The following is a 115343-nucleotide window of genomic DNA, read 5'->3' as shown; positions in this document are numbered from 1 at the left end:
GCGGCAGCCACACCTGGTGGGCCGGCGGCCCCTTGTCGACCAGCTGGTCGACGATGACCTCCAGCATCGAGGCGGTCGGTTCGTCGTCCTCCACCTCGGGTTCTACCAGGACCGGCTCAACGTTTTCCAAAGGCGCGGCCAGGGAGAACGGCGCGACCTGCTGTCGCACCACGTCCTGACGGACGCGAACGGCCTTCTTGCGGTACGCGCCGGAGACGTACGCGGCCTTGAACCGGATCAGGGTGGTCACGTCGGTGCGGATGTAACCGCTGCCCGGGATGGGCGGCAGCTCATAGGCGTCGGGCACGCCGATCACCGTGCGCGACTCCATCGCGGAGAAGGTGCGCAGCCCGATCCGGTAGGACAGGTGGGTCTCCAGCTGGCCCATCCGGCCGTCGTCGACGCGCTGCGAGGCCAGCAGCAGGTGTACGCCGAGCGACCGGCCGAGCCGGCCGATCATCACGAACAGGTCGATGAACTCGCGGTGCGCGGCCAGCAGCTCGCTGAACTCGTCGACCACGATGAACAGGTTGGGCAGCGGGTCCAGCCCGGCCCCGGTGGTGCGGGCCCGTTCGTACTCGAGCACCGACGCGTACCCACCGGCGGCCCGCAGCAGCTCCTGCCGCCGCACCAGCTCGCCGTGCAGCGCCTCGCGCATCCGGCCGACCAGGGCGGCCTCATCGGCCAGGTTGGTGATCAGCGCCGAGGTGTGCGGCAGGCTCTCCAGACCGAGGAAGGTGGCGCCGCCCTTGAAGTCGACAAGGATGAAGTTGAGCGTCTCGGACGAGTGGGTGGCCGCCATCGCCAGCACGATCGTGCGCAGCAGCTCGCTCTTGCCGGAGCCGGTGGCGCCGATCAGCATGCCGTGCGGGCCCATCCCGCCCAGCGCCGATTCCTTGATGTCCAGGTCGATCGGGGTGCCGGTGGTGTCGACGCCGATCGGCACCCGCAGCCGGTCGGCCTGCGCGGCCGGCGTCCACAGCTTGGCCAGGTCGAGGTTGGCCGGGTCGGTGAGGCCGAGCAGCGTCGGCAGGCTGACATCCACGCTTGTCGGCTCGGGGGCGGCCTCGGTGGCCAGCGACAGCCGGTAGGGGGCGAGCAGGCGGGCCAGGGCCCGGCTGCGCGGCAGGCTCAGCGCGTCGGGGGAGGCCAGGTGCGAGCGGGTCTGCTGGCCGAGCCGGTCGGGCTGCAGCATGGCGATCTCGTCGCCGTCGATCTCCAGGCAGAGCTGGCCCTTGACCGGGTTGCTGACGTCGCCGTCCAGGTCGACCAGGACCGCGTTGCGGTAGCCGGTGGAGGCGAACCGGGCGCCGTTGGGCACCCGGCCGCCGTCGCGGACCACGATGACGTACGGCTCCTCGCGGGTCACCTGGGCGCCCGCCTCGTGCCGGGGCCGGGCGATGAAGTCATCGCCGAGCGCCCGCTCGATCGCGTCGATCGCGTCGCCGACCAGCAGCCCGCCGTCGCCGTGCACGTGCGGCAGCCACTTGGCCCACTCCCAGGCCTCGGCGCCGGGACCGTCCACGCACAGCGCGAGCCGCACCTCCTCGGGCGCGTGCAGCGTCATCACCTGGGCCAGCACCGAGCGGAACACGGCCCGCACGGCCGAAGGGTCACCGGTCGCCCGGACCTGCGCGAAACCGGGCAGGTAAAGCGCGACCGGCTGGTCGGCGATGGTGCTGTAGGCCTTCACGAACCGGCGCAGCGACTTCGCCGCGAGGGGCTCGAGGTCCTCGATCGGGCGGGTCTGGATCGGCGCGATGCGTACCGCCAGTCGTTGCGTGCCGGTCCCCACCCGTACCTCCAGAAAATCCGGATGGGTGGGCCGCCGCTCCCAGCGGCGCGAGGTCATGGCCAGCGACCACAGCGAATCGGGCGCCGGATGGCGCCACAGCGAGGCATCTCGCTGCTGGTTGATGTGCCGGCGCACGCGCTTGCGGTGCTGGGCCAGATAGCGCAGGTAGTCGCGCCGGTCGCCGCCCAGCTTCTTCTTGCGGTCGGTGCCGCTGAACGCGACCTGGCCGATCATCATGCCGCCCATTGCGACGACCATCATGCCGGCCATCAGATAGGTGGTGATGCCGCGCGAACCGCCCGCGAACATCAGCACCATCACGCCGGACATCAGTGCCATCGGCAGGAACATCATTGCGCTGCGCATGCCGCCGGACTGCGCCTCGGGCAGCTCGGGCGGCTCCTGCAGGCTGATCTCACCGGAGGGCATCTCCGGTCCTACTCGCCGGGCAGGGCGGCGGAACAACACGGTGGCCATGCTCTATGAACGGCCGAGAGGGGGCAGGCCTTCACCGGTCGCGCAAGAAAGTTCTGAACAACCTCGACACGTCGCGCGTCGAACAGGGCGTGACAGTCGTGAATACCGGCGAAACCTGCCGGTTGGTGGTGTGCGGGCCGGACCGGCAGATCGAACTGGCCGTGCCGGCCGGGGTCGTGCTGGCCGACCTGTTGCCGGCCCTGCTGCACCACCTCGGCGAGGACCTGGCCGACACCGGCCTGGCGCACGGCGGCTGGGTGCTGCAGCGGCTCGGTGAGTCGCCGCTGGACGAGGACTCGTCGGTGACCGACCTGGGCCTGCGCGACGGCGACACGGTGCATCTGCGGCCGCGGTCGGAGCAGATCCCGCCGGTGTCGTTCGACGACCTGATCGACGGCATCGCGGCCGGCAGCCGGTCCCGGTCGGGGCTGTGGCGGCCGGAGATGGGCCACTGGGCGGCCTGGGCCGCGCTGGCCCTGCTGCTGCCGGTCGGCCTGGTCGCGGTCGCGCTGCCCGGCCCGGAGCTGCCCCGCGCGATCACCGCCGCGGTGGCCGCGGTGATCTGCGTGATCGGGGCGGCCGCGGCCGGCCGGATGGCGGGGGAGCGGCAGGCCGCGGCGATCATCGCGGTGGCCGGCATCGGCTTCGGCGCGCTCGCCGGACTGATCCTGCCCGGGTCCTTCGGCGGGCCGGCCCTGTTCGCGGCGTCGGTCACGGCCGGCGCGGTGGCCGTGGTGACCGCGGCCGCGGTCGGCTGGGGCGGCCCGGTCGTCGCCGGTTTCCTCGCCTCGGTGCTGCTGATCGCGGGTGGGGCGGCGGTCGAGGCCTTCACCGGGCTCAGCGCCCCCGGGCTCGTCGCGGTGGCCGGCACACTGCTCGCGGTGATGGTGCCGCTGACCGCCTTCCGGCTCGCCGGGCAGCGCCTCACCCCGCTGCCCACCCAGCCCGAGCACCTGCAGCAGGACATCGACCCGGAACCGAGCGAGCAGGTGCTGCACGGCGCCGCGCGCACCGACCGGTACATGACCGCCCTCTACGCCGGGCTCGCGGTGCCGGTCGCGGTGTCGCTCGTGCTCCTGGCCCGGGAATCCGGCTGGGCTCCGGCGGCACTGGTGCTGGTGACGGCGGCCGCCCGGCTGACCGCGGCGCGGACGATGACCAGCGCGTGGCACCGGCTGGCTCAGGCGGTGCCGGCCGCGGCGGGCCTGGTGACCCTGGCCGGATATGCGCTGGCGGCGGTGGAATGGCGGCTGCTGGCCGTGCCCCTGGTGCTGGCCCTGGCGGTGGTGGTGATCGTGCTCGGCCGCAAGGTGCCCGGCCGCCGGCTGATGCCGTACTGGGGGCGGGTCGGCGACATCCTCCAGCTGCTCACCACGGTCGCGATGGTCCCGGTCCTGCTCGCGGTGCTCGGCGTGTACGGGTTCGCCCGGGCGCTCGGGGGCTGAGCCGTGCAGTCCCGACGTGATCAGGTGCAGGCCCAGTCGTACGTGCTGGGCCGGCTCAACTCCGCCCTCGTCGCCGGCGAGCCGGACGGCCTGGAGAACCCGTCCCGCCGCACCATCACCGGGGCCGTCTCCGGGATTCTGGTGGCGGCCATCGTGGTGGTCGGTTTCGCCGCCTACGGCTTCTTCAAACCCGGCGGCTCCAGCAGCTGGCGGCAGCCCGGCGTGCTGATCGTCGAGAAGGAGACCGGCAGCCGCTACCTGTACGTGCAGGACCGGCTCTGGCCGGTGCTCAACTACACAAGCATCCGGATGCGGCTCGGCGCCGACCCGAAGGTCGTGTCGGTGTCCGCGAAGTCGCTGTCCGGTGTGCCGCACGGCCAGCCGTACGGCATCGTCGGCGCCCCGGAAACCCTGCCCAAGGCCGGCGCCCTGGCCGGCGTGCCGTGGACGGTCTGCCAGCGCGGGCAGCTGGTGACCGCCGAGATCGGACCGTCGGCGGGCGTGCCGGCCGGTCCCGACGAGGCCATGACGGTCAGCTCGAACGGCGACACCTACCTGCTGATCGGCGGTTACCGGCGGCGGATCGCCGACGACCGGATCGCCCGCGCGCTCGGCTTCGACCAGGACCCGGTCCCGGTCGCCGCGAGCTGGCTCGACCTGGTCCCGGCCGGCCCGCAGATCGCCGTGCCGGCCCCGGCCGGTCGCCTCTACGTGGCGAAGGTGGCCGGCAGCCCCGACCGCTACTACGTCCAGGTGGCCGACGGCCTCAGCCCGCTGACTGCCACCGGCTTCGCCATCATGTCGTCGTCGGCGGCCGACGCCCCGACCGAGATCGGTCCGGGCGAGGTCGCCCAGATGCCGCTCTCGAAGTCCGGTGCCTACTTCGCCGACCTGCCGGCCACCCTGCCCCGGGCGGTGCAGGACCGGAACGCGTGGTGCGCCCAATGGCTGCCCGGCGGCGGCTTCGCGCTGGTCGGCGGCGACCCGGCGATCGGACCGTCGGACGTGGTCCGGGACGCTCCCGGGATCAGCCGCACCACCAGGACGGCGGCCGCCGTGCACGTCGCGGCCGGCGCCGGCGGCCTGGTCCGGGCGGCTCGCGCCGGGGACGCCCCGGGCGGTTCCTACTACTTGCTCACCGACGCGGGCGTGAAATACCCCCTCGCCGGGGCCGGCGTCGCGACGGCGCTCGGCTACGCACCCGCCGCAGCCGCCGGTATCCCGCCGGAACTGCTTGATGTCCTGCCTACCGGGCCGGTGCTCGATCCGGCCGCAATCTGATGAGGAGCCACCTGTGACCGAGCCGTTGACTACCAATTACGAGGCCAACGCGGCGATCATGACCGCGATGGAGGACGCCATCCAGAACTGCAGCGACGTCGGTAACGCGGTCGAGTCCGCCGCCACCTACCTGGCCACCCACTGGAGCGGCGAGGCCTCGAACAACTACCGCAACGCCGTCGCGTCCTGGCTGCAGGAGCTCGCCAAGGTCAAGTCCGCGCTCGAGGGCCTGCACTCCGGCACCACCGACTACCACCAGCGCAGCCAGAGCGTCGAGCAGAGCAACACCCAGGTCGCGTCCTGGATCTGAGTTTCCAAAAAACCGAGGAGCAGACCCATGTCGTTCGAACTTTCCGGCTTTTCCGTCCACCACAACTCGATGCTCGAGAGCGGTGACGAGCTCGACGCCGCCACCAAGAAGATCCGCGCCACCCTGGACAACCTCGAGGCCGAGGTCGCCCGGTTCAGCAACACCAACTCCGGCATGTCGGTGGCCGCGTTCGGTGAGGCCAAGCTCAAGTGGGACGAGGCCGCCACCAACATGAACAACGCGCTCGCCCTGGGCCGCCAGAAGCTGGAGCAGATCCACAACGACTACGTGCAGGCCGACCAGGCCAGCGCGCAGAACTTCTACGGCTGAGGAGACCGGGCATGCCGAACGCCGACTACTCGATCGACCGGGACGAGATGGTGGGTCTGCAGACCTGGCTGCAGGACATGGGCCAGTCCTTCAAGGACGTCGCCGGTGGTGGCGCCGACGGCACCAGCCAGCCACTCACCAACGTGAACGTGCTGAGCGGTTCGCCGACGTTCAAGGCGGGCGTGCGCCTGCATGCCGCGGCCAAGCGGCTGGGCGGGCAGGTGCAGACCCGGGTCGACCGGTTCGTCACCAACACCGACGACCTCGACACCAAGCTGGGCGTCGCGCTGGCCAAGGCCGAGCGGGTGGAGAACCTCAACCAGGTCGAGGCCAGTCAGTTCGGTGCGGTAACGACGCGGGCCGACACGCCGGCGACGTCGGACTCCTCGGAAGGCTGAGCGGTGGGGCGGGCTGGGAGCAGCGACGACAACAACTCCAGCAACTGGACGCTGGAGCGGATCATGACCGAGATCTACGGCTTCGAGAACGGCGCCGCGCCGTCCTGGGGGCGCGAGCAGGTCGCGGCCAAGACGTGGTTCAAGTTCGACGCCAGTTGGAAGGACAGCGACCACTTCTTCCACACCGCCGATCCGTCGAAGTACTGGAAGCCGGTCAGCGTCGAGCACCCGGACTGGTACAACCTCGCTCTCGGCCGCCTCACCACCTACAGCGACTACTACGGCAGCACCTTCACCGACGTGCAGGGCAAGCTGCTGTTCTGGGACCAGGCCGACAACGCGAAGGCGCTGTGGGACAAGTTCCACGACACCATCACGGGGCTGCACGGCGAGATCAGCGCGGACGGCAACTCCACCCTGGACGCCACCACGTTCCGGACCTTCGGCCAGCTGCTGTTCGACGTCAAGAAGGAGATCGAGAAGCAGGGCACGTCGATCAACTCGACGATCTCCAGCATGTACGGCGACTACAACGGCAACCGGGGCAGCGGCACCGACGCCTTCATCTGGCGGCTGCACAACCTGCACGGCGACATGCACGACCTGCACGAGGACATCGCCCCGGCGAGCATGGCCCGGGCCGGCAGCGCGCCGACCGCCGACAACATCTCGTTGCCGGACCTCTTCTACAGCACCATCCCATCAAAGATCAAAGGCCTGTCCGAGGCGTACGCCGATACGGTGCGCGACTGGTTCGCCAAGAAGATCGACCCGACCGAGCTGATCAAGGCAGTCGTGTCGAGCATCTGGATGAGCAACATCTGGTACCTCACGATCCAGAAGAACACGCACGTCGCACACCCCGCGCCGTTCAAGTACGTGCTTGTCGACGCGGAGGGTGTCGTCTTCCACCCGCCGGTCGAGCTGGAGACGGCGGCCGACTGGTCCACCCTCGACCAGATCGTCAAGGAACGCTGGAAGGCACAGCTCCAGTCGGTCGACGCGATGCTCGCGCCCTACGCCACGGCGCTCGTCACGACCTTCAACGACGTCTCCGACCGGCTGCGGCACAGCATCACCGACTTCGTCGACGAACCGGGCAACGGCACCGGGGAGGGCAACGACCCGACCGGCGGCAACGACTTCAACCCCAACGACCTCTTCGGCGACGGCAGCGGCAGCGGCGGAGGCGGGGAGGACCCGTTCGCCGGTCTGCCGGACGCGTCCGACGGGTCCGGCGGCAGCGGCGACCCCTTCGCCGACCTGCCGGACGGCAGCGACGCGTTCGGCGGCGCTGACGACCCGTTCGGCGGTCTGCCGGACAGCAGCGACGCCTTCAACAGCAGCAGCGACCCGTTCGCCGACCTGCCCGCCTTCAGCAGCAGCAACTCCGGCAGTACCGACCCGTTCTCGGGTCTGCCCGATCTGTCCACCACCGGCTCCAGCAGCGCGTTCGACCCGGCCGGGCTGCCCAGCCTCAGCTCGCTCGGCGGTCTGGGCGCTCTCGGTGGTCTCGGTGGTCTCAGCGGCCTGGGCGGCGGCAGCGGCGGCTTCGGTGGCCTGGGTGCCGGATCGAGCAAGGGCGGCGGGGGCATCGGCGCGTTCGACGGACTCGCCGGCGCCGACGACTCCGCCTACAGCCCGACCGGGCTGGACGGCGCCGGGCTCGTGCCGACAAGCGACTTCGCCGCCGGCAGCGACCTGCTCGGCGCGGCCGGGGCGGCCGGCTCGGCCGCCGGCACCTCGGCCGGATCGAGCGGCATGCCGATGATGCCGCCGATGGGTGGCATGGGCGGCATGGGTGGCGGCAAGGGCAAGGAGGACGAGCGGGAACGCTCCACCTGGCTCGCCGAGGACGAGGAGATCTGGGGCACCGACCCGGATGTCTCCCCGGCCGTCGTCGGCCGCGAGGCCGTGCAGCCGCAACAGCAGCAGCGGCCCGGCGCCCAGCCGCAGCAGCGCCCCGGTTCGCCGTACGCCCCGACCACCCAACCGCGCCAGCGCGGCCGCGCCTGACCTAGCGAAGGAGTCGCATGTCCAGCCCCCTGCACAATCAGATCGAGCAGGCGTACGCCGAGATGGAGCGGCAGCGCCTCGCCCTCGAGGACGTCCAGTCCGAGCTCGCCGGCACCAGCACCACGGTGACGTCGAAGAACCGGGCGCTGACCGTCACCGTCGACGCCCGCGGCGCGGTCACCGGCATCAAGTTCCTGACCAGCGGTTACCGCACGATGGCCGGGCCGGAACTGGCCGCGCTGCTGGTCGAGACGATGGAGACGGCCCGGGACGAGGCGATGGCCAAGACGGTCGCGTCGTTCCAGTCGATCCTGCCGGACAGCCTGCCGCTGCGGGACATGATGGAGGGCCGGGTCGACTTCGACGGCATCCTCAACGACGCCCTCAAGTACACCGACGGTGCGCCGTGAGCTCCACCTTCGGCGCCGACTTCGACCAGCTGCGCAAGGACGCCTTCGGGCCGTTCGTCGAGCACATGACCCAGGTCAAGCAGCGGTTCGAGTACGAGAGTGCGCAGCATCTGCCGGTGCTCGACCACACCCGTGGCGACCTCGACGAGGCGGTCCAGGCGGCCGTCGACCCGAACCGCGACCAGGCCACCTACCTGCTCAAGGGACTCACCGAGGTCACCACCGGGGACACCTCCCGGGTCTTCGACATGTCCCAGCGGATCGCCGCGGTCGAGGGTGCGGCGGCCGAGTCCGCCACCTTCGCCACGGGCTCCGGCACCGTCATTCACTGAGAGGCACCCGCGTATGGCCATCGAGGCGTCCGACGATCTGCACCGCTTCCTCAAGGTGCTGGCCGGCGAGGACTTCCCGGTGTCCAATGAGGATCGATTGTTCGGGCTGGCCGAGGCCTACGTGGGTGCCGCACAGGGCATCGCGGACTCGATTCCGGTGCTGGCCCAGGGTTTGCACACGGTCAGCGCCGGGGTGGAGGGCGCGGCCCAGCAGGCGTTCGTCGAGTCGATGCAGGAGTACGTCAACGACAACCCGGGTTACCTGACCACGGCCTCGAAGTACATGCACCGGCTCGGCGAGAACCACAAGGATCTGGGCACCCAGGTCCAGTACGCCAAGCTGATGATCATCGCCTGCCTGATCGAGCTGATGATCGAGTTCATGGTCGCGGTGGCCTTCGCGTTCTTCAACCCGGCCGCCGCGCTGCAGACCCTGGTCCGCGGCCGGATCATCATGAACTTCCTGATGAAGACGCTGCTCCGCAAGATCATCACCTCGGTGGTGACGGCGGCGGTCATCGGGGTCACCATGCAGGTGCTGATGGATCTGATCGTCCAGCGGATCCAGATCGCGATGGGCACCCGCGATCACATCGACCCCGATCTGGTACGCCAGGCGGCGGCGGTCGGCGCGCTCGGGGCGGCGGTCGGGCTCACCCTCGGCGGTCTCGGGCACCTGCTCGGGAACGTGGCGCGGCGCTTCACCCCCAAGCCCAAGCCGAAGCCCACCCCGGACGTGCCCACCAACTCGCCGACCCCTACCCCGACGCCTTCGCCCAAGCCGACCCCCACGCCTACGCCGGAACCCACGCCCACGCCTGCCCCCGACCGGAATTTCCGGGTGGACGAGGCGACCGGCGATGTCTACTTCCGGCGCGATCCGGTCACGGTGGGGTCCTATGTGCACGACGGGATCCACGAGGCCCTCACCGAATATCTGACCGAGGGGCTCTACAGCGTCTCGCAGGGGGAGGGCTGGGACGTCGACTGGGGTGCGGCCGTTTCCGGACTGGTCTCCGGGGTGGTCAGCCAGGGTGGCACGCACATCGGCACCAACCTCGGCGAGAAGTACGGGCCGCAGTACAAGGCCCCCGACGAGGTCCTTGACCAGAACGGCTTCGTCAAGAGCCCGCCCAGCACGACGGTCACCCCGGTGACCACCGAGACCGGCTCCGGGGATGCGCCGGCCACCGTCACCACCAGCACCACCACGACGACCGGCACCACCACGACGACCGGCACGCAGCACACGACGGTCACCGGCGCGAACGACCCGGCCGTGCACTCGGACACCCACACCCAGACCCAGACCGCCACCGTTACCTCGCCGAACACCGCGACGACCAGCCCGGCGGTCCACGAGTCGGCACCCGCGCCGCAGCAGACAACGACCACCCCGGTAAGCGTTCAGCCGGTCGCCGCCGCGAACACGACGGCACCGACCGGCCCGGCCGCCCCCACCACGGCTACCGGCCCAGCCGCACCCTCCGCGGTCACCAGCGCGACTGCTCCGGCCGTAACCTCCGCGGGCAGCAGTGTCACCGGCCCGGCCGTACCCTCCGGGGTCAGCAATGCCGTCGCGCCGGCCGCGCCCATCTCGGTTGGCAGCGCCACCGGCGCGGCCGCGCCGGCCGCAACCACCGCCTCCGCGCCCAGCGCGGTCAGCTCGGCCGCCACCACAACGTCGGCGGCCGCCACCACCGCGTCGACGGCGGCCACCACCGCGTCGACGGCGGCCACCACCGCCGGCAGCACCACCGCGTCCTCGTCGACCAACCCGGCGGCCCAGCCCACGCCGGTCGAGCAGCGCGCCCAGGCCACCGCCGCGACGCTCGGGCCGCAGCGCGACACCGCCGGCCTCCTGGCCCCGGCGGCGGCGCCGGCCACCGAGGATCTGGCCATCCCGACGGTGTTCGCCGATCCCGAGGACAACATCCTGGTAGCCGGGCAGAACCCGGCCAAGGTCGAGAAGTTCGGCCAGCCGGTAAGGATCGGTCCGGACCCGGTCGCCTCGACCGACCCGTTCCGCCCGTCGTTCATCGCCACCGTGCCATACCACCGGGACGATCAGGTGCAGGGCGAGCGCCCGCCGCGAACCATCCGCGAGCTGATCGACAAGTACGCCGCCGACCTGGCCCAATCGCAATCCACCCGGCCGAACTTCGCCCTGGTCATCGGGATCAACGGGCCGAAGACCACGACCGAGCGGCAGAAGATCACCGCCGAGCTGGCCACCCTGGCCAACTACGACCCCGGCTTCCCGGTCACGGTCGTCCCGATGACCTGGGAGATCCCCGGCAAGCCGTTCGGCACCTTCGTCATCGACCAGAAGACCATCCCGTACGGGGAGCTGCGCCAGCAGATCGCCACCCACGAGGAGACCGCCCGCCTGGCCGACGCGATGCGCGGTGACGACGGCGGCCAGGTCTACCTGCACACCGGCGACGCCGACGTGGCGTCACTGCTCACCCAGGACAACAAGACCGTCTACGACAAGTTCACCGCGACCTGGGCGCCGAAGGAGGGCGGGAGCTGGCCGGACGTGGCGTCCGGCGGCTATCACACGCCGAAGGCCAACGGCAGCCACGACCCGCACCCGGCGACCGTGCTGGATCAGGCGGTCCGCCAGGCGATGGCCGTCGTGGACGGCCGCAGCGTCTACTACCCGGAGCCGAACACGTTCCTGCGGGTCGCCGACTTCCAGTCCAAGCTCGAACCGGGCGTCTCGTTCGGCAACGGCGCGGGCGAGGGCCGCCGGATCGCCGAGTCGCTGAGCGCAGCCCGCGGCACCAAGCCGGTCTACGACTCGTCGATGGCGATCCTCACCGACGGCGGCCGGGTCACCGGCCCGAGCCTGTCGGTCGACGCAACGCTGGCCAAGCTGGCCGAGCCGGCCCAGAGCCACGCGAACGAGAAGACCTGGGGCAACCAGATCGACCAGTTCGCCACCGAGCACCTGAAGCTGGGCACGCCGGCCACGCCGTACACGGCCCGGGCGCGCGCCGTCCTCACCGAGATCGCGTTCGCGACCGCGAAATCGGACCAGGCGCCGAAGTTCACCGAGGCCGACCTGACGCTGTGGCGCAACCCGCCGGGCAAATCCGACCCGGCCGGCCGGGCCCGGCGGCAGAAGATCATCCAGGACGCGATGGAGGACCTCGGCGAGCGGAAGGCCGTGTTCGACGGCCTCGGCAACGGGGTGGTGCCGCTGCTGCAGATCGCGTACGGGACACAGACCGCGATCGCCAAGTTCCGCGACCGGGAGGGCCTGGGTGCCGGCTTCACCAAGGTCACTCCGCCCCCGCCGGACCCGGGCGACGAGCTGCACCAGCGTGGTTACGGCTGGCTGTCGCTGGTCAACCCGTATCACGGGACCCTGGCCGAGGCGAGCACGAACTGTGTGCTGACCGCGATCGCCACCGACATGTCGCTGGCCACCGGCGACCCGCACCAGGCGCCACCGACCGCCCCCAACCCGCTGGGCTTCCTGCGCAACTACGCCGGCCGCCCGCCGCGCCCGGTGGCCGGGATCGACACCATCACCCGTGCGCTGGAGCAGGAGGGCCCGGGCGCCCGCGGCCTGGTCGTCGTGCGGGAGAACGGCAACGACTACGCGCACGTCTTCAACGCCGTCCACGACGACCGCGGCGTCATCTACCTGGACGGTCAGACCGGCCGCGAGGCCCGCCTGCCGGACAACCCGGAGAGCGTACGGTTCGTGCCGCTCACCGGCACGGCCGAGACGGTGCCGGCCGCCCCGGTCGAGGACCTGCTGGTCGCCGGGGACATGCCGCGCGCCGACGTCACCCGGCTGGACCCCAACACCGTCCCGATCCGGCTCGGCCCGCCGGTGCTGCGGGAGTCCACCGACGGCGCGCCGACCTTCATCGCCACCGTCCCGTTCCACCCGGCCGCCCCGAAACCGGGCGATCGGCCGCGTACGCTCAAGGAACTGATCCAGCTGTACGAGCGGGACGTCGCCGGCCCGAACTCGGTCAAGGACAGCAACTTCGCCCTGGTCATCGGCATCAACGGCCCGGACGTGGCCGCGGACCTGGCCCGGGTCCGCAAGGAGTTGCGCGACCTCGGCACCTACCAGCCGCGCATCCCGGTCGTGATCGTGCCGATGAAGTGGTCGATCCCCGGCAACCAGTTCGGCACCTTCACCATCGACCAGAAATCGATTCCGTACGGCGAACTGCGCGAACACCTCGCCAAGCACGAGGAGACCGTCCGCCTGATCGAGACGTTGCGCGGCGACGGCGAGGTCTACCTGCACACCGGCGACGCCGACGTGGTCTCGCTGAAGACCCAGAAGGGCCAGACGGTGTACGAGGCGTTCGCCGCCAAGTACACGCAGGAGGGCTGGCCGGAGGTGATGTCCGGCGGCTACCACACCCCGAAGGCCAACGGCAGCCTCGAGGGACACCCGGCCACCGTGCTCGACCAGCAGGTCCGGCAGGCGATGGCGAGCGTCGACCCGCGCAGCGTCTACTTCCCGGAACCGAACACGTTCCTGCGGGTCCCGGGGCGGGCCCTGGAGAAGGACGCCACGTTCGGCATCGGCGACCAGGAGGGCCGATCGATCGTCGAGTCGGTCAGCCGGCAGCGTTACGGCGCCACACCGGTCTACGACTCGTCGGTCTCGCTGGTCACCGACGGCGGCCGGGTCACGTCCGGCGTAGACGCCGTCAACGACCTTGTCAAGCTGGCGTCGCCGGTGCAGAGCCACGCCCACCGCAGCACCTGGCTCAATCAGGTCAACCGGTTCGCCGCGCAGCACCTCGACCTCAGCGGTTTCACCGCGCAGCACATGAGCCAGCTGGCCGACATCGCGTTCGCCCCGCTCGACCGGTCGGCGAGCGCGCTCACCGCCGACGAGGTCACCGCCTGGCTCGCCGAGACCACCGCGGAGAACGCGCAGCTCCAGAAGGCGGCCAAGCGGAAGGTGGGCCCGCACCTGCGGACGCACGCGCCCGAGGTGTTCGAGTACTTCCGGAAGAACGGCTCGGCGGCGACCCCGCTGGTGCAGCTCGCCCTCGCCACCCAGACGGCCATCGCGGAGTTCGCCACGGCCCACCCGGCGCCCCAGCCGCAGCCGGCGACCGGCAAGGGCAAAGGCAAGGGCAAGGCGGAACTGGTCGCCGGGTTCGACTACAGCAAGGTCGAGCCGGCCGTGACCGACCCGGACAACGCGATCGCCCGGCGCGGTTACGGCTGGCTGCCGCTGGTCAACCCGCTGCACGGATCGCTGTCCGAGGCGAGTACGAACTGCGTGCTCGCCGCGATCGCCACCGACATCTCGCTCGCTACCGGCGAACCGCACCAGGCGCCGGTGTCCGAGGCCGTGCCGATCGACTACCTGGAGAACTACGCGGGCCAGGCGCCCCGCCCGGTCAGTGGCTTCGACGTCATCACCCGCACCCTGGAACCCGGCGGGCGAGGCCTGGTCGTGGTCAAGGAGAACGACAACGACTTCGCGCACGTCTTCAACGTGGTGCACGACAACGAGGGCGTCATCTACCTGGACGGGCAGACCGGCCGCGAGGCGGTGCTACCGGTCGACCCGCAGAGCGTCCGGTTCGTGCCGCTCGGCGACCCCTGGCCCAGCCGCAGCTGGGTGAAGCGCGAAGCCGTCGCGAACTGGCACTCGGACCTGATCACCGCCGAGAAACGAGCCGGCGTCACGGCGGTGCGCGACCTGAACCTGCCCGGCGACACGCTGCTCTATTTCGGTGCCGACGCCGACATCGACCACCCGCTGGCCACCACCACGGCCAAGCACATGGTCTTCGTCAGCGTCGACGTGGCGGCGGAGACCCCGGAGGCGGTGGCCGAGGACCTCGAGAAGAAGCGCGGCGACCTGCTCCGCAACATGAAGCCGTACCTCCGGGACGGTTTCGAGATCGTCGACGGGCCCTGGCCCGGGCCGCAGGAGGGCTTCCGCTACGAGGTCCGGAACACCGCCACCGGCGAGATCGTCTTCGCCGTCGACTTCCATCACTCCCGGTACGACCCGTTCCTGACGGCGAACGGCAACCGGACCTTCGACCTGGTGATGGAGAAGGACTCGTGGCTCGGCGAGGCGTTCAACGGGGCGTCCACGGCACTGAGCACGGTCACCAACCTGCTCGACCGCGACGGCCACTGGATCGGCAACTTCGCGTCCGGGCAGCTCGGCGGGACGGCCCTGGACGGCGGCGCGGACTGGCTGACCCGGGTGCCGGCCGGTGACGGCCTGCCGTGGGGCAACGCCGGCCTGGTGGTGACCCGCAAGGACGGCACCGGCGTGGCCACCCCGGAGAACTTCCCGGCCGAGGAGCAGTGGGTCACGTTCTTCCGCAACCAGATCGCCGCCTCGGTCACCGTGGCCGACCAGGGTGGCCGGGACGGCAACCTCGCCAAACTGCAGACCGACCTGGACTCGCTTTTCGAGCAGCTGAACTTCCAGTGGGAATACACCATCGAACCGATCGCCGACGACCCCGAGGCCGCCGGGAAGACGGTGGTCGACCTGATCGTCGCGGCGTCGGCGAACCAGGCCCGGCAGCTGATCGGCGACCAGGCCGTGCTCTGGACCCAGGACCTGCGCGCCCGGGTCATCGAGGGAGTCCAGCGGCAGGGCGTTCCGGTGCCGACCCCGGAAGAGCAGACCCATTCGGCCGCCTGGGGCGCGGCCCGGTCCGCGCTTCCGGCCGGGCAGCAGGACCTGCTCGCCGGACAGTTGACCCGGCCGGCGGCCGCCGTCGATGCGCCGGTCTCGCCCGACGACCCGATCATCGCCCGGGACTATCCGTGGCTGCCGGCGGTCAACCCGTACCGGAACCGGGGTGGCGAGTTCACCACCAACTGCGTGCTGACCGCGATCACCACCGACATCGCGCTGGCCGAGGGCGAGGGCTTCCAGGCGCCGCCGTCGCGCGCCAACCCGGCCGCCGACCTGCTCAACTACAAGGGGCGGCCGGCGATCGCGGTGCGCGACTTCGCCGACATCCGGGAACGGGTCGCGCAGGCGCCGGTGGGTGCCCGCGGCCTGGTCGTGGTGCGGGACCGGGAGCGGTCGGTCGGGCACGTGTTCAACGTGGTGCACAACGCCGACGGTGTCGTGTTCCTGGACGGCCAGACCGGCCGGGCGGCGGACACCAGCTTCACGCCGTACTCGGTCAGTTTGATTCCGACCGCGCACCTGACCGGTGAGGCCGCCGACCTGGGGTCTTTCTATGTGGGCCATGGGAATCCGGGGCCGCCGCCGCCCCCGCCGCCGATGCCGACGGGTTTCCGGCGGCCGGCACCGATCCCCGCGATCGAGGTGCCGCGGGCGGACCTGACCACCCAGGCACCCCCGGGCACCGGTCCGGCGCCGACCGTGGTCGGGCAGGCGCTGGCGAACACCTACGACACCGTGCACGTCATCGACGGCGGCTCGTCCGGCTACGGCCATCAAGCCGGTGTCGTCTCGGCCCTGGAGGGGCTGGCCGCCACCGGTTACCGCGGCAAGGTGGTGCTCACCTACGCGGCCAACAAGACGGCGTTCTACGCGCCCCGGTTCGGCCGGGCCGCCGAGCTGAACGACCCGGTCGCCTCCTACGACATGTATCACCGCCCCTGGACCGGCCGGATCGGTGGCCTCGAGGTCGAGATGCGACCGAGGCCCACCGGCAGCAAGCTTGTCGACACCGAGCCCAGCTGGCCCGGCATGCCCACGCTCGAACAGCAGTGGAAGGTCGCCCGCTGGACGAACGCGCCCGGCACCGCCGACCCGCGCTACCAGGACTCCCGGATCACCGAGAAGAGCGGCGCCGAGGCGCAACAGGAGTTCCGGGCCGGCATCGAGAAGCGCGGCGCCGACGCGGACGCGTTCTCGCTCACCGACTTCCCGGAGGTCGAGGGCGAGAACATCCTGACCCTGTTCCCGGCGTTCGACACCTGGGACGACCCGAACGCGCCGGCCGATCCGCTGGCCGCCTGGTACCCGACCTTGGACGCGGCCGGCGGCGGCAAGCGCTCCGACATCGTGGTGCTGCAACCGTTCCTGTGGGACAAGCTGCCCCGGCAGATCCGCCGCGCGGACGGCACCGACGTCGCGCTCGACACCGTCACCCCGGGCGTGGTCCCGGCCTACCGGCGGTCCGAGCCGGCCGACCTGCCGTCGGCCGGCAAGGTGCTCACCGACCAGGTCCCGAACGCCCCGGACATCTCCGTCGAAGGCGAAGGCGCCGTCGACGTGGTGCTCGTCTACTACGGCGACATCACGCCGGGCGAACCCGGCGGCACGCCCGCGCACGCCGACGCGATCCGGCGGATCAAGCAGAGCAGCACCCGCCCGACCGTCATCGTGCGGGTCGGCGGGACACCCGGTGTTGCCGGCGACGTGGTCACCCTCGGCAAGCTGACCAGCGCGGAGATGACCGCGCTGCGCCGCCGCGCCCAGCTGGTCGTCACCGAGGGCGCCGGCACCTGGCAGGAGACCCTGGCCGACGGCCGGCCCACGGTGTCGGTCCGGCCCGACGGTGACACCCGGCCGTGGGCGCACGAGCCGGCCGCCATCCGCGGCAACACCGCCCACGACACCGCCCGTCAGCTCCTCCAGGACGCCTCGGCCGACCTGCATGACAACACCGACAACGGACACCTGGCCGTCTTCCGCGCCGAGTCCGGCCCCGACGGCGTCATCGGTAAGTACTTCGCGGCTTGGCAGGAGGCCCTCGCCGCGCCGGCCACCGACCAGACCGCCACCGCCCTCGCCACCGTGGTCCGGATGCCGCTCACCGCGGCCGGGCAGCAGCTCGCCGCCGACGCCCGCAGCCGCCCGGTCATCGCCGGGCCGCCCGGCCCCGACCCCCGGGGCGAGGCGATCCGGGCGAGCGCCGCGGCCCAGGGAGTCCGGCTCACGGACTTCGACCTGATCGTGGACGACCAGGTCGACCCGGCCAACACCGTGTCCACCAACCCGGGCAAGCCCAAGGTCTTCATCCGGCGCACCGCGACCGGTTACCAGGGGCTCGGCCCGCGGCCCGGCCAGAAGCCGCAGGTCGCCTCGGACGGCCTGCCCTACCTGCGCGACGGCAAGGCGCTCGGCGCCGCCGAGGTGCACCGGATCGACGGCCTCGACCAGGTGCTGGCGGCCGTCGACACCCTGGTCGGCACCCGGCGGGTGCGCGGCCTCGACGCGGTCAAGCAGGTGCTGCGCGGCGACGGCGGGGGACAGGGCGACCTGCTCGGCCTCACCGGCAGCGGCGGCCGGTTCCCGATCGAGATCGACGGCAAGCCCCGCGAGCTGCGGATCACCGCGGTCCTCGACCAGCTCGAGCACGAGGCCGAACCGGCCGGCACCACCGGCCAGAAGGTCAAGGTGGACAAGCACGCGGCGTCCACCAGCACCCGGGAGATGTCCAAGACGGTCAGCGAGGGCACCGACCCGGCGGTCTCGGCCGGCCTGTCCGACCCGGCCGGCGGCCAGCTGTTCGGCGCCGGCCTGACCCTGCAGGGCACGTTCCGCCGGTTCGTCCGGGCGCTGTCCGCGGCCAAGCAGGTGGTCACCCACCGGCAGGCCCGGATGGACCCGGTCGCCGAGCGGGTCACCGCCCGGGTCACCTACACCGTCGAGCTGGCCGGCCCGGGCATCCCGGACCGCAGCGCGCCGCCGGTGCAGGCCACCGCGCACCTGTTCGTGCCGGCCTTCGACCTGGACACCGCGACCCGGCACTTCCGCCCGGCCGGACTGTCCCCGCAGACCATGCCGACGGCGTACCACGTCGAGGCGGTGGTCGCCCCCGAGCTGTGGGAGCTGGCCCAGAACCAGCTGCCGCGCGGGCTGTTCAAGGTCGGCTCGGCCAGCCGGGCCGAGCTGATCCGGGTGCTCAGCGACCGCGGCGTCGAGGCCAACCTCGACGAGTTCGTGCACGGCCTGCGGATTCCCGCGCTGTGGAACGAGGAGACCGGCCGGGCGGTCGGTCCGATCACCATCACCGCCGGCTCGACCGGCCACGACGTCCTCGCTCGCACCCCGGCCAAACAGGTGGTACTGCGCGACAGCAGCCAGGGCCAGGTGGCCGCCGAGCACAGCGGCACCGCCGTGCACAACGCCGGGGTGGCCGCGCAGGGCGGCATGCTCGGCGGACTCGCCGGGGGCAAGGCCCCGGTCCGGGCCACCGCCGAGATCGCCGTGTCCGGCAAGCGCGAGCAGGCCACCCTCGGCGGCGGCTCGGGCGCCCGGCGGCGCACCGTCCAGCACTCCGGCGAGAACGAACTGCGCTCCTACCCGGTCACCTGGACGATCAAGGTCGGCTCGGCCGCGCCGGTCACCTCCACCACCCCCTCGGCCGTCTACCTGCGGGCCGGGGTCGACCCGATGAAGGCCGTGCCGGCCGCCGACGAGAAGACCGTGGCACCCGGCGCCCGGCTGCTCACCGAGTCGCTCGGCGACGCCACCGTCGCCGAGATCACCGGGCTCGACAAGGCGCTCGACCAGGTCGAGAAGCTGCTCGGCGCGTTCCCCGGGTTCGTCGCCGACGGGCTCGCCTCCACCGACTCGCTGCAGACCCTCAGCGAGCTGATGAAGGCCCGTCGCAAGCACGAGGGGCTGCGCACCGCACTGGGTGTGCCGGCCGTCCGGGCGTTCGCCGACAGCCTTGTCGACATCGGCATCACTGTGCAGCTCAAGCGGCGCGGCGGCGGCCACAACCGGTACGTGTCGGTGACCCTGCGGGCGGTCCGCACCGGCGCCAAGCACACCGGGCAGTCGGACAGCGTCTCGCTGCGGCAGTCCGACATCCAGGCCGACCGCGGCACCCAGCAGTTGGCGATCAGCCGGGACGTGAACGTCTCGGCCGGCGCCGGGCTCGGCCGCCGGCGGGCCGCCCCCGACCCGTACGCGGCCGCCGACCTCGGTGCCGACCTGCGCGGCGGGGTGTCCAGCGGACGGCGGATGGTCAGCGGCCCGCAGCTCGGCGCGCAGGCGGTCACCGCCAGCCCCGAGGGCAAGGCCGGCACGATCACCGCCGACGAGTTCACCGTGGACGTCACCTACGAGGCCGAGGTGCGCCAGCACACCCGGCTCAACATGACCTGGCGGACGCTCAGCCTCGGCCTCACCCGGCCCAGCGCGGCGACCTGGGCGGTGCTCAACGACAAGGGCGCGGTCGTCACCAAGGCCGACCGGGAGACCTCGACGGTCGGCACCGGGACGATGAAGGTGTGGACGTCGCACCTGTGGGCCGAGACCAACAAGATCCACGAGAAGTCCGGGCACTCGCTCGGCAACCACGACGACAGTCGCAGCCCCCGCGAGATCCTGGCCGACCCGCTGCTCCCCACCCGTACCCATCTGATCGGTCTTGGTCCGTTGCGCGGTCTGCAGGACCGCGCCCTGGATCTGCTGTCCACGATGCCCGGCGGCGACGTGCTGAGCCTGCCCGGCACCATCTCCCGGGAGACCATCGACGCGTTCTTCACCCCCGAGTTCGCCGAGGCCCGCCTCGGCACCATGCTCGGCGCCGGACAGGGCACCGGAACCCTGGCCGGGGCCGGGGTCTTCACCAACGACCTCGGCTCCCTCGCGATCGGCTTCCGGCCGCTGCGCTACGAACCGATCGCGGCCAAGGGCTGGGACACCGAGATCGGGCAGTCCGCCTCGTACCCGCTGGCCTGGTCGAAGGCCAAGAATCGCTTCTTCGGCGGCCGCGCGGCGGCCACCCTCGGCCACCGCGACGGCGGCTACGCCGGCTTTGCCGGCCTCACCGGCGGAATTCGTGCGCTATGGGGAGAGGGATCCTCCGAGGCGCGTACGGGCGGGATCGAGCGCACGGTCAAGCAGAAGGGTGACGTCGTCCTGCTGCGGGTGCACGGCGAATGGCACCTGTCCGCGAGCACCAACTGGTCCGGCAACCCCGGTTATCTCTCCGGCACCCCGAACCGGCAGCGCCGGGTGGTGCCGGTGCAGGACGCCATGGTCCTCGCCGTGCCCGTCCGCGACCTGCGGATGGCCAACGAGCGGATCCGCGAGTTCAACAAGAACCCGGGCAAGAGCCAGCGGCTGCCCGAACTCGTCGACCCGGCCTGGCTGGACGAGAAGTTCCCGAAGCCGCCGACCCTGCACGTCACCCCGGCCGACGGCGCACCCGGCTGGCAGACCTCGCTGCCGTCCACCGGCCGCGGCGACCTCGGCCGGGCCTGGGTCGACGACATGGCCGACCCCGGCCTCTACGACGACGTCGCGGCCGAGCTCGGCAAGGTGGGCGTGACCCTGGGCGACCCGGTCCAGGACGAATTCGGCAACGCCGCCCGGGTCCGGCGCACCCTGGGCCGGCCCGGCCTGATGTCCTTCATGGACAGCGTGCTCGCCGACAGCGCCGGCACCCGGCTGCTGCGCCGTAAGCCGGTGTCCTGGACGCTCGGCGCGGTCACGGTGGCCGACGGTGTCGACGTGAAGGTCCGCGGCGAGCTCAGCGACCTGAAGCTCGACGAGATCACCAAGGAGCCGGGCGAGGTCGAGTACAAGGCCAACGCCGTACACACCACGGTCACCACCGACACCCGTGGCATCGCGGTGGAGACGGCCGCCACCTACGGCCCGGGCGGGGTGCCGCAGGCCCCGCACGCCGGAACGATCGCGGTGGCCCCGGCCCTGGCCCACGGTCACCAGTGGAACGCCACCCGGGCCGCCGGTCAGGCCCTCACCGGCGACCGGGTGGTGGCCGTGGCCGGCCCGCTCGCCGTCTTCACCGCCAAGCTGAAACTCACCGTCGAGATCCCCGGCGGCAAATCGGTGACCCGGACCGTCGACGTCCGCCTGCGCCTACCCGAATCGGCCACCCGCACCGCCCCGCCGGCCACCCCGGAACCGGCCAAGCCGGCCACCCGCCTCCCGATGCGCGACACCCTGCCCACCTACCTGTCGCACTGGCAACAGGGCGGCCTCGCCCTGCCGCCCGAGGCGGTGGTGACCTCGTACCCCGGCTCGGCCACGGCCGCCCAGGCCGCGAGCGTGGCCCTGCACGCCTACGTGGACGCGTCGACCCGGGCCGACTTCAACAGCGAGAACCCGGTCACCGGCTCCCGGTCGCAGATCCCGGCCATGGTGCACGACCTGAGCAGCCCCGAGTTCACCAAGCCGAACTACCCGGTGGTCACCGGCGGTGGCCTGACCGCCGAGGTGACCGGCCCGTCGCTGCTGCCCCGCTTCCGGGCCACGCTGTCGCGTTACGCCCGGCTCGGCCGGCCCGCGCTGACCCGGATCGTCGCCGACGACAAGGTGGAACGGCCCCGGCAGACCGGTTACACCGGCGACACCACCGCCGCCGAGTCGTCCACCACCGGACTGCGACTCGACGCGCCCACCGCGACCAGCGGCCTGAACCCGGCACCCCGGCAGGGCCTGGCCGGCGCCGGCCGGATCGGACCGGACGCGGGCAGCGCCGACGTCACCAAGTCGCAGGTCGTCACCGGCTCCAACGTCAAGCGCAGCGGCCGGACCATGGTGTTCACCGCCGGCACCCAGGAACGCTACGTGGTGCGCAACCACGACCAGCCGGACGGCGCCGGCATCGGCACCCAGGTGCGGCTGCCCGCGGTCGAGATCCAGGTGCCCGAGGAGATCGCCGAAACCCTGGGGTGGCTCAAGGAGCCGGGCACCGCCGCGGTGGTCGCCCTCTGGGAGGCGGTGCTGCCGCTGCGGGACACCTGGCTCGCCGCCGCCGAGACCTGGCGGGCCGGCGGCAACCGGGCCGCCGCGGTCGCCGCGCAGGAGGCCTACCTGCAGGCCAAGCAGACCGCGGAGCTGGCCTCCGACCGGCTGGCCCGGGACATCGCCGCCCGCGAGCAGGGCGTGCCGACCCCGGAACGGCAGGCGCACGACGCCGCCTGGGTAGCGGCCCAGCCCGACCTGCTCGCCGGCGAACTGCAGCCCGCGCCGGAGGTCGTCGACGACCCGATCATCGCCCGGGACTATCCGTGGCTGCCGGCCGTCAACCCGTACCGGGCGCAGGGCGGCGAGTTCACCACCAACTGCGTGCTGACCGCGATCACCACCGACATCGCGCTGGCCGAGGGGGAGGGCTTCCAGGCCCCGCCGTCGGCGGCCAACCCGGCCGCCGACCTTCTCCACTACCAGGGTGCGCCGGCGATCGCGGTGCGCGACTTCGCCGACATCCGGCAGCGGCTGGCCGGGGCGCCGGTCGGTGCTCGCGGGCTGGTGGTGGTGCGCACCGCCGAGAGTGCGGTCGGGCACGTGTTCAACGTGGTGCACCACGCCGACGGGGTGGTGTTCCTGGATGGCCAGACCGGCCGGGCGGCGGACACGAGCTTTACGCCGTACTCCATCAGTTTGATTCCGACCGCGCACCTGACCGGTGAGGCCGCCGACCTGGGGTCTTTCTATGTGGGCCACGGCGCACCGCCGCCGCCCCCGCCGCCGATGCCGACGGGTTTCCGGCGGCCGGCGCCGATCCCCGCGATCGAGGTGCCGCGAGCGGACCTGACCACCCAGGCGCCGCCGGTCACCGGCGCGGCACCGGAACCGACAGTGGTCGGGCGGGCGCTGCGGCAGGCCTACGACGTCGTGCACGTCATCGACGGTGGCTCCGCCGGGTACGGCCACCAGGCCGGTGTGGTCTCCGCCCTGGAAGGGCTGGCCGCCACCGGATATCGCGGCAAGGTGGTGCTCACCTACGCGGCCAACAAGACGGCCTTCTACGCGCCCCGGTTCGGCCGGGCCACCGAGCTGAACCATCCGGTCGCCTCCTACGACATGTATCACCGCCCCTGGACCGGCCGGATCGGCGGCCTCGAGGTCGAGATGCGACCCCGCCCCACCACCGAGCGGCTTGTCGACACCGAGCCCAGTTGGCCCGGTATGCCGACGCTTGAGCAGCAGTGGAAGGTCGCCCGCTGGACGAACGCGCCCGGCACCGCCGACCCGCGCTACCAGGACTCCCGGATCACCGAGATGAGCGGCGCGGAGGCCCGGGAGAAGTTCCGGGCCGACATCGAGAACCGCGGGGCCGACAACGACACGTTCACCCTCACCGACTTCCCGCCGGTCGACGGCGAGAACATCCTGACCCTGTTCCCGGCCTTCGACACCTCGGACGCCTCGACGGCCCCGGCCGACCCGCTCGCCGCCTGGTATCCGACGCTGGATGCGGCCGGCGGTGGCAAGCGCTCCGACATCGTGGTGCTGCAGCCGTTCCTGTGGGACAAGCTGCCCCGGCAGATCCGCCGGGCCGACGGCAGTCAGACCCCGCTCGACGCGGTGACCCCGGGCGTGGTGCCGGTCTACCGGCGGTCCGAGCCGGCCGACCTGCCGGCCGCGAGCAAGGTGCTCTCCGACCAGGTCCCGGACGCGCCGGACATCGCCGGCGACGTCGATGTGGTGCTCGTCTATTACGGCGACGTCAAGGTCGGCGAGGTGGACGGCACACCCCCGCACGCCGACGCGATCCGGCGGATCAAGCAGAGCGCCACCCGCGAGACGGTCGTCGTGCGGGTCGGCGGGACGCCCGGCTTCGCCGACGGGGTGGTCACCCTCGGCAAGCTGACCAGCGCGGAGATGACCGCGCTGCGCCGCCGGGCCCAGTTGGTCGTCACCGAGGGCGCCGGCACCTGGCAGGAGACCCTGGCCGACGGCCGGCCCGCGGTGTCGGTGCGGCCCAACGGGGAGACCCGGCCGTGGGCCCACGAACCCGACAGCCTCCGCGGCAACACCGACCACGACACCGCCCGGCAACTGCTGCAGGACGCCTCGGCCGAACTGCAGAACGGCGGCGACCACGGCCACCTCGCGGTGTTCCGGGCCGAGTCCCGCCCGGACGGCGTCATCGGCCGGTACTTCGCGGCCTGGCAGCAGGCCCTCGCCAACCCGGCCACCGACCAGACCGCCACCGCCCTCGCCACCCTGGTCGGGATGCCGCTCGACCGGGCCGCTCAGCAGCGGGTCGAACAGATCCGCCGGCGCCCGGTCGTCGCCGTCCCGCCCGGCCCCGACCAACTGCTCGACGCGATCCTGTCCGGCGCCCGGCACCAGGGCATCCGGCTGCCCGGCTGGGCCCACGGCCGGACCGGTGCGGAACTGCGGCAGCAACCGGAGTTCCCGGCCGGCGCGCCGATCGGCGTCGGGCAGGTCGCCGCGGCGCTCGGCATCGACGTGGTGCTGGACGACCACACCAACCCGGCCAACACCGGCTCGGCCAACCCGGACCGCCCGCACCAGGTGCACATCCGGCACACCCGGACCGGCTTCGACGCCTACGGCCCGGCCGCCGGCCAGAAGGCGCAGGTCGCCTCCGACCTGCTGCCCTACCTGCGCGACGGCCACTCGCTCGGTGCGGCCGAGGTGGACACCATCGACGACCCGGCCGCGGTCATCGCCGCCGTCGACGGGCTGGTCGGGGCGGGCCGGGTGCGCGGGCTCGACGCCGTGCACCGGGCCGTGCGCTACGACCTGGCCGGGCTCACCGGCTCCGGTGGCCGTTTCCCGATCAAGGTGAACGGCGAGCACCGCGAGCTGCGCATCACCGCGCGGCTGACCCGGCTGGAGAAGGAGGCGGCGCCGCCCGGCTCGACCGGCCAGAAGATCAAGATCGACAAACACGCGGTGTCGACCTCCACCCGGGAGATGTCGAAGACCGTGCAGGAGGGCCTCGACCCGTCGCTCTCGGCCGGCCTGTCCGACCCGGCCGGCGGCCAGCTGGCCGGGGCCGGCCTCACCATCCAGGGCACCTTCCGCCGTTTCATCCGGGCGATGACCGCGGCCCGGTCGATCGTCACCCACCGGCAGTCCCGGATGGAGAACGTCGGTGCCGACCGGATCCGGACCCGGGTCGTCTACGACATCGAGCTGCACACGCCCGGGGTCGTCACCCCGGTCACCCGCAGCGCGCAGACCGACGCGCACCTGCTGGTGCCCAGCTTCGAGTTGAGCACCCAGCAGCATGCCGCCACGCCGCAACCGGCCCGGACGCTGCCCGAGACGTTCCACGTCGAGTCCGCGGTCGCCCGGGAACTGTGGGACCTGGCCGAGCGGCACCTGCCGCCCGGGCTGCTGCGGCCGGGGTCGGCCAGCCGCGCGGAACTGATCCGCATCCTCAGCGACCGCAGCGTCGAGTCCAACTTCGAGGAGTTCGTCACCGGCCTGCGCATCCCCGCCCTGTGGAACGAGGAGACCAACACCGCGGTCGGGCCGATCACCCTGCGGGCCGAGTTCGCGCAGTACACCGTGCAGGCCCGGACCCCGGCCAAACAGGTCGTGCTGCGGGACAGCACGCAGGGCGTGATCACCGCCGAGCACGGTGGCACCGCGGCCGCCGCGGCCGGCCTCGGCGTGCAGGGCGGCCTGCTCGGCGGGCTGGCCGGCGGCGCTCCGGTGCGGGCCACCGGCGAGATCTCGGTGACCACCCGGCGGGAGCAGACCGCGCTCGGTGGCGGCTCCGGCGGACGCCGGCGCACCAACGTGCACGCGGGCGAGAACGAGCTGCGGGCGTACGCCGTAACCTTCAGCCTGCAGGTCGACGGCGTCCGGCACACGGCCACCGACACCGCGCCGGTCTACCTGCGGGCCGGGGTCAACCCGATGGGCCCGGTGCCGGCCGGGCAGGCTCTGCCGGTCGCGGCGAACGCCCGGATGCTCACCGAGTCGCTCGGCGACGCCACCGTCGCCGGCATCACCAACCTCGACACCACCCTCGACCAGATCCGCGAGCTGCTCCGGCAGTTCCCCGGCTTCCAGCCCGACGGGCTCGCCTCGGTCGACTCGCTGCGCAGCCTCAAGGACCTGATGAAGGCCCGCAACAAGCACGAGGACCTGGCGAGCGCGCTTTCCGTGCCGGCCATCCGGGCCTTCGCCGACAGCCTGCTCGACACCGGCATCAGCGTGCGGCTCAAGCGGCACGGCGGCTGGCGGAACCGGTACGTCACCGTCACCCTGCGCGCCGAGCGGACCGCCGCCCGGCACACCGGCCAGTCCACCACGGTCTCGCTGCGGCAGACCGACATCCAGGCCGACCGCGGCACCCAGCAGCTCGCAATCAGCCGGGAGGCGAACGCCGGCGTCGGGGTGGGCTTCGACCGGCGGCGACCGGCCCCCGACCCGACCGGCCGGGGCTTCGCCGGTGTCGACGGCACCGTGGGCATCTCCAGCGGCAACCGGATGGTCAGCGGCCCCCAGCTCACCCAGCAGGCGGTCACCGCCAGCCCGGAGAGCAAGGACGGCCAGCCGTCCGCCGACCAGTTCGAGATGGACATCTCCTACATCGCTACGGTGCGCCGGCACAGCCGGCTGAACAGCACCTGGCGGGCGCTCAGCCTCGGCCTGACCCACCCCGGGCCGGCCCGCTCGGCGGTGCCCCGGGCCGGCGGCGGCGCCGAGGTGCGGCTCGGCGAGCACGAGGTCCACCTCGGCAACGGCACCATGACGGTCTGGATGTCCCGGATCTGGGTCGCGAAGAACGAGATGACCCAGCCGTCCGCCCACCGGCTCGGCCAGGTCCGGACCGGGGACGGCCGGAGCCCTCGGCCCGCCGACCCGATGCTGCCGACCCGTACCCATCTGGTGAATCTCGGCCCGATGCGCGGCCTGCGCGACGAGGCGCTGCGCCTGATGCGCAGCCTTCCCGGCGGCGACATGCTGACCCTGCCCGGCGCGGTCCCCCGGGAGACCGTTGACTCGTTCTTCACCCCCGAGTTCGTGGAGGGCCGGCTCGGCGGCATCCTCGGCGACGGGCAGGGGACCGGCACCATGACCGGCGCCGGGGTGTTCGCCAACGACCTCGGCACCCTGCACGTCGCGTTCGAGCCCACCGGTTACACGCCCACCGCGGCCAAGGGCTGGGAGACCGAGATGGCCAGCCAGGCCAACTACCCGCTCGGCTGGGGCAAGGCGCGCGCCTTCCTGGCGGCGCTGCGGGTCTCGGCCGGCGTCGGCCATCGCGACGGCCGGTACGCCGGCAGCGCCGGCCTCGGCGCCACCCTGCGCGGGCTGCTGGGCCAGGGGTCGGCCGAGAGCCGCAGCGGCGGCATCGAACGTAACGTCAAACAGAAGACCGACGTCGTCCTGCTGCGGGTCGACGGCAACTGGCACCTCAACGGCAGCAGCACCTGGTCCGGCACGCCCGGCTATCTCTCCGGCACCCCGCACCGCAAGCACCGGATCGTGCCCGCCACCAGCGCCATGGTCCTCGCCGTGCCGGTGCACGAGATCCGGTCCGCCAACCGCCGGATCGCGCAGTGGAACCAGCAGCACCCGGCCGGCCCGGCCCGGTCGCCGCTGGTCGACCAGGGCTGGCTCGACCGGAACTTCCCGGAACCGCCGAGCCTGGTCGCGCCGGACCCCGGTGCGCCGCACACCTGGCACCTGCCGGTGCCCGGCGCCGAGGGTGGCGACCTGGGCCGCGCCTACGTCGACGATCTCGGCGACCCCGGCATCTACCAGCAGGTCGCCGATCAGCTGCGGGAGCAGGGCCTGCTGCCCGGCGACGGGGTCGAGGATGAGTTCGGCAACGAGACCCGGGTCCGGCAGATGCTCAGCCGGGCCGGCCTGATGGGCTTCATCGACAGCGTCCTGTCCCACGGCGCCGCCACCCGGCTGTTCCGCCGGGAACGGGTCGGCTGGACACTCGGCCTGGTCAAGACGGCCGACGGCGCCGACGTGACGGTTACCGGCCGGCTCAGCAACCTGCGGCTGGCCGACATCACCAAGGACAAGATCGAGGTCGAGTACCGGGCCAACGCCCAGTACGGCACGTCGGCCAGCAGGACCAAGGCCGCCGGGTGGGACACCACCGCGACGTACGGGCCGGGCGGGGTGCCGGACGCACCGAAGGCCGGCGCGATCGGCGTGCAGCCCGCCGTCACCCACGGCAACCAGTGGAGCGCCACCCGGATCACCGGGCAGGCCACCAACAGCGACCGGATGGTGGTCAGCACCGGGCCGCTCGCCGCCTACGAGGCCACCCTCACGCTCACCGTCGACGTGCCCGGCGGCACCCCGGTCCACACGACCGTCCCGATCCGGCTGCGGATCCCGGAGTCGGCCACCCGGGCCACCCCGCCGCCGGCCCCGCCGAGGCCCGCCGCGGCCGCCCGTCTCGACCGCGCCGGCACCACCGCGGCCGCCCTGCGGCAGTGGCAGAACGGCGGAACCTGGCAGCTGCCGCCGCAGGCCGCCGTCACGGCCTATCCGGGTGCGGTCGCCGCGGCGGCCGCGTCGCGCGAAGCCATCGGCGACCATGTGGCCCGCTCGTGGCGCGGCGAGATGATCACCGACCCGGTCCGTGGCTCCCGCTCGCAGATCCCGGCGCTGGTGCACGGCCTCAGCAGCCCCGAGTTCTCCAAGGCCAACTACCCGTCGATCCTGGACGGCGGGCTGTCCGCGGAGTTGACCGGGCCGTCCCGGATGCCGCGGTTCCGGGCCACCCTCACCCGGTACGCGCGACTCGGCCGGCCCGCCCTGATGCGGGTCGTCGACGACGACAAGGTGGAGACGCCGCAGCAGCACACCCGGTCCGGCGAACAGGTGGCCGCCGAGCAGTCCCGCACCGGCCTGCAGGCCGGCGTGCCGACCGCCACCACCGGGGTGACCACGCTGCCGCAGCAGGGCCTGGGCACGGCGGTCCGGTTCGGCCCGGACACCGGTGGCGCCCAGGTCGGCAAGTCCCAGGTCGCCACCGGCTCGAACACCAAGCGCGGCGGCGGCCGGGCGATGGTCTTCACGATCACCGTCGAGGAACGGCACGTGGTGAGCGACCACGACGACCCGGACGGCCCGGGCGCCGGGCACCGGATCGTGCCGCAGTCCATCGAGGTCGAGCTGCCCGAGGAGGTGGCCCGGGCCGAGGGCTGGCTCGGCCAGCCCGGCACCCAGCCGGTCCTGGACGCCTGGGACACCGTGCTCGGCCTGCGCAACACCTGGATCGCTGCCGGCGAGGAAATCCGGCTGGCGGCCGAGCAGCTGCGCGCGGCCGCGCCCGGCTCGGCCGCGGAGACCGCGGCCCGGACCCGCCACCAGGCCGCCCTCGATGCGACGCGCGACGCCCAGCGGGCCTACCTGGACGCCAAGGCGGACGCCGAAGGACTGGCCGACGCCCTCGCCCTCCAGTTCGCCCAGCAGGACGCCCGCGACCGCGGACCGCGCCGGATCATCCCCGGCGCCCCCGGTTTCCCGTTCAGGAGAGCAGATGCGTAGTCCCTACACCGTCACCCCGGACGCGCCGGCCGGGGCACCGCACTGCCTCGACCTGATCGGGACGGCCGATCTGGACGACACCGATCGGGTGGCGATCGCGGCCGCCGAGGCGGCCGGCGCCCGTGCCCTGTGGCGCACCTGGCTGGCCGGGCCGCAGCCGCGCCGCGTCTATCTGGTGCAGGGCCCGCGCATCGCGCTCGGCGACCAGGTGATCGCCTTCGCCGAGCCGGACGACCTGGACGGCCGGGAGAAGGCCGCCCTCGCCTACAGCGCCCTGCTGTGGACGGCCGCCCCGGCCCCGGAGATCCAGTTCGCCGAGCTGTTCGACGAGGACGGCACCCACCTCGACGGTCCCGACCGGGACCGGGTCCTCGGTTACCTGGCCGCCGCGCCGCGGCTACTTGTCACCACCGTGCTGATCGAGGACGTGGTGGACGGCACCGAGTCGGTGCCGATGGACCTGCGCACCGACGGCACCTGGGTGTGGTCCGAGGGCACCCGGCACTACCTGGACCGGCACCGCTTCGCCCCCGACCCGTCGCTCCTGCAGCACATCGCGGCCGCCGGTTACGCCGTCCCGCCGGTCGGACCGGCCGCCCTGCACCGCGCGCTCGCCGCGGTGAGCAAACCGGCGTGAACAATCGGACGGGGCTGGCCGTAGACCTCATATGAAGGTCCTCACGGTGTCGCAGACCGAGCCCGGCTGCTACTCGAGCATCTCGGCGGCGCTGGCCGACGCCGGGCCCGGTGCCACCGTGCTCGTGCAGCCCGGCACCTACCGCGAGCAGCTGACCGTCGGGCACGACGTGCAGCTGGTCGCCGAGGACGGGCGCGGCACGGTCACCGTGGACGGCGGCGAGCAGGTCGCCGCGTTCGTCTCCCGGGGCACCGCCGCCGTACGCGGCCTGGCCTTCGCCGGCGGCAGCCCGCAGCTGCCGGCCGTGCAGCTGGCCGGCGGCACTCTCAAGCTCGCCGACTGCGACATCGCCGGCCGCGGTGTGGTGGCCCTGCACGCCCGCGGCGGCGTCCTCGACCTCACCGGCTGCCGGCTCACCGCCCCGGCCGGGGCCGGCCTGCTCGTCGAGGGCAACACCACCGGCCGCGTCGAGAACACCATCGTGCAGGACATCGCCACCACCGGCGTCGTGCTGGCCGGCACCGCCACCCCGGCGCTGACCGGCTGCGCGATCAGCGACGTGCGCGGGGTCGGCGTGCTGTCCACCGGCGGCCGGGCCCGGCTCGACGGCTGCGACATCGGGCCGGTCGACGGGCCTGGCATGGTCGTCGAGGACGGCGGATCCCCGATCCTGACCGGCACCACGGTGCACGACACCGGCGGCGCCGGGATCGCGGTCGTCGAGGGCACACCCGCGTTCGAGGACTGCACGGTCCGGGGCGCGGCCGGGCACGGCTTCGTCGCCGCCGGGGGCGCCAAGACCGTGCTGCGGAACTGCACGATCGTCGAGGTGGCCGGGCACGGCCTGTTCGTCGCGGCCCAGGCCGTCGTCGAGGCGTCCGCCTGCCGGACGCCCGGCGCCACCGTCGCCGGCACCGCCGTACTGCGGCTGACCGGTGGCCGGAGCGGCGGCGTCGACCTCGGCGAGGAATCGCGTGGCACGTTCACCGAGGTGGAACTGGAATCGGTGCTGGCGCACGGCAGCGCCCGGGTCGAACTCACCGGGGTGACCGCGAGCGGGTCGGTCCGGGCCGAGGGCGAGGCGCGGGCCAAGGTGCGCGGCGGCCGCTTCGCGACCGGCCTCGAGGCCACCGACGGGGCCGAGCTCATCGCGGACGAGGCACGCATCGAGGGTGCGCCTTGGGGGGTACGGGTGGGAGCGCGCGCCCAAGCGGTCGTTACCGCCGCCGACATCAGCGGCGCCAGTGTCGCCGGGCTGCTCGCGCTGGCCGGCGGTGAGCTGACCGTGCGCAACTCCCGCATCCACGACTGCTCCGGGCCGCCGGTGCGGTTCGCGCCCGGTTCCCGTGGCCGGGTGCTCGGCTGCGAACTGCTCGACAACGGTGCCGATGCGGTGGTCAACGAGGCCGGCCCGGACGTCCAGGTGACCGGCACCTCCGTACGGCCAAAAGCGGTCGAGGCCGCCGCCCCGGCAGCTGCCCCGGCCGCCGAACCGGCCGGGGATGACACCGCCGCGCCGCTGCTCGCCCAGCTCGACGCGCTGGTCGGCCTGGCCGGGGTGAAGCGCGAGGTGGCCACCCTGGTCGGCCTGCACCGGGTCAGCCAGCGCCGGGCCGCGGCCGGGCTGCCGCTGCCCCCGATGAGCCGGCACATGGTGTTCGCCGGCGCCCCCGGCACCGGTAAGACCACCGTGGCCCGCCTGTACGGCGAGATCCTGGCCGCCCTGAAGGTGATGCCGGGCGGGCAGCTCATCGAGGCGGCCCGCGCCGACCTGGTGGCCGAGCACGTCGGCGGCACCGCGGTGAAGACCACCGAGAAGTTCCAGGCCGCGATCGGTGGCGTGCTGTTCATCGACGAGGCCTACACGCTCGCCCCGATCGACGGGGGTAACGGCCACGACTTCGGCCGCGAGGCCATCGACACCCTGGTCAAGCTGATGGAGGACCACCGCGACGAGGTGGTCGTGATCGTCGCCGGTTACTCCGACCAGATGAAGACGTTCATGGCCAGCAACCCGGGTCTCGCCTCCCGGTTCGCCAAGACCATCGAGTTCGAGAGCTACTCCACCGCCGAGCTGGTCACCATCGTCGAGCGGATGTGCAGCACCCACCACTACAGCCTCGAGTACGAGACCCGCACCGCACTGTCCGAGCATTTCGACGGCATCCCGCGCAACGCGCACTTCGGCAACGCCCGGGTCGCCCGGCAGGTCTTCGAGGAGATGATCGGCCGGCAGGCGTTCCGGCTCGCCCAGTCCTCGTCGTCGTCCGGCATCGAGCTCGCCCAGCTGCTCCCCGACGACCTCGGCATCACCAAGCCCACCGCCGCTGCCGACGACAAGCGGTCGGCCACCGTCGACCGGCTGCTCGAACGTCTGCACGGGATGATCGGCCTGTCCGAGGTGAAACGCGAGGTCGCCGAGCTCATCGACCTGCTCGAGACCACCCGCGCCCGGGTCCGGGCCGGCCTGCCCGCCGCCTCGGTCTCCCGCCACCTGGTCTTCTCCGGCCCGCCCGGCACCGGTAAGACCACGGTGGCCCGCCTCTACGGCGAGATTCTGGCCGCGCTCGGCGCCCTGCCTCGCGGCCAGCTGATCGAGGCCGCCCGCGCCGACCTGGTCGGCGAGTACATCGGGCACACCGCGCAGCGCACCCGGGAGGTCTTCGAACGGGCGCTCGGCGGCGTGCTGTTCATCGACGAGGCCTACACTCTGGCCCCGGCCGGTGGAGGCCAGGACTTCGGCCGGGAGGCCATCGAAACCCTGATGAAGCTGATGGAGGACCACCGTGACGACGTGGTGGTCATCGCGGCCGGTTACGAGGACGACATGAGTCGCTTCCTGGCCGCCAACGTCGGCCTGCAGTCCCGCTTCACCCGCCGGATCCACTTCGCCAATTACTCCGCCGACGACCTGGTGGCCATCTTCGAGAACCTGGCCCGCGGCTCCGGTTACGAATGCGCCGGAAACACCCTGCAGGCGCTGCGAGACCATTTCGAGTCGGTCCCGCGCGGAAAGGCCTTCGGCAATGGACGGTACGCCCGTCAGGTGCTCGAAGAAGTCATCACCCGCCAGTCCCGCCGGCTGCGGGCCTCCGGCAATTCCACTGTCGACGACCTGCGCACCCTGCTCCCGCAGGACGTAGCGGTGGCGGTGCCGTCGTGACCGCCCCCGCCCGGCCCCCGGCGCTCCTGGCCCGCAACGTCGGCGCGACCGTCGTCGTGCGCGCCGAGGGCGAGCCCCCGGACGCCGGGCGGGACTTCGCCACCGCGCTGCCGCCCGGCCCGGCCGTGGTGGTCTGCACGGCCGCCGCCAACGCGAACCCCGGCCTGTTCGCCGTCCTGCCGGCCATCGTCACCGACCACTTCCCGGGCTCGCCCGGCGTGCGCCTGGTTCTGCTGGGCGGCGACATCGCCAGCGGCGTACGCGCGGTGAACGCCGCCCACGGCCTGGCCGAACAGCTCCGGGTGCCGGTGACCGTGCCGCTGGGCCCGCTCTACGACGGCACCGGCCCGGCGCGCTGGGTGACCTGCAGCCCCGACGGCACCTCGGTCTACGAGGACCCCTGGGACGGCCTGCCTCCGTCCTCGGCCGGCCCGGTGGTGCTGCGGCCGACCCCGACCATTCCCGTGCACCGCGGCATCCGCACGGCCGGCGGCTGGACGTTCGCCACCGTGCCGTCCCCGGTCGGCTCGGGCCGCGCCCTGGCCGGCCCGCTGATCGAGGTGGACGCCGGCCCGGAGGGCTTCCTGGTGGCCGGCCTGCCCTACCCGGCGGCCCCGTTCGCCGAGCTGCTGACCGCCCGGCTGTCCGGCCCCACCGGCCCGGTCGGCTCGGTCGTCGTGTTCGGCCACGGCCTGCCCGACCAGCCGAAATTGCTGGCCGAACTGGCCGACGCCCTCGGCGTCCCGGTGGTGAGCCCGGCGGGCGAGATGTCGGTCAGCTGGAGCGGCGTCCTGACCACCACCACCGACTTCCTCTGCTGGACCCCCGGGAACCCCGACCCCGACCCCCTGGGCCCCATCCTCCCGGTCCCCGAAACCCCCGAAAACCACCCCCAGATCTCCGCCGCCCCAGCCTCCGCCGCCCCCGTTTCCCCCGCGCCGATCTCCGCCGCCCCAGCCACAGCCGCTCCTGGTTCCGCGGCGCCTGGGTTGGGCGGTCCCGGTTATGCGGCTCCTGGGGCGGGCGCTCCTGGGGCGGGCGGTCCTGGGCTGGGCGGTCCTGGGCTGGACGGTCCTGGGCTGGGCGGTCCTGGGGCGGCCGGTCCTAGGGCGACTGGCTCCCCGCCCACGGCGCCTCGGCTTGCGGATTCGCCTACCGTTGAGGTCCGGCCCGCCCCGGAGCGCCGAGGCCGGGCTGCGCGCGGTGTGGGCGCCGGCGCGGCGCCCGCGCTCGGCGAAGCGCCCACGGTGGAGACGCCGCGACCGGTGGCGGTGCCGACTCTCAGCCCCGCGAACTCGGTCGCTCTCCGTCTGCCGAAGCGCGGGAAGCAGGCGGCTCCGCCGCCCCAAGAGGCGCCGGTGCCGCTGTCGGCCCCCACCGCCGGACCGGCGTCGGCTGCGGCCCCGACCAAGTCGCCGGTTCCGTCGATCATTCCGATTCCGACGGGTGGCCTGGATCGTGCGCAGGGCCCGGCCGAGGGGCCGTATCAGGCCCAGCGCGCGGCCGAGACCCTGGACCAAACGCAGAAGCTCGCGCCTGGCCCGGACCGGGCGCAGAAGCCGTCGCCTGATTCGGATCAGTCGGATGGCGCGGCGGACGGCTCAGACCAAACGCGGAATCCCACGCAGGCATCGGACCAGGCGCGAAATCCTGCGGAGGCGCCGGCTCCAGCACGGTCGTCGGCGGATCGCTTGGAGCAGGTGCGGAATCCGGCGCAAGCCTCGGACGAGGCGCGGTCGGTGGCGGATGGCTTGGAGCAGGTGCGGAATCCGGTGCAGGCCTCGGACGAGGCGCGGTCGGTGGCGGACGGCTTGGAGCAGGTGCGGAATCCGGCGGAGGTGCCGGACCAGGCGCCGTCGGTGGCGGATGAGGCGGGGCGAAAGCCCGCCGGGGACTCGGGGGCGGCTCGGAAGCCAGCCGTCGCGGTGGTGGCTCGGCGGCCGGAACCGGTCAGCGCCGCGATGATTGCGCTGCTCACGCCTCATCCGACGGCGGAGGCGGGGGCGGTTGCGGTGCCCGTACCCGTACCTCGGCTGGTGGAAGCTGTTGCGGCGGAGGCGGAAGGCGCGGCGCCCGGGCCTGGGGAAAATGTGGCCGCGTTGGCTGTCGGCGATGCGCCGGAGGCGCAGGCCGGGCCGGAAAGCGGGTCCCAGGCGGAAAGCGGAACCGACGCGGAAGGCGGAACCCAGGCGGAAAGCGCCACGCAGGCGGGAAGCGCGACCGAGGCGGGAAGCGGAACCGACGCGGTGGTCGAGGCGGCAATCGCGCCGGAGCCGGTGCTCGCGCCGAGGCCGAGCGTTGGGCGGCCGCTGTGGATCAGCGCCAGCGACTGGACCGCCGATGACCGGCCCCGGCTGCGCACGGTGTTGTCCGGGCGCTACGACACGCATGCCCGGGTGGTGGTCCGGACGCTGGCCGAGCAACCCGGGCTGCGCGCCGCCTCTGACTCGGTGGAGCTGGTGGCGGGGCTGGTCGCGCTGCGGGCCTACTGCGCGGGGGAACGCGAGCAGGTCAACAAGGCGCTGCGGACCGGGCGCGGGGCGGACGACGCCGCGGTTGTCGCGCGTGGTGCCGCCTACGGACTGAAGGCTATGCCCGCGGTGCTCGGGCCGGTCTACCGCACCGGGCGGCTCACCGCCGAGCAGACCGCGGCCTACCGGACCGGCGCCGAGCTGGTCGAACCCGGCTTTCTCGACGTGCATCTGAGTGCCGGCAAGCCGAGCGCGGGCTGCACCGAGTTCGTCATCTGGTCGGTCAGCGCGCGGCGGCTCGGGAAGCTCGGCGGGGACGAGCCGGCCGCGCTGTTCCCGCCGGCCACCCGGTTCGTGGTGCTCGGCGTCGACGAGGGTCGGGTGCTGCTCTGCGACACCGGGCCGGGACGGCCCGGCACCGACCGGGTGCTGGCTCGGCTGCAGGCCGTCGCGGCCGGGTCAGCCGAGCGGGCCGAGGCCGCCGAAGCGCCCGGGGTCGACGAGGCCGGGCGGGCCTACCGCCGCGACGAGGTCGTCGCGTGACGGCTCCAGCTCGGCGCCGTACAGCCGCAGCAGCGGGTGCATCGTGTAGCGGCCGGGCTGGCGTTCGCTGAGCAGGTGTGCGCCGGTCAGGTCGCGCAGCAGGGTGCGGGCCTCGCGCTCGGTCACCCCGGCCGCCGACGCGGCCAGCGGGACGGTGATCTCGGCGCCGCGGTGCGGCGCCAGCAGCCGGAACAGCCGGGCCGACGGCGCCGGCAGGGTGCGGTAGGACCAGGAGAAGACGGTACGCAGGTCCTCGCCGGCCTCGGTGAACGCGTCCAGGCCGTGCCCGGTGACGTCGGCGGCCAACTCGGCGAGCCGCATCGAGCGGTGCACGGCCGCGCGGGCCGCCGTGATCGCCAGGGCCAGCGGCAACCGGCCGCAGGCGTGCACGAGTTCCCGGGCGGCGGTCGGCTCGCCGTCCACCCGGGCCTTGCCGATCCGGGCGGTGAGCAGGTCGCGGGCGTCGCCGGCGGTCATCGGGTCGAGTCGCACCACCCGGGCGCCGGCCGCCGCGACCAGGGCGGTCATCGGGTTGCGGCTGGTCACCAGGGCCAGGCAGCCGGGCGAGCCGGGCAGCAGCGGCCGCACCTGGGCGGCGTCCCGGGCGTTGTCCAGCAGCACCAGCACCCGGCGGCCGGAGAGCAGGCTGCGGAACAGGGTCGCGCGGCCGTCCAGGCCGGCCGGCATCTCCGGTTCGCGGACGCCGAGGGCGCTGAGGAAGTCGCGCAGCGCGTCGGCCGGCGGCAGCGGCTCGGCCGGCCCGAATCCGCGCAGGTCGGCGTAGAGCTGACCGTCCGGGTAGGTGTCGGCGGCGGTGTGCGCCCACTGCACCGCGAGGGCGGTCTTGCCGGCGCCGGCCATCCCACTGACCGCGATCACCGGCATCGACCCGCCCGGCTCGGCGGCCTCGCCGATTGCGGCCAGCTCGACGGCCCGGCCGGTGAAGCCGGGCAGCGCGGCCGGGATCTGCGCGGGGGTGCGCTTGCGGGGCGGCGGGGCGGACGCGGCGATCAGCACCTCGCGCTGGGCGGCCCGCAACTCCTCACCCGGGTCCAGGCCGAGTTCGTCGGCGAGGCGGCGGCGGACCTCGGCGTACGTGTCCAGGGCAGCCGCCCGCCGGCCGCTCGCCGACAGCAGCAGCACGTGCCGGGCCTGCAGCGACTCGTCGAGCGGGTGGGCGTGCGCGGCCCGGGCCACCACCGGCAGGACCCGCTCGGCGCGGCCGGCCGACAGCGCCAGGTCGGCGGCCACCCGGGCCACCTCGGCCCACTCCCGGTCGAGGGCGGCGATCTGCGGGTGGGCGCGGACGCCCGGATCGAGGCCGGCCGCGGCCGGCCCCTGCCAGAGATGCAGACCCTTGGCGTACGCGTCGATGGCGCGACCCTGCTCGCCGGCCACCGCGAGGATCCGGGCCCGGCGCACCGAGGCCCGGAACCAGGTGAGGTCGAGAGTTTCCGGGGTGGTGGCCAGCCGGTAGCCGCCAGGGACCCTCGCGATGAGCGATCCGGCCTCGCGAGCCACCTTGGACGGCTCCAGAGCGTGACGAAGAGCACTGATCAACCGATGCACGACGTTGGCCGCCGAGGCCGGTGGGTCGCCCCGCCACAGTGCCTCGAAGAAGACATCCAGATGAACCGGTTCACCATCACCGGCCAGCAGCAACGCCAGGCCGGCCCGTCGCTGCGGGCCGCCTACCTGCAGTTCCGTGCCGCCGCGCCAGGCCCGTACCGGCCCGAGCACCGCCAGCGCGACGTTCGTCGCCCCAGGTTCCAACGTCGCCTCCTTGATCACCGTGAGTATTCCATCGCACTGTTTCAATTCGATGGGTCCTGACAGGACTGTGACTATCACCGCGCCGTTCAGATTTCGGTCAGAGGTTGATCAGAGGGTTCTTCCTAGGCTTCCGCCCGGCGATGGGGGGAGAAACACTTGACGACAGCGCCGGTATCGACCGACTTTGATCGAATGCGGGAGTTGCACGCGGCACACGGGGAGCCGTTGCGCCGTTACCTGATGCGGCTGACGATGGGGGAGCGGCATCTCGCGGACGACCTGCTGCAGGACACCATGCTGAAGGCGTGGCGGAACATGGACACCGTGCCGGTGACCCCGGACCTGGCCCGGCCGTGGCTGTTCACGGTGGCCCGTCGGGTGTTCATCGACGCGACCCGCAAGCGCCAGGTGCGCAACGCCCGGGCCGCGGTGGCCGAGTACCAGGAGATCCCGTCCGTCTCGGACCACGCCGAGCAGATCGCCAACGTCCGCTCGGTGCGCACGGCGCTGTCCGCACTGGGCGAGCAGCATCGCGAGGTGCTTGTCGAGCTCTACTACAACGACGTCACCCCGCGCGAGCTGGCCGAACGCCTGAACGTCCCGGAGGGCACGGTGCGCTCGCGCCGCTTCTACGCCCTGCGCGCGCTGGCCGGCATCCTCGGCCCGGTCGACTAAGGAACGTTGAGCGCGCCGCCCATCATCTGCAGGGCCGGCGCCATCTGGCCGGGTTCCAGCGCGGGAACCGTGCCGGTCGCCGGGGTGGTCGCGTCATCGTCGCCGGCCACCGGATCCGAGGCGGTCCGGCACAGGTCACCGAGGACCACCTGTTTGTCCAGCTCCGAGCGCAGGTCCTGCTGCGACGGCCGGGAGAGCACCCAGCCCAGCGGGGCCTCCACGCCGGGATGGACGTTCGGCGCCACCCGGAAGACCCGGCTGTCGGCGCAGGCGTTCCGCCCGACCCGCAGCTGACCCTGCGCCAGCCCGGGCAGCGGTCCGGACAGCTCCATCAGGGCGTCCTGCAACATGATCGGGTCGGTCTGGGCCTGGCGCGGGGCCAGGTAGGCGGTCACCGGGGCGACCAACTCGACCGGCCGGTCGGCCGCCTGCGCCGCACCCGCGCTCTGGTAGTGGTTGTCCAGCACGACGAGCATCGGCGCGACCAGCGGATCGGTGCCGGACGCCGTGCGGTTGTGCTCGGCCACCATGGGTTCCAGCGCTCGCCACAGGTCCAGGGCGAGCGCGATGCCGTTGTTCTCCAGGTACCCGCCGTCCACGTCGAAGGTCTTGGAAACACCCCCGCCCTCCGGGCAGAAGACCAAAGATCCAGTCGGAGTGATGTACGGGAACCGAGCCGACAGCAACGCGGCCGTGGACAGCCGGAAGGTGGCGTCGTCGGCGGTCTCGCAGCCGTCGCCGGTCTGCCGGCCCAGGTAGTCGCGGGCGTCCAGCGCACCCACCGCGAACAGGCCCGACCTGCCGGCGGTGGTCGGCCCGGCCGCCGCCCGGCAGCTCTTCAGCTTCTCGGCCGGCTGGTGGGCGGTGACCGCCGCCGGGATCGGCCCGACCACCACCCGGCAGCCGGTCTCCACCGCGGTGCCGTTGAACATCAGCAGCGGACGCCACGGCTGCCCGGCCGGCGCCATCGTCATCATGTCGGCGGCCATCGCCGGGTTCTCGTGCTCCCAGCCCTCCTCGATGGTGCGGGCCCGGTCGGGCATCAAGTGGTCGCGGTAGCCGTCGACGCCATGCAGGATGCGCGGGAAGTCCCGGTAGAGGCCGGCCGCCAGGCCCGCGGCCAGCGGATCCTCCTGGATCAGGGCGGACACCGACTTGGCCCCGGTGACCAGTTCCGAGTTGGTCGGCACCCCGGCCGTGGTGGCGCCGTACTTGGCGACGGCCCATGCGGCCGCGCCCACGCTGCCGCCGGACACCCCGCTGATCGCGAAGAGCGCCCGCTCCCCGCAGGCGACGCCGGTCCCGTTCGGATCGGCCCGGCGGACGGCGGCTTTCTGCAGCTCCGGGTTGGTGAGATCGTCCAGGGCGGCGGCCGTCCAGTAGGCGGCGCGGGCCCCGCCGCCGGGCGCGGCGACCAGCACGAGCGGAACCGCCGGCCGGCCGCCGGCGGTCGCCCCGGCAGCGGGCAGGCAGCCGTCCCGCACCGCCCCCAGCCAGCTCCGGAAGCTCGCATCGAGCGCGTTACCGGCCGGCGGGGAGGTGTGGTCACCCTCGCCGACATGGACGGCGTGGTAGCGGCCGGCGTCGAACTGGGCGGCGATCATCAGCGCGGCGATGCTGAGAATCAGCACCGGCGTGCGGTCCAGCCGGCGGAACACCGGAGCGGGCCGGTGCAGCTCGACCCGGCGCTGCATCCAGCCGAACGCGATCACCAGGGTGGCCCCCAGCGTCGCGATCAGCCCGATCACCCGCAGCACCTGGCCCGTCCACCGGGGATCAAGCGTCCCGGCGACCGTGGCGGCCACGCCGATCACCAGAACGACGATGCCGACCACGTTCGGCACCCGTACCTGGGCCTTCGTTGTGTTCTCCCGGTCGAGCCAGCGTTTCTCCGCCGTGGCGATGCCCCAGGCGGCCAGCGGGGCCACCGCCGCCACCAGCAGACCGCCGACGATCAGCCACACCCAGATGTCGCCGGTGGTGACCTCCTGGTCGACGGCGGAGTCGTGCAGCGGCAGGACATCGCGGGGCACCATGGCCATCCCGCTGAACGCCCGGACCAGCAACATCCCGAGGGCGACCAGCGGCGCCACGGCCAGCAGCCGGCCGACGTAGCGGACCCGGGCCCAGTCGTCACCGGGCCGGTCGAGCTGTTCCGGGCCGCGGTCGGATGCCGTCTTCGACGGCTTGAAAAGCCACAACTCCGAGCCGTACGTCGTGACCAGGTAGCTCGCCCCGCCGGCGGCGACCAGCAGCAGGGCGACCCCGAGCAGGTTGAGGCCCATGTCGATGCCGGGCACGAGCCAGAGCACGAGGCAGAGGCCGGCGACGATCCCGCCCGCGATCAGCGACGGCCGCCACTGCTCGTGCTCGCGTTCCGATCCCTCGTCGACCCCGTCGAGAAGTGCCCAGCGGCCGGCCACCCACAGCGCGACGCACAGCAGCACGGTGCCGGCCAGCGGGCCGGCCACCGCGCCGAGCGGGAAACCCTTCTGCAGCCAGGCCCGGACGATGTCCTGGATCTGATCGAGGGGCCCGTGCAGCGGGGCGGCGAACACCAGGAACAGCAGCGCCACCGCGACCATCTGCACGCGATGCCGGCGCCAGATCCGCGGTCCCTTGCCCGGCGGTTGCGGCCCCGGCTCCGGGGTGAGCCACTTCAGCAGCACCGCGCCGACCGCGATGGCCAGCGCCACCCACTTGAGTGCGGTGAGGACGGCAAGCACGGTCGCGGCGGCGCCGTTCGGCGCCCCGCCCAGGTCACCCACGACCAGCCAGGTCCAGAGCGTTTCGGCCAGGTCGAGTACGGCCACCGGCAGCACCAGCCGCCGAATCGCGGCCCAGTTGTACCGGGTGGTCAGCAGCGCGGCGATCAGCAGCGTCCCGTAGGCCGCGATGAACACCAGGTCCGCGACGAGGTAGACGTGCACCCAGAGCAGCGCCTGGTCACGCAGGCCGGGCGCGGCCGTCCGGTCGGACCAGGCGGTGATCGCCGCGGTGATCTCCCGGTGCGCCCAGGGCAGCCCCGGCCAGCCGGTCAGCGACCCGGCGCCGTAGTGCGGCTGCCCCGCCAGCTGCAACCGGTTGAGCAGGCCGGCGGCCTCGCCCATCACGATGCTGGCCACCGCGCCGAGAAGCACCATCGGCCAGGCCAGCCACCACGGAAGTTCGCGCTCGGAGGTCACGGGCGCACCTTGCTCCGGTGCCGCGGCGGCCACTGTCCGCTGTCCGACCAACATCGTGATGCGGGCGGATCATCCGAGCCGGTTCGATCCGATCATCCGTCAGGCCGCCGGATGGATGGTGGCGCTTTCCGGGTCTTTCCGGAAACCATCCAGGCGGGTACGGAGGGTGTCGGCGACCGCCAGGACCACGCCGTCGAGCAGGTCGGTGGCGTGCTCCCAGGCGACCAGAGCCGCGTCCGGCGACCCGGTCTTCCACAGGCAGACGCCCAGCTGAGTCTGCACCTCGGCCCGGTAGAAGCGCTCGCCCAGGTCGGCCCAGTCCCGGTCGGCGGCATGGAAGACCGCGATGGCCTCGTCGTAGTCGCCGAGCAGCGCCAGCGACTGACCCAGGTAACCACCGGCGTTGGCCCGCAGGTTGACCTCGTCGGTGTCGCTCAGCAGCGCGAGCGACTGACGCAGGTGGCCGACGGCCTCGGGCAGCCGGTCCGAATGATGGTTCAGCAGCCAGCCGACGTGCAGCAGAACCGTCGCCTCGTCCGGCCCGCCCTCGCCCGGGTTCAGCTCCCGGGCCTCCCGGTACAGCTCCCGGGCCCGCAGGTACAGGCCGATCACCTCATCCAGCTCGGCCGCGGAGAGCAGCTCGGAGCGGTTGGCCCGATCGCTGGCGATCGAGATCAGCGAGTGAGCGGTCCACCGCCGGTCCCCGAGCTCCTCGAACAGCCGCAGCGCCTCGTGCCGGTGGTGTTCCGCCCCGGCGAAGTCGTCGAACGCGACAAGCGCCCGGCCGAGGTAGCGGTGCAGGACGGCGGCCCACCACCGGTCCCCGGCGCGCAGAGCACTGGCCAGTCCCGTCCGGTGCGCGACGAGCAGGTCGTGCCAGTGCCCGTTGATGCTGTGAAAGGTGGCGCTCGCCCAGGCGAGCGCGGCGGCGTGCCGATCGAGCCGGTGCCGGTGGGCGACCTGCACGGCGTCGGCCAGCACCGGACGCTCGTCGGCATACCAGGCGGTGACATCGGCCCGCGCCGGAAAGGCCAGCGGCACGACCCCGGGGGAGAGCGCCGGCAGCGGCACGGGCGCCCGCTGCGGCGACAGCAGGTTCCGCCCGGCAACCGCGCTGCGCAGGCAGTGGTCAAGGGCCCGGCGCAGCGCCTCCACCCGCCCGGGCTCGGCCAGTTCGTCCGCGTATTCGCGGATCAGGTCATGCAGCCCATAGCGCCCAGGCCGCGGCGTGGTAACCAGCTGAGCGTCAACAAGTTCGGCCAGGGCCGCCGCCGTCTCGGCCGGGTGGCCGGCCAGGGCGACGGTGGCTGGGGCGGCGAAGTCGGGGCCGGGCAGCATCGGCAGGAGGCGGAACAGGCGGGCGGCGGCCGGGCTCAGCATCCGGTAGGAGGAGGTGAAGGTGGCCCGCAGGTCGGCGCCGGGCGCGTCCACGTCGAAGCCGTCGAGCCGCCGGGCGGTGATCTCCTCGGCCAGCGCGGCCAGGTCGAACCGCGGGTTCACCGCGGCCCGGGCGGCCACGATGGCCAGCGCGAGGGCGAGCCCGCCGCACTGCCGGACGAGGTCGTCGACCGCGTCCGGGGCGGCCGCCACCCGCGCGGCCCCGATCCGGGCGGCCAGCAGTTCGCGCGCTTCCCCGGTGTCGAACACGCCCAGCTCGACCCGGCGCCCGGCCAGCTCGGTCAGCGGGTGCCGGCTGGTGACCAGCACGGTCACCCCGGCCGAGTCGGGCAGCAGCAGCCGCACGTCGGCGGCGTACCGGGCGTTGTCGATCAGGATCAGCATCCGCCGCCCAGCCACCAGTGACCGGAATTGATCGGTCCGGGCCGGCAGACCGGCCGGAATGGACGGAGCCGGGACGCCGAGCGCCTCGAGGAATCCGTGCAGCGCGGTGGCCGCGTCGACCGGCGGCCGCACCGGGTCGAAGCCGTTGAGGTTGACGAAAAGTTGCCCGTCGGGGTGTTCCGAGGCGAGCCGGTGCGCCCACCGGACCGCGAGGGTGGTCTTGCCGGCTCCGCCGACCCCGGTGATCACCGTGACCGGCGCCGGCCCGGCCGCCAGTTGCGCCAGCTCCCGGGACCGCCCGGCGAACACCCCCGGATCGGCCGGGAGCTGAGCCGGCCGGGTGGCCGGTTCGAGGGCCCGGGCCAGCCGGGTGGTGATCGCGGTGTCCGGCGGGGCGAACGCCCGCAGCAGCGGCACCACCCGCGACGTCTGCCCCGACGGCAGGGCCAGGTCGGCGGCCGCGATCAGCACGGCCGACCGTTCCGCCTCCAACGCCTGCAGCCATGGGTGGGACCGCACCGCGAGGCCCGGGTCGACCGGCTCAGCGGTCAGCGCACACGCCTCCAGCAGTTCGTCCAGCGAGGCGCCGGGCACATGCAGCGCGCGCAGCCGGGCCACATCGGCCGACTCGGCGTCGGCGATCAGGGCGTAGCCGGCGCTGGACCGGACGATCCACCGGCTCGGCGCCCGAGCCGGCATCCCCGGTTCGAGGGCCCGCCGCAGCCCACTGGCGTACCGGTGCACGATCCCGGCCGCCGACGCGGGCGCGGTCCCGCCCGGCCACAGCGCGGCGACCAGGTCATCCGGCGAGACCGGCGTGCCGCACCGGGCCAGCAGCAATGCCAGCATGGCCCGCTGCTGCGGCGGCCCGAGCGAAAGCTCGACGCCGGACACGCGAGCACTCAGGGACCCGAACAGGGAGAGCCACACCGCGCCATGATGACAGCAACGCCGATGCCCCCAGCGGCACCACCGCCGAGTGTGACGGCCCCGGCCGCCCCGCCCCAGCCCGGCCCGGCCCGGCCCAGCCCAGCCTCCCGGCCTGCCGCGCCGGCGGTCGAATTTGGTGCGGGGCCTACGTGCGGGGGCGCAGCCGCAGGCCCTGCATGCCGCCGTCCACCGCTAGTGAGGTGCCGGTGGTGGCTGACGCGAGTGGGCCGGCCAGGTAGGCGATTGCCGCCGCTACCTCGTCCGCGCTTACCAGGCGGCCGGTTGGCTGGCGGGCTTCCAGGGCGGCCCGCTCGGCCTCCGGGTCGGCGGCCTTGGCCAGCAGGCGGCCGACCCACGGGGTGTCGGCGGTGCCGGGGTTCACGCAGTTGACCCGCACGCCGTCGGCCAGGTGGTCGGCTGCCATGGCCAGGGTCAGCGACAGCACCGCGCCCTTGGTCGCGGAGTAGAGCGCCCGCTGCGGCAGCCCGGCGGTGGCCGCGATCGACGACACGTTGACGATCGCGGCGTGCGACGAGCGCCGCAGGTAGGGCAGCGCGGCCCGGGTGGTGCGCACCATGCCCTGCACGTTGACGTCGAAGACCCGGGCCCACTCGTCGTCGTCGTTGTCCTCGACCGTGCCCTGGGCGCCGATCCCGGCGTTGTTGATCAGCAGGTCGATGCCGCCCAGCGCGTCGGCGGCGGACAGCACGGCGGCCCGGACCGAGCGGTCGTCGGTGACGTCGGCGAGGATGCCGATCAGCGGCGGCTCCACCTTCGGGTTGAGGTCGAGGCAGGCCACCCGGGCACCGCGGGCGGCCAGCAGGGTGGCGGTGGCCAGCCCGATCCCGGAGGCACCGCCGGTGACGATCGCGGTGAGTCCGTCGAATTCGCTCATGTTTTGCTCCTAGAAATGCGGCCGGGAACGCGAAATGCGACCGCGAACGGCGAACGGCTACGAACGCGGGTCGGCGTGCACCTTGGGGCCGGCACCCGGCGGGCGCCGGCCGGCGAAGACGTCCACGATGTCGGCCAGGCCGACGGTGGCGGCGACCAGCGGGCGGGGGTCGACCGCGCCGCTGGCGTACGCCTCGATGGCCCCGGCCAGCCCGGCCGACGCGCCCAGGATGCCGACCGCGGTGACGTCCTTGAGCACCAGATCTCGGGTGTCGATCAGGCTGGGCGGCACGGACAGTCCGATGTAGACGACCCGGCGGCCGGGCTCGACCCGGTCGAGCGCGAAGGCCGGCATCTCGGCACCGGTGGACGCGTCGACGATCCCGTCCCACGGCAGGTCGGGCAGCGTCTCCCGGGTCCACGACTGCTCGAAGCCCAGCGATTTCGGCAGCGCCAGGTCGAGGCCGACCAGGTGCACCTCGGCGCCGCGGGCCCGGGCGAACAGGGCGACCAGCAGCCCGATCGTCCCGGTGCCGAGCACCAGCAGCCGTTCGCCCGGACCGATTTGGGCGGCCTCGACGCAGCGCAGGGCGTTGCCGCCCGGCTCGACCATCGCGCCGAGCGTCGCGTCGACCGTGTCGGGCAGCGCGTGCAGGTAGCCGGCCGGCACCGCCACCTGCTCGGCCAGCGCCCCGGGCAGGCCGTCCCGGATGCCCAGCTCGAACCGCTGCTCACAGACCCAGTGCCGGCCCTGCAGGCAGCGCCGGCAGTGACCGCAACCGATCATCGTGTCGCCGGTGACCCGGCGGCCCGCCCAGCTCTTGTCGACCCCGGCTCCGACCGCCGTCACCGTGCCGCACCACTCGTGGCCGGGCCGCAGCGGGTAGGACGACGCCCCGGTGTGCAGGTAGCTCATCTCGCCGCTGAACAGCTCCATGTCGGTGCCGCACACGCCGACCCGCTCGACGTCCACCACCACCTGGCCCTCGGCCGGGGTCGGGGCCGGCACGTCGAGCACCTCGGCCTTGCCGGGGCCGGTGAGGACGAGCGCTCGCATCAGCGGGGGCCGATCACGTTCTGGCGGGCGGTGCCGAGCCGGTCGATGGACAGCTCTACCACGTCGCCGGCGGCCAGCCACACCTGCGGCTGGAAGCCCATGCCGACGCCGGGCGGGGTGCCGGTGTTGATCAGGTCGCCGGGCTCGAGCACCAGGAACTGGCTCAGGTAATGAACGATGAAGTACGGGTCGAAGATCATCGTCTTGGTGTTGCCGGTCTGCCGGCGCACGCCGTTCACGTCCAGGGTCATGCCGAGGTCGAGCACGTCCGGGATCTCGTCGGGGGTGGCCAGCCACGGCCCGGCCGGGTTGAACGTCTCGGCGCTCTTGCCCTTGCTCCACTGCCCGCCGCGTTCCATCTGGAAGGCGCGCTCGCTGACGTCGTTGACCAGCACGTAACCGGCGATCGCGGCGCGCGCGTCGGCGGGCGAGTCGAGGTAGGAGGTGCGGCTGCCGATCACGATGCCCAGCTCCACCTCCCAGTCGGGTTTGGTGGAGCCGCGCGGGATGCGGATGTCGTCGTTCGGCCCGATCAGGGTGTTGGGCGACTTGGTGAACAGGATCGGCTCGTCCGGTACGGCCTGCCCGGTCTCGGCGGCGTGGTCGCGGTAGTTCAGGCCGATGCAGAGGATCTGGTGCGGCCGGGCGATCGGCGCCCCGATCCGCTGGTCGCCGAAGGACTCGGTCTCCCCGGCCGCGATCCGCTCGGCGACCGGCCCGGCCAGCGAGGCGATCCCGCCGCTGCCGAAGAAGAACTCGTCGAAGTCGGTCACCAGGTCGGACACGTCGACGTAGAAGGTGTCGTCGACGCGTACGACGGGCTTTTCGGCACCGGGGGCGCCGACACGCATGAGATACACGAGGTCTCCGATTTAGAGGGCGGGATTCCAGTACGGGGTGGGCAGACCGGTCACGCCGACCCGGGCGGTGAAGATGCGGCCCGAGTCGGGGTGGGCCGCCAGGTCGTCGGGGGACATGCCCTCGGTGGCGGTGGTGATGACCAGGATGTCGAGGCCGGGCCCGGCGAACGCGACGCTGGTGGGCCGGGGCGCGGGGAGCTCGATGACGCCGAACAGGGTGCCGCCGGGGCTGCGGCACTCGACCCGGCCACCGCCGTGCACCGCGATCCACAGGTTGCCGTCGCGGTCGGTGCACATGCCGTCGGGCAGCCCGCCGGTGATCGTGAGCAGGTCGTTGCGCTCGCCGTCGGGGTAGTCGCGGACCCGGACCGCCTGGGCCACCGAGTCGATGCTGTAAAGCCCGTATCCGTCCGGGGTCCAGGCGAGCCCGTTGGACAGCGTGAGGTCGTCGTCGAGCGTGGTGCAGTCGCCGTTCTCCAGGCGGACCAGGACCTCCTCGCCGGTGCGGCCGTCGAGGGCCATGCTGCCGACCAGGAAACGCCCGGACGGGTCGACCGCGCCGTCGTTGAGGCGGCTGCCGCAGCCGGCCGGGAGCACGCGGGCCACCGGAGTGCGCCCGCCCGCCAGATCGACCCGCGTCAGAGTTTCGCGCTCGGCCACCAGGAGGGAACCGTCGGCGGCGACGGCGACCGCGGTGGCGAGGTCGTCGAACGACCAGGTGTCGGTCACCTCGAACGGCTCGAGACGGCCGGCGAACACCTTCCCGGCCAGGATGTCGACCCAGAGCAGCCGCTGCCGCTCCGGGTCCCAGAGCGGGCCCTCGCCCAGCTCGTAACGGTCGGTGCTGATCGGGGTGACATCCAGCGTGGTGGTCACGGGAGCTCCGTTCCGGCCACGATCGCGAGGATCGCGGGCACATCGGCGACCAGTTTCTCGATCGGGGTGCGGTAGGTGAGACCGCTGATGCTGATCGCGCCGCTCGGCACGGTCGGCGAGGTCAGGTAGGCCGGGACGGCCAGGCAGTTCACGCCCGGCTCGTTCTCCTGGTCGTCGGTGCCGAAGCCGCGCTCGCGGGTGATGCGCAACTCGTCCCACAGCTGGCCGGCGGTGGCGACCGAGCGGGTGGTCGGGGTGCCCAGCTCGGTGTCACCGACCCACGCGTGCACCGCTTCCTCGGTCAGCAGCACCCCGGAGAGCAGCAGCTTGCCCACGGCCGTGGTGTGCGCCAGGTTGCGGCCGCCGATCACCGAGGTGAGCCGGACCGCGCCGGTGGGCGGATCGAGTTTCGACCGGTAGACCACGAATCGTCCGTCCAGCGTCGCGTAGTGCACGGTCTCGCCGTATCGCTCGCACAGCGTCCGCAGCACCGGCAGCACCCGCACATGATCGGGACGAGCCTCGTGGTGCGCGAACGCCAGATGCAGGAACTCGTCGCCCAGAACATATCGCCCATAGCCGTCCTGGGTCGCGAAACCCGCCCGGCGCAGCGCGGCCAGACATCGGTGGACGGTGGGTTTCGGGCTGTCCATGGCGCGGGCGATGTCTTCCAGGCCGACGCCGTCGGCGTGCCGGGCCAGCTCGGCCAGCACGGCCAAGACACGGTCGGCGCCCACCAGGCGGCTGTCGGGGTCGGTCATGTTTCCGGATGCTAGACCTCCGTTCCGACAAAATGAAACCGCTATCTTCAACCCGCGAAGAGGATTACCGTCCGAACCATGGCCGAGCGGCGAAGTTCCGGGTGGTACGGCGGCGATGACCGCAACAGCTACATCCACCGCGCCTGGATGCGCCGCGGCCTGCCCGCCGACGCGTTCGACGGCGAGCGACCGCACATCGCGATGGCCAACACCGCCTCCGACCTGACCCCGTGCAACGCGCACCTCAACGAGGTGTCCCGCAGCGTCGCCGACGGCATCCACGCGGCCGGCGGCATCGCGCTCAACCTGCCGGTGGTGTCGCTGGGCGAGACGCTTGTCAAACCGACCGCGATGCTCTGGCGCAACATGGCCGCGATGGCCATCGAGGAGATGCTGCGGGCCAACCCGATCGACGGCGTGGTGCTGCTCGGCGGCTGCGACAAGACCATCCCGGCGCTGCTGATGGCCGCCGCCTCGGTCGACATCCCGGCCGTGGTGGTGCCGGGCGGGCCGATGCTCACCGGCACCTTCCGGGGCGTCCCGCTCGGCTGCGGCACCGGCGTCTGGCAGCTGTCCGAGGAGGTGCGGGCCGGCACACTCAGCGCCGCCGAGTTCCGCCGCTCCGAGTCCTCGATGATCCGCAGCCGCGGCCACTGCAACACGATGGGCACCGCCTCGACGATGGGCCTGCTCGCCGAGGCGCTGGGCATGACCCTGCCCGGCATCGCCGGCACCCCGGCCCCCGACAGCCGCCTGCTGGAGGCCGCCCACGCCACCGGCGTGCTGGCCGTCGACCTGGTGGACGAGGACCGGCGGCCCAGCCAGGTGCTGACCCGGGCGAGCTTCCTCAACGCGATCGTCACCCTGGCCGCGATCGGCGGCTCCACCAACGCGGTCGTGCACCTGCTGGCCATCGCCGGGCGGCTCGGCATCGAGTTGACCCAGGACGACTTCGACCGGGTCGGCTCGGGCGTGCCGCTGCTTGTCGACCTGCAACCGGCCGGCCGCTTCCTGATGGACGACCTCTACCGGGCCGGCGGCCTGCACGCCGTCCTCAACGAGGTGCGCGACCTGCTCGACCCGGCCGCGATCACGGTCACCGGGCGCCCGCTTGTCGACTACCTCGACGACGCCCGGGTCTACGACCGGGAGGTCATCCGGGCCCGGGCCGAGCCGCTGCAACCCGAGGCCGGCATCGCGGTGCTCTACGGCAACCTCGCCCCGGGCGGCGCGGTGATCAAACCGGCCGCGGCCTCGCCGGAACTGCTCTCGCACCGGGGGCCGGCCGTCGTGTTCGACTCGATCGAAGATCTGCACGCCCGGCTCGACGATCCCGACCTGGAGGTCACCGCCGACTCCGTGCTGATCCTGCGCGGCTGCGGGCCCAAGGGCTACCCGGGCATGCCCGAGGTCTCCAACACCCCACTGCCGAAGAAACTGCTGGAGGCCGGCGTGCGCGACATGGTGCGCATCTGCGACGGCCGGATGAGCGGCACCGCGTACGGCACGGTGGTCCTGCACGTGACCCCGGAGGCGGCCGCCGGTGGACCGCTGGCCAAGGTGCGCACCGGCGACATCATCGTGCTCGACGTGGCGAAACGCCGCCTCGACGTCGACCTGCCCGACGACGAGTTGGCCGCCCGGCAACCCTCGGCCGAGGCGGTCGCGGCCTACGCGGCACCGACCCGAGGGTGGGAGAAGCTCTACGTCGACACGGTCGGACCGGCCAGCACCGGCGCCGACTGCGACTTCCTGATCGGCTCCAGCGGCTCGCAGGTCTCCCGGGAGTCGCACTGATGCGCACCGCGATCGTCACCGGCGGCCGCAGCGGCATCGGTGCGGCGGTGACCGACCGGCTCGCCGCCGACGGCGTCAAGGTGCTCACCCTCGACCTCGCGGACGGCGCCGACCTGCGGGCCGATGTCACCGACCCCGACGCGATCAGGCAGGCCGCGGCCGAGGCTGGCCCGGTCGACATCCTGGTCAACTCGGCCGGGATCGTCGGCCCCAACGCGCCGCTCTGGGAGGTGCCGCTCGACGGCTGGGAGCACACCTTCGCGGTCAACGTGCGCGGCACCTTCAACACCTGCCAGGCCTTCGTCCCCGGGATGATCGAGCGGGGCTGGGGGCGGATCGTCAACATCGCCAGCATGGCCGGCAAGGACGGCAACCCGAACATGTCGCCCTACTCCGCCTCCAAGGCCGCGGTCATCGCCCTCACCAAGTCGCTCGGCAAGGAGTTGGCCACCACCGGCGTGCTCGCCAACGCGATCGCCCCGGCCGTCATCGAGACCCCGATGAACGCCGACACCGGCCCCGACGCTCTCGCCCACATCACCGGTCTCATCCCGATGCGCCGGGTCGGGCAGCCCGCCGAGGTCGCCGAGTTGATCGCCTGGCTCTGCTCGGACCGGGTCACCTTTTCCACCGGCGCGGTCTACGACATCAGCGGAGGCCGTGCCACCTACTGATTTGAGTGGTAAGCCTGGCGGTATGACGATTCGCCTGGGATATCAGATCCCGAACTTCACCTACCCGGACACGCCGGTCGAGCGCCTCTTCGACACCGTGATCGCACAGGCCCGAGAGGCGGAGGCGTCCGGTTTCGACACCGTGCTGGTGATGGACCACTTCTACCAGCTGCCCGGCATCGGCACCCCCGACCAGCCGATGCTGGAGGCGTACACGACGCTGGGCGCGCTGGCCACCGCCACCGAGACCATCCAGCTGTCGACCCTGGTCACCGGCAACACCTACCGCAACCCGCCGATGCTGGCCAAGACCGTCACCACGCTCGACATGGTGTCGCACGGGCGGGCCATCCTGGGCATCGGCGCCGGCTGGTTCGAGCGGGAGCACAACGACTTCGGGTGGGAATTCGGCACCTTCACCGACCGCTTCGAGCGGCTCGAGGAGGCGCTCGACATCATCGCCCCGATGCTGCGCGGGGAGAACCCCACGCTGACCGGTAAGTGGTACAAGGTGGAAAACGCGATGAACAACCCGCGTTACCGCTCGCAGATCCCGATCATGCTGGGCGGCGCGGGGGAGAAGAAGACGTTCCGGCTGGCCGCCCGGTTCGCCGACCACATGAACATCATCTGCGACCGGGCCGACATCCCGCAGAAGGTGGCCGTGCTCCGGCAGCGCTGCGAGGAGGCCGGCCGCGACCCGGCCACCCTGGCCACCAGCTACCTGGCCATGACCGTGGTGGCCGACTCGGAAGATGAGGCCAAGAAGATCCTGGACAGCATCCCGCCGGAGCGGCACAGCCGGGTCTTCATCGGCACCCAGGCCCAGATCGCCGAGCAGATCCACCAGGACGTGATCGAGCCCGGCATCACCGGCCTGACCATCAACATGATCCGCAACGGGCATGTGCCCGGCGCGGTCGCCGCGGCCGGCGAGGCACTCAAGCCACTGGTGTCGTAAAAGAGAGTCGTCAAAGCGAAAGGCCCGGGTGACAGCATCGGCCAGTACCATGACCGGGTGCTGTCCCCCGGAGCCGTGCTCAGCGAGCGCTACGAACTGACCGAGCGGATCGCCGCCGGCGGCATGGGCGAGGTCTGGCGCGGCACCGACCGGCTGCTGCACCGGCCGGTCGCGGTCAAGGTGCTGCTGCCCGGCCTGGCCGCCGACACCGGGTTCATCGCCCGCTTCCGCACCGAGGCCCGGATGATGGCGTCGCTGCGCCACCCCGGCATCGTCCAGGTCTACGACTTCGGCGAGGACGGCGCCGGCCTCGACTACCTGGTCATGGAGTTCATCGAGGGCACCTCCCTCGCGAAGCGGGTCGAAACGGCCGGCAGGCTGACCGCGGCCGAGACCGTCGAGGTGGTCGGGCAGGTGGCCGGCGCGCTGCAGGCCGCGCACGAGGCCGGCATCATCCACCGCGACGTGAAACCGAGCAACCTGCTGGTCCGGCCGGGCGGCGCGATCGTGCTCGTCGACTTCGGGGTGGCCCGCTCGACCACCGGCGCCGGCCTGACCGGCACCAACGTGGTGATGGGCTCGGCCCACTACATGGCCCCCGAACAGGCCGAAGGCAAACCCATAACCCCAGCCACCGATGTGTACGCACTGGGCGCCGTCGCCTACACCTGCCTGATGGGCCGCCCGCCCTACGTCGGCGACAACCCGCTGCAGGTGATCGCCCAGCTGATCGTGGCCGACCCGCCCACCCTGCCGGTCGACGTGCCCCCACAGGTGGCGGCCGTGGTGCTGCGCGCCCTGGAGAAAGACCCGACCCGCCGCCACCAGAGCGCCGCCGCGTTCGCCGCCGCGGCCCGGGTCGCCCTGACCGGCCAGGGCCCGTCCCGCCGCGCCCCGATCTACGCCGCCGGCTCGGCAGCGGTCGACCCGCCCGTCTCGCCCGCGCCCACGAGCAGCGCGCCCATCAGCATCGCGCCCATCAACACCGCCCCGGCCGTTCGCGTCGGCGGTGTCGCCGCCCCGGCGGCCCATGGCTCACCCCCGAACGGCCCGGCCGGCCATGGCCCGGCGGGTCCTGCTGGGGTAACCCCAAGGGAGGGCGGCCGGCGCAGGATTGCGCTGGTGCTGGCGTCGGCGGTGCTGCTGGCCGCCGCCGGGCTGGGCATCGTGTTCGCCGTGCGAAAGGGACCGACTCCCGCACAGGGGCAGCCGCCCGGCGCCAACCGGATCGACATTCCCGACCTCGGCGTCGGTGGCGGTCCCGGGGAGCAGAAACCGATCGCCCTGCCCACCAACTCGAGTGGACGACCAGGACCGTCGGCCGGCCCGGAAACGGGTGCTTCCGCCCGTACCTCGGCCGGGGTCGGACCGACCACGACGGTGCCGGTGGGCGCGGAACCCACCGTGACCAACCCCGGAGATCCGGCGCCGGAGCCGTCGCAGACGGCGACCTCGGATCCCGTCACCAATCCCTACACGCCGCGAGCGGTCTGCGGCACCGCCTTCGTGGTGATCGACCAGGCGCCGCTGAACAGCGCGGACGGCATCCTGCTCGGCCGGGTCTACCTGCTCTACAACGTGAAGAACCTGAAGAACTGCACGGTCACCCTCAAGGCCACCGACGTCGGTACGGCGACCGGCACCGCTGCCTATCTGGAGGTCGAGGGAGCCGAGCGGGTGACCGACAGCGGCAGCTTCGAGTACTACGCGGGGCCGGTGAAGGCCAAGGCCGACGCGGTGTGCGTGAAGTGGGGCGGCTCGATCGGCGACGCCTCCTACGACAGCGCCTTCGAGCACTGCGACTAGGAGCCGACCGCCTCCGTCTGGAAGGCGGCCCACCCACCGTCTTCCACGATCTGTCCCCGGTCCACCTGGACGGCGGTGTGTGCCCCGGTCAGTTCGAACAGACCGGAGTCGCCGGCCGGGATCAGGTGCCAGGACTGAGTGACGTCTCCCGGGCGGCAGGGCTGCATCCGGAGGATGCCTTTGCGTTCGTCGGTGACGCAGGACTCCGGTCCTGAGGTGCCGGCCGCAGGCGACGCGACGATGATGACGTGGTTCTGGTTGTCGTTCGTACGTTTGCGGACCTTGGCGGGCTTCAAGGTCATCCGGGTGGTCTCGGTGACGGCCGTCCCGGTGAAGTCCACGGTCCCGTCCGGGTGCGCATCCAGGTGGTATTCGGCGCCGGCATCGAGGGACGTGGTGATGACTACCGGGACGCCGAGGTCGATCGCGTAGCTCTTCAGCGCGGACACATTCGCGTCGACGAGCTTCGGGCCGGCCGTCGTCGGTGCGGCCGGCGACGGCGGCGACGGCGAGGTGACGGGTACATCTTCGCCGCGATCGACGAGGGTGTATTTGTCGGCGAACTGGGGCTCGCCGACCTCGGTCACGTCGGATCGCTTGGCGTCGGTGTCCCACTGCACCCAGCCGTACGCGTTGCGGATGCTGTAGGTGGGGCGTCCCCGGCCGTCCTTGTCGCCGGTGGCGGCCAGCGAGAACAGGGTGCCCTTGGTCGGGTTGCAGGTCGCACCCACCACCGGCGCGGCGTGCTCGTCCGGGATGAGCCGCACGCCGAGACAGGTCTGCGGCGCGGCGTAGCCCTCGTTGCCCAGCGACCGGATCAGGTATTCGACGCCCACCGGTTCGAGGACGAACTGCGACCGGGAACCGGTGCCGTCGGAGAGCTCGAGTTCCTCGCCGCCGCGGTCGAGCATCAGGTACCGGTTGGCGGTGCTGAGCTGGATCGAGAACCGCCGGTCACCGGCCAGGATCGCGGTGAGCCCGTCCACCGGCGACGCCTGTGCGGCCGGGCTGGAGGGGTCGTCGGCGGCCATATTGAGCCGGTGCGCCCCGTAGAGTCCGCCGCCCAGCAGCACGGCGAGGGTCGCGAGGACCGCGGTGAAGCGGCGCAACTTCTTCGCCGGCGGTGCCACGTCGGCGGGGTCGTCCGGCGGCGGGATCGGGACGGGCGCCGTCGGCTGGCCGCCCAGCAAGGCGTCGAGCAACTGGCGGGCGGTCGGACGCTGCCCGGGATGCTTGGCCAGGGCCGCCTCCACGAGACCGCGCAGCGGCGCGGGCAATCCCGAGGTATCCGGCGGCTGGGTGAGGATGCGCATGGCGGTCGCCGTCGGGGACTCGCCGGCGAACGGGGTGCGACCGGTCGCCGCATAGGTCACCACCGCGCCCCAGGCGAAGACGTCCGCCGCCGAGGTCACCTCCTCGCCGTACGAGGGATCGAAGCGTTCCGGCGCCATGTAGTCGACCGTGCCGACCATCTGATCGGTCCGGGTGTGCCGGCTTGTCGTCTCGAAGGCGCGGGCGATGCCGAAGTCGATCACCTTGATGCCACCCATCGCGACAAGCACGTTGCCCGGCTTGAGGTCACGATGGATCACCCCGGCGCCGTGAATGGCGCTGAGCGCGGTGGCGATGCCGACCGCCACACTCTGCAGACCGGGGCCCGACAGCGGACCCCGGTCGCGTACCAGCTCGGTGAGGGACGGGCCGTCGACGAACTCGACCACCAGGTAGGGCGGGGTGTGCTCGGGATCGGCATCCAGCACCGCGGCGGTGGAGAAGGGCGGCACCTGCCGGGCCCGGTTGACCTCGCTGCGGAACCGGCCCCGGAACTCCGGGTCGTCGGCGAACTCCGGCCGCACCATCTTGATGGCGACCATCGACCCGTCCGCGGCGCGGCCGCGGAAGACCGTACCCATCCCACCCTGACCCAGCCGGTCGAGCAGGTCGTAGACGCCGAGCCGGGTGGGGTCGCCAGGACGCAGCGGCATGATCATATCGCCGGGCAGCTTACGTCACGAGGCTGTCCTGGTCCACTGCTGGTTGGTGCCGCCGTTGCAGGTGTACTGCGAGATGTCGCCGCCGTCGGCCGTCGACGAGCTGACCACGTCCAGGCACTTGCCGCTGTGCCGGGCCTTGAGCAGGAAGTAGGAGCCGGAGGCGACCCACTGCCACTGCTGGTTCGTGCCGCTGCCGCAGGTGTACTGGACGACGTTGGCGCCGTCGGCGGTGGAGGCGGAGGCGACGTCGAGGCATTTGCCGCTGTTCTGGTTGACCACCCGCACATAGCCGGTGCCGAGGTCCTCGAACGCCCACTTCTGGTTGAGGCCGCCGTTGTAGGCGTACTGCTTGACCTCGGCGCTGTTGGCCAGGGAGGCACTGACCAGGTCCATCACCTTTCCGCTGTTGCGGTTGGTGACCCGGTAGTGGGCGAGCACCGCGTTGCCGCCGCCGTCCAGGCCCCACGAGTAGCGCAGCTGGTCGCGGCCGGAGGCGTTGGTGGTGGACAGGCCCAGGCTGGTGCCGCTGCCGGTGATCTCCTGCAGGCGGTACGGGTCGGCGATCCGGACACCGGGCCAGTAGACGGTGCCGAGCCCCTCGGCCCGCGCCTCGGCGGCCGTGCCCCGGATGAACGCGACGAAGCTGTCGCTTGTCGTAGGCGCGTTGTAGTTGCGGCCGTCGGTCATCGGCGCGCCGAACTCGGTGATCAGAACCCGGTCCTTGTACGCGCCCACGCTGGTGCGCAGTGACTCCCGCCAGGAGTCCTCGGTGGTGCGGCTGGAGTCGAAGAACTGGTAGGTGTGCCGGGAGATGAGCGTGCCGTCGAAGCGGGTGTCGCTGCCGATCGTGGTCAGCCGCTGGTTGTAACCGGCCCCGCTGATGATCACCCGCCCGCGCGGGACGCCGGAGTAGTTGGCGAGCCACTGCGCGGCGATGTTCTTCCAGTCGGTGTCGCTGTACGCGTACGGCTCGTTCATCGGCTCGAAGTAGACGTTCGCGTTCGACGAGTACTTGGTCACGATCGTCTGCCACATCGACCAGAACTGGGTGGTGTTGTCGATGCTCCCGTTGCGCGAGCTCGCCGCCTCCCAGTAACTCAGGATGACCTTGAGGCCCTTGGCGGTGGCGGCGTCGATCGCCCCGGTGTACGAGTTCCAGTACGACCCGGACACGGTCGGGTAGTTCACCGGCATCCGGATCGTGTTGGCCTCCAGGTTGTTGACGAAGCCGGTGAGGATCCCGTTGGCCTTGGCCTGCGTGGTCGCGTAACTGTCGCTGCTCGACAGGCCGCCCAGCACCAGGATGTCGTCGACGAAGTTGTCGCGCTGGTCGGCCCAGTTGACGCCGCGGAAGCCGGAGGTGGCGGCGACCGCGGGGGTGGCGGCGGGCACGGTCAGACCGGCCGCGACCAGGACGAGGATGGTGGCTTTCCGCAGTGTCTTCACGGGTGCCATGGGAGCGCTTCGCCGCCGGGGAAAGCTACGAACCGAACCGAGACAGTCCGAACCGTTCAGAACCGAACGAGGACTGCCGCACCACCAACTCCGGGGCGACGAGCATGCCGCGGGCCGGCCGCCGGTCCCCGTCGAGCAGCCGGGACACGATCAGCTCCACGGCCAGCCGCCCGACGTGGTTCTTGGGCGGGCGCACCGCGGTCAGCGGCGGCTCGCCGAGGTGCGCGATCTCGTCGTCGTAGGAGATCAGTGCCAGGTCCTCCGGGATCCGGATGCCCTCCTCGGCGCAGACCTGGGCGACCGCCATCGCGTGCGGGTCGCTGTGCACGATGAGGGCGGTGGTGTCGCGCCGCGCGAGCAAGGCCCGGATGGCCTGGCGATCGGGCGGATCATCGAGGAGGATCGGCGCGGCGCCCGGCCAGCCGTCCACGAGATAGGCGGAGGTCGGGCTGCCCCGCGACACCAGCAGCCCGATCCGGTGGTGGCCGTTCTCGTGCAGGTGGTGCAGGGCGATCTCCAGGCCCAGGGAGTGATCGCTACGCACCCAGTCGACCTGCCGGGACGCCGACGTCCACCGGCGTGGCTGCCGTTCCACCAGGACGGCCGGCACCGGCAGCCGGCCGATCCAGTCGATCATCGCGTCGTCGTCGGCCAGGCTGGGCGCGAGCAGCAGGCCGCGCACCTCGCCGGCCTCGATGAGTCGGCCGATCTGCCGCCGGTCCTCGTCCGGGTCGTAGGTGGAGCCGCGCAGCTGGACGGTGACGCCGAGGGCGGCTGCGGCGGCCCGCGCACCGCCCACGATGGGCGGCCAGTAGAAGTCGAGGGACGGGACCACCATGCCGACCGTCAGGGTTTTAGAAGCCAGGGGCCGGCCGGCCGGGCGGGACCGGGACGGCAGGGTCGCGCCGCCGTGCACCCGGGTGACCAGGTTGCGGGCGGCCAGGGCGGCGATGTCGCGGCGGATGGTCAGCTCGCTGACCCCGAGGTCGCGGGCCAGCTCGCTGACCCGGACGGCGCCGTGCTGCTGCAGCTCGCTCATCAGGCGGTCGTGCCGTTGCACCTGAAAGAGGGCCATCGCGCGCTCCCGAATTGTTTCGTGAACGTTAACATAGCGCCGCGTGCATAGATGGTCAACGATGTTCGAGTGGTTTCGTTCGTGAACGGATCGTGGCTTTCCCGCGGGCGGCTCGACTACGAACGGGGCATGAAATGGCGACTAGTAACGCTTGGGGCGGCGCTCATCCTGACCGTCTTCGCGGCGCCCGCTCAGGCGGCGCCGGTCACCATCACCAACGGAACCCAGTTCACCGACACCTCCGGGGCGATCGTGCAGGCGCACGGCGGGGGAGTGCTGAAGGTGGGCTCCTACTACTACTGGTTCGGCGAGAACCGCAACGCCGACAACACGTTCCGGGCGGTCTCGGCCTATCGGTCCACCGACCTTCGCACGTGGGAGTTCCGCGGCAACGTGCTGACCCAGTCGTCGGCCTCGGAGCTGGCGTCAGCCAACATCGAGCGGCCGAAGGTCATCTACAACGCCTCCACCGGCCAGTACGTGATGTGGATGCACAAGGAGAGCGCGACCGACTACAGCCAGGCCCGGGCGGCGGTGGCGGTCTCGTCCACGGTCGACGGTGCGTACACGTACCAGGGCAGTTTCCGCCCGCAGAACACGTACATGTCGCGGGACATCACCCTCTTCAATGACAACGGCACCGCGTACATGATCTCGGCGGCCAACGAGAACTACGACCTGATGATCTACCGCCTGACCGCCGACTACACCGGCATCGCGGCGGTCGTCGGAAATTTCTGGCCGGGCGGACATCGTGAAGCGCCGGCCCTGTTCAAACGGGGCAGCACCTACTTCATGCTGACGTCCGCGGCGACCGGCTGGAGCCCCAACCAGGCCCAGTACGCCACCGCCACCAGCACCTCCGGCCCGTGGAGCGGCTGGACCAACGTGGGCGACTCGACCACGTTCAGCTCCCAGCCCACCTACGTGCTCCCGGTGCAGGGCACCTCCACGACCAGCTACCTCTACCTGGGCGACCGCTGGGCCGGCGCGTGGGGCGGCCCGGTCAACGACTCCTCGTACGTCTGGCTCCCGATCGCCTTCCCGAGTGCCACCAGCATGAGCCTGTCCTGGTACCCGACGATCACCATCGACACCGCCACCGGCACAATCACCGGCAACGCCGCCACCTACTACCGGATCACCAACCGCAACAGCGGCAAGGTGATGGACGTGGTCAGCGCCTCGACGGCGAACAGCGCCGAGGTCAAGCAGTACGCGTGGAACGGCGGCGGCAACCAGAAGTGGGAGTTCCAGGACGCCGGCGGCGGCTACTTCCGGATCGTCAACCAGACCAGTAACAAGTGCCTCGACGTGGCCTCCGCCTCGACCGCCGACGGCGGCAACATCATCCAGTACACCTGCGGCAGCGGCACCAACCAGCAGTGGCAGTGGCTCGCCACCGGCTCGTACTACCAGCTCAAGGCCCGGCACAGCGGCAAGTGCCTGGACGTGGTCAGCGCCAACACCGCCGACGGCGCCGACATCCAGCAGTACACCTGCGGCACCGGCACCAACCAGCAGTGGAGCCGCACCCAGTCCTGAACCCGCGGGCCGGGGTGGGAGGTCCCGCCCACCCCGGCCCTCATCCTCAGCAGGTCTTGTTGATCACCTTGTACGGGCAGTCGGCCACCTCGGCCAGGATCAGCGCGGCCTCCTTGTTGCGGGCCGTCTCCCGGTTGATCACGCTGGCCGGCGGATAGAAACCGCCCTGTCCGGCGCTGGTCGGGTACATCTCGAACGTGTAGGCGAAGATCTTGTAGTTGCCCCACATCCAGTCCAGCGAGTCGCCGTCGGTGATGTAGAGGTCGCTCGACTGTTCCGGGGTGTAACCGTTCGTGTCCGCCATCTGCTCACCCAGCGTCTGCAGGGCGCGAGCGTCGTCGGCGGTCATCCCGGTCCCGCTCGCCGAGGTGGTGTAGCCGTAGGGCCAGAGGATCAGCTCGGAGTACGTGTGGAAGTCCATGTTGACCTTGATCTGCTGCACCCCGCCGACCACCCGGCTGTTCACGAAATCGCGGATGACCTTGGTTTCCGGGGCGGAGAACGCGGACGGGCCCCGGTAGGTGGCCGAGGACGTGCTGCCGGACGAACCGCCGCAGCAGCCCCACTGGTAGCTGTAGTTACGGTTCAGGTCGGTGCCGACCGCCGACGAGCCGCTGTTCGGCTGCCGGTTCTTGCGCCACGACCGGTACGCGCCGGTGGCCACGTCGTACTCGGAGCCGTCCGGGTTGACGGTCGGCACGATCCAGATCTCCCGCGAGTCGACGATGCTCTTGATCCGCGCGTCGCTGGTGTAGTTGTCGGCGAACAGGTGCAGCAGGTAGACCGCCATCTCGACGGTCAGGTGCTCGCGGGCGTGGTGGTTGGCGTCGTACAGCACCTCCGGCTCGGCCTCGTCGGTGCCGACGTTGTCGGAGATCTTCACCGCCACGATGTCCCGGCCCTCGTACGACTTGCCGAGCACCTTCTTGCTGGCGATCGCCGGGTACTTCGCGACGATGTTGTTCACCTCGGTGATCGTCTCGGCGTAGTTGTGGTACGCCGCGTCCGAGGACGGGAAGTCGAACGTCTGCAGGATCGGCTGCACGATGAAGCCCTGCCGGCGCAGGGTGCGCACCTCGGTGTCGGTCGCGGTGACCGTGACCACCTGGTGCTCCACGTCGTCGATGGCGGCGCCGACCCGGGCGATCCGGTCCAGCTGGGCGGCCGTGCGTACGTCGTACACCTCGAATTGGGCCGGCGCCGGTTCGGCGACCGATTCCGCTCCGGCCGGCCCGGCGCCCGCCAGGGTGGCGGTGGCCCCGAGAATGGCGATGGCCAGGGCCGCCGTGCTGCGTCGTCTCATGAACGACCTCCGCAAGTGGGGGACTGTTCCCCTCAGCTCACCAGCTTGTATAGATGGATGCCAATCTCATTGCCTACCTCACTCCCGAGTGATGGCACCTATCCGCAGGCAGTACGGCTCCGAATCACCGTGAGCGGGACCGATCCCTCGCGGAGGATGGAGCACATGACCGAGCACAGCGCGAGCCGCCGGCTGCAGGCTGTTCCCGACAGCCCGACCGAGGCTGACCTGCTCGGTGCGGTGGCACTGGGCGACGAAAAGGCCTTCGCACGGCTTTACGACCTGGTCGCGCCGCGGGTCTACGGCCTGATCCGGCGGGTCCTGCGCGACCCCGGGCAGGCCGAGGAGGTCGCCCAGGAGGTGCTTGTCGAGGTGTGGCGGACGGCCGCCCGGTTCGACCGGGCCCGTGGCTCGGCGACCTCGTGGGTGTTCACGATCGCGCACCGCCGGGCGGTCGACCGGGTGCGGTCCGAGCAGTCGGCGGCCGACCGGACGTTCCGCTCCGGCAGCTCGTCGATCGACACGCCGTACGACGCGGTCGCCGACGAGGTGGCCGGCCGGCTGGAACGCCAGCAGGTCCGGCACTGCCTGGACGACCTCACCGAACTGCAGCGCCAGGCCGTCGTCCTGGCCTACTACCAGGGCAACTCGTATCCCCAGGTGGCCGAGTTGGTCGGCGCGTCGCTGCCGACCGTCAAGGCACGAATGAGAGATGGACTGATCAGGTTGCGCGACTGTCTGGGGGTAGGGGCATGACTGCCGAGATTCACACCCTGCTCGGGGCATATGTGCTGGACGCGGTGGACGACCTCGAACGCGCGGCGTTCGAACGTCACCTGCGCGAGTGCACGGAGTGCCGGACCGAGGCCGACGAACTGCGGGCGACGGCCGCCCGGCTGGCCGACGGCACCTGGTCGGTGCCGCCGCCGCAGCTGCGGACGAACATTCTCGCGGCGATCTCCGCCACCCGCCAGCTGCCGCCGCCCGCTCCGGCTTCGGCGCCGGCCCGGCCGGCGACCTCCCGCTGGCGGCGGCTGACGGCGGTGGCGGCCGCGGTGGTCGCGGTGGGCGCGTCGGTCGCGGTCATTCAGGAGCAGCGGGTACGCAGTGAGCACGCTGACGCCGTGGCGGCCCGAGCGGCCGAGGCGCGTATCCAGGCCCTGCTCGCCGCGCCCGACCTGACCGTGAAAGAGCAGACCCTGGACAGCGGCGGCCGGGTGACGGTGGCCATGTCGCGGCTGCACAACGCGGGCGTGATCGTGCTGGCGGCCGACGCGGCCCCGGCCGGCGGCCGGGTCTATCAGCTGTGGACGGTCCGCGACAACAAGGCCGAATCGGCCGGGGTGCTCGTGCCCGGCCAGTCGGCGATCGTGCAGATCGTCGAGGGCATGCCCGGCGCCTCCGACGTCGGTGTCACGGTGGAACCGCCGCAGGGATCGCCGCAGCCCACGACCCCGATGATCGCCGATCTGAAATTAACTTGAGGTTCCACCTATCCGCGGTGAGCTTCGCTCCGAATTACTGGTGTTCGCCCCCAATGATGGAGGAATACACCATGCGTGCAATGAAGCTCACCGCAGTCGCCGCCGCCCTCGCCTTCTCGGTCTCCCTGGCCGCCTGTGGCAGCGACGATTCCTCGGACGACACGGCGGCGGCGCCGACCACCACCACGGCGGCGCCCACCATGGCCCCGTCGTCCGCGGCCGCGGCCGACTCCATGGTCAACTTCGGAACGGGCTGCGCCGCCGTCCCGACCGACCCGACGAACAAGGGCAGCTTCGAGTCGATGGCCCAGGTCCCGGTGGCCACCGCCGCCTCCGGCAACCCGCTGCTGTCCACCCTGGTCAGCGCGGTCAAGCAGGCCGGCCTGGTCGACTCGCTCAACTCGGCCGACGGCATCACCGTCTTCGCACCGACCAACGACGCGTTCAACAAGATCCCGGCGGCCGACCTGAAGAAGGTCCTGGCCGACAAGAAGACCCTGACCAGCATCCTGACCTACCACGTGGTCTCCGGAAAGCTCACCCCCGCCGACCTGGCCGGCACCCACAAGACCCTGCAGGGTGGCGACGTCACGGTCGCCGGCAGCGGCGAGGACTTCAAGGTCAACGGCGACGCCTCGGTGATCTGCGGCAACGTCCAGACCGCCAACGCCAACGTCTACATCATCGACTCCGTCCTGATGCCGAAGAGCTGATGGGCACCAGGCTGATGGGCTCCGGCCGGGCGGGAATCGGCCTGAAGCAGGACGCACTGATCCGTCGCGCTTCCGCGCGGCTGCGGCACGCGCTTCCGGGCGCGGTCGCCGGAATCATCGCCGCGGGCTTCGGGGTTGCGGTCGCGGAACTTCTCGCGGCCGCAACCCGGCCCGAGGCCGGACCCTTGGTCGCGGTGGGCGGCGCGGTGATCGACGCAACCCCCACCCCCATCAAAGAATTAGCCGTACGGGAATTGGGCACCAACGACAAGCCCGCCCTGCTGACCGGCGTGGTGGTGGCAGTAGCGCTGCTGGCCGCGGTAACCGGCATCCTGGGCCGCGGTCACCGCCTAGCGGTGGTGATCGGAGCAGCGGTGCTGGGCGCGGCCGCCGCGGCCGCCGCCCTGGCGCGTCCCACCGGAACACCTTTCGACGTGGTCCCCTCCCTGCTCGGAGCGGCAGTAGCCGGCCTGACCCTGTGGTGGTTGCTGAGGCGCCTCGGAACAGCACCGGTGGCTCCGGTCGCTCCGGTCAGTGAAGCTCAGCCGGTCAGCAGCTTTGACCGGCGGAAGTTCCTCGCGGCGGCGGCGCTGGTGGCGGTCGGGGCCGCCGTCGCCGAGGCGGGCGCGACCGGGGTGAAGCGGGTTCGCGGCGGGGCCGCGGCCCGGTCCCGGGCCGACATCAGGCTGCCGGCGGCGGCCGACGCCGGGAAGCCGGTGCCGGCCGGCGTCGATCCGGGGTTCGTCACCGGGAACGGCGACTTCTACCGGGTCGACACCGCGCTGACCGTTCCTAGGATCAACCCCGACACCTGGGAACTGCGGATCCACGGGATGGTCGGCAACGAGATGCGACTGTCGTTCGAGGACCTGCTGCGACGCCCGCTGGTCGAGCGGGTGATGACCCTGAACTGCGTGTCCAACGAGGTAGGCGGTCCGTACATCGGCACCGCGAAGTGGCTGGGCGTACCCCTCGCGTCGTTGTTGGCCGAGGCCGGCGTCCGGCCTGGCGCCGACCAGATCGTGGCCCGCTCAGCCGAGGGCATGACCATCGGCACGCCCACCGCGACCGCCCTGGACGGCCGCGACACCATGCTGGTGGTAGGCATGAACGGCGAACCCTTGCCGCTCGAGCACGGCTTCCCGGTCCGCATGCTGACCCCCGGCCTGTACGGCTACGCGGGAGCCTGCAAGTGGCTGACCGAGCTAGAGCTGACCACGTTCGCCAAGTTCGACGCGTACTGGGTGGAGCGAGGCTGGGCGGCCGACGGCCCGGTGAAGACGGCTTCGCGCATCGACAAGCCAAAGCCGTTCGCCCGCCCCGAGGCGGGCCCGGTGACGGTGGCCGGCGTGGCCTGGGCCCAGCGCCGAGGCATCAAGGCGGTGGAGATCAGCGTGGACGGCGGCGACTGGAACCCAGCCGAACTGCTCCCGGTCCCGTCCATCGACACCTGGGTGCAGTGGCGCTTCTCCTGGAAGGCCACGTCAGGCCCGCATTCCTTGTCGGTCCGAGCCACCGACAAGACGGGAGCCGCACAGACCGCAGCCCGAGCGACCCCGTTCCCCAGCGGCGCCACCGGCCTGCACACGATCACCGTGACCGTGGCCTGACCGGTCAATCGAATTCGTAGGACAGTACGTCGTTCAGGCCGATCATCCGCACGCCGCTGTCGTAGAGGGTCTTCGCGGCCGGCGAGAAATAGTGGTCGCGCACGGTTCCCCTCGCCCCGGTCCACGAGTTGACGACCCGTGCGCCGTGGCGGAACGAGGTCGTCATCGACCGGCGGATCCGGCGCCATGCGAGCAGCGATCTCTGGTCGTCCGTGTTCGCCTGCAGAATGGACAGGCCAAGTTCCGAGGTGGATTGGCCGCCCAGCAGGATGGTCAGCGCATCCGGATTTCTGCCGACCAGGCCGAACGGCCCGGAGCCGTCGAGATCTATTTCTTCGAAGCTCAGCAGGAGCCGGTGCACGGAGCCGGGCAACCTCAGTTCGCCGTCGATGTGCCCGGCCGCCAGCAGCGAACTGCGGTAGACCGGGCCCAGTTCCTCGGCGGCGAGCCAGAGGCCCAGCTGGTTGACCCAGCGGCCGGCCAGCTGGGCGATCTCGCCGCGATCGGCGTGGAACTGGAGGCTCAGCACGGCCATGAATTCAGGAGCGCCGGAGGCCGCGGGTGGCGACGAACTCGAGGAAGTCCGTCGCCGCGAAGACGACCTCACCGATGTCGTGGAGGTGCATGCTCACCGTCTCCTCGCAGCGGCCGTCGTGGACGGCGAAGCCCCACATGTCACCGCTGCCGACCGGCGCGACCGACACGAATCCGGCTACGGCGTACGCCCCGGTGTTCTCCCGGAGCAGGCCGTCGCGGACCGCAAGCAGATCGATGAAGCCGAACATGCCACCGCCGTAGGTCGTCATCACCTGCCGGTACTTCTCGGGGAAACGGAGGCCGAGTTCCGCCTCGGCCGCGGCGATGTCATCGTCGTCGGCCCGCACCTCGTCCAGGAGCCGGATCTCGGGCGGATATCCCTTGCTCGCGTGCGCGGCCCGCGTCTCTTCGACTATCTCCCGGAAGTCGGCGAAGTCCATCTCAGAAGAGGAAGGGCTCGTCGAGGGCGGGCGGCTGGGCGGAACAGTCGCCGGTCGTCACGCCGGACCGGAGCAGCGTGGCCGCGACAGCGGCCCGGCTGCGGACCGTGGCGAACGGCACGGCGATGGCCAGGTCGGCCGCGTCGTCGCGCTGCCAGGCGAGTTCGCGCGTGATCAGGGCGTCGGCGGCGGCGTCCAGGATGCGGATCTCCGCCCGCGCCGCGGAGGCCGCCCGGGTCCGGACCGTTTCGTCGTCGCCGAGTGCGGCCGCCGTGGCCGCGGCCCAGGCGACCGTGATGATCGCGTCCTCCCGCGCCAGGTGGAACTCGCCGAAGTCGGCGTCCTCGTCGACCTCGGCCAGGAGTGGCGCCTCGGCCTGCGCCGGTGCCGGCGTGTCGGCCTCGGCGCACCGCCAGATCAACTCCAGCGTGTCGCGCAGCAGAGCCGCGATCCGGGGGTCCTCGGCCGGCGTCCACAACCCGGCCGCACGCTGCCCGCAGGCACCAGCAAAGGCGACCAGCGCCCGGCTCGCGGGCACCCCGGAGAGGTCGACGCTTTCTCTCGAATTCAGAGCGACCGCCTCGGGTACGGCAGGGCTCGCGCGGCGTTGGCCAGGGCGAGTGCCGCCGCCGGGTCACCCAGTTCCAGCCTGGTGCGGGCGATCCCGATGCGCTCGCTCGAGCGATTGCCACGACTCCGTGCGACGGCGAGGGACTGTTGGTGAAGGTCGGCGGCCGCTCCGGGGACCACCGTCACAGGCCGGAGGTCTGGCCGTCGGCGGTGAACTCGCGTAGCACGGCCAGTAGGCGGTCGAGGAACTCGGGGAAGTCCTTGGCTACTCGCTGGGGGGCGCCTAGGCCGCCTCGGTAGATGCCGTTCAGCAGTTCGCCGGACGGCAGGTGGTAGACCGAGCCGTCGGCCGGCGCGAGGCTGAAGAAGCCGCCGCTGCCGTCGGTGCCGAAGGTGACGACCTCGCCTATGTCGTCCACCTCGGCTCGGACCGGCAGGCCCCACTCGGCCGACATCGGGATGCGGCTCGCGGGGTGGATGAAGTAGCCGTTGTGGACGTCGGGCAGGGAGACCGCGCCGACCTCGGCGTAGAACGCGGCCAGGGCCGGCGGGAGCGTGGTGTCGCTCCCGCCGGTCTCGGGCTCGCTGACGAAGTTCTCGTCCGCGCCGAATGGGTAGCCGAACCGTTCCTCGAACCCCGCCCCGAGCCGTTCCAGCTCGGCGCGGACGTCCGCCTTCCAGTCCGCGATCCCATTCATGGTGGTTACCTCCGACGCGTGGTTACCAGAAGAACTTTCCGTACTTCACATCTATGTGCCAGGCGAACATCTCGATCGACGATCGCGAGGCGTTCGGCGCGGCTTTCTGGAAGGCTGTCCACTCGTTCGTGATCAGCTGATGGATGTTGTTTCCCGGGCCGGCATGCGACCCCTGGACACCGCGGATGTTGGCCGGGGAGTCGAAGTCGAAGTCTTCGAACTCGGGGTGATCGCGGTAGTACTGCGGGACCGCGTGGTGCGCGTCCCAGTCTTGCGGCATCCGTGGCTTGCCCTGTTTGGCCAGGTCAGCCTGGAATCGGCCGCGCCAGTTGCCCTCGCCGATCCTACAGCTGCACGGGTTGCCCCGGTGGTCGACACCGTCGCCGCAGTTGTGCACCAGCACCGGGTCGGCGCCGGCCAGCACGTAGTAGGTGTGTTCGCGGCTGACCGTCAGGTTGTAGACGGTCGTGGTGGCGCTGCGCTCGGCCGTACGGGCGACGGTGATCTTCCCGCCGCGGTCGTCGCGCAGGGTCTCACCGGGCTTCAGTTCGGCGGCCGGCACCCAGTCGTCGCGGGTCAGGCTGTAGAACTTGTGCCCGGCCGTGGCGGTGACCACCCCGGAGCCGGCCACCGTGACGTCCACCAGCGACTTGTCGCCGGTGCCGACGACCGTGGCGGTTACCTGGGCCGGCTCGGTCAGCGCGGCCGACGGCTCGGTGGCCCGGACGGTGTCGCCCGCCTCCACCTTCTCGATCGGCTTGGTGCTGCCGTCGGCCAGCAGCACGGGAGTGCCGGCGGCGAAGGAGTTCTGCGCCAGCCGGGACGCGTTTCCGGCCGCGGCCTTGCAGCTCTCCCCGGTCGGGGATTCCTTCTGTTTCGCCTTCTTGGCATTGTCGGCGGCCTTCTGCGAGGTGGCTTTCGCCTTTCCGCCGGCGTCCTTGGCGCCCTTGGCCGCCTTCGCCGCCTCGTCCGCGTATCTCTTGGAGTCGGCCGCCTCCCCGGCGGTCTGGGTGGCCTTCTTGATGTACCGCGGGATCGACGACAGCGCGTTCTTCGCCGATTTCAGCCGGCTGTACGCGTCGATCAGCCGGCGGCCGACCCCGACCGCCTTGATCGCGACCTTGGCCGCCTTGAACATCTTGCCCCAGGGCACGGCCTGCAGCGCGGTGCTGACGCAGGCCAGGATGTCGCCCTCGGTGATGCAGGCCTTCGCGTCGTTGAAGCCGACCAGGTCGAGGATCAGATTGACGATCTCGTCGCCGATCTGCTTCACGAAGCCCTCGGCCTCGTCCACGATCTTCTTCGAGTTCAGCCAGTCCGGGTTGTCGACCGCTTCTTCGCCCTCACCGGCGGCCGCGGTGTTGGCGTCGGTGGTGGCCGCGCAGGCGGGCGGATAGTTCGCGCACGCCATCGCCCGGTAGTAGTCGGAGTAGGTGTCGGCCATCCCGTCCGGGTCCTGGCCGGTCGGGTCGGTCAGGACGGTCGGCCGGGCGTTGGTGTACGAGTACGTCGACACCGCCTGATCGCTCTGCGGCTGGGCGACCGGGTCGGCCGAGGCGAACCGGCCGGTGGACGGGTCGTAACTGCGTGCCCCCATCGCGTACCGGTCGCCCTGGCTGGTGTCCTGATAGGTCCCGGCGTACTGGAACGGGTTGTCCGGCGCGTCGCCGGCCTTCTTGGTGGTGCCGCGGTCCCCGCCGAAGGCGTCGTACGCGTACTCCCATTCGGCGGCACCGGTCGGCGAGACGACCGCCGAGACCCCGCCGAGCCAGTCTCGCAGGTAGGAGTGGGCGCCGTCGGAGGACAGCAGGGCGAGCGGCTGTCCGGTCGGGTCGTAGAGGTAGTCCCGGGCGGCGGCGCCGGTCTGCTGTTCCTGGGCCAGCAGCGGCCGGTTCGCGTTGACGTCCCAGCTCCACGTCTGGGTCACCGCCCCGGAGGTGGCCGAGATGCGGTTGCCGACCGCGTCGTACGCGTAGTTGGTGGTGTTGCCGCTGTTCGTCGACGACGTCATGGTGTGGTCGAGGGCGAACGTGAACCGGTCGGTCCCGGCCTGCGTCTGGTTGCCCTCGAGGTCGTAGGCGAAGGTCCGGGTGCTGGTCCGGCTGCCGGTGACCGTCTCGGTGGTGAGCTGGTCGGCGCCGTCGTAGCCGTACGCCGTGGTGGTGTTCTCGCCGGTGGCGACCCGCTTCATCGTGGTGCGGTTGCCGACCAGGTCGTACGTGTAGTCGTTGCGGGACGCCGAAGCACCGGAGCAGGACTGCGCCCCGTAGCACTCGGCGGTGAGCCGGTTCGCCGCGTCGTAGGTGTATGCGGTCGCCTCGGTGATCGTCGGCTGGCCGGGCTCGCCCGTGGTTTTGAGGATCTTGGTGGGGTTGCCGACCTTGTCCAGGGTCAGGTCGAACGCGGACAGTGTGGTGTCGCCCTTGGTAGCCGCGATCCGGGTCATCCGCCCGGCCCGGTCGAAGGTGCGGCTCTCGTCGATGCCGGTGGCCGCCGGGTAGTCGATCCCGGTCAGGTGGTCGGCGACGTCGTAGCTGAACCCGTAGTTCGCGCTGGTGCCGCCGCGGTTCGCGGTCAGGCTGGTGATCCGGTCACCCTCGTCGTACTCGGCGCCGATCGTGGTGCCGTCCGGGTAGGTCCGGGTGGTGACGCGGTCGGAGCTGTCGTAGTCGTACTTGAAGACCTCGCTGCCCCGGGTGACCGAGTTGAGCCGGTCGGTCACGTCGTAGTCGTAGCTGATCACGCCGGTCGGGTCGGCCGCACTGACCACCCGGTTCTTGGCGTCGTAGCCGTACGAGTAGGTGGTGCCGCCGGCACCCAGCTGCTTGTTGATCAGCCGGCCGAGGTTGTCGTAGGCGTAGAAGATCGTCCGGGCCGGCCGGTTCGGGTCGGGGCGGCCCAGCTCGACGATCCGGGCGGTGACCTCCTCGACCAGGTTGGAGTCGGCGTCGTAGACGTACTCGCGGCGCCGGCCGAGCGCGTCGGTGGAGACCGTCTTGCGCCCGGCCCGGTCGTACTCGAGCGACGACGTGCGGCCGAGCGGGTCGGTCCGCTTGATCACCTGGCCACCGGCGTTGTAGCCGTAGACCAGCGACTGTCCGCCCGGTGCGTCCGGCCCGGTCACCGAGGTGAGCCGGTCCGCGGCGTCGTAGCCGTACCGGCTGATCCGGCCGTTGGCGTCGGTGGTCGCGGTGAGCCGGTTGATCGCGTCGTAACTCGCCGCGGTGGCGTTGCCGAGCGGGTCGGTCACCGTGGTCGGGTTGCCGGCCTGGTCGTAGGCGTACTTCGTGGTGTAGTCGGCCGGGTCGGCACCGGCGACGTTGCCGCGCGGCTCGGTGACCGCCACGACCCGCCCGTCGTCGTCGTAGGACGTGGTGGTCGTGCCGCCGGTCGGGCTGGTCTGCTTGATGACGTTGCCGGCGTCGTCGTACTCGATCGCGGCGGCGCCGGCGGCCGGCCCGGCACTGCCGGTGCGCCGGTTCGCCTCGTCGTAGAAGTTCTCCAGCTTCTCGCCGCGCTCGTTGGTCATCGAGACGACGTTGCCGTTGTTGTCGTAGCCGACCTTGGTGCCGTTCTTGAACTGGTCACCCTGCTCGGTCGGCCGGTCCAGCGCGTCGAACGCGGTGTCCACCTCGACCCGCTGCCCGGCCGTGCCGTACGGCCGGTCGGTGCGGATCAGGTTGCCGTTGTAGTCGTAGTGGAAGACCGCGGTGAACAGGTTCTTGTCGGCGCCGGCGACGTTGCCGCGGGGCGAGGTCTCGGTGGCCACCCGGCCGTTGGCGTCGTAGGTCCAGCTGGACCTGTTGCCCTCCCCGTCGGTCTCCGAGGTGCGTCGCCCGCCGGCCGAGTACGTGGTGGCGGTGACGTTCCCGATCGGGTCCTTGACCTCGACCAGCCGGCTCGCCCGGTCATAGGTGTACCGGCTCGAGTTCGACAGCGGGTCGGTCTGCACGACGACGTTGCCCAGTTCGTCGTACGTGGTCCGGGTCGGCTGCGCCTCGCCGGGCTCGTACGTCTCGGTGAGCTGGTTCATCTGGTCGTACGTGTACCGGGTGCGGTAGGCGTCCTTGTTGCCGCCGGCGACCGTGCCGCGCGGGTCGACCACCGAGGTCAGGCGCCCGGTGCCGTCGTAGACCATCTCGGTGCGACGTCCGGTCGGCGCCACTTCCGCGGTGCGGTCGCCGTACGCGTCGTATTCGTATTTTGTGGTTTTGCCTCTGGCGTCCTTGCGGGTGGCCAGTTGGCCTTTGCTGTCGTAGGTGTACTCGTAGCCGGTGCCCTGTTTCGGGTCCTTCTGCGAGGTCATCTCGTTGAACTGGTTGTACGTGTACGACCAGGTGTTGCCGCGGCCGTCCTTGACCGCGGTCACGTTGCTGTTGCCGTCGAAGGTGTTGACCGAGGTGAACGCGAACGGTTCCGGCGCGGTCCTGGAGACCGGGTTGCCGGCGTCGTCGAACTTGGTGACTTCCTGGTTGCCCTTCGGGTCGACCACCAGGTTCTTGTTCAGCTTGCCGGTGTAGCGGTGGTTGACCGTGTCGTTGTTGCCGTTCTGGCTGTACAGCAGGACGTTGTTCTTGTAACCGTCCTTGATCGTGACGCCGTCCGGGTCGACCGTGGTGGCGATCTGGGTGGCCGGCTTCCAGTCGAAGGTGGTCGTGCCGCCCTCCGGGTCGAGCTGCTGGGTGACCCGGCCGTCGGCGTTGTAGGTGTTGCGGATCAGCTTGGCGCCGCGGGCGTCGGTGATCTCGCTGAGCCGGCCGCCCGCGTCGTACGCGTAACTGGTCACGTAGTTGCGCGGGTCCTGCGTCTTGAGCAGCCGGCCGTCCTGGTAGTCGAACTGGGTGGACCGGCCGTCCGGCAGGATGATCTTGGTGATCAAGCGGAGATCAGAGCGGAATTCGAACCGTACGATCCGGCCGCTCGCGTCGGTCACCGTGCTCAGTGGGCCGGCACTCGAGTACGCCAGGGTGATGCCGAGGCCGCGGGCGTTCTTGATGGACAGCAGCCGGCCGGCGGCGTCGAAGCTGAGCACCCGCTTGTCCGGCGGGACCAGCTTCCAGCCGGTGCCGTCCCGGGTCAGCGCCGAGCGGATGCCGGCCGGCGCCTGGTAGCTGCCGTCGGACTGCAGCAGGTAGACCGCCTCGGAACCGTCCTCGGCCCGGACCCGGACCGCGCTGTTGTCGGCCGCGACGATCCGGATGTCGTACGACGAGCTCCAGCCCGCCCCGAACATGCCGGCGTTGGTGTTGGCCGACGAGTAGTAGCGGGCGTGGTTGAACGGGATGCCGTAGGAGGCCATCGTGAAGTCCCGCTCGACCCGCAGGTAGTTGCCGGTTGCGGTGTTGACGGTGGCGCCGCGCAGGGCCTGCGCGGTGACCGTCGGGCCGAGCACCGTGCTGCAGCCGCAGCCGACGACCTGCCCGGCCGCGACGGTGGGGACGTCGTCGACCTTGCGCGGGTGCGCGGCGGCGGACGGCGGGCTGGTCTGCTCGGTGCCGTCGGCGGCGATCTCGGTGACCGTGACGGTGTAGGTGCGGGCCTCGTCGAGCACCCAGCCGTCGGCCGCGCCGAAGCTGCGGCAGAGCTCGGCGGGGGAGAAGCAGTAGGCCAGGTCGGACTGTTTCAGCTCTTTGCTGCGCTGCTCGGCGCCGGTCTCGACGTCGGTTACCGTGGCGAACCAGCGGCCCCACGAGTTGGGGTCACCGGTGTTGACCTCGGCGTCCCAGTAGACGACGAGTGAGGTGTCGCCGAGCAGGAAGCCGGGGCGCGCGATCGGCGCCGAGGTCGGGGCCAGGGATGTCTTCCGCTTCGCCTTCTCGGCCGCCGTCGGCACCCGCGGCTTTGCGCCGTCGGTCGACGTGGCGGGTGGCTCCGGTGGGGCGGATACGCCGGCCGGAAGACCATGGTTGGCGGTTGCCGTAGCCGGCAGCGGGCGGTTAACCGGTCCAGCACCGGGCGCCGCGACCGGCGCCGCTACGGCTGGTGAGATCGGGAAGGAAACCAGGTAAGCGGCGATCAACGCCGCGATCAGGGCATGGCAGAGCAGCCTGAATCGTCTCGACACGCGCACCGAACACTCCCCCGTGGATGTGGGCTTTGCTTGTCCGCCAAGCACGCTGTCGTATCGATGTCGATCGACGCATCCACCGAACGGCTGATTCGATGTGCCTCAATGTGAGCGCTCCCATAAGGAGCTTTCTTAACCGCTCAAGCCTGCGGTTGGAGTTCGCTCAGGCCGCGGTCGGGGCCGCCGTGGAGGCTCGCACGGTCAATGATGGGCTTATCACGACCCGGTGGGTCGGCCGCTCCGGATCGGCCAGTCGATCGGCGACCAGCCGCACCGCGGCCCGGCCGATCGACCGGCGCGGCGGTCGCACCGCGGTCAGCGCCGGCGAGAACAACCCGGCCACCTCATCGTCGTACGCGACGATCGAAAGATCCCGCGGCACCACGAGTCCGCGCTGCTCACACCGCTGAACCAGGGCGATCGCCTCGGCGTCGGCATGTACCAGCAGGGCGGTGGTCCCGGTCTCCCGACACCGGTCGAGCGCCGCATCCAGCGCGGCGGCGCAGGCGGGCAGCCGGGCGTCCGGCACGAGCGCGTCCACCGTGGCCGCCCCGGTCAGCGCCTCGAGCCACCCGCGCCGGATGTGCGGCGTGGTCGGACTGTGCTCGGCGAGCACCGCCCCCACCCGGGTATGTCCGAGAGCGGTCAGATGCCGCACCGCCATCGCGGCGCCGAGGGCATGATCGGTCACCACCGACTCGAGGTACTCGTGGTGCACCCCGCCGGTGGCCGTACGTTCCAGCAGCACCACCGGGATGTCCAGGTCGTTGAGCCACTCGATGGTGCGGGCCGAGGTCGGCGCATCCATCCGGGGCACCACGATCAGCGCCTCCGCGCCCTGCTCAACCAGCCGGCTGAGCTGCGGAAGGTCATCCTCCGACTCGTACGACGAGCCACGCAGCACGATCCGCATGTCCAACTCGCGGGCGGCCTCCTCGGCCCCCTGCGCCACGCTCGGGTAGTAGTAGTCGAGCGACGGCACCAGCATCCCGATCGACTCGCCGCCGCCCTCCACCGCTTCTTCCACCGAGGCCGACGGCAGCGCCACCCCGCCATGCACCCGCTTGACCAGGCCTTCCGACGCCATCTGAGCGATGTCGCGACGAATCGTGACGGCGGCCGCGCCAAGTGCGTCGGTGAGGTCGGAGATGCGCAGCACGCCGTCGCGTTGCAGCGCCTCGAGCAGCCGGGCGCGCCGGGCCACCTGGAGTGGCCCACGCTTGTCTGAGGTGCTCACCGCTGCTCCTTAACGGTCAGTTCGAGGCTACCGCTCGGCCCGAGACCGGTGACGTCGATGTCGAGCCTGGTCAGGCGCTCGCCCCAGACGTCACCCAGCATCGGATCGTCCAGCTCGCGCACGGTGACGGCGCAGGTTACCGCCGGCTCCCAAGACAAGATCAAGCGCCCCGCCGACTCCAGCGCGACAACCTCGGCAAACCCGTCCCCGACCGAAACTGATCCGGCCAGGACATAGTGGATCAAACTAGTCCCGCCCCCACCGAGCTCCCACTCATCACGCACAAGAACCACGTCGTGGTCCAGCGAGGCGGTCCGCCGCCAACTGCCTCCCATGCCGTACGCGTGGGAAAGCTCCAGAGAAATCCCACCGTCCCCAACCCGTACGTCGGCAGCGGCGTACTCCCGCCCGTCGAGCTGCTCCAGCCCGAGGATCGTCGGAGTGTTGTGCCAGGAGCTACGCATGGTCCAGATCGAATACCGATCCGCCCCGAACGTCTCCCGCGTATAGGTAGGCCGCCCAGGATCCACAACCACCGGCACCCCACCAAGCGCCACAATGACGCTCCCAACGTCATTGTGGTTGTGGTTCTCCCCGTTATGCCCACCCTTAACGGCCAGCGCAACCCGCCCACCCCGCCTGACCAGCACTTGCGTAGACGGAAACCACACGTCCACCCCCACACCCCGCCCCACCGCCGACTCACGCGATCTTGTGGGGTTGGCGTTTGCTCCGAGCGGTTGTTCCGCAAGGTCGGGGGTGGCCGGCGCCGGCGCGGCGGTGGGTTGCGCCGATTGCTGCGATCTTGTGGGGTTGGCGTCTGCTCCGAGCGGTTGTTCCGCAAGGTCGGGGGTGGCCGGCGCCGGCGCGGCGGTGGGTTGCGCCGATTGCTGCGATCTTGTGGGGTTGGTGTCAGTTCCGAGCGCGTTCTCGCCAAGATCGCGGAGGCTGGGCGTTGGCGCCGGCGGCCGCTGCGATCTTGTGGGGTTCGTGTTCGCTCCGAGCGGTTGTTCCGCAAGGTCGGGAGTTGACGGCGCCGGCGCGGCGGCAGGCGTCGGCGTCAGCCGCGATCTTGTGGAGCTGGTGTCCGTTCCGAACGCGCTTTCGCCAAGATCGCGGGGGTTGGGGTTGGAGGTGAGGGTGGGCGTCGACGATTGCCGCGATCTTGTGGGGTTGGTATCAGCTGCGAGCGGTTGTTCCGCAAGGTCGGGGGGTGGTGGTGCCGGCGCGGCGGCAGGCGTCGGCGTCAGCCGCGATCTTGTGGAGCTGGTGTCCGTTCCGAACGCGCTTTCGCCAAGATCGCGGGGGTTGGGGTTGGAGGTGAGGGCGGGCGTCGGCGTTTGCCGCGATCTTGTGGAGTTGGTGCTCACTCCTTGCGGGAACTCCACAAGATCCGGAGCGTTCGGCGCGTCCGCGTCCGCGTCCGCGTCCGCGTCCGCGTCCGCGGGTATGGGTGTGGGCGTGAGACCCGGTGTGGGCGCGGGGCTCGCTGTGGGTGGGTGGGCTGCGGCCTGCCACGCTGGGTCGGTCAGGGCTGTTAGCAGGCGGCCCAGGCCCTGGGACTCGTCCAGCACCGGGGCGGACGGGTTGCGGTGGGCGGCGGCGTGGGCTTCGGCCTCTCGGTCGCCGAATAGGCGGGCCGCTCGGTGCAGGGCGTGCCAGGGCTGGGACAGGGGTGGGCGGGCCCAGCCGTCGGCGTGGTTCACGTACCAGTTGCCGCCCAGGTGCAGGCGGTGCGGGAACGCCACCGTCTCGCGCAGGGCCGGCCAGGCGGTTGCGTCGCCCAGGGCGCCGTTACTCGCGTACGCCAGCAGGTCGTATGCCTCCAGCAGCCGGCAGGCGCCGTTCCACCAATAGGAATATCCCTCGTCGATGGCGCCGTCGGGCGGCAGCGAGGCCGCGTAGCGGTCGAGGCCGTCGGCGATCAGCCGGACCAGGCGGTCGCGCCGGGCGGTGTCGTCGACCAGGCGCAGGGCCGCCACCAGGACGTTTCCGTGGATCCACGGGCTCCAGTTGCTCAGCGGCTCGGCCAGCCAGTGCCAGTCGCGCCGGGTCTCGAACGGGGTCAGGACGCGCCGGTCGACCTCGTAGCGGATGCGGGCCCGCAGGCCGGGCATCGCGGTGTCGAAGAGCGGGCCGAGCAGATGGTCGATCCAGGCGAGCTGCATCGCCACCTCGCCGGCCCCGAGGTCGAGGTAGGGCGACGTGACCGTGGGCAGCACCGAACCGTGCCGCGCGTGCGAGTCGTCGTGGGCCGGCCAGCACCAGGTGCTCTGCTCGCAGAACAGCAGCACCCCGTCGGCGGCGGCGTCGATCCATGCGGGGTCCCGGGTGGCGGCCGCCAGCACGGCCGTCCGGGTCAGGCGGTCGGTTCGCTCCCAGAGCAGTTGCTCGTACGCGTCGCGGTCACCGTCCCGGAAGTAGCGGGCGTAACCGCTGGCCAGCAGCGTCGGCCACGGCCTGGCGCGATCGTCGGCGGCCCGCTCGGTGAGGCCGCGAATCGTCGGCGCGTCGAACAAGGCGACATCCAGCACCGGCAGTGACTGCGCCGGGGGGAGCAGGAGATCGGCCATCACGCCTCCACTGTGATCGATCGTGATCGTATCAGAGCACTTTGGATTCCATTCAGGATGAACATGGCGTTGACATGATTGAATCTGAGCGTTTTACTTCCCGGAAACCCGCCATAAACCCCGAAGCTGCCGAGCACATCGGACGGTGACGCGTGCCCGAGAACCACTCCCGCGACGACTGGCTGGCCCTCGCCGACCGGATGCTCACCGCCGCCCGGCGGCACGCCTCACCCGGCCACGCCCTGATCAACGTGCCCGGGACCGAGGGCGGTTTCGGTCGCTCCGTCGACGGGCTGGAGGGCTTCGCCCGTACGTTTCTGCTCGCCGGTTTTCGGATTGCCGGGGAGCGAGGCCGAGGCCTCGACGAACTCGCCGAGTGGTACGCGGCGGGTCTCGCCGCCGGCACCGACCCGAAGGCGCCCGATGAGGAACGCTGGACCCGGCTAGACGAGCACGGCCAGGCCAAGGTCGAGGCCGCCTCGATCGCCCTGATCCTCGACCTGACCCGGCCCTGGATCTGGGACCGACTGACTCCCCAAGTGCAGGAGCAGGTCGTCGACTACCTGTCCCCGGCGGTCGGCGACGACACCTACCCGCAGATCAACTGGGTGTGGTTCCGGCTGGTTGTGCAGACCTTCCTGCGCTCGGTCGGCGGCCCCTGGTCGGGCACCGAGATGGTCGACGACCTGCGTGCCCACGACAGCTTCCGCCGTTCCGGCGGCTGGCTCGCCGACGGTCCGAGCCGGGCCTACGACCACTACACCGGCTGGGCGCTGCACCTCTATCCGATCCTGTGGGCGCGGATGGCCGGGGCGAGCGACCTGGCCGACTCCCGCCGTGACCGGGACATCGCCGACCTTGACCGGTACCTGCGGGACGCGATCACCCTGGTCGGCGCGGACGGCTCGCCGCTGATCCAGGGCCGCAGCCTCACCTACCGGTTCGCCGCGGCCGCGCCGTTCTGGGCCGGTGCCCTGGCCGGGGTTCCGTCGACGTCGCCGGGCGCGCTGCGGCACGCCGCCGACCGGATCGTCCACCACTTCGCCGACCACGGCGCCCCGGACGCCGACGGCCTGCTGTCCATCGGCTGGCATGGCCGGTGGCCGCGGATCGCCCAGTCCTACTCCGGGCCGGGCTCGCCCTACTGGGCCAGCAAGGGCATGCTCGGCGTCGCCCTGCCGGCCGGCCATCCGGTGTGGACCGCGCCGGCCGAGCCGCTTCCGATCGAAACCGGAGACGTGCTGCGAGCGGTCCGGGCCCCCGGGTGGCTGATCTCCGGATCAAAGGCTGACGGCATCGTACGGGTGATCAACCACGGCACCGATCACGACGTCGAGGGCGCTACCACCGGAGATTCCCCGCTGTACGCCCGGATCGGCTACTCCACCGCGACGTTCCCGATCCTCGACGAGAGCGGCTGGACCGAACCTCTCGACCAGTCGGTGGTGCTTGTCGACGACAGCGGCCGCCGCTCACATCGCACCGGGTTTCGCACGCTGGACGTCCGCATCGACGGCGAGGTCGGCGTGGCCGGCTCGACCGGCGTCGCGCACTGGAACACCCCGATCCCCGACCAGCGCGACCACGGCAGCGGCCGGCTCGGCCAGTCGGTCGAGGCCGGCGAGATCACCGTGTTCTCCCTGGTGCGCGGCCCGTGGGAGATCCGCCTGGCGCACACCGACCGAGCGGGCACGCTGCGGATGGGCGGCTGGCCGGTAACAGCCGACCTGCACTCCCACCTGATCCCACTGATAAGCGCCCCGAACGTTAGCGGCACAAACGTTAGTCGCCCTAACGTTCGTGAGACGAACGTTAGGGTCGCCAACGTTAGTGAGACGAACGTTCGTGAGGCCAACGTTCGTGAGACGAACGTTAGGGCGACGAACGTTGGTGGCGCTAACGGTGGGGTGGAAGCCCACGACGGGCCGCTTGGTGCGACGACCGTGCCCTGGCTCGACTGGCCGGTCGGACCGGGGGAGTGGGTCGCGGCGCTCGTCGGGCTCTCGCGTGACCCGGCCCCGCCGACCGCGACGGCCGAAATAGACCACGGGTGGGAGGTCCGGGCCACCTGGCCGGACGGCGTTACCACCCGCACCCCGCTAACCAAGGAGTAAGGATGAAACGCTCACTCGCGGCCGTCCTCGGCGCCACCGCGGCGATCTCGTTGGTCCTGGCCGGCTGCAGCAGCGGCGATGACGATGAGGGATCGGCCGGTGGGCCGCAGACGCTCACCCTCGCCGGGTGGAGCTTCGCCACCACCCCCGAGTTCAAGACCCTGGCCGACGGCTTCCACGCGACGCACCCCGACGTCACGGTGGAGCTCAAGGAGTACGACGCGGCCAACTACGACACCCAGATGGTCGCCGACCTCGCCGCCGGCAAGGCCCCGGACATCTACGCGCAGAAGACCCTGAAGAACTTCTACACCTACCAGAACGGCAAGCAGCTGGTCGACGTGTCCGATGTGGCCGCGGCCCTCGGCGACAAGGTCGGCGGCATCGCCAACTACCAGGCCGACGGCAAGACCTATGCGATCCCGTACCGGCAGGACTCCTGGGTCCTCTATTACAACAAGACGCTGTTCGCCAAGGCCGGGGTGAAGATTCCGGACGGCACCTGGACCTGGGACGACTACGCCACCGCGTCGAAGGAGCTGACCGCGAAGCTCGGCGGCCCCAAGGGCGACTACGAGCACATCTGGCAGTCGACAGTGCAGGGCTTCGCGCTCGCCCAGACCCAGGGCGCCAGCATCGAGAGCGGCAACTTCGGTTACCTCAAGCCGTACTACGACCGGGTGCTCGCCCTGCAGAACGCGGGCGCGCAGGTGAAGTTCGGCGACGCCACCACCAACAACCTCACCTACCAGGCCCAGTTCGGCAAGCAGCAGGCCGCGATGATGGTGATGGGCTCCTGGTACGTCGCCACCCTGCTCAAGCAGCAGGGCTCGGGCGACGCCGACAAGTTCGACTGGGGCTTCGCACCCGCGCCGCAGCTCGACAAGAGCACGACCGGGCCGAACGCCACGCCGGTCACCTTCGGCGACCCGACCGGCCTCGGCATCAACCCCAAGATCGGCAAGGGCAAAGAGGCAACTGCCAAGGCCTTCCTTCAGTACGCGGCGGGGCCGGACGGCGCCAAGGCGCTAGCGGGCATCGGCATCACGCCGGCTGACACGGAAGCGGTCAAGGACACGTTCTTCCAGCTCCAGGGCGTGCCGCAGGACGACCTGTCGAAGTTCGCCTTCACCAAGCACGACACGAAACCGGAGAACCCGGTCTCCAAGTACACCGCCGCGCTGCAGAACATCCTGTCCGACCTGCACACCGCGGTCATGTCCGGCAGCAAGGGCGTGGACGCGGCGATCACCGAGGCGCAGGACCGGGCCAAGAACGAGGTCCTCAACAAGTAGCGACGCCGGTGCCGCGGGCGTGTGCTCACGCCGTACGCCCGCGGCATCGAAACCACCCGGGAGCTTGACATGACCTCTCTGCCGTTGGCCCGCCGCAGGCGAGGCCGGCAGGTGTTGCGCAACACGGCGATCGGCTGGTCGTTCCTGCTGCCCAACTTCGCCGGCTTCGTCGTGCTCACCCTGGTGCCGGTCGCGCTGCTCTTCTACTACGCGTTCACCAGCTGGAACGTGTTCGGCGGCGCCGAGTGGACGGGGTTGGAGAACGTCCGGCAGATGCTGCACGACGCCAGCTTCCGGACCGCCCTGCGCAACACCCTCTACTACACGGTCTTCCACATCCCGCTCACCCTGGTCGCCGCGCTGGCTCTGGCGCTGCTGCTCAACCAGCGGCTGCGCGGGGTGGCGTTCTTCCGGACCGTCGCCTTCTTCCCCTACATCACCTCGATCGTGGCGCTGGCCCAGGTGTGGAACATGCTGTTCAGCCCGGGATACGGGCCGATCAACGCGTTCCTGCGCGGCGTCGGCGTGGCGAATCCGCCGGGCTGGACCACGTCCGCCGACTGGTCGATGCCGTCGGTGATCATCGTGGGGACCTGGCGCGAGATGGGTTATTACATGCTGCTGTTCCTGGCCGGATTACAAACCATTCCGGCCCAGCTGTACGAGGCGGCAAAGGTGGACGGGGCCAACTCCTGGCAGCGGTTCCGGGCGGTGACGCTGCCCGGGCTGCGGCCGACCACGTTCTTCGTGGTCGTGATGCTCACCATCGGCAGCTTCAAGGTCTTCGACGTGATCCTGGTGATGACCAACGGCGGGCCCGGCCAGTCCACCCTGGTGCTGTCGCAGTACATCTACCAGAAGGGCTTCGTGGAGAACCAGTTCGGTTACGCGTCCACGATCTCGATCGCGCTGTTCCTGATCTGCTTCGTGGTCACCGTCGTCCAGTTCCTGATCAACCGGCGGGGGAGCGACTCATGACCCTCCTGGAAGCGCCGGTGCTGGACCGCCGGCTCTCGCTCGATCCGCCTCCGCGTCGCAGTCGCCGCCCGATCCGCTTTCTCGGCTACGCGGCCCTGATCGTCGCGGCCGCCGCCATTCTGCTGCCGTTCTACTGGATGCTGATGTCGTCGCTGAAGGCGAACAACGACGTCTACACGATCCCGGTGCAGTGGCTGCCCGACCCGGTCGTCTGGCGCAACTACCTCGACATCTGGCAGAAGTCGGACATGACGACGTGGCTGGTCAACACCCTGATCCTGTCGGTCGCGGTCACCTTCCTGCAGGTGCTGACCGGCAGCTTCGCCGCGTACGGCTTCGCCAAGATCCGTTTCCCGGGCCGCAACGTGCTGTTCCTGGCCTACCTCGGCACCCTCGCCGTGCCCTGGCAGTCCTACATGATCCCGCAGTTCATCCTGTTCTCGAAGCTGCACCTGTCGGACACCCGGTGGTCGATCATCGCGCTGCAGGCGTTCGGCGCGTTCGGCGTGTTCCTGATGAAGCAGTACTACGAGTCGATCCCCGACGAACTGCTGGACGCGGCCCGGATCGACGGCATGAGCGAGTACGGCATCTACCGCCGGATCATGCTGCCGCTGTCGGTGCCCGCGCTGGCCAGCCTGTCGCTGCTCACCCTGGTCACGACCTGGAACGACTACATGGGACCGCTGATCTACCTGCGCAGCCGCGACCTGTGGACGATCCAGATCGGCCTCAAGACCTTCGTGAACACCTATAACGCCGAGTACGCGCTGATCATGACGGGCTCGGTGCTGTCGGTGCTGCCGATCGCGGTCATCTTCCTGCTCGGCCAGCGCTACTTCGTCGAGGGCATCGCCAGCACCGGGCTGAAGGGGTGAGGCCGTGATCAAGCGCTTCTTCGACCTCGCCTATCTGGGACTGATGACGAACCTGCTGCTCGCGCTCTCCTGCGCGCCGCTGGTGGTGCTGCTGATGACCACCGACCCGGGCCGGTCCTGGCCGCTGCTGGCGCTGCTCACCCCACTGGCCGGTCCGGGGGTGTGCGGCGCGTTCGCGGTGCTCGCCGCGTACTCGGCCGATCGCGACATCGACGTGGCCCGGACCTTCACGCGGGTGTGGCGCGCCTCGGCGCGCCGTTCTTTGGCCCTGGTCGCGGCCGCCACCGCGACCGTCGTCGTGCTCGGCGCCGACATCCGCTTCGTGTGGGGGCGGCCGGTGGGCGCGCTGGTCATTCCGCTGCTGGCGGTCGCGATCGTGCTGGTGCTGGCCACGACGGTGCTGGCCCTGGTGGTGCTGTCCGAGCGACCGACGGTCCGGCTGCGCGACGCGGCCCGGGTAAGCCTGTTCCTCGCCGTCCGGCACTGGTATCTGACGCTGTTCTCGCTGGTCGTGCTCGGTCTGTTCGAGGTGCTGCTCTCGACCCGGCCGGCGATCGCGCTGGGCCTGGCCGCCGCCCCGCTGCTCTACCTGGTGTGGTCCGGCAGCCGCTTTTCCCTGACCGCAGTGCTGCCTGTAACCCGAGGAGTCGTATGACGGCCACTGACGTGCGCCACAGTCCTGCTATCGCGGCCGCGCTGCGCACGATCGACGAGAACATCGCCGCGTTCGGCACCGGCTACCCCGGGGACACCACGGCCGGCGGGCGGTACGCCGAGCGGCCCGGCAACATCGGCTGGACCACCAGCTTCTGGCCGGGGATGGTGTGGCTCGCCCACGAGCTGACCGGCGAGGAGTCCTATGCGCGGGCCGCCGCCGGCCACGTGCCGAGCTTCGCCGACCGGATCGCCACGCTGTCCGACGTGGACACCCACGACCTGGGCTTCCTCTACACGCTCTCCTGCGTGGTGCCGTGGCGGCTGGCCGGCGACACGGTGGCCCGGGACGCCGCCCTGGCCGCCGCCGACCACCTGCTCACCCGGGTGCTCGAACCGGCCGGGATCATCCAGGCCTGGGGCGACATGACCGACCCCCGCCAGCAGGGCCGGACCATCATCGACAGCCTGATGAACACGCCACTGCTGTTCTGGGCGTCGGAGATCACCGGGGACCCGCGTTACGCGGACATCGCCCGCCGGCACGCCACCCAGCTGCGCGACCACATCCTGCGGCCGGACGGCACCACGTTCCACACCTTCTACTGGGACCCGGCGACCGGGGAACCGCTGCGCGGCGAGACCGAGCAGGGCAACTCCGACGAGTCCTGCTGGGCGCGCGGCCAGGCCTGGGGCATCTACGGTTTCGCGCTCAACCACCGGCACACCGGCGACCCGACGCTGCTGGACGCCGCCCACCGCTGCGCGGAACGGTTCCTCAGCCGGCTGCCGGCCGACGACGTCCCGTACTGGGATCTGGTGTTCTCCGATGGCAGCGGCGAGGAGCGGGACAGCTCGGCCGCCGCGATCGCCGTGTGCGGGCTGCTCACCCTGGGCGGGGACCGCTACCGCGCGGCGGCCGGGCGGATCCTCGCCTCGCTCATCGACCACTACTCGACGGCCGCGCAGCCGGACTCGAACGCGCTGATCCTGCACGGCGTCTACGACAAGCCCAAGGGGGTGGGTGTGGACGAGGGGAATCTCTGGGGCGACTACTTCTACCTGGAGGCCCTCACCCGCGTCACCCGCCCCGACTGGGCCGATCACTGGTGAGGAGACCCATGGACTACAGGTACCACTGCACGATCCCGTCCGCGCCCGGCCTCAACGAACTGCCGGTCAACCCCTGCGACCTGCTCGACTTCCAGCTGCTGCGGTTGTCGGCCGGGGAGTCCTGGTCCGGCGAGTCCGGCGACCGGGAGATCCTCGCGGTCATCCTCGGCGGGACCGCCTCGTTCACCGTCGGCGCCGAGAAATTCGAGGCCGTCGGTGGTCGCCCCAACGTCTTCGGCGGCAAGCCGCACTCGGTCTACATTCCGGCCGGTACGGCGTACGCGATCACGGCCGTCGGAAACGTCGAGATCGCCCTGCCCAGCGCGCCCAGCGACCTGGACGTGCCGCCGTACGTCATCGCGCCGCCGCAGGTGGCCGCCGGCCGGTGGGGTGCCGCCAACTTCGGGCGCACCTTCCACCAGATCCTCACCGAGATCGCCCAGCCCGACCTTCCGGCCCGGCGGCTGATCGTAGGGGAGACCTACACCCCGTCCGGGAACTGGAGCACGTTCCCGCCGCACCGGCACGCCGTCGACGACCTGCCCGGCGAGGCCCAGCACGAGGAGATGTACTACTTCCGGGTGTCGCCCGGCGACGGCTTCGGGATCTCCCGGGTCTACACCGACGACGGGTACGAGGAGAACTACACGGCTCGCGACCACGCCGTGCAGATGATGCCGTCCGGTTACCACACGGTGGCCAGCGCGCCCGGCTACACCACCTACTACCTGTGGTTCCTGGCCGGCACGCAACGCACCCAGGGCGCCTTCGAGGACGTCAACCTCTCCTGGGTGGGCCGGACCGTGCCGATGCTGCGCGACCTGGGGCACTGAGGATGATCCTGGACAGCTTCCGGCTGGACGGGCGGGTCGCCGTGGTCACCGGCGGCAACCGTGGCCTCGGCCTGGGGTGCGCGACCGCCCTGGCCGAGGCCGGCGCCGAGGTGGCCGTCCTCGGCCGCAGCGGCGCCGCCGGGGCCGCCCTGCACGTGCCGTGCGACCTGGCCACGGCCACCCCGGCCGAGCTGTCGGCGGCCGTGCGGACCGTGGTCGACGAGCTGGGCCGGCTCGACATCCTGGTCAACAACGCCGGCATCATCCGCCGCGACGACGCCACCGCGGTCACCGCCGAGGACTGGAACGACGTGCTCACCGTCGACCTGAACGCGGTCTGGCACCTGTCCCAGGCGGCCGGCCGGGTCATGCTGGACCGGCCGGGCGGCGGTTTCGGCGGGAAGATCATCAACGTCGCGTCGATGCTGTCCTTCCAGGGCGGCATCCGGGTCCCGGCCTACGCGGCAGCCAAGCACGCGGTGGTCGGCCTGACCAAGGCCCTGGCCAACGAGTGGGCCGCGCACGGCGTGAACGTCAACGCGGTCGCTCCCGGCTACATGGCCACCGACAACACGGCCGCGCTACGCGACGACCCGGCCCGTTCGGCCGCCATCCTCGACCGCATTCCGGCCGCCCGCTGGGGCACCCCGGCCGACCTGGCCGGCGCGGTCGTCTTCCTGGCCTCCGACGCGGCCGCCTACATTCACGGCACGGTCCTCCCGGTCGACGGCGGCTGGCTGGCCCGCTGACCCTGCTCGGCCACGACCACCTCGGTGTCCGGGTCGTGCGGGAGCGACGAGGCGGTGCCGACGATGACGTGGGCCCGCAGCCAGGGCTGGTCCTCCTCGAGGAACGGCACCTCCTCGGCCTCCCACTCGTCCCAGAGGCGGTCCGCCTCCGCCGGGGTGCGGCCCAGGTCGGCCAGGTCGCGGCGTACGCCGCGCTGCTTGGCCTCGACGTAGTCGGACTGGATCCAGACCGCGACGTCGACCAGTGGCGCGAGCGATCGGCGGGACACCCCGACGCCCTCGATCAGCACGGTCGCCAGGCCGGCCGGCGCGTTCAGGTGGCCGGGTCGCTCTGGGGGCCAACCCGGCGGGCGGTAGTGGATCGGGTAGCCGGCGCGCAGCGGTTCCAGGACGCCGGTGATCATCAGGTCGTCCCAGCCGAAACGGGCGTGCCCCCACGCGACGTCGTCGGAGTGCACCACGGCCGCCGGGCCCAGGTGGTGGCTGAGCCGGTCGGCCAGGGCGGTCTTGCCGCCGCCACCGCGACCGTCCACGGCGATGATGCGGGGGCGGCCGGTCGGGTTGCCCGCCGCCTCGGCCAGCGTGCGGGCGAACACCTCCACCGGCTCGACCCGCCACGGTCCCGCTGCCGGTTCACCCGGTCCTAGTTCCATGCCGGGGCGGTACCCCGGGCCGGATCGGCATAACCTGATCGCCATGACCGTCCCGGAGCCGTCGCTGACCGCCGGCGAGCAAGAGATGCTGCTGTACGTATTGGACCGGTCGCGCGAGACCTTCGCCTGGAAGGCCGGCGGGCTCGACGCCGAGGCGCTGGGCCGGGCGCACCCGCCGTCGACCATGACGCTGGGCGGGCTGATCAAGCACCTGGCCCTGGTCGAGGAGCGGTACACGATCGACTTCAGCGGGCGGCCGCCCGGCCCGCCGCTCTCCGACGCCGACCCCGGCGACCCCACCTGGGTGTGGCGGTCGGCCGCCGAGGATTCACCGGAGGTGCTCTACCGGCTGTGGCGGGACGCCGTCGTCCGGTCGCGGGCGGCCATGGCGGCGGCCCTCGCCGAGGGCGGGCTCGATCAGCCGGCCAAGTTCACCAGCGACGGCGACGGCAACCATCCCAACCTGCGGCGGATCGTCGCCGACCTGCACGACGAGTACGCCCGGCACGTCGGCCACGCCGACCTGTTCCGCGAGGCGATCGACGGCCTGACCGGTGAGGATCCCCCGTCCGACCGCCCCGCCGCCGCCCTTGACCGGACTGAAGACTGAGCTAGAACGTCTCGGTCAGCACCGCCGAGACCTTGCCGGTCACGGAGACGTCGTAGCGGTTCTTCGCGGTCTTGTAGTCGGTCGAGCTCAGCGTTCCGGGCTTCACTTCGCCCCGGGCCTTGCCGTCCACGGTGGCCGCCTGCGCCCCGCCGGCCAGCTTCACCCGGATCGGCGTGCCGGTCTTACGGCGTACGCTCAGCTCTCCGATCGGACCCGCCACCGACAGACGGACCGTGCCGGTCGGGGGTGGCAGTTGGAGCACCGCGTGCGCGGTGCCGCCGGCCAGCGTGATCGCCGCGGCCCCGCCGGCCTGCATGTCGACGTTCTGCTCCGAGGTGCCGCCGGTCAGCTTGAGGGTCCAGGCCACCTTGGCGTTGAGCTGGATCTCGGCGCCCACCGTGCCGGCCTCGCCGGTCTTGATCAGCTCGACCTTGGCGCCGGCCTTGGAATCCTCCAGGCGGGGGACCGCGCTGCGGTCGATCGTCGCCACGTCGAAGAGCTTGTCGCCCAGGTCGGCGCTGCGCACGTGCAGCACCGCCGACGTGCCGGACACCTCGAGGGTGCGGGTCTTGATCGTGCCGAGCGGGGCGGAGAGCCGGTGCGCGTCGTCCGGCCAGGCCGCGGCACTCGCCGGCAGCGACTGGATGACGTCGGCCGGGGTGGGGGTCTGCGCGTTGGCGGTCGAGCGGTAGGTGGGCTCGAACGCCACCGTCTGGCCCAGCACGACGCCGATGGTCAGCGCGACAAGCACCGCCGTGAACGCCCACAGCCGCCAGGGCCGGCGCGGTTTCTCCTGGTAGACGATGACCGCCCGGGCCACCACCACCGGCGGCGGCTGCCGCGGGACGGTGGGCATGGTTTGGGTGGGCTCGTTCACCGCCTGGAACCAGCCCCGATCATCGGTGTTGCCCGCCTGACCGGACACCGCGGCACCTCCACTCGCCGGGCGTGTCTGCCACGGTTCACCAGTGATACGCATCGCAGCCCAACGCGGATCGAAGATCTTCATTTCAACACGAGAAGCGTCCGCAGGGAAGGCAGGATGTGACCGATGCGAAACACCGGAGACACCTTGGCACGCGGGCTGACCGAGGTCTTCGCCCCGGCCGTGCTGGCCGGCCTGCTGCCCCTGGTGGTCGGCGCGCAGTCGGGCTCGTCGGTTACCCGGGGATTGCTGTGGGGGCTGCTGGCCAGCGTTTTCTGTGCGGTCATCCCGTACGCCATGATCTTGAAAGGCGTGCGCGGAGGCACCCTGAGCGACCACCACATCGGGGTCCGCGAGCAGCGGACCAGGCCGTTGCTGTTCGGCCTGGCCTCGGTGACGGTCGGGGTTCTTCTGCTGTTGATCTTCCATGCGCCGCGCGAGGTGACCGCGCTGATTGTGGCGTCGCTGGCCGGCGGGGTGATCGCCACCGGCATCAACCACTTCTGGAAGTCGAGCATCCACTCCGGGGTGGCCGCGGCGACCACGGTGGTGCTGACCATGGTCTTCGGCCCGTGGCTCCTGCTGACCGGCGCGGTGGCGGCAGCCGTCGGCTGGTCCCGCGTGCGCCTGCGTGACCACACGACCGCGCAGGTGCTGGTCGGAGCGGCGATCGGGGCCGCAGTGGCCGGAGGCGTCTTCGGAGCGTTGCGGTAGCCGATTGCTCTTTTTGTAACGCGCGGATGCGAGATTGGCCGGATGGATCAACACGCTGACCTGCTCATTCGGAATGCTCTGCTGGTCGCTACCTGCGACGACGCCGGGCGGGAGATCGCCGGCGGCTGGGTGGCCGTCACCAATGGGCTGGTCAGCGCGGTCGGCGGCCCGGCCGACCCGCCACCTTCGGCTACCAGAACCCTCGACGCCGGCGGCTGTCTGGTCACGCCGGGCCTGATCAACACGCATCACCACATCTATCAGAACCTGACCCGGTCCTACCGGCCGGTCGTCAACGGCACCCTCTTCGAATGGCTCACCGGCCTCTACCCGCTGTGGAGCCGCCTCGACGAGGAAGCCTCCTACCTGTCGGCCTGGGTCGGCCTGGCCGAGCTGGCCCTCGGCGGCTGCACGACCACCACCGACCACCTCTACGTCGCACCCAAGGGCGGCGGCGACCTCTGGTCGGCCGAGATCACCGCGGCCCGCGAGGTGGGCATGCGGTTCCACCCGACCCGGGGCTCGATGAGCGTCTCCCGCAAGGACGGCGGCCTCCCGCCCGACGAGGTGGTGCAGGACGAGGACGAGATCCTGGCCGACTGCGAACGCCTGGTGAAGAAGCACCACGACCCGTCCTGGGGCGCGATGGTCCGGGTGGCGATCGCCCCCTGCTCCCCGTTCAGCGTCAGCCCCGACCTGATGAAACGGGCTGCCGAGCTGGCCGAGCGCCTCGACGTGCGGCTGCACACCCACCTGGCCGAGGACCCGGACGAGGACACCTACTGCATGGAGCGGTTCGGCCGCCGCCCGATCGAGCAGTTCGAGGAGGTGGGCTGGCTCAGCTCGCGCAGCTGGGTGGCGCACTGCATCTACCCGAGCCCGCCCGAGATCGACCGGCTCGGCGCGGCCGGCGTCGGGGTGGCGCACTGCCCGAGCTCGAACATGCTGATCGGCGGCGGCGGGTTCGCGCCGGTCCGCGAGTTCCGGGAGGCCGGGGTGCCGGTCGGGCTGGGCTGCGACGGCTCGGCGTCGACCGACTCGGCGTCGCTGTGGCTGGAGGCCCGGACCGCCCTGCTGCTGGGCCGCCAGCGCCGCGGGCCGACCGGGATGACCGCCCGCGAGGTCCTCGACATGGCCACCCGCGGTGGCGCGGCCTGTCTCGGCCGGCAGGGCGAGCTCGGCGAGCTGACCGTGGGTGCCGTGGGCGACCTGGTGGTCTGGCCGCTGACCGGGATCGCCTTCGCCGGCGCTCTGACCGACCCGGTCGAGGCGTGGCTGCGCTGCGGCCCGTCCGCGGCCCGGCACACTGTGGTGGCCGGATCGATCCTGGTGGAGGACGGTGTCCTGGCCGCCGCCAACCAAGAGGACATCCTGGCCCGGCACGCCCGTGCCGCCGCCCACATCCAGGGTTTGTAGCCGTACCCGCAGGGAAAGGCCACCGCCGTGACGAACCGCTGGCACGCGATGACGGTAGCCCTGGTGGCCGGGTTCATGACCTTGCTCGACGTGAGCATCGTCAACGTCGCGCTGCCGTCGATCCGGGCCGACCTCGGCCTGAGCTCCAGCGAGCTGCAGTGGGTGCTGTCCGGCTACGCGCTCACCTTCGGCCTGCTGCTGGTTCCGGCCGGCCGGTTCGGCGACGCCCGCGGCCGCCGCAACGTCTTCATCGCCGGCCTGGCCGTCTTCACCGTGGCCAGCGCGGCGGCCGGCCTGGCCACCGGCCCGACCTGGCTGGTGATCGCGAGGCTGGTCCAGGGCGCCGCCGCCGGCGTGGTCAACCCGCAGGTGTCCGGCCTGATCCAGCAGCTGTTCGAGCCGAAGGAGCGGGGCCGCCCGTTCGGCCTGCTGGGCGCCACGATCGGCATCTCCACCGCGGTCGGCCCGCTGCTCGGCGGCCTGCTGATCCAGGTCTTCGGCGCGGCCGAGGGCTGGCGCTGGATCTTCTACATCAACGTGCCGATCGGCATCGCCGCGATCATCCTGGGCATGCGCTGGATCCCGGCCCGCCCACCGGAGGAGCGAGAGCGCGAAACCCTGGACCCGGTCGGCGTGGCCCTGCTCGGCACCGGCGTGATCCTGCTGCTCCTGCCACTGGTCCAGGAGCGAGAGTGGCACGGTCCCGCCAAGTGGCTCCTGGTCATCGCCGCTGTTGCGCTTTTCGCGGGATTTGTCCAATGGGAGCGACGCCATCAGGGCACGCCGCTCGTCGATTTGTCGCTTTTCCGGCGAAAGTCCTACGGACTCGGCGCCTTCATCGGCCTGTTCTACTTCGCCGGCTTCACCTCGATCTTCTTCACCTACACGCTGCTGCTGCAGAGCGGCCTGCACTATTCCGCCCTGGAGGCCGGCCTGGCCATCACCCCCTTCGCGCTGGGCTCGGCGGCCGCGTCCGCGATCGGCGGCCGCCTGGTCAACCGCTACGGCCGCCAGCTGGTGGTGACCGGCCTGATCCTGGTAGCGGCCGGCCTGGCCGGCACGGTCCTGGCCCTGCACCTGGTACCCGGCCACGGCGGCGGCTGGGCGGCCGCGTTCCCACTGCTGATCGCGGGCCTGGGCAGCGGCCTGGTGATCAGCCCGAACCAGACCCTCACCCTGGCCGAGGTCCCGGTGAGCGGGGCCGGCAGCGCGGGCGCGGTACTGCAGACCGGCCAGCGCATCGGCACCGCGATCGGCATCGCCGCGGTCGGCTCGGTCTTCTTCAACCGCCTGGCCGCGCACGGCGACTGGGAGGCAGCCTTCCGGATGTCCCTGTGGGTGACCATCGGCTTCGTCCTGGTAGCCCTGATCGCCGCCACGGTAGACGTGCTGACCGCCAACTCCCGGATAAACGCCACGCCCGGCAAAACCGGGTAGCGAGATCGACAGCATCAGCCAGAATGCCCTCACCAACTACGGAAGGTTGACGATGGTAAATGCTCGCCACGCGGCGAACTGGCTTGTCGGCGGAGTAGCGGCGCTGATCGTCGGGGGCTGTTCCGGCAGCGAACCGACCAACCAGGCGGCCGCCCCAACCTCCCCGTCCGCCGCTGCTTTGCCGTCGTCCACCTCGGCCGCAGGAGCAAGCCCGACGGCCAAAGCGATCCCGGACTCGATCCCGGCCATCGCCTTCCTGCAGGTGGTAGACGCCCCCGGCCAGGCCAAGGAGAAACCCAACCGCCTGGGTGCCGGCGATCAGCCCCTACCGGCCTTCTGCAAGAACAGCTACGAACAGAAGGACCAGGTCGGCGTACGCGCGACCCAGCTGCTCCTGTTCGCCAGCGAGGACGCCCCCGAGGGCTCAACCCCGAAGGCCGCCGTCTACGAGGACGTGATCGTCTTCAAGAACGACGGCGCCACCAAGTTCATGACGTCCCTGCGCAAGGCCGTAGAGGGTTGCCCCACCGAGAAGGCCGACTCAGGCGTAACCCTGAAAAACTCCCTGCGCGGCCCGGTAGAGGGCGCCGGCGAAGACTCGGTCCTGATCGAACGCACCCGCCCAGCCACCGACGACGCCGGCGAGCCGGTAGAGGGCCAGGTGCACAGCCTGTTCTGGGCAGCCATCCGGCAGGGCGACACGATCGCTTTCCTGAGCAACACCGGCTGGGAGTCCGGCTCAGCCGAAAAGACCGACACGCAAACCCTGGCCACCCGCGCCGCCTCCCGCATAAAAGCCTGGCGCACCTAGGCCAGCGTCGTCCGCCCACGCTCTTAATCCGATTCGGCCGCGGACCAGTCCCGTGCCACACGGTTCCGCTGAGCGAAACTCGCCCTCCGCGCGCCCCCGCCGGGCGGGCCCGCCCCAACGCCGCCCCAAGCGCCCGGCCCGCCCGGCCGGGGCCCGGTCCGGGTCCTGGTCCCTGGTCCCTGGTCCCCGGTCCCCGGTCCCCGGTCCCCGGTCCCCGGTCCCCGGTCCCCGGTCCCGGCCCTGGGCCTGACCCCGGCTCCGGCCGGCCAGACGCGGGTCCGGCCAGACGCGGGCCGGTCTCAGATCTTGAAGAGGTAGCGCAACGAGCGGGGGGTGAAATCCACAAGATCTGGGGCGCGTTGAAAGCCGGTCGCGGACACATGCGGCATGTCATGTCCTTTTGCTTGGGTGCGGCTCAAGAGGTGGAACTGCTGTCCACAAAGCAGGACCGAGCCCGCAATGCGGGAGCCGGTCCAGGATTCGAGAGCGGTGGACCAGCATGCGGGAGGCCGCGAGCATGGCCGGTGGCTCCGGTGGCTCCGGTGGCTCCGGTGGCTCCGCTGGCGCTGGTCGCGCTGGAGGCATCGGCCGGCCTCGCGCGCAGACCGCCTGGCTCATCGGCCGGAGGTACCGGTGCTGTGGGGTCGTGGGTCGTGGGCAATCGCGCGCCCAGCTGCGCACCCGCGCCTTCGGTGGGTGACGCTAGGCCGGGGCGCTGGTGGTGGTCGGCTCGGGGGACGGGTGGGTCTGGGGTTCACTTCACTGCGCCTCCGGTTATGCCGGCGATTATCTTTCGCTGGGCTACCGCGAAGAGGGCTATCAGCGGGAGGCTCATCAGGATCACGTAGGCGAAGATCAGGTGCCAATTGTTCAGGTAGAGGCCCGCGCTCGCGACCCGGAACAGGTTCAGGGGCAGGGTGTCCAGGCGGCCGCCGACCACGAAGAACGCGTAGAACACGTCGTTCCATACGTACAGGCAGATCAGGATCGTGGCGGTGGCCAGCACCGGGCGCAGCAGCGGCAGCACGATGCGGCGGAAGACCAGCATCGGGCCGGCGCCATCTATCTGGGCGGCCTCCTCCAGCGACTCGGGGATGGTGCGGACGAAACCGGTCACGAAGAAGATCACCGTGGACAGGTAGATGCCGAGGTAGACGCAGATCATTCCGATCGCGGTGCCGGCCAGCCCCAGCTGCCGCAGCAGCAGGACCACCGTCACCACGGCCGGCGGCAGGATGATGCCGCTGATCCCGACCGCGTAGAGCACGGCCATCAACTTGGACGTGCGCCGAGCGAGCACCCAGGCCGCCATCGACCCGAGAATCAGGACCAGCACGACCGTCGGCACCACGATCAGCATGCTGCCGAGGAACGCCGCCGGCACGTCCGCATCGACCCACACCTGCCGCAGGTTGTCGAGCAACTGCCAATGCGAGGGCAGCGAGAAGTTCGGGTCGACGGCCTCGCCCTGCGACTTCCCGGCGGTGACCACGACAAGCCACAGCGGAGCCCCGATCAACCCCACCACCAGGAGTACGGCGACGAAGGGTTGCAGCCGCCGCCAGAGAGGATGGTCGCTCACAGGATCTCCTCCCGCTTCCGGAGCAGGTAGATAACGGGAAACGCGAGCAGCGCCACCAGCAGGAACAGCACCAGACTCATGGTCGTGGCCTGGGCGAACAGGCCCTGCCCGAAGGTCCGGTAGATGAAGATATTGAGGATCTCGGTGGTGCGGGCTGGCCCGCCGCCGGTGGTCGCCTGCACGATGTCGAAGCCGTTCATCGAGCCCAGCAGCGCGGTCGCCACCGTGAATGTCACGGCCGGCGCGAGCAGCGGCGCCCGAATTGTCCAGAAGGTTCGCCAGCGGGACGCGCCGTCGATCCGGGCCGCCTCCATCACGTCCTCCGGCACGGTTTTCAACCCGGCCAGATAGATCAGCATCGACAGTCCCATCCATTTCCAGGCGTGGATCAGCGACACCACCAGCAGCGTCCAGGTGGTGTCGGCGAGCCAGCCGGTCGGCTTGAGCATCGCCTGGAAGATGTAGCCGACCGCGAGCGCCGACATCAGCACCGGCACCAGAAAGAACGTCCGGGCGATCCGATTGACCACGGTGTCCCGTTCGAGCAGAACGGCCAGGCCAAAACCAAAGGCATTTTGAAAGACCGCGACGAGTACGGCGTAGATCAGCGTGATCCGCAATGACCGGAACAGTGTCCCGTCCGACACCAGGGCGGTGAAGTTGTCGAAGCCGACCGGATTGATGGCGCTCTTGAACCCGGACCAGTCGGTGAACGCGTACACGAAGTTGAACAGCGTCGGCAACACGAAGAAGACGACCAGGACGGCGTACGCGGGAAACAGGAACCACATCGGATGCGTACGCCGCCGGATGACCCGCGGGGCCGGCCCGGATGCGCGGGGGACGCGCACCCGGGCCGGTGTTTCGACACTTACCGCCATGGGTCAGAAGCCGCCGGCTCCGGCCGCCTTGGCCAGCTGCGCGAATTGGTCCTGAGTGGCCTTGGCGACCTGTTCCGGAGTCATCGTCCCGGCAATCATGTCGGCCAGGTTGATGTAGAGGTCCGGGTTGGCGACCGCGAGGGCCTGCATCGATCCCACCGAGGTGGGCAGCGACGCGTGCACGTCCTGCAGCGCTTTCGGCACCCCGGCCGGGCTGGCCACCGCGGACTCCAGCGACACGGTGTTCCGATCGGTCACGAAATCCTGGTAGCCCGGTCCCATCCAGTAGGCCAGGAGCTGCCGGGCGGCCGCTTCCCGCTTGGCGTCGCCGGTCTTGAACGCGACGAGCGCGTTCGACTGGTCCGGGATGAACGTGCCCACGTTGCCGGACGGCGCGATCGGGAAGAAGCCGATCTTCTGGTCCAGCGCCGCGGTGTCGGCCTTCGCCTGCAACTGCCCGAAGAACGAATTGACCTGTACGACCATCGCCGCTTTTCCGCCGAGCAACGCCGTACCCTGATCCTCGAATTTGGCGGTTTTGATGTCGGTGTTGAACAGCCCCTCCTTGATCAGCGCCTGGTATTTGGTGATGGCGCCGAGCACGGTCGGGTCGGTGAACTTCTCCTTGCCGGTGTTGATGCGATCCCACAGCCCGCTCTTGGCCGCGTCGGCCAGCTGCACCTGCACCCACCACTGAGTCGCCCAGCGGTCGGCGCCCATCTCGTGGAACGGGGTGACGTTCTTGGCTTTCAGCGCCCGGGCCACGGTGAGCATCTCGTCGAAGTTCTTCGGCGTGGCCGTGATCCCGTTGGCCGCGAAGACCTCCTTGTTGTAATAGACGCCCTCCACCGCCGGGCTGGTGATGAGCGCCGCATAGCGGGTGCCGTCGAGAATGCCGGTGATGTCCTTCAGCGAGGGATCGAGTTTGTCCAGCCAGGGCGCGTCGGTGAGCGGCTGCAGATTGGCTTTCGCATTGAGCGCGGTGAGCATCGACGCGGTCGGCTGCCAGAACGCGATATCCGGCTTGTCGCCGGTCGCGACCTTGGTCTGAATGCCCTGCTCATAGGGGTCGGGAATGGTGACGACCTGAACGGTGGCGCCGGTCGTCTTCTGGAATCCCTCGATAACCTTGGCCGGCACGGTGTTGCTGTTCTGCGCGGCCCAGATGGTGAGTTTCACCCCGTCCAGCTTGGTGTCCGGGGCGGGCCAGGCCGCCGGGGCCGTGTCGCCGGAGGAGGTCCCGGGGTCGCTGCAGCCGGCGAGGGCGAGCAGGGCAAGGAGAGAGGCACCGATTATTCGTTTCATCGTGATCCTTCGGTCGGGGTAATCCGGAAGAGCCGGGCGGCATGCGATGCGCCGCCGGTCGCGGTGAGGGTGAGGGTTCCGGCCGCCGCATCCCAGGAGTGGGTCCAGGCCGGAAGGTGGCGCGGGAAGAGCACGTCGACCGCGATGGGCCGGCCGCGCAGGTGGTCGAGGCGCAGCGTGCTGGTCGCGTCGCCGCCGCGCCGCCACACCGCGAGGTAGGTGTCGGCGCCGGCGGACCGCAACGCCAGGCTCAGCCAGGTGTCGTCCCAGCCGGGCAGGCCGTGCGGCCAGCTCGGCACGGCTCGCGCGAGGTCGTGCCGGATATCTCGGTATGTCTCGACGGCGTCCAGCACGTGCTGGTGTTGCGCCGGGGTCATGCCGTCCAGGCGGCCGGACAGGTAGAGGCGGCCGGCCAGGCCGGTGACCAGGGTGAACGCGGCCTCCTCGGCGGTCATCTCGGGCTGGGGGTAGGCCCAGCTGGCCGCCTGCTCGGGCAGGATCGACAGGGGAGCGGACGCCGCGATCGGCGGGTAGTGCCGCCAGTCCTGCTGGTCGCTCGTCGACTGCAGCTGCAGTCGGGCGAGCAGCGCGTAGTCGGCGCGCATCCCGCCGGAGGCGCAGTTCTCCAGGATCAGGCCGGGATGCCGGTCGAGCACCCGGTCGAGCCAGTCGAGGTGCGCCCGGTTGTGCCCGAGCAGGCCGGCCCCGGGGCTGTCCGCGTCCAGGTCGGTGCCGGTGCCCGGGTCGATGTTGTAGTCGAGCTTGAAATAGCCGACCCCGAGCTGCTCGACCAGCCGGTCGACCACCTCGTCGAGATGCGCGACCGCGGCCGGGTGCCGCAGGTCCAGGTGGTAGCGGCCGTGCTCGACCAGCCGCACCCCGCCGCGCTGCAGGAACGCGGCCGGCGGCAGCTTGTCCTGCATCGGGCTGCGCACCCCGATCACCTCGGGCTCCAGCCACAGCCCGGCCACCAGGCCCCGCTGCCGGATCCGGGCGATGACCTCCTCGAGGCCGCGCGGGAACCGGGTCTGCGACGGCTGCCACTCGCCGACGCTGTCCCACCAGGCGGCGTCGTTGTCGTACCAGCCGGCGTCCACGCAGAACACCTCGGCCCCGGCGTCGGCGGCGGCGTCGATGAGCGGCAGCAGCTTGGCCGTGGTGGGGTCGCCCATCAGCGTGTTCATGTAGTCGTTGAACACCACCGGCAGCGCGTCCCGGTCGGGGTGCGGCCGCCGCAGGGCCCGGCGGTGCGCGGTCATCGCCGCGACCGCCTGGTCGAACCCGTCGGGGGAGTAGGCGACCGACACCGGCACGGTGGTGAACGACTCGCCCGGTTCGAGCCGCTGCTGCCACTGGTGGTCGAGGTCGGTCGGCCCGAGCAGCGCCAGGTAGGCGCCGCCGAGCCGCTCACCGACCTCCCACCGCCAGGGCCCGTTGTGCTCGATCTGCCACAGCCACGCCCCGCCGCCCGCCCGGTCGGCAAGCGCCCCGCTCGGCTGGTGGGTGCCGGTCGACCAGGTGCCGGTGCCGACCCGCGCGACCCGCCCCCGCCCGTCCTGCCCGTGCATCGGCAGGTTGAGGTCGGGGACGAGCCCATCGCGCAGCGCCCGCCGTGTCCAGCGCCCTTCACCGAGCCACTCACCGTCGCCCGACACCAGGTCGAGCCCGTCGACCGGGGGTAACCCGAGCGCGAGCGACGTCACGCTCAGCAGGAGGATCGGCTCGGCGCCGTCGTTGGTCACCGTGGTCCGGACCTGCCAGGCCGTGGTGTCACCGGTCGTGCGGACGGTGGTGCGGCTGCGCAGCCCGCTGGCCTCGTCACGCTGGTCGATGTGCTGCTCGTGCCAGCTGCCGTCGCTGGATTCCGAGCGGCCGAGCAGCCGCATGCCGTGGCCGATCGCCGTGCGCACGCTGCGCTGCGAGACGTGGGCCCGGCCGAAGCCGGCCGCCAGCACCTCGACGATCGGCTGGCCCGCGATCGCGGCCGGGCCGCCGGACGGCAGGTCGATGTCCAACCTCACTGGTGCTCCTGTCAGCCGACTGGTGCGGCGATCTGGATCCGGTCGATGTTCGGCGCGAAGCCGGTCGACGCGTTGCCGAAAGTGATCGTGTTGGCGCCGGCGGCCAGGTCGACGTCGACGACCGTGGTCCAGTAGTTGGACCAGCCGAGCGTGTTGCGGAAGAACACCTTCTTGGCCGTGCCGTCGTTCACGCTGATCTCGGCGTACCGGTCGACGATGTTGCTGTTGTAGTTGGTTGCCCCGGAGCCGAGCTCGCCGTTGGCGTAGCCGACGACCATGCGATAGCGCCCGGCGGTGGCCGCGGCCACGCCGTTGAAGCGCAGCGTGTTGGCGCTGCCGGCGCCGATCCAGCCGACATATTTGCCGCCGGTGGCCGCGGTGTCGCTGACCACCACGGCGGTGCCGGCGAGGGTGTTCGTCGCGCTTTCCGCCTCGTACGCGGTGACCGTCCCGCTCGTCGCGGCGACCTCCAGGTAGTCGAGGTTCACCGCGTCGCGGTCGTCGGTCGCGTAGGCGTTGTACTCGACGCGGCTGATCCCGGCCGGCAGGAAGACCTTCGTGGTGGCCGTCTTCCAGGTGTTCCAGTCGGCCGTGCCGGGCAGGGTGGGCGTCGCCAGGTCGGTGCCGTTGAGCTTGATCCGCAGCGACCGGTCGGTCGGCGCACCGGTGTAGGGACCGGCCGAGTAACGCAGGCTCAGGTTGTAGTAACCGTCCGACGGGACGGAGACGACAAACTTCGTGGAGGCGGTACTGCTGGCCCCGTACCCCTCGGTGAAGTAGGTCCCGGCGTAGCCGGTGTTGGTCCCGTAGGTGACCTTGGCCGTGCCGCCCAGGGCGGCATATTCGGCCTCGTAGCGGTTCGCCACCGCGGCCGAGGCGTCGGTGTTCGGGGTGACGATGATCTGGTACGCGGACGCGCCCTTGAGGCCGGTCAGCGGCACCGTGACCTGCCCGCCGGCGGCGGTGAAGTCGCCCTCCTTGACCAGGTAGGGAGCGGCCGACGCGTTGAGGCCGGTGTTGTCGATGCCCCAGACCGTCGCGTGCACGGTCGTGCCCAGGTAGGACGGCAGGCCCTTGACCAGGACGTTGGTGTCGTAGGTGCCGGACGACGGGTTGTTGCCGCCGAAGATCACCCGAGCCTGCTTCTTGGTCGCGTCGAGCGCCGCCAGGCCCTGCAGCGAACCGCCGGCCGACGGGGGAGTGACCGCGACCGTGTTGCCGGTCAGCTCGCCGTACCACTTGTAGAGCCACCAGCCGCCGGTCGCCTGGTTGTTGTGGGTGACCAGGTCGTTGAGGCCGCCCGCGGTGGTCCAGTAGGCGAGGCAGCCGTCCACCTTGCTGGCCTCGAACTTCGCCACGAACTGCACCAGGTTGCCGGGCACGCCGAGGTCGCCGGAGGACCGCCCGTACTCGTTGATGGTGATCGGCCGGGCGCTCACGCCCAGGCTGGTTTCGATGGCCCGGTAGTCGTTGTAGTGGTCCTGCCAGTTCGAATAGAAGTCGTTGCCCAGCTCGTGCCAGGTCATCACGTCGGGCAGGACGCCGTTGGCCTTCGCGTAGGTGAGGAACGTGCGCAGGTCGGCCGAGCGGTAGGAGGCGAAGTTGGGCCCGGCGATCCGCGCCGTGGAGTCGATCGATCGGATCTTCTGGAACACCGTTTTCCAGTCCGCGAGCAGGCCATTCAGGTTGCCCGAGTACCAGATGCCGTCGGGCTCGTTGAACGGCACGTACACGTACGAGCTGCGGTACGGGTCGGCGATCACCTTGCGGGTGATCGTGTCGACCTTGGCCAGGTAGTCGGCGATGCCGAGGTTCTCGTACGGCCACTGCTGGTAGACGTCCTGCAGGTAGATCTGGATGTCGCGGCCGCCGGCCCGCTTGAACATCGGCGCGATCTTCAGCGCGTCGCCGTTCGGGTGCTGCAGCCCGTCTGGTGCCTTCTGCGCGGTGACCTGCGGCTTGAGCGCGGCCAGCATGGTCTCGTTGGGAATGCCCTCGTCGCCGAGCCCGTAGAGGAAGCCGGTGGCGCCGTAGCGCAGCGCGCCGGTGCTCGTGGCCAGGTCGACGACCAGCTGCGAGGCGGCCGCCTGAGCCGGGGCGGCGGCGAGCGCACCCACCAGAGTCGCCGTGGCGATAACGGCCAACTGTCTCTTCACCATGGACCTCCATCTATGTGACCGGTCACATCCGTGGGCATGAGTGTGACCGGTCACACCAGTGTTGGAGAAGGCCTCGTTACGGTTTTGTTACGGAGGTGTTTTTTGTTAGGGAGGTGGTGCGGTCGACTCGCGCAGGATCAGCCGGGGTGCCTCGAGCGGTGCCTCCGGCGCGTCGGCCAGCGCGGCCACGCACGCCCGGCCCAGCGCCACGAAGTCCATCCGCACCGTGGTGAGCGCCGGCGTCCAGTAGGCGGCCCCCGGCACGTCGTCAAACCCGACGATGCTCACGGCCCCGGGAACGTCCCGGCCTTCCTCGAACAAAGCCCGGCGTACGGCTAAAGCGGTGTCGTCGTTGCCGCAGAGGATCGCGGTCACGTCGGTCTGCCGGGCCAGCCGCTGCCCGGCCAGATAGGCCGACCGCGAATCCCAGCCGGCCGCCACCACCTCGGGAATCGGGGCTCGTGCCTCGGCGAGCGCGTCCCGCCAGCCGGCCTGCCGCGCGGCCGCCGGCGCCTCGGACGGAATCGCCACGTGATGCACGGTGCGGTGCCCGAGCCCGAGCAGATGCCGGGTCGCGTCGGCAGCGGCCTGCCGCTCATCCAGGAAAATCATCCGGCGGGTGCTGCCCGGCAGCCCACCGGCCTCGGTGGCGGCCACCACCGGCACGTCCTCGGGCAGCAGCCGCAGCACGCCGGCCCCGGCCGGATCGAACGCGACCACCACCACGCTGCCCGCGGTGGGGTCACTGACGTACTCGACCGCGTGCTTGACGTCGGCCGCCGAGTCGGACTCCACCACCCGCACCCCGACGGCCAGGCCCAGTTGCCGCCCGGCCTCCTCGACGCCTTGCAGCAGGCTGGCGTAGCCGTACAGCGTGGTGTTGGCGGTGACCACGGTGATAGCGCGGGCCCGCCCGAGCCCGAGCGCCCGCGCCGCCCGGTTCGGCCGATAGTGCAGCCGCTCCATCACCTCGACAACAAGTTGCCGAGTCTCCGGCCGCACGTTGGGCGAGTCATTGATCACCCGCGACACGGTCTGATAAGAGACCCCGGCCGCCGCGGCGACATCCCGAATCCGCGGTGCCGTCATGTCCACAGCGTAGTCATGGCACCCGGACGCGACCCTCCGAAGGAACTAATCCCGCCTCTCGTCGGGCGCGGCCGAGTGCCCGAACGGCCGGTGCGCCCATCGATGACTGACAGTTACTATTCCGCCAACGCTATGTGGGGGATGCGGCGGATTCCAGTGATACGACAGCGTTTGCGGGTAATTCTGCGCCCGGCGCGCGGCTCGGCCGTCGTCGTGACCGTGATGGGCGCCCTGACCACCGTCTACTTCGCCCCGCTCGGCGACTGGATGGCCGACCACCCACTGCCGTTCCAGGGCTGGATGAAGACCAACCCGGCGGTGGCCGCCGGTCTGGTGGTACTGCTGGCGATCCTGCTCTTCCTGCTGACCCGGCCGATCGCGCCGGCCCGGGAACTGCCCGGCAGCGAGCCGCGGCGGTGGCGCAACACCGAACCGTCGCTGCGGGAACTGCGCCGTCAGATGCGCGAGGTGTGGATCGACCGGGTGCTTGCCCGGTCGCTGGAGAACCTCGTCCCGGTCGAACTCAACTTCACCGGGCGGGGCAGCGCCCTGCACCACCCGCTGCATCTGATCGAGGATCTGGACGACATCACCCTCCCGCGCGGCATCCACCTCAGCCACGTGTTCGCGGAGAGCCGCACGGCCGGGCGGCTGGTGATCCTGGGCGCGCCCGGCTCCGGCAAGAGCACCGAGATGCTGCACCTGGCCGAGCACCTGCTCGACCGGTCGGACCGCCGGGCGGGCGACCCGGTCCCGGTGATCCTGCCGCTGTCGGCCGGCCGGTGGGCACTGGAACCCGGCGCGCTCGACACCAGCAAGCTCAGGGGAGGTGATCTGGCCGCCTCGGAGAAGGCGTCCGCCGACGCGATGCTCGACGCCGTCGACTGGATGGCCCGGGAGATCTCCCGGCGCTACCTGGTGCCCAAACGGGACGCCTACGAATGGCTGATCGCCGCGCGGCCGCCGGTGGTGGTGCTGCTCGACGGCCTCGACGAGATCCAGGACGACCGGGCCCGGCTGCGCTGTGTGCGCACCATCGCGCACCTGCGGGCCGCGTTCTCGTTCGGCATGGTCGTGACCTGCCGCTCCGAGGACTACGACGAGCTGGGCTACAAACTGAACTTCGGCGCGGCCGTGGAGATCCAGCCCCTCGCCTACGAAACGGTCGACGCCTATCTGACCGCGGCCGGTCCCGAGCTGGAACCGCTGCGCCTGGTATGCGTCCACGACCCGCAGCTGGCCGAGCTGTTCAGCAACACGCTGCACCTGGCCATCGCCGTGCTGACCTACCGCGGCCGGGTGCCCGACCGGGGGCTGCTCGAGGGCACCGGCTCCGAACGGCTCGAACACCTCTGGTCGCAGTACGTGGACCTGATGCTGAACCGCCGGCGGGACCCGACCGGTTCCAGCACCGGCAACCCGCGCTTCCCGCCCGACCGCACCTACCACTGGCTGACCCGGATGGCCGCCGGAATGCGCCGGGCCGGGCGGATGGAGTTCCGGCTCGAGCACATCGATGCCAAATGGCTGCCCGAGGTGCACGCCTTCGCCCTGCGTACCGTGCTGGGTGTCCTCTGGCTGGCCGCCACCGTCGCCGGCCTGGTCTACCTCACCGCCGGGGTGGCCCACCGGCACAGCGGCGGCCTGGCCGCGCTGTTCGTGGTGGTGATCATCCTGGCTCTCGGCTTCTACCTGGCCGCCCGATGGGGATATGGCGAATTGGCCGTCGGCTGGGACTTCGCGCCGGAGAACATCCTGACCGGACTCGGGTACGGCACGGTCGGCGGCATCGTGCTCGGCATCTTCATCGGTCTCGGCGCCGGACCGGTCGGCCTGCTGGCCGGTCTGATACCCGGTGTGCTGCTCGGCCTGATCGGCGGCATCGCGGCCTCGGCCGTGCCCCGGCTCGTGGTGCGCCGCGAGGACGAGAACCGCTCCGCCGCCCGGCGCACGCTGCGCACCCAACTGATCGTGCTCGCCGGCATGGCCTCGATCCCGGTGCTCACCTACCTGGTCACCGGACTGTTCGTATCCTCGGAGTGGGCCCAGCGGGCGTCAATTCTCGCGATCGCCCCCGCCATCGGCGCAACCTGGGGCGCGGCGTCGGCCAACCTGCAGCCGTGGCTGGTCCACCGGGCCGCGTCCCTCTGGGCACTGGCCTTCGGCCTGCTCCCACGCCGCCTCGGGGCCTTCATGGTGCACGCCGACGAGCGCATCGTGATGCGCCGGGCGGCCGGCGGTTACGAGTTCCTGCACCTGACGCTGCGCGACCACCTGGCCGCGGTGGACGCGCGCACCCAGGGCCCGGCCGACCCGCAGGAGCGGACGGTCCCCGCCCGTCGCCGCCGACTGGCCTAGGCAAGATACTTTCGCGATCGGTGCAACCTGCGGCAGTCCCGCGCGCCTCTGACTCTCGACGAAGAGCTCTCGACGAAGGGGCACTGCCTAGTGGATGCCGAAGACGACGACAGTTTTCGGGAGTTCGTCCGGGTTCGGTTCGAGCCGCTGCGTGTGCTGGCCTATCTGACCTGTGGGGACTGGCAGGCCGCCGAGGATGCCGTGGCCGGTGCGCTGGCGCGGCTCTACCTGCGCTGGAACAAGGTGTCCGCGCCGGACGCCTACGTCCGCACGATGGTGGTGCGGGCGGCGATCGGGGAGAAACGGCGGCCGTGGCGGCGGGAGAGTTCGGCCGGGGATGCGCTGCCCGACCGGCCTGGGCCCGACCTGTCCGGGGATGTCGACGAGAAGTTGCGGTTGCAGGCCGCGTTGCGCAAGGTGCCGCCCCGGCAACGGGCCGTCCTGGTGCTGAGGTTCCTCGAGGGCCTCAGCGTCGACGAGACGGCCGAGATCCTGGGCTGCCGCGCCGGAACCGTCAAGAGTCAATGCTCGCGCGGGCTGGACACGCTGCGCACGGTGCTGGCGGCCGAAGACATCCTCATGCACACCGAAGGGAACGACAATGGTCTATCACGTCCGCGACGTGCTGGATTCGGCCCGGCCAACGCCACCGCCGGCGCGCATCAGCACCGATGACATCATCGCCCGGGCCCGGCGGATGCGGCGGCAGCGGCGGGCGGCAGCGGCCGGTGCGGCGGCGGTCGTGGCCATCGCCGCGGTCGGGGCCGGAGTGAGCCTGCGGCCGACCGAGACGGTCCCGGCCGCCTCGTTCACACCGGAAAAAGATGCCTTCAGCACCGTGTTCGGCGAGTACCGGGTCGGCGCCGACCGGATCGGGCCGGTCACCCAGGTCACCTCCGGCTACCAGGAGCTGCCGGTCTACCGCGACGGCGACACCTGGGAGGACGACCAGGGCCGCAAGTATCCGCTGACCGACGGCGCGGTCACCTTCTACCAGCCCGGCATCTTCGACCCGGGCACGCTGGGCTCCGAGGAATCCGGCGTCACCTTCGGGCCGGCCTTCGCGGTCACCGTCGGCGGCAAGGAGGGCGTCGGGCGGATGATGACCACCGTGCCGGACGGCTCGGTGCGTGTGGCGCTGGCCTGGCGGTACGCGCCGGACGCCTGGGCCGCCTACGTGCCGCGGCCGGCCGACCGCTCGTCGTCGGTCGACGAGGCGATCCGGATCGCCGAGGCGATCAAGCCGGGCCGCAGTCACCAGATCCGGGTGCCGTACCGGATGACGTTCGTGCCGGCCGGCTGGCAGACGGTGTCGGCCGAGGAGAACACCACGAAGTACAGCAACATCGTCTCCGAGACCTTCCTGTACGCCGGGCCGCTGCCGACCTCCCAGCTGGCCAAGCCGGTCGACATCCGGCTCAACGGCGTGGAGATCCTGGTCATGCGGGGCAAGCCGAAGAACGGCGAGATCCGCGGCAAGGACGGGCTGCACTGCTACCCGGCCACCGCCTCCTGCACGATCGTGGCGGGTGACTACTTCATCGACGTGGAGGGCCGGTTCAGCGGCCTGCCGGCCGAGACCGTGCGGCAGATCGCCGACGGCCTCAAGCCGGTCGATTTCACCGACCACGACGAATGGCTCCCGGTCGGCGGATGACCGAACGGGCGGTGGCACGAACCGTGCCACCGCCCCCGGTCGGTCTACTTACAGCCGATCCAGTCCTTGTAACCGTCGGGCACGGTGCCGGTCGCGACCTTGTCGGCGAGCTCCCAGAACGCCTCGGCCCAGTCGCCCTCGTCCACCAGAGCCTTGAGGGCCTTCCAGTTGTGGCTGCTGCTCAGCGCGTCGGTGGCCTTCTTCATGGCGGCCTGGTCACCGGCCGTCTTGGCCCGCAGGAACTCCTCGATCCAGCCGCAGCCCACGGCCGAGGTGACCCCGGCGGTGAACTGGTACGGGTCGTTGACGCCGAGGCCGGCCAGCTTGGCCTTGTCGAACTTCGGCGGCAGCGGGATGTCCGCGAGGACCTTGTCGGCGGCCTCGTCGGCCTTGCCCGGCGTGACGATCTCCGGCGGGAGGGCCGCCAGCCAGGTGGGCACGTCGGCCCGCACGATGGTGGCCACGACCTCGTCGAACCGGGCCCGCGTCCAATTGCCCCCCGTGCGCAACTCGACGAACGTGCTGTCCTTGGGCTTCAGCTGAATCGCCCAGTCGCTGTCGCTGTACTTGAACCGGAAGCCCGGCAGCCCGGCGACGGTTGCCGCCTCCGGCTTGCTGACCTTCAGCCGGCTCTCGTAGTAACCCGGGTAGGTGTTGGCCGGGTACCAGTTGAACTCCAGCTGCAGGGCGCCCTTGGTGAAGGCGATCGTGCCGGTGTCCTCGGTGAAACCGTAGACGGTGGTGGCCTTCCAGCCGGCCTCCTCGATGAGCAGGCGCGGGTTCTGTTCCGCGGCCCGGAGCACCAGCTGCGAGTATGTCCCCGCGGCCTTCGCGGTGGATGGCGACGAGGTCACCGGCAGCGCCTGCTGCCGGTCGGGGCCGCCGGGGTGGTTGCGCAGGGCCACGGAGACACCGAGCGCGGTGATGAGAACCGCGGCCGCGGCCACGGCCGTGACGAGCCGGCGCCGGAGACTGCGGGTGGCGATAGGTTCGGACATGATCTCCTCGATCAGGGTCTGCCCGGCCCCGTCGAGTTGCCCGATGACCTCGGGCCGGTAAGGGTCGGCGTCGCGGACCATCCGGTCCAGTTGTTCGTCGGTCATCTGCCCTCCTTCGGGACGGGTGTTGCCAGGACGTCGAATACATGTCCGGGCGGCCCGGGATCGTCACCGACGAATTCCCGGAGCCGCGCCCGGGCCCGGGACAGCCGGGTGCGCACCACCGCCGGGCTCACCTCCAGCACCGCCGCCGCCTCGCGCGGTTCGAGACCCTCCCAGGCGGTGAGCATCAGCACCTCACGGTCCAGGTCGCCGAGGCGGGCCAGGGCGGCCCGCACGGTCAGCCGATCGGACACCTCGGAGCTCGGGTCGGGGGTCACCGCCGCGGACAGGCGCTGACGGAGGCGTACCCCTAATCGCTCCCGGCGCACCCCACCACGAAGATGGTTGGAAAGCACCCGCCGGGCCACCCCGTAGAGCCAGAGGCGCGCCTCGGCGCCGTCGGGAATTTCCCGATGGCGCCGCCAGGCGACGAGGAAGGTCTCCGCCACCACGTCGGCCGCGTCGGCCGGTTGATCGACCCGTCGCAGGGCGTACGCCAGGAGCTGTTCGAAGTTGCCGGCATAGATCCGCCGGAATCGGTCCTCGTGTGCGGTCGCGGAGGTCACGTCCCGTCCATGTCCGGCAGAGTGGATGTCGTGACAGGTTAATTCGCGCGGGCCAGCTTTCCGGCCGCCGTGAGGGCAATGGTGTGCATGCCGCGCAACCCGGCGTCCTCGACGCCGACGGCCATCAGGATGGCGGTAACTTCGCCTTTGGCGAAGACGATCAGGCGGGTCCGGATCGGCGGTTCGGTCCCGGTTTCCAGGAGTACGGCGGAAGCACGCTCGCCGACCTCCGGCGCACCCGTGCGCTTCACCGTGAGCGAGAGGTCCCCGAGCTGCACGACCGGGCACCGCCGGGGTGCGGCGGCCACCTCGGCGACCAGGGCGCGGGCCTTGGCCGGGCCGGCCGCGATCAGGATCTCGTAGAGCAGCGGCCCGCCCTTGGTCCCGAAGAACGCGGTGTGCGCGGTGATGCCCGGCCGGGTGACGACGCTGCCGACGGCGATCGGATCGACGCAGATGCTGGGGTCGGGTTCGCCCGGCCGGACCAGGTCGGACCACTCGTCGGCCGACTCGTAGCCGGGCGGCAGGTCCTCGACGGTGAGCAGGGCGGAGTGCAGCCACTTCAGCGGGTCGGGAGGCGCGGCCGCCGCCGGGTTGGCGGCACCGATAACCATTACGGCAATAATTGTCGCTTTTACGCCATTTCGGAACATAAAGCCAGATTAAACGGAGTCTGGGTGGTATATGTCGGGTTCGAGGTAGATCACCTTGGCCGAGGGGACCGCCGTGCGCACCCGCGCCTCGGCGTCGTCGATGGTGGCGGCGATCTCCCGGCCCTCGTCGTGCGCGCCGACCGCGATCTTCGCGGCCAGCAGCAGTTCGTCCGGGCCCAGGTGCATCGTGCGCAGGTGGATCACCCGGTCCACGCCGGGCGAGGCGAGCAGCGCCTTCTCGATCGCGGCCACCTGCTCCGGAACCGCGGACTCGCCGATGATCAGGCTCTTGGTCTCGGTGGCCAGCAGCACGGCCACGAAGATCAGCAGCAGGCCGATGCAGAGGGTGGCGATGCCGTCGTAGACGCCGTTGCCGGTCAGCACGCTCAGCACGACCCCGACCAGGGCGAACAGCAGGCCGAACAGGGCGCCGCTGTCCTCCAGCAGGATCACCGGCAACTCCGGGTTGCGGGTGCGGCGGATGAAGGCCAGCCAGTCCCGCTTGCCCCGGGTGCGGTTCGCCTCGCCGACCGCGGTGCGCAACGCATAGCCCTCCAGCGCCGCGGCGAACACCAGCACGATCACCGCGACCAGCGGGGATTCCAGCGGATGCGGGTCCTTGATCTTGTGGTAGCCCTCGTAGACGGCGTACAGGCCACCGAGGCTGAACAGGATGATCGCGACCAGGAACGCGTAGACGTACCGTTCCCGGGCGTACCCGAACGGGTGCAGGACCGAGGCCGGGCGCTTGGCCCGGCGGCCGCCGATCAGCAGGAGCACCTGGTTGGCCGAGTCGGCCACCGAGTGCACACCCTCGGCCAGCATCGACGCCGAACCGGTGATCGCCGCCGCGACGAACTTGGCCACCCCGATCGCCAGGTTCGCGGTCAGCGCCGTCAGCACGGCCCTGGTACTGCCCTCGCTTGACATCGACACCCTTCCCGCGTGATCAACAACCAGTCTCGCAGCCCCTAGGCTGTCCGCATGGCTGTCACGGAGATTGACCGGGAGCATCTCGAGCGCGCGGTGGCGCTCGCCTGGGAGGCGCGCAACCGCGGCGATCATCCGTTCGGGGCGCTGCTGGTCACCGCCGACGGCCGGGTGCTGGAGGCCCGCAACAGCGTGGTCACCCAGGCCGATCCGACCGGGCACGCGGAGACCAATCTCGTACGCCTGGCCGGTGCTCTTGATCGGGAAACCCTGACCGGCAGCGTGCTGTACACCAGCACCGAGCCGTGCGCGATGTGCGCCGGGGCGATCTACTGGTCCGGGATCGGCCGGATGGTGTTCGCGCTCTCCGAGGCCGACCTGGCCGGGATGGTCGAGGAAGAGGAGGGCGTGCCGCCGCTGCGGCTGCCCAGCCGGGAGGTCTTCGCCCGGGGCGGCCGGGAGATCGCCGTCGACGGCCCGGTCCCGCTGGCCGGCGCCACCGAGGTGCACGCGGGCTTCTGGGATCAGTAGGACTCCTCGCCGTAACTGCGCAGCCGGGCCTCGACCGCGCCCGGGTCGTACACCTCCTCGGCCACCCGCAGGAACAGCTCGTTCGGGTTGGGCAGGGCGCTGACCCGCCGGATCGGGCTGAAGAACCGGGCCCGCTCGAAGACGAAATCGGCGTAGTTGAACAGCCGCCCCGGCAGGGACTGCACGTAGCGCAGCTCGGTGGCGTGCGGCAGCGGAACGGTCGAGACCCGCCGGCGCAGCACGCCCTCGACCAGCAGCACCCGGGTGCCGGTGAGCACGAACCGGCTGAACCAGTGTGCGATCAGCGCCCGCAGGCTGAGCAGGCCACCCAGCACGGCCACCCCGGCCCGGGCGGCCGTCCGGTAGTCGTCCGCGACGTATCGCCGGACCAGGATCTCGCCGGCCACCGCGAGGCCGAGCGCCAGGACGTATCGGTTGAAGATCCACACCCAGTGTCGCCGCCACTCGCCGCGATAGCGCTCGGTCGGGAAGAGGTAGCGGGCGACCAGCAGGCTCGGCTCGTCCTCCAGCGGCAGCACCCGGCGGGGTGGAAGGTACTCCGACTCGGTGGCGGACAGCGCGTTCAGTTCCTCGTCGGTGAACGCCGGGCCGTCCGGCCCGGGGTAGTCCGGCCAGGGCGGCGGAGGATCGTCGAAGCGCGGCAGCAGCGGATCGACGAGCTCTTCCGGCTGCTTCACGAACTCGTCCCAGCGCACCCGCACCCGGCGGAGGTCGTCGACGTCGACGTGTACCGGCAGCGCGTCGCCCGGTTCCGGCCAGGACCGCACCGGCGCCCGCCGGTCCCGGACCGCGACCTCGCTGGTGGCCAGGCCCGGCGCCGCCAGGATCACGGTCAGCTCGCAGCGCCCGACCACGCCGGTCGGCGGGGGTGGCGACACGGTGAGCACCTCGGCCGTGCCCCGGATCCACGCCCGCTGCCGGTGCAGGCGCGACCACCAGAACGTGCGCAGCGCCAGACCGGTAACGGCGATCACGAACGCGGCGATGCCCAGCACGACGAAGGTCCGGCTGCCGGCCGCGAACCCGTACAGTCCGAGATAGACACCCGCCGTGACGAGCACGGAAATGGCAGTGAACCGGGCCAACCCCACTTGATCACGCACCGTGGACCTCCCGGTCCACAGCGTAGTTTGATGGTGGGGTGGATGTCGCCGCCGAAGTCGCCCGGGAGTTCGGGCTCGGGTCCGTTCTCGACTTCCGGCGGGCCACCGCCGGGATCATGAACCTGAACTGGTCGCTGGTCACCGAGGCCGGCACGTTCGCGGTCAAGCTGATCCAGGACGCGACACCCGATCAAATTCGGTCGGTGCAGCGGGTTCTGCCGCGGATGGCGGAGCTCGGCATTCGCGTTCCGCTCGCCCGGGTGACCCGCGACGGCGAGATGCTGCTGCGCCTCGGCGACGACTGGTACACGGTCTTCGACTGGCTGCCCGGCCACCATCCCGTCGACGGCGAGCTCGATCCGGAGGCGTTCGGGGATCTCGTCGGGCGGATGCATCTCGCGCTGGCGCAGGCCTGCCCGCCGGCCCCGGCCCGGATCCTCGACACGCCGGCGCCGATCCCGGAGGCGCTGGCCGGCGAACGTCCGCCGACCGCGGGCGAGGTCGGGCCGGCCGGGTGGACGCACGGCGATCTGCAGCCATTCAACCTGCTGGTCGAGGACGGCCGGGTGATCAGCGTGCTGGACTGGGACCGGCTCGGGGTGCGGACCTACGGGCTCGAGGTCGTGCGGACGGCGACGATCACCTTCGGCACCGATCTGGACCGGATCGCTGCGTTTGCGCGCGGGTACCGCGTACATGTATCGGTCTCGGACTTTGATCTTGAAGATGCCGCCCACCGCAGGTGGTGGTCCCTGGCCACCGAGGTCTGGCCGCCCGGCCGGCATGCCGAGGTCGCCGCCCGGCGCCGGCGCTATCTGCGATGGTGGACCGACCACCGCGCCGAGGTCACCGAGGCATTGATCCGCCGGTAGGGTGCCGGCATGGAACGCACCGCGCTGGTCACCGGCGCATCGTCGGGCATCGGGAAGGCGACGGCGGCACTGCTGACCGCGCGCGGCTATCGCGTTTTCGGCACCAGCCGCACGCCCGGCGATTCCGGCCTGCTCCAGCTCGATCTCGCCGACGAGGCTTCGGTGGAGGCCCTGCGCGAACGGCTGGCGACGATCGACATCCTGGTCAACAACGCGGGCGAGAGTCAGTCCGGGCCGTTCGAGGAGCTGCCGCCGGACGCGCTGCGGCGGTTGTTCCAGGTCAACGTGCTCGGGCCGGTGCGGCTCGCCCAGCTGGCGCTGCCCGGGATGCGCGAGCGCGGTTACGGCCGGGTGGTGATGGTCGGGTCGATGCTGGCGTCGTTCCCGCTCGCCTACCGATCGTCCTATGTGGCCACCAAGGCCGCGCTGAAGGGCTTCAGCAACGGCGCCCGGCACGAATTCTCGCCGTTCGGCGTCGGCTTGACCACCGTCGAACCCGGCTCGATCAACACCGGCATCAGCGAACGCCGCACCAAATACATCGCCGCCGATTCGCCGCACCGGCGCGAGTTCGAGACGATGCTGGCCGCCCTCGACCGCAACGAGAAGGCCGGCATCTCCGCCGAGAAGGTCGCCGAGGTGATCGTCAAGGCCATCGAGGCCAAAAATCCGAGGCAGCGGTACGCCGTGGGCAGTAACGCGCCGTTCGTGTTCGCCCTGCGCCGGGTGGTGCCGGCGGCGGTCGCCGAGAAGCTCACCCACCGCCGGCACAACCTTAAGCGCTAGCTGCGGGCCCGTTGGATCAGTACCACGCAGGCCAGCACCACCACGGCCGCGCCGATCGTGGCCGGGGTGACCGACTCGCCGAGCAGCAGTGCCGACCAGATCAGGGTGAGGATCGGCTGGGCCAGCTGGATCTGCCCGACCTTGGCGATGCCGCCCCGGGCCAGGCCCGCGTACCAGGCGAAGAACCCCAGGAACATCGAGATCACGGTGAGGTAGCCGAAGGCGGCCCAGGCTTCGCCGGACGCCTGCGGCGGGCGGATCCAGGCGGCGGCCACGGTGATCGGCAGGGTGGCGGGCAGCGAGAGGATCAAAGCCCAGCAGATCGTACGGGCACCGCCCAGTTCCCGGGCCAACGCGCCACCCTCGGCGTACCCCAGCCCGCACAGCACCACCGCGACCAGCAGATAGAGGTCGTTGACATCGAGTTTCCCGTGCACCGCGCCGGTGGTGATCAGGAAGGTCAGGACGACCGCCAGTCCCGCCGCCCCGGCGACCCAGAACACCGGCGGTGGCCGTTCCCCCGCTCGCACCACCGCGAAGATCGCCGTCATCGCCGGCAGCACGGTGACCACGACCGCGCCGTGCGCCGCGGTTTCCCCGGTCAGCGCGAGCGACGTGAACAGCGGAAACCCGACGACGACCCCGAGCGCGACGGTCAGCAGCCTTCTTGCCTGGCGCGGAGTAGGCCGGGGTGCGCCGGTGCCACGAAGGTAGATCCAGGCCAGCACGGCCGCCCCCACCGCCCGCCCGAAGGCGACGAACCAGGGATCGAGCTGCTGAACGGCGACCCGGGTCATCGGCAGCGACATGCTGAACGCGAGCACGCCCAGCGCGCCGAGGGCGAGACCGCCCGTTACTGCCGGGGGCGCGATAGCGTTACTCTTGCTTCTCATGAATGACGGTATCGCAGCCGCTCGCGTTATCCAAGATCTACGGCGGCTGGCCGGCGGCCTGGCGCCCGGCACCCGACTGCCCTCGGTGCGCGAGCTGACCGCCCGGCATCAGGCGTCCCCGGTCACGGTGGCCGCGGCCCTGCAGGTCTTGGCTGCGCAGGGCGTGATCGAGACCCGGCCGGGCCGGGGCACGTTCGTGGCTGCGCTGTCTTCTCGGCCGGTCGCCACGCCCGACCTGTCCTGGCAGACAGTGGCCCTGGGTGCCGCGCCGGCTGGCGACGCCGACATGGCAGCGTTACTGGCGTTACCGCCGGTTGGTGCGATCCCGCTCTCCGGCGGTTACCTGGACGCCGACCTGCAGCCGGCCGCCGCGCTGGGTGCCGCGCTGGCCCGGGCGGCCCGGCAGCCGGCCACCTGGCAGCGGGGCCCGGTCGAGGGCCGCGAGGACCTGCGAGCCTGGTTCGCCCAGCAGTCCGGCACCGGCTTGCACGCCGGCGACATGGTCATCTGCCCCGGCGGCCAGGCCGCGCTGTCGTCGGCGCTGCGCGCACTGACCACCCCCGGCGACACCCTGTTGGTCGAGTCACCCACCTACCTGGGCGCGCTGGCCGCCGGCCGGGCCGCCGGTTTGCGCGTCGTGCCGGTTCCCGCGGATGCCGACGGAGTGTTGCCCGACCAGCTGGCGGCTGCGTTCGCCCGCACCCGGGCCCGGCTCTTCTACTGCCAGCCGCTGCACGCCAACCCGTCCGGCGCCACCTTGGCGACGAACCGCCGCGAGGCGGTGGCCGAGGCGGTGCGCGAGGCCGGCGCCTTCCTGATCGAGGACGATTACGCCCGAGACCTGACCATCGACGGCGACCCCCCGCCGCCCTTGGCCGCCGACGATCCCGACGGCCACGTCATCTACCTGCGCTCCCTGACCAAGTCGGCCGCCCCCGGCCTGCGCATAGCGGCAATCGGTGCCCGAGGCCCAGCCGGAGCCCGCTTGCGAGCAGCCCGCCTGCTGGACGACTTCTTCGTGGCCGGCCCACTGCAGCAGGCAACGGTGGAGTTCGTGACGGCGCCGGCGTGGCCCCGCCACCTGCGCCACCTACGCACCGCGCTACGCACCCGCCGAGAGGCCTTGCTGTCAGCCCTGACCCGCCACCTGCCGGAACTGTTGCCGCCGTCGATCCCACGGGGCGGCCTGCACCTATGGCCCCGTCTTCCAGACGGCACCGACGACGTAGCGGTGGCCGCAGCGGCAGCGGCCCAAGGCGTGATCGTCTTCCCCGGCCGCCCATGGTTCCCCGCCGAGCCACCGTCCCCCCACCTGCGCCTGACTTACGCCGCGTCCCCACCAGACCAGATGGACGAGGCCATCCACCGCCTGTCCCAAGCGTTCCCCAGATAGCGACGAGCGAAAGCCAGGCAACCCCAACCGAACCGCGCGCCCTCGCGCGCGTTCGCGAGTCCCGGGAGCGAGTCCCGGGAGCGAGTCCCGGGAGCGAGTCCCGGGAGCGAGTCCCGGGAGCGAGTCCCGGGAGCGAGTCCCGGGAGCG

Annotated in this window: 76 protein-coding genes (1 of these 76 running past the window's edge); 42 read left to right on the top strand and 34 right to left on the bottom strand. The window is 71.4% G+C overall.

Annotation, left to right across the window (positions count from 1 at the left end; translation table 11 throughout):
* On the bottom strand, positions 1 to 2272 hold the 5' portion of the coding sequence (gene eccCa / locus Ate02nite_RS41550; RefSeq protein ID WP_203813441.1) for a type VII secretion protein EccCa. The gene continues 1688 nt to the left of window position 1, outside the view; only the first 2272 of its 3960 coding nucleotides appear in the window; the start codon lies at positions 2270 to 2272; the stop codon falls past the left edge of the window.
* Between the two features lie 89 nt (positions 2273 to 2361).
* On the opposite strand from eccCa, the gene eccD reads away from it, so the two are divergent.
* From eccD to Ate02nite_RS41490, 12 genes are read left to right on the top strand one after another with little or no spacing between them, the layout of a single operon-like run.
* Positions 2362 to 3717, top strand: coding sequence for a type VII secretion integral membrane protein EccD (eccD, locus tag Ate02nite_RS41545; protein WP_203813440.1), 1356 nt, complete (start codon positions 2362 to 2364; stop codon positions 3715 to 3717).
* 3 nt (positions 3718 to 3720) lie between these two features.
* Positions 3721 to 4998: a type VII secretion protein EccB gene (eccB, locus tag Ate02nite_RS41540; RefSeq protein ID WP_203813439.1), complete on the top strand. Its 1278-nt coding sequence runs from the start codon at positions 3721 to 3723 to the stop codon at positions 4996 to 4998.
* A 13-nt stretch (positions 4999 to 5011) separates the two neighbouring features.
* A complete protein-coding gene (locus Ate02nite_RS41535) occupies positions 5012 to 5308 on the top strand; it encodes a WXG100 family type VII secretion target (RefSeq protein ID WP_203813438.1) in 297 nt (98 codons plus the stop codon).
* A 27-nt stretch (positions 5309 to 5335) separates the two neighbouring features.
* Complete coding sequence (locus tag Ate02nite_RS41530) at positions 5336 to 5638, top strand: WXG100 family type VII secretion target (protein ID WP_203813437.1); 303 nt, start codon at positions 5336 to 5338, stop codon at positions 5636 to 5638.
* Positions 5639 to 5649: 11 nt separating this feature from the next.
* Positions 5650 to 6036: a hypothetical protein gene (locus Ate02nite_RS41525; RefSeq protein WP_203813436.1), complete on the top strand. Its 387-nt coding sequence runs from the start codon at positions 5650 to 5652 to the stop codon at positions 6034 to 6036.
* A gap of 3 nt (positions 6037 to 6039) precedes the next feature.
* Positions 6040 to 8052: a hypothetical protein gene (locus Ate02nite_RS41520; protein ID WP_203813435.1), complete on the top strand. Its 2013-nt coding sequence runs from the start codon at positions 6040 to 6042 to the stop codon at positions 8050 to 8052.
* Between the two features lie 17 nt (positions 8053 to 8069).
* Positions 8070 to 8462, top strand: coding sequence for a YbaB/EbfC family nucleoid-associated protein (locus tag Ate02nite_RS41515; protein ID WP_203813434.1), 393 nt, complete (start codon positions 8070 to 8072; stop codon positions 8460 to 8462).
* A complete protein-coding gene (locus Ate02nite_RS41510) occupies positions 8459 to 8794 on the top strand; it encodes a hypothetical protein (protein ID WP_203813433.1) in 336 nt (111 codons plus the stop codon). The genes Ate02nite_RS41515 and Ate02nite_RS41510 overlap by 4 nt, the downstream gene beginning before the upstream one ends.
* Positions 8795 to 8807: 13 nt before the next feature.
* Positions 8808 to 29969 (top strand): toxin glutamine deamidase domain-containing protein, encoded by a 21162-nt coding sequence (locus Ate02nite_RS41505; protein WP_203813432.1) that lies wholly within the window; start codon positions 8808 to 8810, stop codon positions 29967 to 29969.
* Positions 29962 to 30606: a hypothetical protein gene (locus Ate02nite_RS41500; protein ID WP_203813431.1), complete on the top strand. Its 645-nt coding sequence runs from the start codon at positions 29962 to 29964 to the stop codon at positions 30604 to 30606. Before Ate02nite_RS41505 ends, Ate02nite_RS41500 begins: the two co-directional genes overlap by 8 nt.
* Positions 30607 to 30652: 46 nt before the next feature.
* The gene (locus tag Ate02nite_RS41495; RefSeq protein WP_203813430.1) at positions 30653 to 33769 is read left to right on the top strand and encodes an AAA family ATPase; all 3117 of its coding nucleotides are present in this window, start codon (positions 30653 to 30655) and stop codon (positions 33767 to 33769) included.
* Positions 33766 to 36783, top strand: a complete 3018-nt coding sequence (locus Ate02nite_RS41490) for a hypothetical protein (RefSeq protein ID WP_203813429.1) — start codon at positions 33766 to 33768, stop codon at positions 36781 to 36783. Before Ate02nite_RS41495 ends, Ate02nite_RS41490 begins: the two co-directional genes overlap by 4 nt.
* Here the strand turns inward: Ate02nite_RS41490 and Ate02nite_RS41485 are convergent.
* A complete protein-coding gene (locus Ate02nite_RS41485; protein WP_203813428.1) occupies positions 36700 to 38556 on the bottom strand; it encodes an AfsR/SARP family transcriptional regulator in 1857 nt (618 codons plus the stop codon). The genes Ate02nite_RS41490 and Ate02nite_RS41485 overlap by 84 nt on opposite strands.
* Before the next feature lie 192 nt (positions 38557 to 38748).
* Here Ate02nite_RS41485 and Ate02nite_RS41480 point away from each other — a divergent pair, with 192 nt between their 5' ends.
* Positions 38749 to 39231, top strand: coding sequence for a sigma-70 family RNA polymerase sigma factor (locus tag Ate02nite_RS41480; protein WP_203813427.1), 483 nt, complete (start codon positions 38749 to 38751; stop codon positions 39229 to 39231).
* Here the strand turns inward: Ate02nite_RS41480 and Ate02nite_RS41475 are convergent.
* The 7 genes from Ate02nite_RS41475 to Ate02nite_RS41445 form a co-directional block, all read right to left on the bottom strand.
* Positions 39228 to 42416, bottom strand: coding sequence for a hypothetical protein (locus Ate02nite_RS41475; RefSeq protein ID WP_203813426.1), 3189 nt, complete (start codon positions 42414 to 42416; stop codon positions 39228 to 39230). The genes Ate02nite_RS41480 and Ate02nite_RS41475 overlap by 4 nt on opposite strands.
* A gap of 99 nt (positions 42417 to 42515) precedes the next feature.
* On the bottom strand, positions 42516 to 45128 hold the full coding sequence (locus Ate02nite_RS41470) for an ATP-binding protein (protein WP_203813425.1): 2613 nt from the start codon (positions 45126 to 45128) through the stop codon (positions 42516 to 42518).
* A gap of 145 nt (positions 45129 to 45273) precedes the next feature.
* Entirely contained in the window at positions 45274 to 46023 is a 750-nt protein-coding gene (locus tag Ate02nite_RS41465) for an SDR family NAD(P)-dependent oxidoreductase (RefSeq protein ID WP_203813424.1), read from the bottom strand.
* 57 nt (positions 46024 to 46080) lie between these two features.
* Positions 46081 to 47079 (bottom strand): zinc-dependent alcohol dehydrogenase, encoded by a 999-nt coding sequence (locus Ate02nite_RS41460; protein ID WP_203813423.1) that lies wholly within the window; start codon positions 47077 to 47079, stop codon positions 46081 to 46083.
* Entirely contained in the window at positions 47079 to 47930 is an 852-nt protein-coding gene (locus tag Ate02nite_RS41455; protein ID WP_438871325.1) for a fumarylacetoacetate hydrolase family protein, read from the bottom strand. Before Ate02nite_RS41455 ends, Ate02nite_RS41460 begins: the two co-directional genes overlap by 1 nt.
* Before the next feature lie 21 nt (positions 47931 to 47951).
* On the bottom strand, positions 47952 to 48815 hold the full coding sequence (locus tag Ate02nite_RS41450) for an SMP-30/gluconolactonase/LRE family protein (RefSeq protein ID WP_203813421.1): 864 nt from the start codon (positions 48813 to 48815) through the stop codon (positions 47952 to 47954).
* Positions 48812 to 49576, bottom strand: coding sequence for an IclR family transcriptional regulator (locus Ate02nite_RS41445; RefSeq protein WP_203813420.1), 765 nt, complete (start codon positions 49574 to 49576; stop codon positions 48812 to 48814). The genes Ate02nite_RS41450 and Ate02nite_RS41445 overlap by 4 nt, the downstream gene beginning before the upstream one ends.
* A 78-nt stretch (positions 49577 to 49654) precedes the next feature.
* On the opposite strand from Ate02nite_RS41445, the gene Ate02nite_RS41440 reads away from it, so the two are divergent.
* Genes Ate02nite_RS41440 through Ate02nite_RS41425 form a run of 4 tightly spaced genes read left to right on the top strand, consistent with a single transcriptional unit; the run spans position 49655 to position 54814 of the window.
* Positions 49655 to 51373 carry a dihydroxy-acid dehydratase gene (locus Ate02nite_RS41440; protein ID WP_203813419.1) on the top strand — a complete coding sequence of 573 codons (1719 nt, stop codon included), beginning with the start codon at positions 49655 to 49657 and terminating at the stop codon, positions 51371 to 51373.
* Entirely contained in the window at positions 51373 to 52047 is a 675-nt protein-coding gene (locus Ate02nite_RS41435) for an SDR family NAD(P)-dependent oxidoreductase (protein WP_239148102.1), read from the top strand. Before Ate02nite_RS41440 ends, Ate02nite_RS41435 begins: the two co-directional genes overlap by 1 nt.
* A 22-nt stretch (positions 52048 to 52069) precedes the next feature.
* Entirely contained in the window at positions 52070 to 53008 is a 939-nt protein-coding gene (locus tag Ate02nite_RS41430; protein ID WP_203813418.1) for an LLM class F420-dependent oxidoreductase, read from the top strand.
* A 57-nt stretch (positions 53009 to 53065) separates the two neighbouring features.
* Positions 53066 to 54814: a serine/threonine-protein kinase gene (locus Ate02nite_RS41425; RefSeq protein ID WP_203813417.1), complete on the top strand. Its 1749-nt coding sequence runs from the start codon at positions 53066 to 53068 to the stop codon at positions 54812 to 54814.
* Here the strand turns inward: Ate02nite_RS41425 and Ate02nite_RS41420 are convergent.
* Genes Ate02nite_RS41420 through Ate02nite_RS41410 form a run of 3 tightly spaced genes read right to left on the bottom strand, consistent with a single transcriptional unit; the run spans position 54811 to position 59338 of the window.
* Entirely contained in the window at positions 54811 to 56799 is a 1989-nt protein-coding gene (locus Ate02nite_RS41420; RefSeq protein WP_239148101.1) for a serine/threonine protein kinase, read from the bottom strand. The two genes, Ate02nite_RS41425 and Ate02nite_RS41420, sit on opposite strands and share 4 nt — an antisense overlap.
* 24 nt (positions 56800 to 56823) lie before the next feature.
* Positions 56824 to 58263: an RICIN domain-containing protein gene (locus tag Ate02nite_RS41415; protein WP_203813415.1), complete on the bottom strand. Its 1440-nt coding sequence runs from the start codon at positions 58261 to 58263 to the stop codon at positions 56824 to 56826.
* A gap of 25 nt (positions 58264 to 58288) precedes the next feature.
* Positions 58289 to 59338, bottom strand: coding sequence for a substrate-binding domain-containing protein (locus Ate02nite_RS41410; protein ID WP_203813414.1), 1050 nt, complete (start codon positions 59336 to 59338; stop codon positions 58289 to 58291).
* Between the two features lie 129 nt (positions 59339 to 59467).
* Between Ate02nite_RS41410 and Ate02nite_RS41405 the strand changes: the two genes are divergently transcribed.
* Complete coding sequence (locus Ate02nite_RS41405) at positions 59468 to 60883, top strand: RICIN domain-containing protein (protein WP_203813413.1); 1416 nt, start codon at positions 59468 to 59470, stop codon at positions 60881 to 60883.
* 46 nt (positions 60884 to 60929) lie between these two features.
* Here Ate02nite_RS41405 and Ate02nite_RS41400 read toward each other — a convergent pair whose 3' ends face one another.
* Entirely contained in the window at positions 60930 to 62186 is a 1257-nt protein-coding gene (locus Ate02nite_RS41400; RefSeq protein WP_203813412.1) for a M14 family metallopeptidase, read from the bottom strand.
* A gap of 165 nt (positions 62187 to 62351) precedes the next feature.
* Between Ate02nite_RS41400 and sigK the strand changes: the two genes are divergently transcribed.
* From sigK to Ate02nite_RS41380, 4 genes are all read left to right on the top strand, one after another.
* The gene (sigK, locus tag Ate02nite_RS41395) at positions 62352 to 62942 is read left to right on the top strand and encodes an ECF RNA polymerase sigma factor SigK (protein WP_203813411.1); all 591 of its coding nucleotides are present in this window, start codon (positions 62352 to 62354) and stop codon (positions 62940 to 62942) included.
* Entirely contained in the window at positions 62939 to 63670 is a 732-nt protein-coding gene (locus tag Ate02nite_RS41390; RefSeq protein WP_203813410.1) for an anti-sigma factor, read from the top strand. Before sigK ends, Ate02nite_RS41390 begins: the two co-directional genes overlap by 4 nt.
* 71 nt (positions 63671 to 63741) lie before the next feature.
* Positions 63742 to 64383: a fasciclin domain-containing protein gene (locus tag Ate02nite_RS41385; protein ID WP_203813409.1), complete on the top strand. Its 642-nt coding sequence runs from the start codon at positions 63742 to 63744 to the stop codon at positions 64381 to 64383.
* Complete coding sequence (locus tag Ate02nite_RS41380) at positions 64383 to 65993, top strand: molybdopterin-dependent oxidoreductase (protein WP_239148099.1); 1611 nt, start codon at positions 64383 to 64385, stop codon at positions 65991 to 65993. The genes Ate02nite_RS41385 and Ate02nite_RS41380 overlap by 1 nt, the downstream gene beginning before the upstream one ends.
* A gap of 4 nt (positions 65994 to 65997) precedes the next feature.
* On the opposite strand, the gene Ate02nite_RS41375 is transcribed toward Ate02nite_RS41380, so the two are convergent.
* From Ate02nite_RS41375 to Ate02nite_RS41345, 7 genes are all read right to left on the bottom strand, one after another.
* The gene (locus tag Ate02nite_RS41375) at positions 65998 to 66528 is read right to left on the bottom strand and encodes a hypothetical protein (RefSeq protein WP_203813408.1); all 531 of its coding nucleotides are present in this window, start codon (positions 66526 to 66528) and stop codon (positions 65998 to 66000) included.
* A 4-nt stretch (positions 66529 to 66532) separates the two neighbouring features.
* On the bottom strand, positions 66533 to 66970 hold the full coding sequence (locus Ate02nite_RS41370; RefSeq protein ID WP_203813407.1) for an SMI1/KNR4 family protein: 438 nt from the start codon (positions 66968 to 66970) through the stop codon (positions 66533 to 66535).
* Between the two features lies 1 nt (position 66971).
* Positions 66972 to 67508 (bottom strand): hypothetical protein, encoded by a 537-nt coding sequence (locus Ate02nite_RS41365; RefSeq protein ID WP_203813406.1) that lies wholly within the window; start codon positions 67506 to 67508, stop codon positions 66972 to 66974.
* A gap of 214 nt (positions 67509 to 67722) precedes the next feature.
* Positions 67723 to 68238 (bottom strand): hypothetical protein, encoded by a 516-nt coding sequence (locus Ate02nite_RS41360; RefSeq protein ID WP_203813405.1) that lies wholly within the window; start codon positions 68236 to 68238, stop codon positions 67723 to 67725.
* Positions 68239 to 68260: 22 nt separating this feature from the next.
* Positions 68261 to 74302 (bottom strand): DUF6531 domain-containing protein, encoded by a 6042-nt coding sequence (locus Ate02nite_RS41355; protein WP_239148098.1) that lies wholly within the window; start codon positions 74300 to 74302, stop codon positions 68261 to 68263.
* A gap of 166 nt (positions 74303 to 74468) precedes the next feature.
* Positions 74469 to 75542, bottom strand: coding sequence for a substrate-binding domain-containing protein (locus tag Ate02nite_RS41350; protein ID WP_239148097.1), 1074 nt, complete (start codon positions 75540 to 75542; stop codon positions 74469 to 74471).
* Positions 75539 to 78115: a heparinase II/III domain-containing protein gene (locus Ate02nite_RS41345; protein WP_239148112.1), complete on the bottom strand. Its 2577-nt coding sequence runs from the start codon at positions 78113 to 78115 to the stop codon at positions 75539 to 75541. The genes Ate02nite_RS41350 and Ate02nite_RS41345 overlap by 4 nt, the downstream gene beginning before the upstream one ends.
* A gap of 152 nt (positions 78116 to 78267) precedes the next feature.
* Here Ate02nite_RS41345 and Ate02nite_RS41340 point away from each other — a divergent pair, with 152 nt between their 5' ends.
* The 8 genes from Ate02nite_RS41340 to Ate02nite_RS41305 all read left to right on the top strand — a co-directional run bounded on the left by Ate02nite_RS41340 (position 78268) and on the right by Ate02nite_RS41305 (position 86729).
* On the top strand, positions 78268 to 80229 hold the full coding sequence (locus Ate02nite_RS41340) for a DUF2264 domain-containing protein (protein WP_239148096.1): 1962 nt from the start codon (positions 78268 to 78270) through the stop codon (positions 80227 to 80229).
* 2 nt (positions 80230 to 80231) lie between these two features.
* On the top strand, positions 80232 to 81524 hold the full coding sequence (locus Ate02nite_RS41335) for an ABC transporter substrate-binding protein (RefSeq protein ID WP_203813402.1): 1293 nt from the start codon (positions 80232 to 80234) through the stop codon (positions 81522 to 81524).
* Between the two features lie 69 nt (positions 81525 to 81593).
* Positions 81594 to 82502: a carbohydrate ABC transporter permease gene (locus tag Ate02nite_RS41330; RefSeq protein ID WP_203813401.1), complete on the top strand. Its 909-nt coding sequence runs from the start codon at positions 81594 to 81596 to the stop codon at positions 82500 to 82502.
* Positions 82499 to 83380, top strand: a complete 882-nt coding sequence (locus Ate02nite_RS41325; RefSeq protein WP_203813400.1) for a carbohydrate ABC transporter permease — start codon at positions 82499 to 82501, stop codon at positions 83378 to 83380. The genes Ate02nite_RS41330 and Ate02nite_RS41325 overlap by 4 nt, the downstream gene beginning before the upstream one ends.
* Before the next feature lie 4 nt (positions 83381 to 83384).
* Positions 83385 to 84035: a hypothetical protein gene (locus Ate02nite_RS41320; protein WP_203813399.1), complete on the top strand. Its 651-nt coding sequence runs from the start codon at positions 83385 to 83387 to the stop codon at positions 84033 to 84035.
* The gene (locus tag Ate02nite_RS41315; protein ID WP_203813398.1) at positions 84032 to 85147 is read left to right on the top strand and encodes a glycoside hydrolase family 88 protein; all 1116 of its coding nucleotides are present in this window, start codon (positions 84032 to 84034) and stop codon (positions 85145 to 85147) included. Before Ate02nite_RS41320 ends, Ate02nite_RS41315 begins: the two co-directional genes overlap by 4 nt.
* A gap of 8 nt (positions 85148 to 85155) precedes the next feature.
* The gene (gene iolB / locus Ate02nite_RS41310; RefSeq protein ID WP_203813397.1) at positions 85156 to 85980 is read left to right on the top strand and encodes a 5-deoxy-glucuronate isomerase; all 825 of its coding nucleotides are present in this window, start codon (positions 85156 to 85158) and stop codon (positions 85978 to 85980) included.
* A 2-nt stretch (positions 85981 to 85982) separates the two neighbouring features.
* Positions 85983 to 86729: an SDR family oxidoreductase gene (locus Ate02nite_RS41305; RefSeq protein WP_203813396.1), complete on the top strand. Its 747-nt coding sequence runs from the start codon at positions 85983 to 85985 to the stop codon at positions 86727 to 86729.
* On the opposite strand, the gene Ate02nite_RS41300 is transcribed toward Ate02nite_RS41305, so the two are convergent.
* Entirely contained in the window at positions 86684 to 87382 is a 699-nt protein-coding gene (locus Ate02nite_RS41300) for a uridine kinase family protein (protein WP_203813395.1), read from the bottom strand. The two genes, Ate02nite_RS41305 and Ate02nite_RS41300, sit on opposite strands and share 46 nt — an antisense overlap.
* Before the next feature lie 43 nt (positions 87383 to 87425).
* On the opposite strand from Ate02nite_RS41300, the gene Ate02nite_RS41295 reads away from it, so the two are divergent.
* Positions 87426 to 87992: a mycothiol transferase gene (locus Ate02nite_RS41295; protein WP_203813394.1), complete on the top strand. Its 567-nt coding sequence runs from the start codon at positions 87426 to 87428 to the stop codon at positions 87990 to 87992.
* A 1-nt stretch (position 87993) separates the two neighbouring features.
* Here the strand turns inward: Ate02nite_RS41295 and Ate02nite_RS41290 are convergent, their stop codons facing one another.
* The gene (locus Ate02nite_RS41290) at positions 87994 to 88917 is read right to left on the bottom strand and encodes a hypothetical protein (RefSeq protein WP_203813393.1); all 924 of its coding nucleotides are present in this window, start codon (positions 88915 to 88917) and stop codon (positions 87994 to 87996) included.
* Positions 88918 to 89043: 126 nt separating this feature from the next.
* On the opposite strand from Ate02nite_RS41290, the gene Ate02nite_RS41285 reads away from it, so the two are divergent.
* Genes Ate02nite_RS41285 through Ate02nite_RS41270 form a run of 4 tightly spaced genes read left to right on the top strand, consistent with a single transcriptional unit; the run spans position 89044 to position 93295 of the window.
* A complete protein-coding gene (locus tag Ate02nite_RS41285) occupies positions 89044 to 89631 on the top strand; it encodes a phosphatase PAP2 family protein (protein WP_203813392.1) in 588 nt (195 codons plus the stop codon).
* A gap of 42 nt (positions 89632 to 89673) precedes the next feature.
* Positions 89674 to 91047, top strand: coding sequence for an 8-oxoguanine deaminase (locus tag Ate02nite_RS41280; protein ID WP_239148095.1), 1374 nt, complete (start codon positions 89674 to 89676; stop codon positions 91045 to 91047).
* A 27-nt stretch (positions 91048 to 91074) separates the two neighbouring features.
* Positions 91075 to 92484 carry an MFS transporter gene (locus Ate02nite_RS41275; RefSeq protein WP_307873301.1) on the top strand — a complete coding sequence of 470 codons (1410 nt, stop codon included), beginning with the start codon at positions 91075 to 91077 and terminating at the stop codon, positions 92482 to 92484.
* Positions 92485 to 92536: 52 nt separating this feature from the next.
* On the top strand, positions 92537 to 93295 hold the full coding sequence (locus Ate02nite_RS41270) for a hypothetical protein (protein ID WP_203813391.1): 759 nt from the start codon (positions 92537 to 92539) through the stop codon (positions 93293 to 93295).
* Between the two features lie 754 nt (positions 93296 to 94049).
* On the opposite strand, the gene Ate02nite_RS41265 is transcribed toward Ate02nite_RS41270, so the two are convergent.
* From Ate02nite_RS41265 to Ate02nite_RS41240, 6 genes are all read right to left on the bottom strand, one after another.
* The gene (locus Ate02nite_RS41265) at positions 94050 to 94877 is read right to left on the bottom strand and encodes a carbohydrate ABC transporter permease (protein WP_203813390.1); all 828 of its coding nucleotides are present in this window, start codon (positions 94875 to 94877) and stop codon (positions 94050 to 94052) included.
* Entirely contained in the window at positions 94874 to 95758 is an 885-nt protein-coding gene (locus tag Ate02nite_RS41260; RefSeq protein ID WP_203813389.1) for a carbohydrate ABC transporter permease, read from the bottom strand. The genes Ate02nite_RS41265 and Ate02nite_RS41260 overlap by 4 nt, the downstream gene beginning before the upstream one ends.
* 3 nt (positions 95759 to 95761) lie before the next feature.
* Positions 95762 to 97063 carry an ABC transporter substrate-binding protein gene (locus Ate02nite_RS41255; RefSeq protein WP_203813388.1) on the bottom strand — a complete coding sequence of 434 codons (1302 nt, stop codon included), beginning with the start codon at positions 97061 to 97063 and terminating at the stop codon, positions 95762 to 95764.
* Positions 97060 to 99084, bottom strand: a complete 2025-nt coding sequence (locus Ate02nite_RS41250; RefSeq protein WP_239148094.1) for a glycoside hydrolase family 36 protein — start codon at positions 99082 to 99084, stop codon at positions 97060 to 97062. The genes Ate02nite_RS41255 and Ate02nite_RS41250 overlap by 4 nt, the downstream gene beginning before the upstream one ends.
* An 11-nt stretch (positions 99085 to 99095) precedes the next feature.
* The gene (locus Ate02nite_RS41245; RefSeq protein WP_203813387.1) at positions 99096 to 101243 is read right to left on the bottom strand and encodes a carbohydrate-binding protein; all 2148 of its coding nucleotides are present in this window, start codon (positions 101241 to 101243) and stop codon (positions 99096 to 99098) included.
* A 105-nt stretch (positions 101244 to 101348) separates the two neighbouring features.
* The gene (locus tag Ate02nite_RS41240) at positions 101349 to 102332 is read right to left on the bottom strand and encodes a LacI family DNA-binding transcriptional regulator (RefSeq protein ID WP_203813386.1); all 984 of its coding nucleotides are present in this window, start codon (positions 102330 to 102332) and stop codon (positions 101349 to 101351) included.
* Between the two features lie 171 nt (positions 102333 to 102503).
* On the opposite strand from Ate02nite_RS41240, the gene Ate02nite_RS41235 reads away from it, so the two are divergent.
* The 3 genes from Ate02nite_RS41235 (at position 102504) to Ate02nite_RS41225 (ending at position 106347) form a co-directional block, all read left to right on the top strand.
* Positions 102504 to 104690, top strand: a complete 2187-nt coding sequence (locus Ate02nite_RS41235) for an NACHT domain-containing protein (protein ID WP_203813385.1) — start codon at positions 102504 to 102506, stop codon at positions 104688 to 104690.
* 90 nt (positions 104691 to 104780) lie between these two features.
* Positions 104781 to 105365 (top strand): SigE family RNA polymerase sigma factor, encoded by a 585-nt coding sequence (locus Ate02nite_RS41230; protein WP_203813384.1) that lies wholly within the window; start codon positions 104781 to 104783, stop codon positions 105363 to 105365.
* Positions 105292 to 106347: a hypothetical protein gene (locus Ate02nite_RS41225; protein ID WP_203813383.1), complete on the top strand. Its 1056-nt coding sequence runs from the start codon at positions 105292 to 105294 to the stop codon at positions 106345 to 106347. The genes Ate02nite_RS41230 and Ate02nite_RS41225 overlap by 74 nt, the downstream gene beginning before the upstream one ends.
* A 44-nt stretch (positions 106348 to 106391) precedes the next feature.
* On the opposite strand, the gene Ate02nite_RS41220 is transcribed toward Ate02nite_RS41225, so the two are convergent.
* From Ate02nite_RS41220 to Ate02nite_RS41205, 4 genes are read right to left on the bottom strand one after another with little or no spacing between them, the layout of a single operon-like run.
* Positions 106392 to 107450: a hypothetical protein gene (locus Ate02nite_RS41220; protein WP_203813382.1), complete on the bottom strand. Its 1059-nt coding sequence runs from the start codon at positions 107448 to 107450 to the stop codon at positions 106392 to 106394.
* Positions 107447 to 108013 (bottom strand): RNA polymerase sigma factor, encoded by a 567-nt coding sequence (locus Ate02nite_RS41215; protein WP_203813381.1) that lies wholly within the window; start codon positions 108011 to 108013, stop codon positions 107447 to 107449. The genes Ate02nite_RS41220 and Ate02nite_RS41215 overlap by 4 nt, the downstream gene beginning before the upstream one ends.
* Positions 108014 to 108051: 38 nt before the next feature.
* Entirely contained in the window at positions 108052 to 108627 is a 576-nt protein-coding gene (locus Ate02nite_RS41210) for a hypothetical protein (protein WP_203813380.1), read from the bottom strand.
* Between the two features lie 48 nt (positions 108628 to 108675).
* Positions 108676 to 109596 carry a cation diffusion facilitator family transporter gene (locus Ate02nite_RS41205; RefSeq protein WP_203813379.1) on the bottom strand — a complete coding sequence of 307 codons (921 nt, stop codon included), beginning with the start codon at positions 109594 to 109596 and terminating at the stop codon, positions 108676 to 108678.
* 54 nt (positions 109597 to 109650) lie between these two features.
* Between Ate02nite_RS41205 and Ate02nite_RS41200 the strand changes: the two genes are divergently transcribed.
* Positions 109651 to 110127, top strand: a complete 477-nt coding sequence (locus tag Ate02nite_RS41200; protein ID WP_203813378.1) for a nucleoside deaminase — start codon at positions 109651 to 109653, stop codon at positions 110125 to 110127.
* On the opposite strand, the gene Ate02nite_RS41195 is transcribed toward Ate02nite_RS41200, so the two are convergent.
* Positions 110121 to 111251 (bottom strand): PH domain-containing protein, encoded by a 1131-nt coding sequence (locus Ate02nite_RS41195; RefSeq protein WP_203813377.1) that lies wholly within the window; start codon positions 111249 to 111251, stop codon positions 110121 to 110123. The genes Ate02nite_RS41200 and Ate02nite_RS41195 overlap by 7 nt on opposite strands.
* A 38-nt stretch (positions 111252 to 111289) precedes the next feature.
* On the opposite strand from Ate02nite_RS41195, the gene Ate02nite_RS41190 reads away from it, so the two are divergent.
* Positions 111290 to 112123: a phosphotransferase enzyme family protein gene (locus Ate02nite_RS41190; protein ID WP_203813376.1), complete on the top strand. Its 834-nt coding sequence runs from the start codon at positions 111290 to 111292 to the stop codon at positions 112121 to 112123.
* Between the two features lie 9 nt (positions 112124 to 112132).
* Positions 112133 to 112909, top strand: a complete 777-nt coding sequence (locus tag Ate02nite_RS41185; protein ID WP_203813375.1) for an SDR family oxidoreductase — start codon at positions 112133 to 112135, stop codon at positions 112907 to 112909.
* Here Ate02nite_RS41185 and Ate02nite_RS41180 read toward each other — a convergent pair.
* Positions 112906 to 113802, bottom strand: coding sequence for a DMT family transporter (locus Ate02nite_RS41180; protein WP_203813374.1), 897 nt, complete (start codon positions 113800 to 113802; stop codon positions 112906 to 112908). The two genes, Ate02nite_RS41185 and Ate02nite_RS41180, sit on opposite strands and share 4 nt — an antisense overlap.
* On the opposite strand from Ate02nite_RS41180, the gene Ate02nite_RS41175 reads away from it, so the two are divergent.
* Complete coding sequence (locus Ate02nite_RS41175) at positions 113801 to 115195, top strand: aminotransferase-like domain-containing protein (protein WP_203813373.1); 1395 nt, start codon at positions 113801 to 113803, stop codon at positions 115193 to 115195. The genes Ate02nite_RS41180 and Ate02nite_RS41175 overlap by 2 nt on opposite strands.
* Positions 115196 to 115343: the final 148 nt, after the last annotated feature.

Source organism: Paractinoplanes tereljensis (genome assembly GCF_016862435.1).
Classification (GTDB): domain Bacteria; phylum Actinomycetota; class Actinomycetes; order Mycobacteriales; family Micromonosporaceae; genus Actinoplanes; species Actinoplanes tereljensis.
Note: the sequence above shows the minus strand (reverse complement) of the source record. Positions and strands in the feature narration are given on the sequence as shown.

What these genes read in the sequence shown, in the direction of transcription:
- Ate02nite_RS41180 (WP_203813374.1), bottom strand. Translation starts at nt 113,802, where the DNA reads ATGAGAAGCAAGAGTAACGCTATCGCGCCCCCGGCAGTAACGGGCGGT.
- Ate02nite_RS41445 (WP_203813420.1), bottom strand. Translation starts at nt 49,576, where the DNA reads ATGACCGACCCCGACAGCCGCCTGGTGGGCGCCGACCGTGTCTTGGCC.
- Ate02nite_RS41530 (WP_203813437.1), top strand. Translation starts at nt 5,336, where the DNA reads ATGTCGTTCGAACTTTCCGGCTTTTCCGTCCACCACAACTCGATGCTC.
- Ate02nite_RS41225 (WP_203813383.1), top strand. Translation starts at nt 105,292, where the DNA reads ATGGTCTATCACGTCCGCGACGTGCTGGATTCGGCCCGGCCAACGCCA.
- Ate02nite_RS41285 (WP_203813392.1), top strand. Translation starts at nt 89,044, where the DNA reads ATGCGAAACACCGGAGACACCTTGGCACGCGGGCTGACCGAGGTCTTC.
- Ate02nite_RS41270 (WP_203813391.1), top strand. Translation starts at nt 92,537, where the DNA reads ATGGTAAATGCTCGCCACGCGGCGAACTGGCTTGTCGGCGGAGTAGCG.
- Ate02nite_RS41405 (WP_203813413.1), top strand. Translation starts at nt 59,468, where the DNA reads ATGAAATGGCGACTAGTAACGCTTGGGGCGGCGCTCATCCTGACCGTC.
- Ate02nite_RS41360 (WP_203813405.1), bottom strand. Translation starts at nt 68,238, where the DNA reads ATGAATGGGATCGCGGACTGGAAGGCGGACGTCCGCGCCGAGCTGGAA.
- Ate02nite_RS41420 (WP_239148101.1), bottom strand. Translation starts at nt 56,799, where the DNA reads ATGCCGCTGCGTCCTGGCGACCCCACCCGGCTCGGCGTCTACGACCTG.
- Ate02nite_RS41200 (WP_203813378.1), top strand. Translation starts at nt 109,651, where the DNA reads ATGGCTGTCACGGAGATTGACCGGGAGCATCTCGAGCGCGCGGTGGCG.
- Ate02nite_RS41210 (WP_203813380.1), bottom strand. Translation starts at nt 108,627, where the DNA reads ATGGTTATCGGTGCCGCCAACCCGGCGGCGGCCGCGCCTCCCGACCCG.
- Ate02nite_RS41410 (WP_203813414.1), bottom strand. Translation starts at nt 59,338, where the DNA reads ATGGCCCTCTTTCAGGTGCAACGGCACGACCGCCTGATGAGCGAGCTG.
- iolB (WP_203813397.1), top strand. Translation starts at nt 85,156, where the DNA reads ATGGACTACAGGTACCACTGCACGATCCCGTCCGCGCCCGGCCTCAAC.
- Ate02nite_RS41255 (WP_203813388.1), bottom strand. Translation starts at nt 97,063, where the DNA reads ATGAAACGAATAATCGGTGCCTCTCTCCTTGCCCTGCTCGCCCTCGCC.
- Ate02nite_RS41315 (WP_203813398.1), top strand. Translation starts at nt 84,032, where the DNA reads ATGACGGCCACTGACGTGCGCCACAGTCCTGCTATCGCGGCCGCGCTG.
- Ate02nite_RS41295 (WP_203813394.1), top strand. Translation starts at nt 87,426, where the DNA reads ATGACCGTCCCGGAGCCGTCGCTGACCGCCGGCGAGCAAGAGATGCTG.
- Ate02nite_RS41305 (WP_203813396.1), top strand. Translation starts at nt 85,983, where the DNA reads ATGATCCTGGACAGCTTCCGGCTGGACGGGCGGGTCGCCGTGGTCACC.
- Ate02nite_RS41175 (WP_203813373.1), top strand. Translation starts at nt 113,801, where the DNA reads ATGAATGACGGTATCGCAGCCGCTCGCGTTATCCAAGATCTACGGCGG.
- Ate02nite_RS41515 (WP_203813434.1), top strand. Translation starts at nt 8,070, where the DNA reads ATGTCCAGCCCCCTGCACAATCAGATCGAGCAGGCGTACGCCGAGATG.
- Ate02nite_RS41435 (WP_239148102.1), top strand. Translation starts at nt 51,373, where the DNA reads ATGCGCACCGCGATCGTCACCGGCGGCCGCAGCGGCATCGGTGCGGCG.
- Ate02nite_RS41370 (WP_203813407.1), bottom strand. Translation starts at nt 66,970, where the DNA reads ATGGACTTCGCCGACTTCCGGGAGATAGTCGAAGAGACGCGGGCCGCG.
- Ate02nite_RS41220 (WP_203813382.1), bottom strand. Translation starts at nt 107,450, where the DNA reads ATGACCGACGAACAACTGGACCGGATGGTCCGCGACGCCGACCCTTAC.
- Ate02nite_RS41525 (WP_203813436.1), top strand. Translation starts at nt 5,650, where the DNA reads ATGCCGAACGCCGACTACTCGATCGACCGGGACGAGATGGTGGGTCTG.
- Ate02nite_RS41390 (WP_203813410.1), top strand. Translation starts at nt 62,939, where the DNA reads ATGACTGCCGAGATTCACACCCTGCTCGGGGCATATGTGCTGGACGCG.
- Ate02nite_RS41400 (WP_203813412.1), bottom strand. Translation starts at nt 62,186, where the DNA reads ATGAGACGACGCAGCACGGCGGCCCTGGCCATCGCCATTCTCGGGGCC.
- sigK (WP_203813411.1), top strand. Translation starts at nt 62,352, where the DNA reads ATGACCGAGCACAGCGCGAGCCGCCGGCTGCAGGCTGTTCCCGACAGC.
- Ate02nite_RS41280 (WP_239148095.1), top strand. Translation starts at nt 89,674, where the DNA reads ATGGATCAACACGCTGACCTGCTCATTCGGAATGCTCTGCTGGTCGCT.
- Ate02nite_RS41380 (WP_239148099.1), top strand. Translation starts at nt 64,383, where the DNA reads ATGGGCACCAGGCTGATGGGCTCCGGCCGGGCGGGAATCGGCCTGAAG.
- Ate02nite_RS41465 (WP_203813424.1), bottom strand. Translation starts at nt 46,023, where the DNA reads ATGAGCGAATTCGACGGACTCACCGCGATCGTCACCGGCGGTGCCTCC.
- Ate02nite_RS41440 (WP_203813419.1), top strand. Translation starts at nt 49,655, where the DNA reads ATGGCCGAGCGGCGAAGTTCCGGGTGGTACGGCGGCGATGACCGCAAC.
- Ate02nite_RS41245 (WP_203813387.1), bottom strand. Translation starts at nt 101,243, where the DNA reads ATGGTGAAGAGACAGTTGGCCGTTATCGCCACGGCGACTCTGGTGGGT.
- Ate02nite_RS41335 (WP_203813402.1), top strand. Translation starts at nt 80,232, where the DNA reads ATGAAACGCTCACTCGCGGCCGTCCTCGGCGCCACCGCGGCGATCTCG.
- Ate02nite_RS41500 (WP_203813431.1), top strand. Translation starts at nt 29,962, where the DNA reads ATGCGTAGTCCCTACACCGTCACCCCGGACGCGCCGGCCGGGGCACCG.
- Ate02nite_RS41205 (WP_203813379.1), bottom strand. Translation starts at nt 109,596, where the DNA reads ATGTCAAGCGAGGGCAGTACCAGGGCCGTGCTGACGGCGCTGACCGCG.
- Ate02nite_RS41260 (WP_203813389.1), bottom strand. Translation starts at nt 95,758, where the DNA reads ATGGCGGTAAGTGTCGAAACACCGGCCCGGGTGCGCGTCCCCCGCGCA.
- Ate02nite_RS41185 (WP_203813375.1), top strand. Translation starts at nt 112,133, where the DNA reads ATGGAACGCACCGCGCTGGTCACCGGCGCATCGTCGGGCATCGGGAAG.
- Ate02nite_RS41415 (WP_203813415.1), bottom strand. Translation starts at nt 58,263, where the DNA reads ATGGCACCCGTGAAGACACTGCGGAAAGCCACCATCCTCGTCCTGGTC.
- Ate02nite_RS41345 (WP_239148112.1), bottom strand. Translation starts at nt 78,115, where the DNA reads ATGGCCGATCTCCTGCTCCCCCCGGCGCAGTCACTGCCGGTGCTGGAT.
- Ate02nite_RS41375 (WP_203813408.1), bottom strand. Translation starts at nt 66,528, where the DNA reads ATGGCCGTGCTGAGCCTCCAGTTCCACGCCGATCGCGGCGAGATCGCC.
- Ate02nite_RS41505 (WP_203813432.1), top strand. Translation starts at nt 8,808, where the DNA reads ATGGCCATCGAGGCGTCCGACGATCTGCACCGCTTCCTCAAGGTGCTG.
- Ate02nite_RS41480 (WP_203813427.1), top strand. Translation starts at nt 38,749, where the DNA reads ATGCGGGAGTTGCACGCGGCACACGGGGAGCCGTTGCGCCGTTACCTG.
- Ate02nite_RS41460 (WP_203813423.1), bottom strand. Translation starts at nt 47,079, where the DNA reads ATGCGAGCGCTCGTCCTCACCGGCCCCGGCAAGGCCGAGGTGCTCGAC.
- Ate02nite_RS41455 (WP_438871325.1), bottom strand. Translation starts at nt 47,930, where the DNA reads ATGCGTGTCGGCGCCCCCGGTGCCGAAAAGCCCGTCGTACGCGTCGAC.
- Ate02nite_RS41325 (WP_203813400.1), top strand. Translation starts at nt 82,499, where the DNA reads ATGACCCTCCTGGAAGCGCCGGTGCTGGACCGCCGGCTCTCGCTCGAT.
- Ate02nite_RS41300 (WP_203813395.1), bottom strand. Translation starts at nt 87,382, where the DNA reads ATGGAACTAGGACCGGGTGAACCGGCAGCGGGACCGTGGCGGGTCGAG.
- Ate02nite_RS41385 (WP_203813409.1), top strand. Translation starts at nt 63,742, where the DNA reads ATGCGTGCAATGAAGCTCACCGCAGTCGCCGCCGCCCTCGCCTTCTCG.
- Ate02nite_RS41240 (WP_203813386.1), bottom strand. Translation starts at nt 102,332, where the DNA reads ATGACGGCACCGCGGATTCGGGATGTCGCCGCGGCGGCCGGGGTCTCT.
- Ate02nite_RS41430 (WP_203813418.1), top strand. Translation starts at nt 52,070, where the DNA reads ATGACGATTCGCCTGGGATATCAGATCCCGAACTTCACCTACCCGGAC.
- Ate02nite_RS41330 (WP_203813401.1), top strand. Translation starts at nt 81,594, where the DNA reads ATGACCTCTCTGCCGTTGGCCCGCCGCAGGCGAGGCCGGCAGGTGTTG.